This is a genomic window from Streptomyces desertarenae (assembly GCF_042681365.1).
Taxonomy (GTDB): domain Bacteria; phylum Actinomycetota; class Actinomycetes; order Streptomycetales; family Streptomycetaceae; genus Streptomyces; species Streptomyces desertarenae.
Genome location: NZ_JBHUFU010000018.1, coordinates 16,112 through 100,207 on the forward strand (window position 1 = coordinate 16,112; position 84,096 = coordinate 100,207).

The 84,096-nt window shown below is 73.5% G+C and carries 69 protein-coding genes, 4 tRNA genes, 1 pseudogene and 1 CRISPR repeat array; of the genes and pseudogenes, 44 read left to right on the plus strand and 30 right to left on the minus strand.

The annotated features are described in order from the left end of the window. Positions 1-51: 51 nt before the first annotated feature. Positions 52-3,129: direct repeats of the CRISPR family, unit length 29 nt; unit sequence GGGACCACCCCCGCAGGCGCGGGGACCAC. A gap of 120 nt (positions 3,130-3,249) precedes the next feature. The 7 genes from cas2e to casA form a co-directional block, all read right to left on the minus strand. Beyond that, on the minus strand, positions 3,250-3,612 hold the full coding sequence (gene cas2e, locus ACFSJS_RS23865; RefSeq protein ID WP_380903784.1) for a type I-E CRISPR-associated endoribonuclease Cas2e: 363 nt from the start codon (positions 3,610-3,612) through the stop codon (positions 3,250-3,252). Next, entirely contained in the window at positions 3,609-4,556 is a 948-nt protein-coding gene (cas1e, locus tag ACFSJS_RS23870) for a type I-E CRISPR-associated endonuclease Cas1e (RefSeq protein WP_380903786.1), read from the minus strand. The genes cas2e and cas1e overlap by 4 nt, the downstream gene beginning before the upstream one ends. A 3-nt stretch (positions 4,557-4,559) precedes the next feature. Next, entirely contained in the window at positions 4,560-5,276 is a 717-nt protein-coding gene (gene cas6e / locus ACFSJS_RS23875) for a type I-E CRISPR-associated protein Cas6/Cse3/CasE (RefSeq protein WP_380903788.1), read from the minus strand. Then, positions 5,276-6,034, minus strand: coding sequence for a type I-E CRISPR-associated protein Cas5/CasD (cas5e, locus tag ACFSJS_RS23880; protein WP_380903790.1), 759 nt, complete (start codon positions 6,032-6,034; stop codon positions 5,276-5,278). Before cas5e ends, cas6e begins: the two co-directional genes overlap by 1 nt. Next, a complete protein-coding gene (gene cas7e, locus ACFSJS_RS23885; RefSeq protein WP_380903792.1) occupies positions 6,031-7,230 on the minus strand; it encodes a type I-E CRISPR-associated protein Cas7/Cse4/CasC in 1,200 nt (399 codons plus the stop codon). The genes cas5e and cas7e overlap by 4 nt, the downstream gene beginning before the upstream one ends. Before the next feature lie 98 nt (positions 7,231-7,328). Then, positions 7,329-8,207 (minus strand): type I-E CRISPR-associated protein Cse2/CasB, encoded by an 879-nt coding sequence (gene casB, locus ACFSJS_RS23890; protein ID WP_380903794.1) that lies wholly within the window; start codon positions 8,205-8,207, stop codon positions 7,329-7,331. Further along, on the minus strand, positions 8,204-13,036 hold the full coding sequence (gene casA, locus ACFSJS_RS23895; protein ID WP_380903796.1) for a type I-E CRISPR-associated protein Cse1/CasA: 4,833 nt from the start codon (positions 13,034-13,036) through the stop codon (positions 8,204-8,206). The genes casB and casA overlap by 4 nt, the downstream gene beginning before the upstream one ends. A gap of 1,031 nt (positions 13,037-14,067) precedes the next feature. On the opposite strand from casA, the pseudogene ACFSJS_RS23900 reads away from it, so the two are divergent. Further along, positions 14,068-14,649 (plus strand): annotated as a pseudogene (locus ACFSJS_RS23900) (tyrosine-type recombinase/integrase); the annotation flags it as partial. 51 nt (positions 14,650-14,700) lie between these two features. On the opposite strand, the gene ACFSJS_RS23905 reads toward ACFSJS_RS23900, so the two are convergent. Then, a tRNA-Gly gene (locus ACFSJS_RS23905) sits at positions 14,701-14,774 on the minus strand. A 256-nt stretch (positions 14,775-15,030) separates the two neighbouring features. Between ACFSJS_RS23905 and ACFSJS_RS23910 the strand changes: the two genes are divergently transcribed. From ACFSJS_RS23910 to ACFSJS_RS23920, 3 genes are all read left to right on the plus strand, one after another. Then, positions 15,031-15,216 (plus strand): hypothetical protein, encoded by a 186-nt coding sequence (locus tag ACFSJS_RS23910; RefSeq protein ID WP_380903800.1) that lies wholly within the window; start codon positions 15,031-15,033, stop codon positions 15,214-15,216. A gap of 107 nt (positions 15,217-15,323) precedes the next feature. After that, positions 15,324-15,899, plus strand: a complete 576-nt coding sequence (gene dcd / locus ACFSJS_RS23915) for a dCTP deaminase (RefSeq protein WP_380903802.1) — start codon at positions 15,324-15,326, stop codon at positions 15,897-15,899. Positions 15,900-15,917: 18 nt separating this feature from the next. Next, the gene (locus tag ACFSJS_RS23920; protein ID WP_380903804.1) at positions 15,918-16,424 is read left to right on the plus strand and encodes a phosphoribosyltransferase; all 507 of its coding nucleotides are present in this window, start codon (positions 15,918-15,920) and stop codon (positions 16,422-16,424) included. 111 nt (positions 16,425-16,535) lie between these two features. Here the strand turns inward: ACFSJS_RS23920 and ACFSJS_RS23925 are convergent, their stop codons facing one another. The 3 genes from ACFSJS_RS23925 to ACFSJS_RS23935 all read right to left on the minus strand — a co-directional run bounded on the left by ACFSJS_RS23925 (position 16,536) and on the right by ACFSJS_RS23935 (position 21,751). Next, positions 16,536-17,564 (minus strand): Yip1 family protein, encoded by a 1,029-nt coding sequence (locus ACFSJS_RS23925; RefSeq protein WP_380903806.1) that lies wholly within the window; start codon positions 17,562-17,564, stop codon positions 16,536-16,538. A 166-nt stretch (positions 17,565-17,730) separates the two neighbouring features. Then, the gene (locus ACFSJS_RS23930; protein WP_380903808.1) at positions 17,731-19,206 is read right to left on the minus strand and encodes a VCBS repeat-containing protein; all 1,476 of its coding nucleotides are present in this window, start codon (positions 19,204-19,206) and stop codon (positions 17,731-17,733) included. 280 nt (positions 19,207-19,486) lie between these two features. After that, positions 19,487-21,751 (minus strand): heterodisulfide reductase-related iron-sulfur binding cluster, encoded by a 2,265-nt coding sequence (locus tag ACFSJS_RS23935; RefSeq protein WP_380903810.1) that lies wholly within the window; start codon positions 21,749-21,751, stop codon positions 19,487-19,489. Between the two features lie 322 nt (positions 21,752-22,073). Here ACFSJS_RS23935 and ACFSJS_RS23940 point away from each other — a divergent pair, with 322 nt between their 5' ends. The 6 genes from ACFSJS_RS23940 (at position 22,074) to ACFSJS_RS23965 (ending at position 28,799) form a co-directional block, all read left to right on the plus strand. After that, entirely contained in the window at positions 22,074-23,360 is a 1,287-nt protein-coding gene (locus ACFSJS_RS23940) for a PP2C family protein-serine/threonine phosphatase (RefSeq protein ID WP_380903812.1), read from the plus strand. 114 nt (positions 23,361-23,474) lie between these two features. Next, on the plus strand, positions 23,475-25,328 hold the full coding sequence (gene dnaK / locus ACFSJS_RS23945) for a molecular chaperone DnaK (RefSeq protein WP_380903814.1): 1,854 nt from the start codon (positions 23,475-23,477) through the stop codon (positions 25,326-25,328). Next, on the plus strand, positions 25,325-26,014 hold the full coding sequence (grpE, locus tag ACFSJS_RS23950; protein WP_380903816.1) for a nucleotide exchange factor GrpE: 690 nt from the start codon (positions 25,325-25,327) through the stop codon (positions 26,012-26,014). The genes dnaK and grpE overlap by 4 nt, the downstream gene beginning before the upstream one ends. Positions 26,015-26,047: 33 nt before the next feature. Continuing rightward, a complete protein-coding gene (dnaJ, locus tag ACFSJS_RS23955; protein ID WP_380903818.1) occupies positions 26,048-27,223 on the plus strand; it encodes a molecular chaperone DnaJ in 1,176 nt (391 codons plus the stop codon). 5 nt (positions 27,224-27,228) lie between these two features. After that, entirely contained in the window at positions 27,229-27,705 is a 477-nt protein-coding gene (locus ACFSJS_RS23960) for a heat shock protein transcriptional repressor HspR (protein ID WP_380903918.1), read from the plus strand. A 242-nt stretch (positions 27,706-27,947) separates the two neighbouring features. After that, positions 27,948-28,799 (plus strand): trypsin-like serine peptidase, encoded by an 852-nt coding sequence (locus tag ACFSJS_RS23965; protein ID WP_380903820.1) that lies wholly within the window; start codon positions 27,948-27,950, stop codon positions 28,797-28,799. Positions 28,800-28,910: 111 nt separating this feature from the next. Here the strand turns inward: ACFSJS_RS23965 and ACFSJS_RS23970 are convergent, their stop codons facing one another. Then, positions 28,911-29,351 (minus strand): pyridoxamine 5'-phosphate oxidase family protein, encoded by a 441-nt coding sequence (locus ACFSJS_RS23970; RefSeq protein ID WP_380903920.1) that lies wholly within the window; start codon positions 29,349-29,351, stop codon positions 28,911-28,913. Positions 29,352-29,540: 189 nt separating this feature from the next. Here ACFSJS_RS23970 and clpB point away from each other — a divergent pair, with 189 nt between their 5' ends. The 3 genes from clpB (at position 29,541) to ACFSJS_RS23985 (ending at position 34,063) form a co-directional block, all read left to right on the plus strand. Next, complete coding sequence (clpB, locus tag ACFSJS_RS23975; RefSeq protein WP_380903822.1) at positions 29,541-32,144, plus strand: ATP-dependent chaperone ClpB; 2,604 nt, start codon at positions 29,541-29,543, stop codon at positions 32,142-32,144. A 217-nt stretch (positions 32,145-32,361) separates the two neighbouring features. Continuing rightward, positions 32,362-32,892, plus strand: a complete 531-nt coding sequence (locus ACFSJS_RS23980; RefSeq protein ID WP_380903824.1) for a YbjN domain-containing protein — start codon at positions 32,362-32,364, stop codon at positions 32,890-32,892. 925 nt (positions 32,893-33,817) lie between these two features. Next, positions 33,818-34,063, plus strand: a complete 246-nt coding sequence (locus ACFSJS_RS23985) for a winged helix-turn-helix domain-containing protein (RefSeq protein WP_380903826.1) — start codon at positions 33,818-33,820, stop codon at positions 34,061-34,063. Positions 34,064-34,080: 17 nt separating this feature from the next. On the opposite strand, the gene ACFSJS_RS23990 is transcribed toward ACFSJS_RS23985, so the two are convergent. Further along, positions 34,081-35,277: a pyridoxal phosphate-dependent aminotransferase gene (locus tag ACFSJS_RS23990; protein ID WP_380903828.1), complete on the minus strand. Its 1,197-nt coding sequence runs from the start codon at positions 35,275-35,277 to the stop codon at positions 34,081-34,083. A 181-nt stretch (positions 35,278-35,458) separates the two neighbouring features. On the opposite strand from ACFSJS_RS23990, the gene ACFSJS_RS23995 reads away from it, so the two are divergent. From ACFSJS_RS23995 to ACFSJS_RS24060, 14 genes are all read left to right on the plus strand, one after another. After that, positions 35,459-35,665, plus strand: coding sequence for a hypothetical protein (locus ACFSJS_RS23995; protein WP_380903830.1), 207 nt, complete (start codon positions 35,459-35,461; stop codon positions 35,663-35,665). Positions 35,666-35,913: 248 nt separating this feature from the next. After that, positions 35,914-36,459 (plus strand): DUF2617 family protein, encoded by a 546-nt coding sequence (locus ACFSJS_RS24000; protein ID WP_380903832.1) that lies wholly within the window; start codon positions 35,914-35,916, stop codon positions 36,457-36,459. A gap of 154 nt (positions 36,460-36,613) precedes the next feature. Beyond that, positions 36,614-38,344, plus strand: a complete 1,731-nt coding sequence (locus ACFSJS_RS24005; protein WP_380903834.1) for a polyamine aminopropyltransferase — start codon at positions 36,614-36,616, stop codon at positions 38,342-38,344. Between the two features lie 119 nt (positions 38,345-38,463). After that, complete coding sequence (locus ACFSJS_RS24010) at positions 38,464-39,501, plus strand: SRPBCC family protein (RefSeq protein WP_380903836.1); 1,038 nt, start codon at positions 38,464-38,466, stop codon at positions 39,499-39,501. Positions 39,502-39,614: 113 nt separating this feature from the next. Beyond that, entirely contained in the window at positions 39,615-40,439 is an 825-nt protein-coding gene (locus ACFSJS_RS24015; RefSeq protein ID WP_380903838.1) for an aldose epimerase family protein, read from the plus strand. A gap of 79 nt (positions 40,440-40,518) precedes the next feature. Then, positions 40,519-41,058 (plus strand): orotate phosphoribosyltransferase, encoded by a 540-nt coding sequence (pyrE, locus tag ACFSJS_RS24020; RefSeq protein ID WP_380903840.1) that lies wholly within the window; start codon positions 40,519-40,521, stop codon positions 41,056-41,058. A 282-nt stretch (positions 41,059-41,340) separates the two neighbouring features. Then, complete coding sequence (gene fbaA, locus ACFSJS_RS24025; protein ID WP_380903842.1) at positions 41,341-42,363, plus strand: class II fructose-bisphosphate aldolase; 1,023 nt, start codon at positions 41,341-41,343, stop codon at positions 42,361-42,363. 137 nt (positions 42,364-42,500) lie between these two features. Continuing rightward, entirely contained in the window at positions 42,501-42,914 is a 414-nt protein-coding gene (locus tag ACFSJS_RS24030) for a DUF3151 domain-containing protein (protein ID WP_380903844.1), read from the plus strand. Positions 42,915-43,011: 97 nt separating this feature from the next. Next, positions 43,012-43,878, plus strand: a complete 867-nt coding sequence (locus ACFSJS_RS24035) for a tryptophan 2,3-dioxygenase family protein (RefSeq protein WP_380903846.1) — start codon at positions 43,012-43,014, stop codon at positions 43,876-43,878. Beyond that, the gene (gene kynU / locus ACFSJS_RS24040; RefSeq protein ID WP_380903848.1) at positions 43,871-45,118 is read left to right on the plus strand and encodes a kynureninase; all 1,248 of its coding nucleotides are present in this window, start codon (positions 43,871-43,873) and stop codon (positions 45,116-45,118) included. The genes ACFSJS_RS24035 and kynU overlap by 8 nt, the downstream gene beginning before the upstream one ends. Then, a complete protein-coding gene (locus tag ACFSJS_RS24045) occupies positions 45,115-45,867 on the plus strand; it encodes an alpha/beta hydrolase (protein WP_380903850.1) in 753 nt (250 codons plus the stop codon). The genes kynU and ACFSJS_RS24045 overlap by 4 nt, the downstream gene beginning before the upstream one ends. 74 nt (positions 45,868-45,941) lie before the next feature. After that, the gene (locus ACFSJS_RS24050; protein ID WP_380903852.1) at positions 45,942-47,297 is read left to right on the plus strand and encodes a sensor histidine kinase; all 1,356 of its coding nucleotides are present in this window, start codon (positions 45,942-45,944) and stop codon (positions 47,295-47,297) included. Then, on the plus strand, positions 47,294-47,959 hold the full coding sequence (locus ACFSJS_RS24055) for a response regulator (RefSeq protein ID WP_380903854.1): 666 nt from the start codon (positions 47,294-47,296) through the stop codon (positions 47,957-47,959). Before ACFSJS_RS24050 ends, ACFSJS_RS24055 begins: the two co-directional genes overlap by 4 nt. Before the next feature lie 167 nt (positions 47,960-48,126). After that, the gene (locus ACFSJS_RS24060) at positions 48,127-50,034 is read left to right on the plus strand and encodes a protein kinase domain-containing protein (protein WP_380903856.1); all 1,908 of its coding nucleotides are present in this window, start codon (positions 48,127-48,129) and stop codon (positions 50,032-50,034) included. Positions 50,035-50,083: 49 nt separating this feature from the next. On the opposite strand, the gene ACFSJS_RS24065 is transcribed toward ACFSJS_RS24060, so the two are convergent. The 3 genes from ACFSJS_RS24065 to ACFSJS_RS24075 form a co-directional block, all read right to left on the minus strand. Beyond that, on the minus strand, positions 50,084-50,794 hold the full coding sequence (locus tag ACFSJS_RS24065; protein ID WP_380903858.1) for a hypothetical protein: 711 nt from the start codon (positions 50,792-50,794) through the stop codon (positions 50,084-50,086). Between the two features lie 160 nt (positions 50,795-50,954). Continuing rightward, the gene (locus ACFSJS_RS24070; RefSeq protein WP_380903860.1) at positions 50,955-52,595 is read right to left on the minus strand and encodes an ABC transporter permease; all 1,641 of its coding nucleotides are present in this window, start codon (positions 52,593-52,595) and stop codon (positions 50,955-50,957) included. Continuing rightward, the gene (locus ACFSJS_RS24075) at positions 52,592-53,563 is read right to left on the minus strand and encodes an ABC transporter ATP-binding protein (RefSeq protein WP_380903862.1); all 972 of its coding nucleotides are present in this window, start codon (positions 53,561-53,563) and stop codon (positions 52,592-52,594) included. The genes ACFSJS_RS24070 and ACFSJS_RS24075 overlap by 4 nt, the downstream gene beginning before the upstream one ends. Before the next feature lie 90 nt (positions 53,564-53,653). On the opposite strand from ACFSJS_RS24075, the gene ACFSJS_RS24080 reads away from it, so the two are divergent. Next, positions 53,654-54,211 carry a GbsR/MarR family transcriptional regulator gene (locus tag ACFSJS_RS24080; RefSeq protein WP_380903922.1) on the plus strand — a complete coding sequence of 186 codons (558 nt, stop codon included), beginning with the start codon at positions 53,654-53,656 and terminating at the stop codon, positions 54,209-54,211. Between the two features lie 27 nt (positions 54,212-54,238). Here ACFSJS_RS24080 and ACFSJS_RS24085 read toward each other — a convergent pair whose 3' ends face one another. Then, positions 54,239-55,120, minus strand: coding sequence for a diacylglycerol kinase (locus tag ACFSJS_RS24085; protein WP_380903864.1), 882 nt, complete (start codon positions 55,118-55,120; stop codon positions 54,239-54,241). A gap of 439 nt (positions 55,121-55,559) precedes the next feature. Between ACFSJS_RS24085 and ACFSJS_RS24090 the strand changes: the two genes are divergently transcribed. Continuing rightward, positions 55,560-56,843 (plus strand): adenylosuccinate synthase, encoded by a 1,284-nt coding sequence (locus ACFSJS_RS24090; RefSeq protein ID WP_380903866.1) that lies wholly within the window; start codon positions 55,560-55,562, stop codon positions 56,841-56,843. 109 nt (positions 56,844-56,952) lie between these two features. Here the strand turns inward: ACFSJS_RS24090 and ACFSJS_RS24095 are convergent, their stop codons facing one another. Together ACFSJS_RS24095 and ACFSJS_RS24100 are read right to left on the minus strand one after the other, a co-directional pair. After that, positions 56,953-57,423: a MarR family winged helix-turn-helix transcriptional regulator gene (locus ACFSJS_RS24095; protein ID WP_380903868.1), complete on the minus strand. Its 471-nt coding sequence runs from the start codon at positions 57,421-57,423 to the stop codon at positions 56,953-56,955. Next, a complete protein-coding gene (locus ACFSJS_RS24100; protein WP_380903870.1) occupies positions 57,420-58,049 on the minus strand; it encodes a DJ-1/PfpI family protein in 630 nt (209 codons plus the stop codon). Before ACFSJS_RS24100 ends, ACFSJS_RS24095 begins: the two co-directional genes overlap by 4 nt. A gap of 222 nt (positions 58,050-58,271) precedes the next feature. Here ACFSJS_RS24100 and ACFSJS_RS24105 point away from each other — a divergent pair, with 222 nt between their 5' ends. Then, a complete protein-coding gene (locus ACFSJS_RS24105) occupies positions 58,272-58,955 on the plus strand; it encodes a GntR family transcriptional regulator (RefSeq protein ID WP_380903872.1) in 684 nt (227 codons plus the stop codon). 62 nt (positions 58,956-59,017) lie between these two features. Then, positions 59,018-59,668, plus strand: a complete 651-nt coding sequence (locus ACFSJS_RS24110; RefSeq protein ID WP_380903874.1) for a hypothetical protein — start codon at positions 59,018-59,020, stop codon at positions 59,666-59,668. A gap of 38 nt (positions 59,669-59,706) precedes the next feature. On the opposite strand, the gene ACFSJS_RS24115 is transcribed toward ACFSJS_RS24110, so the two are convergent. Then, positions 59,707-60,450 (minus strand): SLATT domain-containing protein, encoded by a 744-nt coding sequence (locus ACFSJS_RS24115; RefSeq protein WP_380903876.1) that lies wholly within the window; start codon positions 60,448-60,450, stop codon positions 59,707-59,709. Between the two features lie 302 nt (positions 60,451-60,752). Between ACFSJS_RS24115 and purD the strand changes: the two genes are divergently transcribed. From purD to ACFSJS_RS24135, 4 genes are all read left to right on the plus strand, one after another. Continuing rightward, positions 60,753-62,009 carry a phosphoribosylamine--glycine ligase gene (gene purD / locus ACFSJS_RS24120; protein WP_380903878.1) on the plus strand — a complete coding sequence of 419 codons (1,257 nt, stop codon included), beginning with the start codon at positions 60,753-60,755 and terminating at the stop codon, positions 62,007-62,009. Positions 62,010-62,226: 217 nt separating this feature from the next. After that, positions 62,227-63,924, plus strand: coding sequence for a hypothetical protein (locus ACFSJS_RS24125; protein ID WP_380903880.1), 1,698 nt, complete (start codon positions 62,227-62,229; stop codon positions 63,922-63,924). A 215-nt stretch (positions 63,925-64,139) separates the two neighbouring features. After that, positions 64,140-65,618 carry a N,N-dimethylformamidase beta subunit family domain-containing protein gene (locus tag ACFSJS_RS24130; RefSeq protein ID WP_380903882.1) on the plus strand — a complete coding sequence of 493 codons (1,479 nt, stop codon included), beginning with the start codon at positions 64,140-64,142 and terminating at the stop codon, positions 65,616-65,618. A 123-nt stretch (positions 65,619-65,741) separates the two neighbouring features. After that, positions 65,742-66,656 (plus strand): phosphoribosylaminoimidazolesuccinocarboxamide synthase, encoded by a 915-nt coding sequence (locus tag ACFSJS_RS24135; protein ID WP_380903884.1) that lies wholly within the window; start codon positions 65,742-65,744, stop codon positions 66,654-66,656. A 109-nt stretch (positions 66,657-66,765) separates the two neighbouring features. On the opposite strand, the gene ACFSJS_RS24140 is transcribed toward ACFSJS_RS24135, so the two are convergent. The 8 genes from ACFSJS_RS24140 to ACFSJS_RS24175 all read right to left on the minus strand — a co-directional run bounded on the left by ACFSJS_RS24140 (position 66,766) and on the right by ACFSJS_RS24175 (position 71,570). Continuing rightward, a tRNA-Gly gene (locus ACFSJS_RS24140) sits at positions 66,766-66,838 on the minus strand. A 55-nt stretch (positions 66,839-66,893) separates the two neighbouring features. Then, complete coding sequence (locus ACFSJS_RS24145) at positions 66,894-67,538, minus strand: response regulator (RefSeq protein WP_380903886.1); 645 nt, start codon at positions 67,536-67,538, stop codon at positions 66,894-66,896. Further along, positions 67,535-68,854, minus strand: a complete 1,320-nt coding sequence (locus ACFSJS_RS24150; protein ID WP_380903888.1) for a sensor histidine kinase — start codon at positions 68,852-68,854, stop codon at positions 67,535-67,537. Before ACFSJS_RS24150 ends, ACFSJS_RS24145 begins: the two co-directional genes overlap by 4 nt. 98 nt (positions 68,855-68,952) lie before the next feature. Further along, positions 68,953-69,771 (minus strand): ABC transporter permease, encoded by an 819-nt coding sequence (locus tag ACFSJS_RS24155; protein WP_380903890.1) that lies wholly within the window; start codon positions 69,769-69,771, stop codon positions 68,953-68,955. Next, positions 69,768-70,772, minus strand: a complete 1,005-nt coding sequence (locus ACFSJS_RS24160; RefSeq protein WP_380903892.1) for an ABC transporter ATP-binding protein — start codon at positions 70,770-70,772, stop codon at positions 69,768-69,770. Before ACFSJS_RS24160 ends, ACFSJS_RS24155 begins: the two co-directional genes overlap by 4 nt. 148 nt (positions 70,773-70,920) lie before the next feature. Continuing rightward, a tRNA-Gly gene (locus ACFSJS_RS24165) sits at positions 70,921-70,993 on the minus strand. A 71-nt stretch (positions 70,994-71,064) separates the two neighbouring features. Next, positions 71,065-71,139, minus strand: a tRNA-Gly gene (locus ACFSJS_RS24170). A 113-nt stretch (positions 71,140-71,252) separates the two neighbouring features. After that, positions 71,253-71,570: a histone-like nucleoid-structuring protein Lsr2 gene (locus ACFSJS_RS24175; RefSeq protein WP_380903894.1), complete on the minus strand. Its 318-nt coding sequence runs from the start codon at positions 71,568-71,570 to the stop codon at positions 71,253-71,255. Positions 71,571-71,903: 333 nt separating this feature from the next. Here ACFSJS_RS24175 and purS point away from each other — a divergent pair, with 333 nt between their 5' ends. The 7 genes from purS (at position 71,904) to purM (ending at position 80,261) form a co-directional block, all read left to right on the plus strand. Beyond that, entirely contained in the window at positions 71,904-72,179 is a 276-nt protein-coding gene (gene purS / locus ACFSJS_RS24180; protein WP_380903896.1) for a phosphoribosylformylglycinamidine synthase subunit PurS, read from the plus strand. Further along, positions 72,176-72,853, plus strand: coding sequence for a phosphoribosylformylglycinamidine synthase subunit PurQ (gene purQ, locus ACFSJS_RS24185; RefSeq protein WP_380903898.1), 678 nt, complete (start codon positions 72,176-72,178; stop codon positions 72,851-72,853). Before purS ends, purQ begins: the two co-directional genes overlap by 4 nt. Then, positions 72,853-75,102, plus strand: a complete 2,250-nt coding sequence (gene purL, locus ACFSJS_RS24190) for a phosphoribosylformylglycinamidine synthase subunit PurL (RefSeq protein WP_380903900.1) — start codon at positions 72,853-72,855, stop codon at positions 75,100-75,102. Before purQ ends, purL begins: the two co-directional genes overlap by 1 nt. Positions 75,103-75,227: 125 nt before the next feature. Continuing rightward, positions 75,228-76,469, plus strand: a complete 1,242-nt coding sequence (locus ACFSJS_RS24195) for a hypothetical protein (RefSeq protein ID WP_380903902.1) — start codon at positions 75,228-75,230, stop codon at positions 76,467-76,469. Positions 76,470-76,535: 66 nt separating this feature from the next. Beyond that, on the plus strand, positions 76,536-77,339 hold the full coding sequence (locus ACFSJS_RS24200; RefSeq protein WP_380903904.1) for a maleylpyruvate isomerase family mycothiol-dependent enzyme: 804 nt from the start codon (positions 76,536-76,538) through the stop codon (positions 77,337-77,339). A gap of 86 nt (positions 77,340-77,425) precedes the next feature. Further along, positions 77,426-78,985, plus strand: coding sequence for an amidophosphoribosyltransferase (gene purF / locus ACFSJS_RS24205; protein WP_380903906.1), 1,560 nt, complete (start codon positions 77,426-77,428; stop codon positions 78,983-78,985). Positions 78,986-79,175: 190 nt separating this feature from the next. Further along, positions 79,176-80,261, plus strand: a complete 1,086-nt coding sequence (gene purM, locus ACFSJS_RS24210) for a phosphoribosylformylglycinamidine cyclo-ligase (protein WP_380903908.1) — start codon at positions 79,176-79,178, stop codon at positions 80,259-80,261. Positions 80,262-80,376: 115 nt separating this feature from the next. Here purM and ACFSJS_RS24215 read toward each other — a convergent pair whose 3' ends face one another. Both ACFSJS_RS24215 and ACFSJS_RS24220 read right to left on the minus strand, forming a co-directional pair. Then, positions 80,377-80,652 carry a DUF3073 domain-containing protein gene (locus ACFSJS_RS24215; RefSeq protein WP_380903910.1) on the minus strand — a complete coding sequence of 92 codons (276 nt, stop codon included), beginning with the start codon at positions 80,650-80,652 and terminating at the stop codon, positions 80,377-80,379. A 328-nt stretch (positions 80,653-80,980) separates the two neighbouring features. After that, on the minus strand, positions 80,981-82,138 hold the full coding sequence (locus ACFSJS_RS24220; protein WP_380903912.1) for a Leu/Phe/Val dehydrogenase: 1,158 nt from the start codon (positions 82,136-82,138) through the stop codon (positions 80,981-80,983). A gap of 204 nt (positions 82,139-82,342) precedes the next feature. On the opposite strand from ACFSJS_RS24220, the gene ACFSJS_RS24225 reads away from it, so the two are divergent. Continuing rightward, positions 82,343-83,206, plus strand: a complete 864-nt coding sequence (locus tag ACFSJS_RS24225) for a DUF8083 family protein (RefSeq protein ID WP_380903914.1) — start codon at positions 82,343-82,345, stop codon at positions 83,204-83,206. Between the two features lie 477 nt (positions 83,207-83,683). Further along, positions 83,684-83,890, plus strand: coding sequence for a developmental transcriptional regulator BldC (bldC, locus tag ACFSJS_RS24230; protein WP_020869672.1), 207 nt, complete (start codon positions 83,684-83,686; stop codon positions 83,888-83,890). Positions 83,891-84,096 lie beyond the last annotated feature (206 nt).

The following is an 84,096-nucleotide window of genomic DNA, read 5'->3' on the forward strand; positions in this document are numbered from 1 at the left end:
CCGCAGGCGCGGGGACCACTGGCGGACATGCGCGGCATCTCCCTGAACACCGGGACCACCCCCGCAGGCGCGGGGACCACAGCTCCCACGTTTCGGTGTCGCCGGTGCCGGTGGGACCACCCCCGCAGGCGCGGGGACCACCAGTCCAAGCAGGTCGTGGAGGTGCGGGAAGCGGGACCACCCCCGCAGGCGCGGGGACCACAAGACGTGCGGCTGCATGAAGTGCATGGCCGAGGGACCACCCCCGCAGGCGCGGGGACCACATTCCGCAGGGCCCGGAGGAAGGCCCCCGACCGGGACCACCCCCGCAGGCGCGGGGACCACGCACTGAAGTGCCGCACCCCGGCGCTCGCCCGGGGACCACCCCCGCAGGCGCGGGGACCACTCCCGCTGGAACGCCGCGTACATGGCCGCCGCGGGACCACCCCCGCAGGCGCGGGGACCACATGCCGAGCGCACCGCCAGAACACGTCTGTGCGGGACCACCCCCGCAGGCGCGGGGACCACACCACCATCCCTGAGGAGGACGACATGCCGCTGGGACCACCCCCGCAGGCGCGGGGACCACCGGCCGGACGGCCCCGCCTTCGACATGGACCAGGGACCACCCCCGCAGGCGCGGGGACCACAGTCGGTCGACCGCGCGGGCCGTCCATTCGGCAGGACCACCCCCGCAGGCGCGGGGACCACAAGGGATCACCCCAGGGGCCCCCGTGTCGGGAGGGACCACCCCCGCAGGCGCGGGGACCACGCTTTCCCGCTCCTGCGGGGTGGACGCGCTTGGGGACCACCCCCGCAGGCGCGGGGACCACCCGCGGCCCCCACCGCCGGCTCCGGCGAGGAGGGGACCACCCCCGCAGGCGCGGGGACCACTCCAGCCGCCGCGGTGAGCTGGTCCTGGACCCGGGACCACCCCCGCAGGCGCGGGGACCACCGGTCGTGAAGAAGGGGCAGCTCGTACTCCGCGGGACCACCCCCGCAGGCGCGGGGACCACGTGCGGCGAGGACAACGGCTTCGTTTTCGACTGGGACCACCCCCGCAGGCGCGGGGACCACTTGTTCCTCGTCGCCCTGGCCGCCGCCCTGGCGGGACCACCCCCGCAGGCGCGGGGACCACTCGGCCAGCGGCCCGTGTTCTCCGGCGTTGGCGGGACCACCCCCGCAGGCGCGGGGACCACAACGAGAGTCGGGGGAGATCCGGGCCACGGCGGGGACCACCCCCGCAGGCGCGGGGACCACCGGATCGGACAGACGCATTCCAGCGTCGTAGAGGGACCACCCCCGCAGGCGCGGGGACCACCCGGGGATGCGTGGGAGCTTCTCCCTGCTGGAGGGACCACCCCCGCAGGCGCGGGGACCACCTGCTGCGCGGTCGCCTGCTCCCATGGGCCCGGGGACCACCCCCGCAGGCGCGGGGACCACTGGTCGGCGAACCATCCTCGCGGCGCGGTCTGGACCACCCCCGCAGGCGCGGGGACCACCGCCGCATACGTCGGGGAGGGGACGACGGTCAGGGACCACCCCCGCAGGCGCGGGGACCACACGCCCACCTGCGAGGCCGCGCCGCGGAGGAAGGGACCACCCCCGCAGGCGCGGGGACCACCCCTCCGGGTTGTGGCGCAGCATCCCGCGGACGGGACCACCCCCGCAGGCGCGGGGACCACCGTCGGCTGGACCGCGCCGCCCGGCGCGTCCGGGGACCACCCCCGCAGGCGCGGGGACCACGAGATCCGCAAGCAGGGCGACATCGGCTCCCTGGGACCACCCCCGCAGGCGCGGGGACCACACTCGCTGTACGCAGCACAGAATCGCATCTGTGGGACCACCCCCGCAGGCGCGGGGACCACAGGTGTTCATCGCGCGCCCGCGCTCCCAGATGGGGACCACCCCCGCAGGCGCGGGGACCACTCCCCCGAGATCCGGGCCCGACTGCGGGCCCTGGGACCACCCCCGCAGGCGCGGGGACCACATCAAGAGCATCGCCCAGTGGATCTGGAACTTTGGACCACCCCCGCAGGCGCGGGGACCACGGCTCCGGCGTGCGGCCGGCGCGCTGCGCGGCGGGACCACCCCCGCAGGCGCGGGGACCACCCTGCGCATGTCTTCCGGTTATGTCGGGCGCGGGGACCACCCCCGCAGGCGCGGGGACCACACGGTGATGCCAGGCAGGCAGCACCACAGGGCGGGACCACCCCCGCAGGCGCGGGGACCACTCGCCCACGTCCGCGGGGTTGGCGCGTCGACAGGGACCACCCCCGCAGGCGCGGGGACCACGACGGGTCATGGATGCAGACCGGCACCATGACGGGACCACCCCCGCAGGCGCGGGGACCACGTAAACCGGCGGGCGGCACTCCTCCACTTTGCGGGACCACCCCCGCAGGCGCGGGGACCACTGGGGACTACCTGGTGGCCCTGGACGTCCTCGGGGACCACCCCCGCAGGCGCGGGGACCACGCGACGATCCGGCCCGGCAGCGCCACGAAGAAGGGACCACCCCCGCAGGCGCGGGGACCACACCGACGTGGCGCGGTGGCTGATCGAGGACGGGGGACCACCCCCGCAGGCGCGGGGACCACTGTCCCCGGCCGCGGGCCCGGCCGCCGGGGGAGGGACCACCCCCGCAGGCGCGGGGACCACCTCCACGGGCTCCCCGTCGATCTCCGCAATGAGGGACCACCCCCGCAGGCGCGGGGACCACTCCACGATCCGCGTGCCGACCCTGGCCCCGGTGGGACCACCCCCGCAGGCGCGGGGACCACATCAAGTCCTTTGCGTCCTGGGTGTGGAACCTGGGACCACCCCCGCAGGCGCGGGGACCACGAGGACACCACCAAGGACCAGCTCATCGCCCGGGGACCACCCCCGCAGGCGCGGGGACCACTGGTTGCCGTTGCGCAGCACCCACGACACGTCGGGACCACCCCCGCAGGCGCGGGGACCACCAGGGTCGGGGAGGTTTTCGCCCAGTGGGGCTGGGACCACCCCCGCAGGCGCGGGGACCACCAGACCCTCGGCCTTGAGCGTGCGGACGGCCCGGGGACCACCCCCGCAGGCGCGGGGACCACCTCAAGTGCATCGAAGCGATGCGTGAGGGCCGGGGACCACCCCCGCAGGCGCGGGGACCACAGGCGCTGACCAGCGGCTTTACACCATGGAGTACTTGTTTTTACTTACTATTACGGAATCCGACATAGTGTGCGTTTTTGGATTTTTGTGATGTAGAGCTTTGTTGTGAAATCTCATCCGTTACCGCCCTCCGAAGCGCCGCCTCTTGGCTGCCTTGCTCCAGCCCTGGCGTGGACTTTGTGATGTGCGGGTTCCTTCGCGAGGGTTCGTAAGGTTTGGGCGATGGATCAAGGTTAGGCCCTCGTGGTCGACAGGGTGCCAGGCGTGGTCATGGCTCTCGAATGTGAAGCCCTGCTCGTTGTTGGTCTGGTACGCGAGCAGGGCGCGTCCTTGCCCCGAGTATTGGCGGACTTCAGCCCACAACACGTCTCGCACACGGGCTGAGGGAGAGCCCAGAAAGACTCCGGGGGAGATTTCGAGCAGCCAGCGGGTAAGGAACCCACGAAGTCCGGCAGGGCAGTTGGCGAGAATGATGACGGTCACCAGATGGGTTCTTCCCCGTAGTTGCGCCCGCTTTCGACGTGGAGGTCTCCGTCGGACTGCAGTGTCACGTGGTCCTGGGTATCCGCCGTCTCACGGGTGCCGTCGTAGCCGAGCAGGTCCTTGATGTCCCGTACGCAACGGTCGAGGAGGCCGGTTTGGTTGATGCGGTCCCGCAGGGCCCTCCGGGTACGTGTCGCCACATCCTCCGTACCCTCTGCTGCCGCGTCGAATGCTGCCGGTATCGCCACGTCGGTCTTGTACAGATCAGCCACGTCCAGGACGAAGGACCGCTCGTGTCCTGAGTGGACGAAGCCCAGTCCCGGTGAGCAACCGAGGGCTGTGACAACGGCGTGCGCGACGCCGTACATGCACTGTGCGGCCGCCGTCACCCCCTGGTTCGGCGCGTCCCCGGCGGAGAAGTCGCCGGGATGGTATTCGCGGCGACGCCAGGGGACGCCCGTACGGGTCGACTCGCGGCGGTAGCAATCCTTGAGGCGGCGGCCCTCCATGCTCAGGAGTTCTTGGCGGGTGCGGCCGGCAGGGTCCTCGTCCGGGAAGCGCAGGCGGTACATGGCCCGGGCCACCTCCAGCCGGGTACGTCGGTTCGCCCATGCCGCGGCCTGCGCTTCGACCAACCCCGAGGAACGGGTCAGGGCCCGCCCGCCTGCGTAGAAGCGCACCCCGTGCTCGCCCACCCACACCACCCCGGCTCCACATTCGCCGAGGACGGACATGGCCTGGTGAGTCACCCGGGTGCCCGGACCGAGGAGTAGGGTCCCGATGGTGGCGGACGGGATGTGGGTGACCCCGTCGGCGTCGGTGGCGGTGATCGCGTTGTCATCGCGATGCACGGTGCACCGCTCCAGGTAGACGAAGGAGAGCCGGTCACCGACTCGGGTGAGTTCGCGGGGTGAGGAGGCGCTTCGGCGGCTGACGGTACTCATCGCTCACCGCACCGGGGCGAGGGTCATCAGACCGCAGCCGTATGCCTTGGCCTTGCCCAGCCCGTGAGTGAGGGTGCGGCGAAAGGCGTGGATGTCGGTGATCCGCAGTCGGCCGTCGAAGGTGACCCGGACGAAGCGGACATCGTGTCGCAAGCCCGCTGTCTCGCGCTTGCGGAACTGGAGCGGCAACTGGTCGTGCACGATCACCTCGTGCTCATCGCCATGCTCGGTCAGCCGCCGGTCGGCGGGCTTCCGTGTCACTTCGAAGCCGGCCCGTTCCTGCCGCTGCAGCAGCCAGCCCAGTTGGTGCCGCCGGGTCAGATGCGCGGTCCGTTTCGTCCGGGACCCCTCGGGATCCCCCGGTTTGCGGATGTGGTGTACCGGGTTCGCCGTAAGTCGGAAGCCCCAGGTGTCGCCCACCGCGAGACCGTCCAGGAACTCCCCGTAGGCGAACGTGGTCCATCCAGGCTCCTCCAGGGTGGGCCAACCCGCTTGTTCGACGAGGTGGGTCAGATCGGGCCGGACGGGGCTGACCACGAACAGATCGGCCCGCCCTGAAGAGGTGCGGTCCACCCGCCACAGGACACGCGGTCCTTGGCCGTCCCGGGGTGGGAGGTCGGGGAAGGCCATGTTCACGGCGCCGTGTAGGAGGTGCGGTGACCCGAGGAGCCGGCGAGCCTCGGTGCGGGCGGTGTTGATGCGGAAACGGGTCAGGTACATCAGGGGGTCCTTGGGAAGCTCTCTGCCGTGGTACTTGTGGGCGGACCGGCGGGGCGGAGGGCGGCGGTCGGATCATGGCGCGGCGGAGCGGTGGTCCGTTCAGTGCGGATGCCCCGCAGTTCGTACTGCCGGTGGCGCGGGTCGAAGCTGATCGGCGTGTCCCGGAGGGACAGGTGCGGAGTCTCGGCCTGTGGGCAGTCGAGCAGCAGGTCCAGCGACTCGGGACCAGCCGGATCGTTCCCGCTCATCACCGCTCGTTCCAGTTGCCTGACGTACCACGTGGACGCCTGCCACTCGGCGTTGCGCAAGGCGTCCTCCAGAGAGGTCCCCTCCAGAGGCGGTCCCATCTCGATGGGCCGGGACGGCGGACAGGAGCGGCGGCCGAGATATGGCAGGAAGCGCGGTGCGAGCAGGGCCTGATGCAGGCACCGGATCAGCTCCGCGTCTCCTTCCACTCCGGCGACGAACACCGCGTCGGCGAGGTAGAACCGCTCGGACAGCGGCATCGCCTTGCCGGAATCGGCGTGATGGGCGGTGTGGAAGTCCCGCAGACGCGAGCCGGGCTGGTCGATCCGTACGCCGAACCGCAGCGTCGCCAGGTCCGAGAGGTCCGCGTCCCGCGGGCGGCCCTGGGCGGCGGCCAGCAGGCCGAGCACTCCGCTCTTGGTGGGCGCGTTCTCCGTACTGCGACGGGCGAAGCGGGCGGCCGAGCCCCAGGACTGGAGGGGACCCGCGAGCCGCAGCAGCAGCACCGTCATGTGCCGGACCCCAGCCGCTGCGCCACCACGTCCCTGACCTCCCGCACCAAGGCATCCAGGGACACCTCGGAGCCGAGCGGTGCGAGTGCCTCCGTTTCCTCGCCGACGCGGAAGACCCAGCTCTGGTCCTTCGACACCAGACCGTACTGCCGCTCCAGGTCTGGTACGTAGGACGCGAGCCGCCGGCAGCTCTCCCGCAGGAATCCGCCTGCCGGGCTTTTCGGCACCGGCTCCTCGAAGGCGCCGACGAAGCTGACCGGCCAGCGGTCGCGCAGCTTCACGATCACCGCGGAGGGCAGGGTGTGGTTGCCGAACGTGTTGATCTTCCCGGTCGGGAGGGAGGTGATGAAGGCTTCGAGAAAGGCACTGACCGCCCTCTCCACGGGCGTGCTCGGCGACTCGTCCTCTCGGAGACCGAGGCCGAGGTTACGCTGCAGTTCGTCGACGTCCACGGCGGCGTACCGGTAGAGGGTCGCGGAGTTGAAGTCGATGGTGCCGATCATTCCGGCGCCGGACTCGTCGTCGGGGCTGCGGTCGTCCACCGCGGTGTAGTAGTCGGACTCGATGTCCGACTTATGCACGCTGATGGCATGGGCCACCTGCGTCGCCGCCTCCACGTTGAGGTCGGCGGAGTCCGCGACCATTCGCCCGAAGAGCGCGATGTCCACCGAGTGCCGGGTGTCGACGGCCTGCCGGGCCCTGGTCTTGTTCTCCCTGTCCTTGAGATGCTCCTTGAGCGCCTTCACGTCACCGCCGGGGCCACTGCCCGCGACGGCCAGCGCGGCGAGGGCGTCCAGTTGCCTCCTGCTCAGGAACATCAGGTACGGGGACTCGGGTGCGGCGGAGCCGTTCTCGTCGTTCTTCGCCTTGCGCTTGGGTACTTCGACCGTTGAACCGGTCGCGGCCTTCACCATCTCGGCGGCGAGCTGGACCGCCACCGGTTCCAGCGACGCGTCCCTGGCGACGATCCGCTCGGCCAGCGCCTCGGCCACCTTCTTCGTCCGGACGCCGAGTTCCTCGGAAGGCAGAAGGGTGTTGAAGGCTTTCCGGGTGGCGCGTTTCCACGCCTGGCTGGAGACCCGCGCCCGTCGGACGCCCCCGAAGTACGCCGACTTCGGGGTGCCGGTGTCGTCGCGGTTCAGATTGCTCGGCGGGACGGTCTGGAGGATGTGGATATCGAGGATGGTTCGGGTCACCGTGGTTCCGTTCTTCTCGCGGCCTTGTCTGGGCTCGTTGACATGCAGGACGCCGGGCCCAAGCACTGAGGCATGGACGGCGGAAGGGTGGGGACGCGCTAGTCGCCCGCGTCGTCGCTCGTGAAGTCCGGTCGGCCGCTGTCCGAGGGAGGCGTGCTGCCACCGTCATCGCCGTCCGCTTCGGTCCTTCCGTACGTGAGATGGAACTCACGTCCCCAGGCGCGTCGGATGTCGTCCTGGTGGTCCTCGTCCTGCCAGCGACAGATCTGGTCGGCGAGGAGCCCGTAGTCCAGGGGGATCCGCGAGGCGCGGAGCAGCAGCACCATTTCACGCAGTCGGCCGCTCAGGGTGTCGACGTCGGTTGAGGTCCCGATCCGCACGAAGCGTTTGCGGATGGTCGCGCTGACTTCTTCGACCGGCTCGGGCTCCTGCGCCTCGCCGCCGTCCGAACCCACCTCGGCGTCGTGACTCCGAGCGGGGTCCTGCGTACCGGTCTTTCCATGGGCCAGCCGTCGTACCGCACGGCCGAGGGACCAGCCGGGTACGTGCATCGGTTCGTCACGCAGGGACTGCTGGTGCAGCGCCCAGAGGGTCACCGCGAGATGGACCGCCCTCTCCTCACGCTCCGCACGCTGCTCGTTCCTCCTCCGCGCGGTCGGCGAGAAGTACCTCGGCGCGGCCTCCCGGCCCTCTCGGCGCTCCTGCTCCTGTCGGCGCTCCTGTTCCCGGATCTCGGTCAGTGCCTCCAGGTCGTCGAGGCCCCAGCCGGTGGGTGACGCGTACGCGTCCCGTCCGGCCTCGCGCCGCAGTCTGGCCACCGCCGCCACCGCTGCCGGAACGTCCTGCCGGTATCCCGCCTGCAGCCGGGTGACGGTGCGAAGCGTGGCCCGCCGGGAGAGGGAGTACCTGCGCCGACCGTCGCTCTCGGGCCGAGTGGAGCCGTCCCTGTCCTCGGCGTGCCGCGTACTCGTGGTCATGATGCGCTCCCCGTACGGTTGTCGCGGACGGCTCCGGGACCGGCCTGGTGCTGCGGGATCGGGACTCCGGCGCCGGGCCGCCCCGCGGCCGGGCCCAGCACCTTGCTCAGCCGCTTGATGAACCAGTCGCTGGCGCGGCCGGCGTCCATCAAGCGGACACCGAGGCCGGGAATGTCGGTCAGCCGTCCCTCGTCGGCCGCGGGCCCTGCGGAAGCGAGAAGTTGACGACCGAGCCGCAGAACGTGCCGGCGCACCGTGCTCCGCCACTCCTGTCGTGCCGTGGCCAGATCGGGATAGGACAGCAGTTCCTTGAGCCATGCCCGGTATGGGCCGTCCAGCGTCCCGAACCCCAGGTCGCGGGCGGCGGCGACGGACGAGCCGGGGTCCGTGCCGGCGGCCCGGGCAAGGTTTCCGGCGAGCTGGCCCAGGGCCGCCACGGCCAGCTCCGCCTCGTTGACCGCATCCACGGCCGCGGCACCGTACACCGGGTTCCCCTCGTGCAGGGTGATCACCGGCAGGACCACGGAGTCGTCCACGATCTCGTCCACCACGGACTGCTGGGTGCCGTACACCGCTCCGACCAGTCGCAGCCGGACCAGTGTGCCCGGGTTGATCTCGCTGGAGGTGATCACCTGGGTGAACCACCTGGCCACACCGGGGCGCAGGGTGGCGGCGGCCTCGCCGCGTCTCCCGATGTCCGTCGCCTGCTGCCGAGCCGGCAGCAGGGCGCCCAGTCCGCGCCAGGCCGCCTGGCTCGGATCGTGTCGGCGCGGCGTGTACACCGGAGCCCGGCCCTGCTTCTTCTCCTGCGCCGGGCTGCGACGCCAGCCCGACATCGGCTCCAGCTTCCATGGGGCGGACAGGGCGAGCGGATCGCCGTATCCGAGGACCACTCCGGTCACCGCGCCGTTCTCGGGATGCAACCGGACTCTCCTGGACTGCCAGGTGTACAGGTCTCGCAGACCACTGGGCCGGCGTACCCCGGAGCCGTTCTCGCACGGCCCGGGCCCCAGCGGAGGGCGCCGCCACACGGGCCGGTCCTCAGGAACACGGCCACTGCCGTCTTCGGGCTCTCCGTGTACTTCTTCGAAGGCGATGAGGTTGAGCAGCAGAGTCTCCCGCAGCGTGGTGCCTTCCGCGAAGATGCCTCCCAGATTTCCCAGCGATCCCACACCCAGGGGATAGACCTTTCCCGATTTGGCCCGCGCCTCGTCGCCGACCATCGCGGATTTGATGCCGGAAGTGTCGTAGGCGTGGATGTGCACCAACCATCGGGCGGCCTCCGCGTAGGGCAGACGGTCGACTCCCGGACGCCGCATGGAGAAAAAGGCACTGCCCACAGGCACGTCGGCGACGATCCGGCTGAGCGGTGCCAGTTCGTCCTTCGCGGTACGCAGCCCTGCCACCTGGTAGAACGGCTGCTCGGCATGGAACAGATCGAAGCGATCCCGGTGACGGTTGAGATAGGCGGGAACGGCGGAGAAAGGATCGGCCGAAAGCCAGAGGTCCTCCCAGTCCTCGATTTCGGCGGGGCCGTCCAGGGCGTCGTACAGAATCGCGAGCAGCAGCCGCAGCAGGGCCATCTCCTGAGTGGGCAGATCACCCACCAGCCGCCGCAGGCCGTCGGCTTGCGTGAAGAGGTCGAGCAGGGACACCTCCTCGACCGTCCCGTCCAGGTGTTGCACGGGCAACCACGGCGTGGAGACCAGATCGAAGGACGGCGGTCCGGAGGCTGTCGAGGACTCCGTACTCATCGGGTTTCCCCCCGCGTGCTCCTCGGACACGGGGACACGGTCAACGGACGTAACCGCCGGAGATTCCTGGTCGCACGTGCTCTGCTCACTCTGACCGCCTTCCTCCCGACCAGACCCGCTTTCGGATGTGCTTGTCTCGCCCCTGGACGCACCGGGACTGTTTGCAGGCACGTCCGGGGACGTCACCCGTAGTCCGTCGGTCGGGCTGTACGTGAGGTCGAAGCCTGACAGACGGGTCTGACAACGCGCATCGAGAACGAGCAACAGCTCCCCCGCCAGCCATGGGCACTCCTTCACCTGCCAGGCCGGCACCAGAAAACGCTCCAACTCGTCGATGGTGCGGTCGATCAGCCAGGGCTTGCTGAAGCGCCCCGGCAGCGTCAGGGCGCTCGCGGCCACCGCCTCGGCCGCACGTCGGCTCGGCGGGAAGTCGGTGGGCAGTTCCAGGCTGCCCCGCCCACCCTCCCTACCACCGTCCAGCCACGGCACGGTGGTCAGCCGTCCGTCGGCTTGCCGCTGGACGACCAGTACCTCCAGGGTCTCTCCGCTGTCCCGCACCTGGGCGCGGCCCGCGCGGCTGTCGTCCGCGTCTCCGGCGTGTGCCTCCAGCCACCCGTACACCGGCCGCCCTGGCCGCCGTACCGGACCGAGCAGGAACCCCTCCGCCTTCTCCCGCTTCTCCGCGAGCAGCGCCAGGTGATTCGTCTGCGCCTCGCCCAGCTTCTGCGCCCATGTGTCCGGTCCGACCTGGCCCTCGCCGTAGGCGCTCTGTACCAGAGGGCTGATGTCGTCGGGGAGTTGCAAGGGCTTCCCGCTCAAGTACGGGTCGAGCACGGCCAGTGATCGCAGTAGCGTGTACTCGCCCGAGTACACGGCCCGCGATCCATTGACGGGCCACGGCGGCGTGGCCTGCCAGTCCACACCGGTCACCAGGCAGCGGGCCCGGGCCAGGCGCGGGGGCCGTCGCCGCGGGTGCCGATGCAGCCGCCCCATCCGCTGCAGTACCAGGTCCACCGGCGCGAGATCGGTGACCAGCAGATCGAAGTCGATGTCGAGGGACTGCTCCACCACCTGGCTGGCCACCACCACGTGCCGGTCGGGCCGCCGGTCACCTTCCGGACCGAACCGCCGCAGCAGATCGGCATCCTTCGCGGCTCGGTCGGCGGCCAGGAACCGCGAGTGCGCCACCGTCACCGCTTTATCCCCGAACCGCTTCCGCAGGACTTCGGCGGCCTCCAGCACGCGGCCGACCGTGTTGCGGACGACCAAGGCGCAGCCCCCATCGGCCAGTTCCTCCGCCAGTCGGTCGGCCAGTACCGTCACGTCATCGTCCAGCCGTTCCAACAGCACATCCGTACGGCGTCCCGAGGCGGGCGCGGACCGTGCGGTGAGAGCTGGACGGCCCGGGGCGACGGCGGTGATCAGAGGGTAGGCGTCTGCGGCCGTCTCCACATCCGCTCCCGCCGGACCTGCGTATGCGGCGGCCAGGCTGCGCCTGCGCTCGGCCGGGAGGGTCGCGGAGAGCAGCACGACCGGCACCCGGTACGCCGCCAGCCACTCCAGCACCCGATCCAGGTACCGCCCCATGTACGCGTCGTAGGCGTGCACCTCGTCGATGACGACGACCTTGCTCGCCACTGCCAGATGCCGCAGCGCCAGGTGTCGGCTCTTCAGCCCGGCGAACAGCACCTGATCGATGGTGCCCACCGCGAACGAGGCCAGTAGCTGCTTCTTCCGTCCCCGCAGCCACTGGTGAGCATGGAGCCCGGCCGGTTGGGCCCGCACCGTCCGCACTTCACCGACCCGCTCCCCGCCATCCGGATCGACGGCGGCGATGGACCGGTGTCCCTGCCGCAGCAATCCTGCCCAGAGGTCGTTGAGCGCTGCCTTGGCGTGCGCCAGGACGACGGAACGAGACCCTCCGTCGCCCTGCGGCAACCGGTCCAGCCAAGCCAGCAGCCGGGAGAACATGGCGTCACCCGTGGCCCGCGTGGGCAGCGCCACCAGCACGCCCCCGGCACCCGTCCGCGCCGCGAGGACCTCTGCTGCCGCGAGTGCCGCCTCGGTCTTCCCCTCTCCCATGGGAGCCTCGATCATCAGCAATCCGGCCGTCGGCATGGATCGCGCCATCCGTACCGCCTCCGACTGGACCGGCCGTACCGATGCGCCTCCCAACCTCGGGAATCGCTCCGCGAACAGTTCCTGCGCCGACCCCTGCGGTACCTGGGGCACCCAGGATTTCGGCAGGTCCAGTCCGTCCCAGGCAGCCCGCAGCCGACGCCGTTCGCCGACCGGTCCGACGGGTTGCCAGGTCTCGGGGTCGTACGGGAAGAGCTCCGGTGCACTGGCGATCCAGTCGGACATGATCACCAGAGCCGTCAGGATCACCTGCACGGGCTGAGGCAGCCGCACCGTCCCCCACTCCGGCAGCCGTTCTGCCACCTTTGCCAGATCGGCGCAGCCGTCCATCAACTCGTACTGGACTCCGCGCCATACTTCCTCGCTTGGCCCTGGGTGTCGCAGCAGATGCGGGCGGAGCTGGAGATCGTGTATCTGCTGATGGTCGGGAGGCGTCCCGTGATGGCCACCTGCCACGACGGCAAACTGTCCGGAGGCTCGGCCTCCGAGCCCGAACCGTTCGGCCATCCACTCCTGTAGCAACAGTTGCCCGGCCAACCCGTGAGGCGCCAACCGCCGGTCCAACCCGTATTCCTTGGCCGTGGGCATGTCGAGCCCGGTGTCCCGCATGCGCGTGGCCAACGTTTCGACCTGACATGAGAAGGCGGGGGTCGATTTGCCTACATCGTGCACTGCTGCCAGGAATTTTATGAGTTTACGGGCATCCGTCTCCCCGGCGGGCAGCGTCTCGGCCACCAATCCCCTGACCGAACGAGGTACCCAGTGCTCCCACAGCTTCTCGGCGACAGCCCCGCTGTCCGCCATGTGCCGCCAGAGTGGAAGCCAGCCTTCCGTCTTTCGGTCGTGCTTTGCCCATGCCGTTCGCGTTGCTGGGGACAGGCGACTGAACGGAGCCTCGCCTTCGATGGGATCCGGGATCACGGATGCATGGAACATGCCTGAAGCCCCCTGAGGATGCGTTACTGCGAAACGCCCTGATGGCGCGAGGCGAGGTGATAAGTGGGTCTCCGGCGAACACAGGTGCGGTGGGGGGTCCGGCGTCGGCTTCGGCCGACGCCGGACCCCCCACCGCATGTCAGGCCCGGTGCTTCAGCCGCTTCGGCTGAGCCAGCACCACGATCACCACCGCGACGGCGCCCCAGACCCAGGGCGCGTACGGGGAGGGGGTCGAGGGGTAGGCGGTGAGAAGCGCCACGAGCAGGCCATAGCCGAGAGGCTCGGGCAGATGAGTAAGCACCACGGGTACGATTACCTCGTTCCTTGGTTGAGACCCTAATGGAACATGCCGGGCCCGTCTTTCTCGTGGCAGCGAGAAGTGACGCGGGCCCGGCTTTCGTTTGTCAGAGCTGTTATCTGACGGACCGTCGGCAGGAGCGTAGCAGAGTGCCGCCTCTCGGTGTGCTTGTTGCTGAGATGGGGTGACGGATCCTCTTCCCAGTTCGTCCTCCCTTCGGTCCCGGTCAACCATCTCCCTTCTGCCGTGGTCAACTTTCAACGACTGTCGCGCTACCAGCCCCGCAGCTGCGGGGAGCACTTCGAACGCCGCCTGGACGGCTTCTCTTCCCAGGGGCCACCCCCGCCACAGCTGGGGAACTCCTTGCTTGACGCGAGGAGCGGGCGGCCTGGGAGGGCCACAAGCGTGGCCACCTTAGCGGGCCCCAAGTCCGCCAGTGAGCGCCCACCAGTGCCAGGCCATCTGGACGGTTACGCGGCGACGGGGTGGTCCCCGTCGTGGAAGACACGCCGTTCCTGCGCGGAGTCCGTCGCGTCCGCGGTACGCGACCCCGATCGGCCTCACCGGCCTTATGGCGTGGAAGCCGAGGCAGGACCCAGCACGATGGAGCGTGGGAGGGCCATGGTGCGGAGCCACCGGCGTGGGGCGCCTGCCGGTGATCGTGAACGGGTACTTGTTGAACCTGGTCGCCAGTAGGGCCGGAGTGATGTCAGTGACGGTTCAACCGCCGCCTCTGGGTGCGGTCGCCACGCTGCGCCCGGAAGAACTGGCGGCACTGCGGCGCAACGACGTGGACCTGGAGGCGGGGACCCTGCGCATCCGCCAGGCCGCACCCGAGCTGACCAGTGGCCGGCGGGCGACCGGCGATCCCAAGTCGGCGGCGGGTAAGCGCACGCTGATCCTGCCCGGCTTCCTGCACAAGGACCTGCGGCGGCACATCGAGTGGTTCGCGCAGAAGGAGCCGGACGGCTTGCTGTTCGTCGGCCCGCAGGGCGGGTTGTTCCGCCGCTCCACGTTCGGCCGCACGTGGTGCAGGGCGCGCACGGCGGTCGGGATGCCGGAGGGCTTCCGGTTCCACGACCTGCGGCACACGGGCAACCAGCTCGCGGCGGAGACGGGAGCCACCCTGAAGGACCTCATGGTGCGGATGGGGCAGTCGTCCGTACGGGCGGCACTGATCTACCAGCACTCGTCACTGGAACGGCAGCGTGAGATCGCGCATGGACTGGACGACCGCGTCCGGCGCGAGCTGAAGGCCGGCGGAGACGGGCCGGAGGAGGGGCCGAGTGGTGCGGAGGTGGTGCGCGGTGCATAGACCGGTCTAGACAACAAGGAAGCCCCGGGCCGCTGGCCTGGGGCTTTCCGCTGGAGCGGGCGACGGGAATCGAACCCGCGCTCTGAGCTTGGGAAGCTCATGTTCTACCATTAAACTACGCCCGCGAGGAGCGAACGATCACGCCGCTCATCGACGCACACTGTACCCCATCACCGGCCCCCGGCGCACAGCCGCGGGGTCTTTTCGTCGTTCCCGCACGCGCGTCCGATCCGGCGTCCGGCACCTGCATGACGGGCGTGTCATCGGGAAGCGGGGGAGGGGAGTTGGGGCGTACGGTGGGACCGGAGCGCCGGGAGGCGACCGGACCGGATCATCCCCTAATGTGGCTTTTGTCGTTCACGTACTGGGGAGAGGCAGGCGATGGAGTCCACCGTCGTTCAGTGTGCCGAAGGGCATGTGTTCAGCACCTCGACGTTCCCGATGCAGAACCTCGGCGCCACCCGGATCGGCCCCGGCCGGCTGCTGCGGTGCCCGCGGTGCGCGCGGCTGCGGCACGCCGTCCCGGTGGCCCGGAGGGGCGCGGGCGCGCCGGCCGTGAGGAGCTGAGCGGAACGGAGGCGGCTGTCCGCGCCGGACGGTGCGGCAGCCGGGGCGGGAGCGGGCACGCGGGCCCGGTGCGCAGGCGCCGGGCCCGCGGTCTGTACCCTCGGTGCGTGCTTCTCTCAGACAAGGACATCCGCGCCGAGGTCGACGCCGGGCGAGTGAGGATCGATCCGTACGACCCGGCGATGGTGCAGCCGTCCAGCATCGACGTGCGACTGGACCGCTTCTTCCGGGTCTTCGAGAACCACCGCTACCCCCACATCGACCCCGCGACCGAGCAGCCGGACCTGACCCGGCTGGTCGAGCCCGAGGGGGACGAGCCGTTCATCCTGCATCCGGGCGAGTTCGTGCTGGCCTCGACGTACGAGGTCGTCACGCTCCCCGACGACATCGCCTCCCGCCTGGAGGGCAAGAGCTCGCTGGGACGGCTGGGCCTGCTGACGCACTCCACGGCCGGGTTCATCGACCCCGGCTTCTCCGGGCACGTGACGCTGGAGCTGTCGAACGTGGCGACGCTGCCCATCAAGCTCTGGCCCGGGATGAAGATCGGTCAGCTGTGCATGTTCCGGCTGACCTCCCCCGCCGAGCACCCGTACGGCTCCGCCCGCTACGGCTCCCGGTACCAGGGGCAGCGCGGGCCGACGCCCTCGCGCTCCTACCTGAACTTCCACCGCACGCAGGTCTGAGCGAGGAGAGGGACGCACATGGGTGCCACGGGCGAAGAGCGGGAGAACCTGACCTACGAGCTGTTCGGGCAGGCCATCCGGGAGCTGGCGCAGGCCGTCGCGGACGACGGGTACGAACCGGACATGATCCTGTCCATCGCACGCGGCGGGCTGTTCGTCGCGGGCGGGCTCGGCTACGCCCTCGACGTGAAGAACCTGCACGTGATGAACGTGGAGTTCTACACCGGCGTGGGCGAGACGCTCGACATGCCCGTGATGCTCCCGCCGGTGCCGAACGTCGTGGACCTGAGCGAGAAGAGGGTCCTGGTCGCCGACGACGTCGCCGACACCGGCAAGACGCTGAAGCTGGTGCACGACTTCTGCTCCGAGCACGTGGCCGAGGTGCGGTCCGCGGTGGTCTACGAGAAGCCGCAGTCGCTGGTGAAGTGCGAGTACGTGTGGAAGTACACGGACCGCTGGATCAACTTCCCGTGGTCCGTGGAGCCGCCGGTGGTGCGCAGGGACGGCCAGGTCCTCGACGCCTGAGGGCGGCCGTCGGACGGTGCGTGCACGCGGGAGCCCCGCGGTCCGGTCGTCCCGGACCGCGGGGCTCCCGCGTGTGCGGGGTGCGGGGCGGGGCCCCGGCCCCCCGGCGGTCTACAGCGTGCCGAGCTTGAACAGCGCCAGCAGCGCCACCAGTTGGACGGCGGAGGCGCCCAGCGCCTTGGGCCAGGGCAGCTCGTGGGAGCGGCGGACCATCATCGTCAGCAGCGCCCCCGCCGCGAGCCAGGTGATCCAGCCCACGACCTGCACCGCCGAGGCGCCGCCGCCCAGGAACATCGCCAGCAGCAGCCGCGGGGCGTCCGTGATCGACATGATCAGCATCGACAGGCCGGTCGTCGGGGCCCACAGGCCGTTGCCGCCGAACTGGCGGGCCAGGGTGTGGGTGACCACGCCCATCAGCAGGGCGGACACCACCACGGCCAAGCCGGTGACCAGCACGTACGGGATGGCGTTGGAGAGGGTGGAGTTGATCGCGTCCTCGCGGGCCTCGCCGAAGCCGAAGACGGCGAGCAGGCCGTAGACGAAGGTGACGATCAGCGCGGGGCCCCACACCGAGTGGTCGCGCATCTGCCAGAAGGTGGCGTCGGGCCGCAGCACGATCCCGCTCAGCAGCTGCTTCCAGTGCAGCCGCGGTCCCGCGGGGGCCGGCTGCCCGGCGCCGTAGGTGCTGCCGTCGCCGTAGCCGTCCCCGCCCGGACGGGAGGGGGCCGGAGCGCCGTGGTCGGGGGCCTCGCCGAGGCTGAAGACCTGGGTGTGCCCGGGGTTGTCGGCGTACGGGTCGCGCCCGGCGGGGTGCCCGTGCCCCGGGTACCCGCGGCCGCCGTGGCCGGGATCGCCGAAGTACTCCGGCTCGCCGTGCCCGTCGCCGCCCTGGCGCCACGGGGGCTGCCCGGGGCGTGTCGGGCCTCCGCCGGGGCCGGGCTGCCCGGAGGGCCCGTACGGCGGCTGCCCGTACGGACCGGGCGCCTGCTGCGGGGGGTACTGCCCATGCTGCTGTGCGTTCCGGGGGTCCCGGCCGCGTCCCATCCTGAATCCAGCCACGTCCTCGAACGTACCGCGTCCGGCGGGGTGCGGTGCCGCGGGCCGGGGCGCGGAGGGGGCTTTGCCGCCGAGATGTGACATCTCCTAGGGGGACCCGGTGGTGCCTGCCCCCGGCCGGGAGTGGGGACAACCGGAAGGGGGTGGTGCGGAGGGCTGTACGGCGGGGCGGGGCCTGCTCCGCCGGAACGGGCGCGGGGCCCGGCCGGACCGGCCGGGCCCCGCGCCCGTTCCGCGTGCGCCGTGCGGGTCAGCCCTCGAAGTTGATGCCGAAGCGCGGGGTGCCCGCCCTGGAGATCCCGACGGTTCCGGCGGACAGGAAGTGCCCGCCGGCGAAGCCGGTCCCCGTCCCGTCGGAGCGGAGGGCGGTGACCGCGCCGTCCTGCTGGTCCTCACCGGCCGAGCCGACGGTCAGGTCGGCGTTGCCGTCGCCGTTCAGGTCCGCGAGGTGGAGGTCGGAGCCGAACCAGTCGCCGGACTCGTTGGCCCCGGGGACGCCGGGGGAGTTCTGCTCGACGAACCGGGAGCCGGAGCCGGTGATGCCGGAGCCGTCCGCCGCGCCGTACAGCACGACGACCGCACCGGCGGACTCGGCCGATCCCAGGGTCTCGCCGGGGGCGCCGACGGCGAGGTCGAGGTGGCCGTCCCCGTTGACGTCGCCCAGGTCCAGTTCGGAGCCGAAGCCGTCGCCCCACTCCGAGCCGCCGGGGACGCCGGGGGAGTCCTGGGTGAAGGCCTCCCGGTCGCCGGTGGGGCCGGAGGCGGAGCCGTGGATGACGTTGACCAGGCCGCCGTTGCGGCTGCCGGGGACGCCGCTGTCCGGGTCGAAGGCCAGACCGATGACGATGTCGCCGTAGCCGTCGCCGTCGAGGTCGCCGATGTCGGTGATGAGGCCGGCGGGGAGCTTGTGCTGGCCGCCTGCGGTCAGGCCGGAGGCGGAGCCGGGCACGTAGTAGTTGGCGTTCCAGTGGTACTCGCCGTCACTGGTCTCGCTCTCGTAGCCGTCCACGACGAGGTCGGCGATGTCGTCGCCGTTGACGTCGCCGGCGTGGAGGTTCTTCGGGCCGGCGCCCTCACCGCCGAGGATGGCGGGGCGGACGCCGTAGACGCCGCCGGTCTGGCCCTCGGTCCGGCCGAAGCCGCCGCGGTGGACGCGGATGAGCGAGGAGTTGGTGCCGATCGCCAGGTCGGGCCGGTCGTCGCCGTCGAAGTCGCCGGCCTCCAGCACGGCGCCGAAGCGGTCGTGGGAGTAGGGGGCGGGGTCGGTGACGGTGGTGGCCCAGGTCAGGCCGGAGGGGGAACCCCAGATGATCTGCACCATGCCGCCGTCGACGTCGTCGCCCATCTTCTCGGACGGGGTGCCGGTGGCGAGGTCGGTGTAGCCGTCGCCGTCGAAGTCGGCTCCGGCGAGGTCGAGGCCGAACTGGTCGCCGGCCTCGGCGACGCCGGGGATGCCGGAGCTGTTCTGGCTGATGACGGCCCGCTTGGAGGTGGTGGTGATGCCCTGGGCGGAGCCGTACAGGACGACGATCTGGCCCGCGGCCTCCCGGCCGTCCACGGAGGCGCCGGGCACCGAGACGGCGAGGTCGCGGTAGCCGTCGCCGTTGAAGTCGGAGACCGGCCGGTCCCCCTCGGCGGCGGCCGGGGCGGCGGTGGCGGCCAGCAGGCCGCCGGCCAGGGCGGCGACGGTGGCGGCGGCCAGGGATGTGCGGAAGCGCTGGGGCACGCGGAAAACCCTTCTGTTGCACCGGGGGGGGGCGCCCGCTGGCGCCCGCGGGAGGGACGTCGGCCACGCGCTTCACCTGGAGTTGGCCGTGGATTCACGCTGTGGTGGCGTACAGGAGACCGGCGGGGCGGCGCGGGGGTTGTACGGCCCGGAGAAGCCTCCTGATCTTTCCCCTATGCCCGGTGCGTGCGGCCGGGGGCGGGCGGCGGGGCCGCACACGGCGACGGCCGGCCCCGCCTCCGGGGCCGGCCGTCGCCGGTGTGCGGGGAGCCGTCCGCGGCTACCGGGCGGGCTCGGGCTCGGGGGCGGACTCCGCGCCGGCGGTGCCCTCCGGCTCGGCGGGGGTCCTGACCGACTCCAGCAGGAGCTGGGCCACGTCCACCACCTGGATGTTCTCCTTGGCCGTGCCCTCGTTCTTCTTGCCGTTGACCGAGTCGGTCAGCATCACCAGGCAGAACGGGCAGGCGGTGGAGACGATGTCCGGGTTGAGGGAGAGGGCCTCGTCCACGCGCTCGGTGTTGATGCGCTTGCCGATGCGCTCCTCCATCCACATCCGCGCGCCGCCGGCGCCGCAGCAGAAGCCCCGCTCCTTGTGGCGGTGCATCTCCTCGTTGCGCAGGCCCGGCACGCGGCCGATGATCTCGCGCGGCGGGGTGTAGACCTTGTTGTGGCGGCCCAGGTAGCACGGGTCGTGGTAGGTGATCAGGCCCTCGACCGGCGTGACCGGCACCAGCTTCCCCTCGTCGACGAGGTGCTGGAGCAGCTGGGTGTGGTGGACGACCTCGTAGTGCCCGCCGAGCTGCGGGTACTCGTTGGCGATCGTGTTGAAGCAGTGCGGGCAGGTCGCGACGATCTTCTTCTTGGACCGCTCGACGGTGACGCCCTCGTCCTCGTCCTCGCCGAAGGCCATGTTCAGCATGGCCACGTTCTCCTGGCCGAGCTGCTGGAAGAGGAACTCGTTGCCCAGCCGGCGGGCGGAGTCACCGGTGCACTTCTCGTCGCCGCCCATGATCGCGAACTTCACGCCCGCGATGTGCAGCAGCTCGGCGAAGGCCTTGGTGGTCTTCTTGGCGCGGTCCTCCAGGGCGCCGGCGCAGCCGACCCAGTACAGGTAGTCGACCTCGGACAGGTCCTCGATGTCCCTGCCGACGACCGGCACCTCGAAGTCGACCTCCTTGGTCCACTCCAGGCGCTGCTTCTTGGCCAGGCCCCAGGGGTTGCCCTTCTTCTCCAGGTTCTTCAGCATCGTGCCCGCCTCGGACGGGAACGAGGACTCGATCATCACCTGGTAGCGGCGCATGTCGACGATGTGGTCGACGTGCTCGATGTCGACGGGGCACTGCTCGACGCAGGCGCCGCAGGTGGTGCAGGACCACAGCACGTCCGGGTCGATGACGCCGTTCTCCTCCAGCGTGCCGACCAGCGGGCGCTCGGCCTCCGCCAGGGCGGCGGCGGGGACGTCCCTCAGCTGCTCCTCGCCGGCCTTCTCCTCGCCCTCCGCGGTCTTGCCGCCGCCGGCGAGCAGGTAGGGGGCCTTGGCGTGCGCGTGGTCGCGCAGCGACATGATCAGCAGCTTCGGGGAGAGCGGCTTGCCGGTGTTCCAGGCGGGGCACTGCGACTGGCAGCGGCCGCACTCGGTGCAGGTGGAGAAGTCGAGGATGCCCTTCCAGGAGAACTGCTCGACCTGGGAGACGCCGAAGACGTCGTCCTCGCCCGGGTCCTCGAAGTCGATCGGCTTGCCGCCCGACGTCATCGGCTGGAGGGGGCCGAGCGCCACCTCGCCGTCGGCCCGGCGCTTGAACCAGATGTTGGGGAACGCCAGGAAGCGGTGCCAGGCGATGCCCATGGCGGTGTTGAGCGACACCGTGATCATCCAGATCATCGAGGTGCCGATCTTGACCATCGCGGTGAGGTAGACCAGGTTCTGCAGGGTGCCGGCGTCCAGCCCGTCGAAGGCCGCGACCAGGGGGTAGGAGACGAAGTACGCCGCCTCGTAGCCGTCGACGTGGTGGATCGCGCCCTCCAGGCCGCGCAGCACCAGGATCGCCAGGCCGATGGTGAGGATGACGTACTCGACGAAGTAGGCCTGCCAGGCGGTCGAGCCGGCGAAGCGGGACTTGCGGCCGGGGCGGGTGGGCAGGTTGAGCAGCCGGATCGCCATCAGCACGAGGATGCCGAGGACCGTGGCCAGGCCGATGAACTCGATGTACATCTCGAACGGCAGGAAGCCGCCGAGGACCGGGAGGGTCCAGTCGGCTCGGAAGAGCTGCCCGTAGGCCTGGGCCAGCGTCGGCGGGAGGGTCAGGAAGCCGATCGCGACGAACCAGTGCGCGAAGCCGACGATCCCCCACCGGTTCATCCGGGTGTGGCCGAGGAACTCCTTGACCAGGGTGATCGTCCGCTGCTTCGGGTCGTCGGTGCGGCTGCCCGCCGGCACCGGCTGGCCGAGCCTCACGAACCGGTAGATCTGCGCGACGGCGCGGGCCAAGAGCGCAACGCCGACCGCGGTGAGTACCAGCGAGACGACGATCGCGGCGAGTTGCATGACGGCTCCTCGAACCTGCGGGGGCGGTGCCTGCTGCTGCAAGCTTACTAAGCGGTAACTTATCCGATCTGTACGAGACTACCCACTGACAGCGGCCGTCTGTAGCCACTCACACGGTGATCTGCGTCGCTGAGGCGACCCTTGCCGGGCGGGCCGTCCCCGGGCCTTCCCCGGGCGTCCGGAGCGGGGCCGCGGGGGCCCGGGGCGGACGCGGGGGAGGCGGGGGAGTCCATCCTATAGACCCTCGCATCTGCTTAATTGCTGAGAAATGCTGTAAAAAGGGATGAGTTCGGTTCTCGCGGCAGGGAGAGGAAGTCCCCCCATGCGCCCTCTGCGCGCAGGGCCCGCCCGCGCCGCCCCGGCCTCCTGGGAGCGGCTGTGGGGGCGGCTGTGGGGGTGGAGGTGGATCTGGCTGCTCCTGCCCTGGCTGCTCGTCGTGGCGGTGGCCGCCGTCCAGCTCGCCGACGGGCTCGGCGGGCACGTGGTCCGCGCCGGTCCGCTGCTCTCCCCGGTGCCCGCCCTCGCCGCCATCCGTGGGCGCTCCCGCGACGTGCTGGCCGTCACCGCCGCCGCCCTGGCCGTGGGCGCCCTGACCCTGCCCGGCCCGGGCCGGGGGAGCGACGACGGCAACGCCCCGACCGTCCTGGTCTCACTGGCCGTGGTGGGCCTCGCCGCGCTGGTGGCGAGCACGGCCCGGCAGCGGCGCGAGGGGCAGCTGGTGCGGATCAGGCAGGTGGCCGAGGCCGCCCAGCTGGCCCTGCTCTCCCCGGTGCCGCCGCGCGCGCACGGGCTGCGGCTGGCGGCCGGCTACAGCGCCGCCGAGACCGACACGCTGATCGGCGGTGACCTGTACGAGGTCGTGGCCGGCCGCGACCGCACCCGGCTGATCGTCGGCGACGTGCGGGGCAAGGGCCTGCCCGCCATCCGCACGGCCGCCGTGGTGCTGGGCGCCTTCCGGGAGGCGGCCCACTACGAGGAGGCGCTGACGACGGTGGCGGGCCGCTGCTCGCGCGCGGTGGCCCGGTGCGCGGAGGACATGGGGGGCGAGGAGGGGGAGGAGCTGTTCGTCACCGCCGTGCTGATGGAGATCGACGCCACCGGGATGCGCGTCGTGGACCTGGGGCATCCCCCGCCCCTGCTGCTCACCCCCGCCGGCTGCCTGCCGCTGGAGGTGGAGCCGCTGCCGCCGCTGGGCCTGGTGCACCGCTTCACCGAGGACCGGGCCGACGGCTGGGGCCAGACCTCCCACCCCCGGTGCGGCCCCGGCGACCGGCTGGTGCTCTACACCGACGGGATCGACGAGGCGCGCGACGAGGACGGCCGCTTCTTCCCGCTGGCCCCCACCCTCTCCGAGCTGGGCGGAGCGCCGGTGGACCGGTTGCCGCAGCTGCTGCTGGAGGCCGTGGACCGGCACACCGGGCGGGGGCTGCGCGACGACGCGGCCGTCCTCGTCGTCGAGTTCGAGCCCGTCCGGGGGAGCGGTGGGGCGGCCGCGGCCGCCCGGGACCGCGGGAGCCGCGGGAGGCTGCCGGACCGCACCGGTGAGGCCCAGCGGCCCGGCGGCCGGGGGGAGTTGACCGGGAGGCCGGGGGCGGGCGTCCGCCCATGAGCCGTTGTGCGGGAGGAGACTTGAGCCAGGGCGACTCACCTCTCTTGACGCTGGCCCTGCTCCTGCGGCACTCTTGAGCCGGATCTACTCAAGGCATGGCTGGAGGAACCCGAAATGGCACGTGCGGTCGGCATCGACCTGGGTACGACGAACTCCGTCGTCAGTGTTCTCGAAGGCGGTGAGCCCACCGTCATCACCAACGCCGAGGGCGCCAGGACCACGCCGTCCGTTGTGGCCTTCGCGAAGAACGGCGAGGTGCTGGTCGGCGAGGTGGCCAAGCGCCAGGCCGTCACCAACGTGGACAGGACGATCCGGTCGGTCAAGCGCCACATGGGCACCGACTGGAAGATCAACCTGGACGGCAAGGACTTCAACCCCCAGCAGATCAGCGCCTTCGTGCTGCAGAAGCTCAAGCGCGACGCCGAGGCCTACCTGGGCGAGAAGGTCACCGACGCCGTGATCACCGTCCCGGCGTACTTCAACGACCACGAGCGCCAGGCCACCAAGGAGGCCGGCGAGATCGCGGGCCTCAACGTCCTGCGCATCGTGAACGAGCCCACCGCCGCCGCCCTGGCCTACGGCCTGGAGAAGGAGGACCAGACCATCCTGGTCTTCGACCTCGGCGGCGGTACGTTCGACGTCTCGCTGCTGGAGATCGGCGACGGCGTCGTCGAGGTGAAGGCCACCAACGGCGACAACCACCTCGGCGGCGACGACTGGGACCAGCGGATCGTCGACTACCTGGTCAAGCAGTTCCAGAACGCCCACGGCGTGGACCTGTCCAAGGACAAGATGGCCCTCCAGCGCCTGCGCGAGGCGGCGGAGAAGGCGAAGATCGAGCTCTCCAGCTCGACCGAGACCACCATCAACCTGCCCTACATCACGGCGTCGGCCGAGGGCCCGCTGCACATGGACGAGAAGCTCACCCGGGCCCAGTTCCAGCAGCTGACCCAGGACCTGCTGGAGCGCTGCAAGATCCCGTTCAACAACGTGATCAAGGACGCCGGCATCCAGCTCTCCGAGATCGACCACGTGGTCCTCGTGGGCGGCTCCACCCGCATGCCCGCCGTCGCCGAGCTCGTCAAGGAGCTGACCGGCGGCAAGGAGGCCAACAAGGGCGTCAACCCGGACGAGGTCGTCGCCATCGGCGCCTCCCTCCAGGCCGGCGTGCTCAAGGGCGAGGTCAAGGACGTCCTGCTGCTGGACGTCACCCCGCTGTCCCTCGGCATCGAGACCAAGGGCGGCATCATGACCAAGCTGATCGAGCGCAACACCACGATCCCGACCAAGCGCTCGGAGATCTTCACCACCGCCGAGGACAACCAGCCGTCGGTGCAGATCCAGGTCTACCAGGGCGAGCGCGAGATCGCCGCGTACAACAAGAAGCTCGGCATGTTCGAGCTGACCGGCCTGCCCCCGGCGCCGCGCGGCGTCCCGCAGATCGAGGTCACCTTCGACATCGACGCCAACGGCATCATGCACGTCTCCGCCAAGGACCTCGGTACCGGCAAGGAGCAGCGCATGACCGTCACCGGCGGCTCGGCCCTCCCCAAGGACGACATCGAGCGCATGATGCGCGAGGCCGAGCAGTACGCGGAGGAGGACCACCGCCGCCGCGAGGCCGCCGAGACGCGCAACCAGGCCGAGCAGCTCGTCTACACCACCGAGAAGTTCCTCAAGGACAACGAGGAGAAGGTTCCCGGTGACGTGAAGAGCGAGGTCGAAGCCGCGGTGGCCGACCTGAAGGAGAAGCTCAAGGGAGAGGACACCGCCGCGATCCGCGAGGCGTCGGAGAAGGTCGCCTCCACCAGCCAGAAGCTGGGCCAGGCGCTGTACGCCGACGCCCAGGGCCAGCAGGCCGCGGGCGGTGCCGCCGGCGCCTCCGGCGCCAGGGCCGACGGCGACGACGACGTGGTGGACGCCGAGATCGTCGACGACGACAAGTCGAACAAGGGTGATGCAGCGTGACGGAGGAGACCCCGGGTTTCGAGCAGGAGCCCGACGTCCCCACCGACTCCGCGGAGCACGGCGGGCAGCAGCCCGAGCAGCAGTCCGGTGACGCCGCGCAGACCTCCGGTCCCGCCGACGAGGCGGGCCCGGAGGCCCCGGCCGGGGATGCCGAGCGGACCGCGCTGACCGCGCAGCTCGACCAGGCGCGCACCGCGCTCAACGAGCGCACCCAGGACCTCCAGCGGCTCCAGGCGGAGTTCTCCAACTACCGCCGCCGGGTCGAGAGGGACCGGGTGGCGGTCAAGGAGATCGCGGTGGCCAACGTGCTCACCGAGCTGCTTCCGGTGCTGGACGACATCGGCCGCGCGCGGGACCACGGCGAGCTGGTCGGCGGCTTCAAGTCGGTGGCCGAGTCGCTGGAGACGGTCGTGGCCAAGATGGGCCTGCAGCAGTTCGGCAAGGAGGGCGAGCCCTTCGACCCGACGGTGCACGAGGCCCTGATGCACTCGTACTCGCCCGACGTCACCGAGACGACGTGCGTGCAGATCCTCCAGCCCGGGTATCGCATCGGCGAGCGCACGATCCGCCCCGCGCGGGTCGGGGTCGCCGAGCCGCAGCCCGGCGCCCAGCCCGCCAAGGGCGACGGGGACCAGCAGGCGGAGACGGCAGCTGATGAGGAGAGCGGTGGCCCGGAGCAGGGCTGACGCGAGGGAAGACCGAGAGGAGGGACGCCGGGGATGAGTACGAAGGACTTCGTGGAGAAGGACTACTACAAGATCCTCGGCGTCCCCAAGGACGCCACCGAGGCGGAGATCAAGAAGGCGTACCGGAAGCTCGCCCGCGAGTACCACCCGGACGCCAACAAGGGCGACGCGCGGGCCGAGGAGCGCTTCAAGGAGATCTCCGAGGCCGCCGACGTCCTCGGTGACCCCAAGCGCCGCAAGGAGTACGACGAGGCGCGCGCCCTGTTCGGCGCCGGCGGCTTCCGCCCCGGCCCGGCGGGCGGCCCCGGCGGCTTCAACTTCGACCTGGGCGACCTCTTCGGGGGCGCCCAGGGCGGAGGCGGCGGCGCGGGCGGCTTCGGCGGCGGCCTCGGCGACGTCTTCGGCGGCCTGTTCGGCGGCCGGGGGCCCGGTGCGCGCACCCAGCCGCGCCGCGGCCAGGACATCGAGTCCGAGGTGACGCTCAGCTTCACCGAGGCGGCGGACGGGGCCACGGTCCCGCTGCGGATGTCCAGCTCGGCGGCGTGCAAGGCGTGTTCGGGCACCGGTGACAGGAACGGCACCCCGCGGGTCTGCCCGACCTGCGTGGGCACCGGCCAGGTCAGCCGCGGCGGCGGGGGCGGCTTCTCGCTCACCGACCCGTGCGTGGACTGCAAGGGCCGGGGCCTGATCGCCGAGAACCCGTGCGACGTCTGCAAGGGCAGCGGCCGGGCGACCAGCTCGCGCACGATGCAGGTCCGCATCCCGGCGGGCGTCTCGGACGGCCAGCGGATCCGGTTGCGCGGCAAGGGCGCGCCGGGCGAGCGCGGAGGACCGAACGGAGACCTGTACGTGGTGGTCCACGTCGAGCCCCACCCGGTCTTCGGCCGCAAGGGCGACAACCTGACGGTCACCGTGCCCGTCACCTTCCCGGAGGCGGCGCTCGGCGGCGAGATCAAGGTGCCCACCCTGGGCGGCCCGCCGGTCACCCTCAGGCTGCCGGCCGGCACTCCGAGCGGCCGGACGATGCGCGCCCGCGGCAAGGGCGCGGTGCGCAAGGACGGCACCCGGGGCGACCTGCTGGTCACCATAGAGGTGGCGGTCCCGAAGGGTCTGGACGACAAGGCACGGGATCTGCTGGAGTCCTACCGTGAGGCGACCGCGGGCGAGGACCCGCGGGCGGCGCTGTTCGAGGCCGCGAAGGGAGAATGACCGATATGGACGGCTACGGCCGCGGACGACAGGGCCCGGGACGGGGGCGCGCCAACCCCTACGAGCTGACGGACGACTCGCCGGTCTACGTCATCTCCGTGGCGGCACAGCTCTCGGGGCTCCACCCGCAGACGCTGCGGCAGTACGACCGGCTCGGTCTCGTCTCCCCCGACCGCACCGCCGGGCGCGGCCGGCGCTACTCGGCCCGGGACATCCAGATGCTGCGCCAGGTGCAGCGGCTGTCGCAGGACGAGGGCATCAACCTGGCGGGCATCAAGCGCATCATCGAGCTGGAGAACCAGGTCGCGGCCCTCCAGGCCAAGGTCGCCGAACTCCAGCAGGCGGTCGAGGGCGCGGCGGTGGCCATGCGCCAGCGCGAGGCGCAGGTGCACGCCTCCTACCGCCGCGACCTGGTGCCCTACCAGGACGTGCAGCAGTCCAGCGCGCTGGTGGTCTGGCGGCCGCAGCGCGGCGCCGACTGACCCGCAGGGGCCGGTCCGCGGACGTCTCCCGGGCCCGGGCGGTCCGCCGTCCGGGCCCCGGCGCGCTCCGGCGGTCCGCGCGCGGACACCCGTCCGGGGGCACACGTCCGGGCGTACGCCTCCGGCGCGTGGGCGCCCGGTATGTGCGGACCCGCCGGCCGCCACCCGGACGGAGCCGGTCCGCCACCTGATCGGCGGTGTGCGGATGGCCTGCCCGTGCCGTCGGCGCGCAGCGTGTGGGTATGGGCAACATACGTGCTGTCATAGCCGGACTCGTCACCATCGCGACCTCCGCCGCCCTGCTGGGCGCCGCCCCGCCGGACGCCCCCGCGGCCGGCCCGGCGCACGCCCCCGCGGCCGGGCAGCAGAGCGGCACCGCCCGGGCGGGAGTGCAGGCACCGTGGCCGGGCGGCACGGTGCGGACGGTCGGGAAACTCGTCGGCAGCTACCCGGACGGCCAGCTGCTCGCCTGCTCCGGAGCCGTCGTGGACGCCCCCAACGGGAGCGTCGTCGTCACCGCCGCGCACTGCGTCCACAACCCCGGGGAGCCCCGCTGGGAGCAGGCCTGGTTCGTCCCCGCCTACGACCGCAACGGCACCGCGAACGCCGCCCGGGACGGCTGGCGCGTGACGTCGGTGCACCTGGCTCCCGCCTGGAAGAGCGGCAGGCTGCCCCAGGCCCTGCCGCACGACTACGCCTTCCTGACCGTCGAGCGCCGGGACGGGCGGACGATCCAGGAGACCGTCGGCGCCAACCGCGTCGACTTCGAGCCCGTCGATCCCTCCCGGCGGACGCTGGCCCTGGGCTACCCGGCCGGGGAGCCGTACGACGGCGAGACGCTGGGCCACTGCGCGGGCGTCCCCACCCTGCTGACCGAGCGCGACACCCAGCAGCCGAACGTGGGCGGACTGCTGCTGGAGTCCTGCGACCTGACGCAGGGTTCCAGCGGCGGCCCGTGGCTCCAGGACTACGACGCGCAGGACCAGTCCGGCACGGTGGTGGCCGTGGTCTCCGTCGGCGACGACCGCGGCCGGGTGCTGGGCCGCCCCTTCCCCGCACAGGCGCGGGAGCTGCTGGCGGCGGCGGGCCGCTGACCGCCGACGGTCCCGCCGCGCCCCGCCCCCCGGACCGCCGCCCCGCCCGCTTGTGCGACCGGGCGGGGCGGTGCCGTGCCGCGGGTGCGCCGCCCGCTTCGGGCGGGCCGGTCAGACGCTGCCCAGCGCCCGGTCCACGGCGATCTCGATGACCACCCGCTCCGGATTGGGCGACGGGACGCGCCGGTAGCGCTCGGCGTACCGGGCCTCGGCGTCCGCCACGGCCTCCGGGTCGGTGCGCACGGTCGCGGCGCCCTCCAGGGTGGCCCAGCGCCGGCGGTCCACCTGGCAGACGGCGACCCGGGCGCCGCCGGGGCGGTCCGCGGCGGCCAGCACGTTGGCGACCTTGGTGCTGGAGCGGCGGGTGATGACCCGCGCCACCCCGGCCCGCGGGTCGTACGTCACCCCGACGGGCACGACGTGCGGCGTCCCGTCCGGGCGGAGCGTGGTGAGGGTGCACAGGTGCCGCTCGCGCCAGAAGGCGAGGTAGGCCTCCTCCGGGTGCCGCGGGTCACGCCGGCCGCGCCGCGCGGTGCCGCCGTCCCGCCCCACCGCTTCCGTGCCGCCGCCGGGTGCGCCGCCGTCCCGGGTACCGTCCTGGGGCTTCTCCCGCCCGGTCTGCCGTTCCATGCCCCGGAAACTACCCCCGGGACGCCTCCCGTTCCGTCCTTGAGTGGAATAGACTCAACTTACTGCATGCTGCTTTGTGCAGAATGGGCGACAGAGGAGGAGCGAGCACCCGTGGACGCCGAGCTGACGAACAGGAGCCGGGACGCGATCAGCGCGGCCAACAACCGCGCCCTCACCGGCGGGCACCCCGACATCACCCCGGCCCATCTGATCCTGGCCCTGCTGGAGGCCCAGGACAACGAGAACATCCGGGACCTGCTCGCGGCCGTCGAGGCCGACCAGGCGGCCCTGCGCTCCGGCGCCGAACAGCTGCTGGGGACGCTGCCCAGCGTGCAGGGCTCCACGGTCGCCAGGCCGCAGCCCGACCGCGACCTGATGGCCGTCCTCGCCGACGCCTCGCGGCGCGCCGGGGAGCTGGGCGACGCCTACGTCTCCACCGAGCACCTGCTCGTCGGGCTCGCCGCCAAGGGCGGCCGGGTGAGCGCCCTGCTGGAGCAGCAGGGCGCCACCGCCACCCGGCTGCTGGACGCCTTCGAGCGCAGCCGCGGCGGCCGGCGCGTCACCACCGCCGACCCCGAGGGCACGTACAAGGCGCTGGAGAAGTTCGGCACCGATCTGACGGCCGCCGCCCGCGAGGGCCGGCTCGACCCGGTCATCGGCCGCGACCAGGAGATCCGCCGCGTGGTGCAGGTCCTCTCGCGGCGCACCAAGAACAACCCGGTGCTCATCGGCGAGCCCGGCGTCGGCAAGACCGCCGTCGTGGAGGGCCTGGCGCAGCGCATGGTCAAGGGCGACGTCCCCGAGTCCCTGAAGAACAAGCGCCTGGTCTCCCTGGACCTGGGCGCGATGGTGGCCGGCGCCAAGTACCGCGGCGAGTTCGAGGAGCGCCTCAAGGCCGTCCTGTCGGAGATCAAGGAGAGCGACGGCCGGGTCGTCACCTTCATCGACGAGCTCCACACCGTCGTGGGCGCGGGCGCCGGCGGCGACTCGGCGATGGACGCGGGCAACATGCTCAAGCCGATGCTGGCCCGCGGCGAGCTGCGCATGGTCGGCGCCACCACGCTGGACGAGTACCGCGAGCGGATCGAGAAGGACCCGGCGCTGGAGCGCCGCTTCCAGCAGGTGCTGGTGGCCGAGCCCACCGTCGAGGACACCATCGCGATCCTGCGCGGGCTCAAGGGCCGCTACGAGGCCCACCACAAGGTGCAGATCGCCGACGGCGCGCTGGTGGCCGCCGCCGCCCTCTCCGACCGCTACATCACCTCCCGCTTCCTGCCGGACAAGGCCATCGACCTCGTCGACGAGGCCGCCTCCCGGCTGCGCATGGAGATCGACTCCTCGCCCGTGGAGATCGACGAGCTCCAGCGCGCCGTGGACCGCCTGAAGATGGAGGAGCTGGCGCTGGCCGGCGAGACGGACGCGGCCTCCCGCGAGCGCCTGGAGCGGCTGCGCCGCGAGCTGGCCGACCGCGAGGAGGAGCTGCGGGGCCTGACCGCCCGCTGGGAGAAGGAGAAGCAGGGCCTCAACCGCGTCGGCGAGCTGAAGGAGAAGCTGGACGAGCTGCGCGGCCGGGCCGAGCGCGCCCAGCGCGACGGTGACTTCGAGACCGCCTCCAAGCTGCTGTACGGGGAGATCCCGGCCCTGGAGCGCGAGCTGGAGGAGGCCTCGGCCGCCGAGGAGGAGGCCGGCCGCGACGACCGGGACACCATGGTCAAGGAGGAGGTCGGTTCGGACGACATCGCCGACGTCGTCGCCTCCTGGACGGGCATCCCGGCCGGACGGCTGCTGGAGGGCGAGTCGAGGAAGCTGCTGCGCATGGAGGAGGAGCTGGGCCGGCGGCTGATCGGCCAGGACGAGGCCGTGCGCGCCGTCTCCGACGCCGTGCGCCGCTCCCGCGCCGGCATCGCCGACCCCGACCGGCCCACGGGATCGTTCATGTTCCTGGGCCCGACGGGCGTGGGCAAGACGGAGCTGGCCAAGGCGCTCGCCGACTTCCTCTTCGACGACGAGCGCGCCATGGTCCGCATCGACATGAGCGAGTACGGCGAGAAGCACTCCGTCGCCCGGCTGGTCGGCGCGCCCCCCGGCTACGTCGGCTACGAGGAGGGCGGCCAGCTCACGGAGGCGGTGCGGCGGCGCCCGTACAGCGTGGTGCTGCTGGACGAGGTGGAGAAGGCCCACCACGAGGTCTTCGACATCCTGCTCCAGGTGCTCGACGACGGGCGGCTGACCGACGGGCAGGGCCGGACGGTGGACTTCCGCAACACCATCCTCATCCTGACCTCCAACCTCGGCAGCCAGTTCCTGATGGACCCGCTGGCCAAGGAGGAGGAGAAGCGGGAGAAGGTCATGGCGACCGTCCGCTCCGCCTTCCGCCCGGAGTTCCTCAACCGCCTGGACGACCTGGTGATCTTCTCCGCGCTCAGCGGCGAGGAGCTGCGCCGGATCGCCCGGATCCAGATCGGCGCCCTCTCCCGGCGCCTGGCCGACCGGCGGCTCGCCCTCGACGTCACCGACGGCGCGCTGGACTGGCTGGCGGTGGAGGGCAACGACCCGGCCTACGGCGCCCGGCCGCTGCGCCGCCTGGTGCAGACGGCGATCGGTGACCGGCTCGCCCGGGGGATCCTGGCGGGCGAGGTACGCGACGGCGACACCGTCCGGGTGGACGTCGACCCCGAGAAGGAGGGCCTGGCCGTCGAGCCGGTGCGCGGCTGACCGCGCCGCCGTGCGCCGCCGCGCACCGCCCGGGACCGGACGCCCGTCCGGCCCCGGGCGGTGCGCGCATCCGGCGGGCGCCTCCGGGGAACGAGGGCGGTTCCCCCGTCCGCGTGCCGATCGCGTCAGTCCGACGGCCGACGGAGGAATCCCGGGCTTGCCATGACCGGGCCGGGGTGGGGGAGGATGGCAGGAATCGTATGAAGGGAAGTCCACGGTGAGCATCGACCCGTCCTCGATCCCGAACTTCGGGGGCCAGGAGCCCGAGAAGCAGCAGCCGACGGGGCCCGCCGGGCCCATCGTCCCCGACCAGGACCTGGTCAAGCAGCTGCTGGACCAGATGGAGCTGAAGTACGTCGTCGACGACGAGGGTGACCTCGCGGCGCCGTGGGAGGAGTTCCGCACCTACTTCATGTTCCGGGGCGAGAAGGAGCAGCAGGTCTTCTCCGTCCGGACGTTCTACGACCGCCCGCACGCGATCGAGGAGAAGAGCCGCCTGCTGGAGCTGATCGACGACTGGAACCGCCGCACGCTGTGGCCGAAGGTCTACAGCCACACGCACGACGACGGCACCGTCCGCCTCATCGGTGAGGCCCAGATGCTGATCGGCGTCGGCGTCTCCCTGGAGCACTTCGTCTCCAGCACGGTGAGCTGGGTGCGCGCCTCGGTCGAGTTCGACCGCTGGCTCGTCGAGCAGCTCGGCCTGGCCAAGGACGTCGACTCCGACTCCGACGGCGGCGAGGGCTGACCTCCCCGGCCCGCCGGCACCACGGCCCCGGGTGCGACCGGATCTCCGGACGCGTCCGGGGCCGTGCCGCGCCCGGGGTCCGGCCCAGGACGTCAGCGCACGGAAACCCCCGGCGGCCGACTGCGCCACCGGGGCCCCTCGCGCCGTCAGCGCTGCTGTTGCTCGCGCGCCGCTCTCATGGCCGCCTCGCGCCGCTCCAGCGCGGTGTGGCAAGGGCACGTGCACACGAGGTACACCAGCCCCTCCACGAGCCTTGTGGGTTGTCTCCCCTCCCTGCACGTGTCGTGCCCGCCGAACCGGCAATCGGCGCTGTGGTAAGCGGGGGCGGTCGTCACTCCTCCTCCTCGGCCGGATGCTTCCGACACGTTGCGCAGTCGGGGCAGGCGACGACACTGACCCCCGGCCCGCTGTTCTGTCCGACGAACCCGACTTCTTCGCCGGCCGGCCCGTGCTCCGGCGGGCACCAGGACGCGCGAACCGTGCTCACAGGGCACCCCCTACGCGGACGCCGTGGATCACGTCCGGTCCGAGGTCCACCCCGTCCAGCGCGGCATCGAGCGCCCGCCGCCGTTCCTCTTGCTCCCACGCACGGATGAACGCCGGGACCAACGGCGGTTCGTCGCAGTCGGGTGTTCCGAGTGGCACGGCGCGGTCAGTCGTCACCAGCCTCCGGCGAGGGGCGCCGGCGGGGCAGCGCGGCGGTTCGGTGGCGCGGCGCTTTCCGGCGGCAGGCATGAGCCACGCCCAAAGGGCAGCGAGTATGGTTCGCACAGCCGAAGCTCCGTTCTTCGGTCAGCCCCAGGGACAGGCCCTAGCCCGGCCGCCCTGGGGCGCTTGTGTTTCCGGCATCTACCGGACTCGCAGACTACCTGACTAGGTCACTACCTCGATAGCTAGAGAGGTAAATCCGTCGCACGCTGACTAAGTGAAGATCGACAGGGCTTTGCCGCACTGGCCCCAGGTTGCCGCCGAGATTCGCCGTCGTATTGAGGACGGCGCCTATCGCGCTGGGGAACGCTTGCCGGGCACGGTGGCGCTGGCAGCAGAGTTCGACGTGTCGCAGTCCACGGCTACCCGTGCGCTGGCCCGCCTGCGGGCGGATGGACTGGTGTATGTGGTCAGCGGGCGCGGGTACTACGTGGCGGACCGGTCGCTGTCCGCTGAGGAGTAGGGCTGCGGCCCCTGCCGTCAGAGGTGTTTCCGCAGGCCAGACAGCCTTTCGATGGCTTCGCGCAACTTGGCGGTGTGCTTGCAGAACGCGAAGCGGACGAAGTGCGCGCCCTCCTCCGCGCGGTCGTAGAAGACCGCGTTGGGGACGGCGACGACGCCGCACCGCTCGGGCAGGGCGCGGCAGAAGGCGACGCCGTCCTTCTCGCCCAGCGGGCGGATGTCGGTGGTGACGAAGTACGTGCCCGCGGGGCGGTAGACGGTGAAGCCCGCCGCCTCCAGACCGGCGGCCAGCAGGTCCCGCTTGGCGCGCAGGTCCTCGCGCAGCGCCGTGTAGTACTCGTCGGGCAGGGCGAGGGCCTCGGCGACCGCGTACTGGAAGGGCCCCGCCGAGACGTACGTCAGGTACTGCTTGGCCGACCGTACCGCCGCCACCAGCTCCGGTGCGCCCGTCACCCAGCCGACCTTCCAGCCGGTGAACGAGAACGTCTTGCCGGCGCTGGAGATCGTCACCGTGCGCCCGCGCATCCCGGGCAGGGAGGCGACGGGGACGTGCTCGCCGTCGAAGACCAGGTGCTCGTAGACCTCGTCGGTGACGACCAGCAGGTCGCGCTCGACGGCGAGGGCGGCGATCGCGGCCAGCTCCTCGCGGGTGAGGACGGTGCCGGTGGGGTTGTGCGGGGTGTTGAGCAGGATCAGCCGGGTGCGGGGGGTGACGGCGGCGCGCAGCTCGTCCGGGTCCAGGCGGTAGACGGGGCGCCCGCCGTCGGTGCCGGGGTGCAGGGTGACGGGGACGCGGGTGCCGCCGGCCATGGCGATGCAGGCGGCGTAGGAGTCGTAGTACGGCTCCAGGGCGATCACCTCGTCCCCGGGCTCCACCAGGGCCAGCAGGGCGGCGGCGATGGCCTCGGTGGCGCCGGCGGTGACCAGGACTTCCGTGTCGGGGTCGAAGCTCAGGTCATAGAAGCGTCGCTGGTGGTCGGCGATCGCCTGGCGCAGCTCCGGAATGCCGGGTCCCGGCGGGTACTGGTTGCCGCGCCCGTCCCGTAGCGCTTGTACGGCCGCTTCCCGTACTGACTCCGGCCCGTCCGTGTCCGGGAAGCCCTGGCCCAGGTTGATCGCGCCCGTCGCTGTTGCCAGCGCCGACATCTCGGCGAAGACGGTGGTGCCGAACTCGGCGAGGCGGCGGTTGAGCGGCGGTCGTCCGGTGGCTGTCATGGCGGACATCCTCCGCCCGGACGGGGGGGTTCCTCAACCTCGCAGCCCGCGGCCGGGGAGCCGCGGGCGGCCCCTCGTGCCGCCAACCTCTGGAGTTCCTCAACTCCGCTTTGGCGCGCGGGGAGCAGGGGCATCGTGGCCCCAGGCCCCACACGGGGGAGTACGAGCGAAGGGGGAGGCCATGGCGGGGTTCGTCATCGGTTGCGCGGTGGTGGCACTGGTCCTGGTGATCGTGACGGTGTCGGTGAGGGGCGGGGCCTCGAAGAAGCGGTCGGCGGGGCAGGGCGGCGCCGGAGGCGGCGGTTCGGAGTCGTCGGGCGGATGGTTCGGCGCCTTCGACGGCGGTTCGGACGGGGGCTCGTCGTGCGGTGGGGGAGGTGGGGACTGAGGTTGTTCACCCGTACGGCGGTTGCGGTGTACGAGGGGAACATATGAGCTGACAGGCCCCCGCTGGTATGGAAAAACGACGAAGTCGGGTAAAAAGCCGGTAGGCCCTGTGTGTTCCGTGGTTCGGTGGCTGGTGTACCCGGACCCACGGGGGCACGAGCCGGCGACAGACACCTCCTCCGCTCCCCGGCGGGGGTGCCTCGATCCGGGGGTGAGCCGGCTGCCCTCACTGCGTTGCGGAGCCGACCCATGCTCACCGTTTTGAACACCCCGTACACCGACACCCGCGCCGGTGACCTCGCCTGGGCACTCGGGCGCGGGCCCATGCCGGCCCTGGCGAAGCTGGACCTCGCGCTGCCCGGTGCGAGGGTCCAGCTCAGACTGCTCGGCGCCTCGCACCAGGTGCTGCTGGAGCAGGAGGGCGGCCCCTCCTGCTCCGAGACCGTGGCATGCATCCCCGGCAGCAGGACACCGCTGCCGCTGGGGGTGTCCAAGCGGATCGACGACTGGGAGTACGCGTTCGCGGCGCGCGTCGAGAAGCTCTCGGGCGGCTCCTTCGCGGGGCGCGCCCAGGAACTGCTCGCGCTCGTCGCGGACCACCCGCACGGCCTGGCCGGGACCTTCCCGGGCAGTCCGCACGCCTTCACGGCCCTGCTGGTCCAGCGGTGCGGCGGACAGGTGCACTGGCGGACCTGGCACGCGTACCCGCAGGAGAAGCGGCTCGTCGTGACGCACACCAGGGTCGGCAGCCGGATCAGGGAGCCGGAGCCCCGGCTGGCGCCGGCGGCGGTGTGAGGGCCGGCGGCGCGCGGCCCGGCGCCCGGCCCGCTGCGGGCACCGAGCGCCGGCGGCCGCGGTACGGACCGGACGCCGAACCGCCCACCCGTGCGACGCATCGCACCCATGTGGGTGATAAGCGCGGGGTTTGGGGTCCCGTAGCGTTCCCGACATGATCGAAACGCCCGCTTCCGTACCGGCGAGACCGACCGGGTCGGAACCCGTGCCTGCCCCGTCCCCGGAGCAGGCACGGGGGCAGGCGCACGCGCGGGAACGAGGTCAGGCGCGGGAGCCGGCGCGGCTGCCCGTGCCGGCCGGGGTCGGCCGGTTCCTCGTCCTCGTCGCCGTCTTCCTCTGCGCCGCCTGCGGCCTGGTCTACGAACTCGAACTCGTCGCGCTCGGCTCGTACCTGGCCGGCGACTCCGTCACCCGCACCTCCGTGGTGCTGTCGGTGATGGTCTTCGCCATGGGTCTGGGGTCGCTGCTCGCCAAACGGCTGTGCACCCGGGCGGCGGCCGGGTTCGGGATCGTCGAGGCGCTGCTGGCGCTCTTCGGCGGCTGCTCGGCGATGGCCCTGTACGCCTACTTCGCCTGGATCGGCGGCTCCCAGACCGTGCTGATCGCCTTCTCGGTGGTCATCGGGGTGCTCATCGGCGCGGAGATGCCGCTGCTGATGGTCCTCATCCAGCGCATCCGGCAGCAGGACGCGGGCGGTGCGGTGGCCGACCTGTTCGCCGCCGACTACGTGGGGGCCCTCGTCGGCGGGCTCGCCTTCCCGTTCCTGCTGCTGCCGCTGCTGGGCCAGCTCACGGGCGCCCTGGCGGTCGGCATGGTGAACGCCGCCGCGGGCGGTGCGCTGGTGCTGTGGCTGTTCCGCGGCGACCTCTCCCGGCGCTCGCGCCGCCTGCTGGTGCTCGTCAACGGCCTGGTGATGGCCCTGCTGATCGTCTGCACCGCCGTCGCCGACTCCTTCGAGCGGGCCGCACGGCAGGCGGTGTACGGCGGCGAGGTGCGGGCGGTGGTGACCACCGGCGTCCACGAGATCGTGCTCACGGGGGACGGCCCCCACTCCGGCGCGTCCGGGTGGAAGGACGGCTTCGGGGTCTTCCTGGACGGCCGGCTGCGGGTGTGCGGCGCGGACGAACGGCGCTACCACGAGGCGCTCGTCCACCCCGCGATGGCGGAGGCGCCGCGGAGCAGGGTGCTGGTGCTGGGCGGCGGCGACGGCTTCGCGCTGCGCGAGGTGCTGCGCCACCCGGAGGTCGACGCGGTGACCGTGGTGGAGCTCGACCCGGGCCTGGTCGAGCTGGCCCGCACCGACCCGGTGCTCAGCCGCGTCAACCGGCGGGTGCTGGACGATCCGCGGGTACGGCTGGAGACCGGTGACGCCTTCGACTGGCTGCGGGCCTGGCCCGGCTCCGGGCGGCGGCCCTACGACGTGATCGTCTCCGACCTGCCCGACCCCGGCGACCTGGCCAACAGCCGCCTGTACTCCAGGGAGTTCTTCGGCCTGGCCGGACAGGCGCTCGCCGAGCGGGGCCGGCTGGTGGTGCACGCGGGACCGGCCGGAGAGCGGTCGCGCGCCTACTGGACGGTGGAGGCCACCCTGCGGGCCGCGGGCCTGCACACCGCGCCCTACGTGGTGCGGGGGCGGCTGTCCGGCTTCCCGGCCGTGACGGGCCGCGCGCGGTGGCAGGCCGGGGCCGGCCCGGAGCGGTCCGGCCACTGGGGGTTCGTCCTGGCCTCGCACGGCGCCGGACCGCGCCTCGGCCTGGACCCGGACGGCCCGGTCCTCCGCGCCTTCGGCCCGGAGGAGCTGCGCCGCTCCGCCGAGCGGGCCCGCCGGGGCCGGATCACCGGGCTGCCCGCCTCCACGCTGATGCACCCGCACTACCGGTACTGAACCGCCGGGGCGGGCGGGGAGGGCGGACGCGGCGCGGGTCCCGGCGCACCGGAGCCGCGACGTGCCGATGTCCGCCCGACCGGGTACTCGCGGAGGAGGTACTGGGTAGGCTCCGCCCCATGGAGCATGAGGTGTACGTTCCGTTCGCCGTCGGAGCCGTACGGGCGGCGCTCGCCGACCCGGAGCGGATCGCGCGCTGCGTTCCGGGGCTCCAGCCCGACGGGCGGCCGGAACCGGGCGAGGGGCCCGGGGGCGGCGCGGTGCTCCGCGGGAGACTGCGGGTGCGGATCGGCGGCTCCAGCATCACCTACCGCGGCAGCCTCCGCCTGGTCCCGCGGGATTCCGGCCCGGGCGACGGGGACGGCGCGGAGCGGGCGTACACCGTGCGGGGCGAGGGCGCCGAGGCGCGGGGCGGCGGCTCGGTGGAGCTGACCCTGACGGTGCTGCCGCGGCCGGCGGACGACGGCGACGGCACCACCTTGGTGTGCACCGCCGGGCTGCGCGGCGACGGGCGGATCACCGAGTTCGACGAGAAGCAGCGGACCGCCGCGGGCCGCCGTCTGCTGGACCGCTTCGGCGGGGAGCTGGCCGCCGGGATGGCGGCCGACCCGGTCGGCCCGGCGGACGCCGGCGGCGCGTCCGCCGCACCCGGCGGGATCGGTGAGCCCGACGACAACGAGCCCGTCATCCCGGGCATCCCCGCACCCGACACCCCCGCCTCGGCGGACGCCAGGGGCAGGACCGCCGGGCAGGACGCGGAGGAGTCCGGCGACGAGCGCGGCGGCACCGGCGGGGAGGACGCGGAGGCCGTCGTGCACGGGGAACTCGCGGACGGCCTCGACGGTCTCGGCGGCCTGGACGGTCCCGGCGGCCTCGACGGTCTCGGTGGCCTGGACGGTCTGGAGGGCCTGGACGACGACCTGGACGGGGAGCCGGTGGAGCCCGCCGAGGCCGAGGCGGCCCACGCCCGCCGGACGATGATCGGCCGCAGCGCCGAGGAGGTGGACCACGCGCCGCCCCGCGGCCGCTACGCCCCCGTGCCCCCGCCCGCGGGGGACGACCCCGCCGCGGCCGTGCTGCGCTGGGCCGCCCCGGCCGCCGCGCTGGTGCTGGCCTCGGCCGTCGTCGTGGGACGGGTGCTGCGCCGCCGCCGCTGACCCGGGCGCCGCGTCCCGTCCCGGGTGCCGCGGGCCCCGCCGCACCCGGAGGCGTCGCCCGCACGGCCGCCGGTTGCCGGGTCCGCCGTGACGTCCGCGGTTAAGGTCATGGGGTGACTGTCCAAGAGGCCCATGACACAGACAGCGGAGTGCGGCTGCGGGCCGGCGACGCCGAGGTGACCGTCGACCCCGAGAACGGCTGCCGGATCTCCTCCTTGCGCATCGGCGGCACGGAGGTGCTGAGGCAGGGCGAGAGGTACGGCTCGTTCGTGATGGCCCCCTGGTGCGGCCGGACCCGCCAGGGGCGCTTCCTCAACGGCGGTGAGCGCTACCAGCTCCCCGTGACCGCCGGGGAGCACGCCATCCACGGCACCGTGCGCAACGTCCCCTGGCGGACGGCCCGCAGCGACGAGCGGACCGCGTCCTTCTACCGCGACCTCACCGACCCGTGGCCCTGGCCCGGCCGCGTGACCCAGGTGGTCGAACTGGCCGAGGACGGCAGCGGGTTGACCCTCACCCTCGGCGTGGAGACCATCGGCGACTCCTTCCCGGCCCAGGCCGGCTGGCATCCCTGGTTCCTGCGGAACCTGGGGCGCGGCGGCCGGGACGTCGAGCTGGACTTCTCCCCCGCCTGGCAGGAGGAGCGCGGGGAGGACCACCTCCCCACCGGTCGCCGGGTGGAGCCCCGGCCGGGCCCGTGGGACGACTGCTTCGGCATGCCGGACGGGGTGGACGTGACGCTGACCTGGCCCGGTGAGCTGGAGCTGAAGGTCACCAGCCGCGCCGAGTGGGTGGTGGTCTACGACGAGCAGGCCGAGGCCGTCTGCGTCGAGCCGCAGACCGGTCCGCCCGACGGGCTCAACAGCCACCCCCGCCTGGTCACGCCCATCGATCCGCTGGAGGTGTCCACCACCTGGTCGTGGCGGCGCCCGGACTGAGGGCGGACCGGGACCGGGCCGGGACCGGACCGAAGGCCGCGCGGAGAGCGGGCCGGGGGCCTGGCTTAGGCTCGTCGGCATGAGCGACGCGCGCGAGAAGCTGCTGCAGCAGATCAAGGACAAGGCCGTGGTCCACGGCAGGGTGACCCTCTCCTCCGGCAAGGAGGCCGACTACTACGTCGACCTCCGCCGGATCACCCTGGACGCCGAGGCGGCCCCGCTGGTCGGGCAGGTGCTGCTCGACCTGACCGCCGACGTCGAGTACGACGCGGTGGGCGGTCTGACCCTCGGCGCCGACCCGGTCGCCGCGGCGATGCTGCACGCCGCCGCCGCGCGCGGCCGGAAGCTGGACGCCTTCGTCGTCCGCAAGGCGGGCAAGGCCCACGGCCTCCAGCGCCGCATCGAGGGACCGGACGTGGCCGGACGCCGGGTGCTGGCGGTCGAGGACACCTCCACCACGGGCGGTTCGGTCCTCACCGCGGTCGAGGCGCTGCGGGAGGCCGGTGCGGAGGTCGTGGGCGTGGCCGTCATCGTCGAGCGCGGTGCCGCCCCGGCGATCGAGCGGGCCGGGCTCCCCTACTACCAGGCCTACGGGCTCCAGGACCTGGGCCTGGAGTGACCCGCCCCGCCGGGCGGGCAACCGGGGGAGGCCGGGTGGCTCACTGTTTCACGTGAAACGGTGACCCTCCGTGACCCGGTCGGGGGTGTGCTGGGCCCGCTCCGCCGCGGCGCGGTGCGCCGGCCGTCCGGCCCGCCCCGGGCGGCCGACCGCGGCGCGGCCGTCCGCCCGGACGCGAGGGTGGAGCTTCCACGCCCGTCTGGAAGGATGGGGTCGACGATGACGTCGTTCCGTTGACCCACACCAGAGCCGAACAGCTTTCGCACCCCAAGGAGCGGACAGATGCCCATCGCAACCCCCGAGGTCTACAACGAGATGCTCGACCGGGCGAAGGCAGGCAAGTTCGCCTACCCCGCCATCAACGTGACCTCGTCGCAGACGCTCCACGCGGCGCTGCGCGGTTTCGCGGAGGCCGAGAGCGACGGCATCATCCAGATCTCCACGGGCGGCGCCGAGTTCCTGGGCGGCCAGTACAACAAGGACATGGTGACCGGTGCGGTGGCGCTCGCCGAGTTCGCGCACATCGTCGCGGAGAAGTACCCGGTCAACATCGCCCTGCACACCGACCACTGCCCCAAGGACAAGCTGGACGGCTACGTCCGGCCGCTGCTGGAGCTCTCCCGCAAGCGCGTCGAGTCGGGTCTGAGCCCGCTCTTCCAGTCCCACATGTGGGACGGTTCGGCCGAGACCCTGGCCGACAACCTGGAGATCGCCCAGGAGCTGCTGGCCGCCGCCAAGGCCGCGAAGATCATCCTTGAGGTCGAGATCACCCCGACCGGCGGCGAGGAGGACGGCGTCAGCCACGAGATCAACGACGAGCTGTACACCACCGTCGAGGACGCCATCCGCACCGCCGAGGCGCTGGGCCTGGGCGAGAAGGGCCGCTACCTGCTGGCCGCCTCCTTCGGCAACGTCCACGGCGTCTACAAGCCGGGCAACGTCGTGCTCCGCCCCGAGCTGCTGAAGGACCTCCAGGAGGGCGTGGCCGCCAAGTTCGGCAAGCAGAGCCCGTTCGACTTCGTCTTCCACGGCGGCTCCGGCTCCACCGAGCAGGAGATCGCCACCGCGCTGGACAACGGCGTGGTGAAGATGAACCTCGACACCGACACCCAGTACGCGTTCACCCGCCCGGTGGTGGACCACATGTTCCGCAACTACGACGGCGTGCTGAAGGTGGACGGCGAGGTCGGCAACAAGAAGACCTACGACCCCCGCAGCTGGGGCAAGCTGGCCGAGAAGGGCATGGCCGAGCGCGTGGTCAAGGCCTGTGCCGACCTGCGCTCCACCGGCACCCGCCTGAAGTGAGCCGCCGGGGCGGCGGGAGTCTCCCGCCGCCCCTTCGCACGGCACCCCGTCCGACGGGCCCGGCGCGACGGCGCCGGGCCCGCCGGCATGTCGCGGCACGTCGCCGCGCGCCACCGGGGACCAGGCAGACTGGGGCCATGGCCATTCACGAGAACCTGCTCGGGGGACCGCCCCCGACCCGCCTCCCCGACGACCCCGAGCCCCGCGAACTGCTCGCCGCGGGCACCGCGCCCGCCGAGGTCGCCGCGAAGTACCCGGCCTCCTCCCTGGCCTGGGCCCAGCTCGCGGACGACGCCTTCGCCGCGGGGCGCCACGTGGAGTCGTACGCGTACGCCCGCACCGGCTACCACCGGGGCCTGGACGCCCTGCGCCGCAACGGCTGGAAGGGCCACGGCCCCGTCCCGTTCGAGCACGAGCCGAACCGGGGCTTCCTGCGCGCCCTGCACGCCCTCGCCCGCGCCGCGAAGGCCATCGGCGAGGAGGAGGAGTACGAGCGCTGCACCGCCTTCCTGAAGGAGAGTTCGCCCACCGCGGCGGCCACGCTCTCCTGACGGCTTCCCGTCCCGCCCTTGCCGTCGCCGGGCCTCGAACCGATGATCTGCTGAGGAGGCCCGGCGACCCCGGGCGAGCGCGCAAGGAGAACCACGCATGTCCGCAGCACAGACACCCCAGCCGTCGGGGAACGGCCCCGGGACCGACACCGTCCCCGAGGAGCCCCACCTCGACTTCGCGGGCACCACGCCGTACGAGGACTACGTCAAGGCGGACGTCCTCACCCACCTCCAGCACCCCCTCTCCGACGACCCCGGGGAGATGGCCTTCCTGGTGACCACGCAGGTCATGGAGTTGTGGTTCACCGTGATCGTCCACGAGTGGACGGTCGCCTGCCGGGCGCTGCGCGAGGACGACCTGCGCACCGCGCTGGCCGCCCTGCGGCGCTCCGTCCACGAGATGCACTCCCTCAACGCCTCCTGGGAGCCGCTGGCCCACCTCACCCCGGCGCAGTTCAACGCCTACCGCGGCGCCCTCGGCGAGGGCTCCGGCTTCCAGTCCGCGATGTACCGGCGCCTGGAGTTCCTGCTGGGCGAGAAGTCCGCGTCGATGCTCGTCCCGCACCGCGGCGCCCCGCGCGTCCACGACGAACTGGAGAAGGCCCTGCACGAGCCGAGCCTGTACGACGAGGTGCTGCGCTACCTCGCCCGCCGCGGCGAGGACGTCCCCGCCGAGGTGCTGGAGCGGGACGTCTCCCGGCGCTACGAACCCGACGAGCGCGTCGAGGCGGTCTGGGCCCGGATCTACTCCGGCGACCCCGACAGCGAGCCGGCGCGGCTGGGCGAGGCGCTGACCGAGGTGGCCGAGCAGGTCTGGCGGTGGCGCAACGACCACCTGGTCGCCACCCGCCGCGCGATGGGCTCCAAGCCGGGCACCGGCGGCTCCGCCGGGGTGGCCTGGCTGGAGAAGCGGGCCCGTAAGAACGTCTTCCCCGAGCTGTGGACGGCCCGCAGCCATGTCTGAGACCACGGGGAACACGGAAGGCACCGCACTGCGCGAGCAGGCGGCGAAGCTCGACGCCGCCGACGGACTGGCCGCCCGCCGCGCCGACTTCGTCCTGGAGGACGAGAACGGCGAGACCGTCGTCTACCTCGACGGCAACTCCCTGGGCGCGCTGCCCCGCAGCGTGCCCGCCCGCGTCGCCGACGTGGTGGAGCGCGAATGGGGGAGGCTGCGCATCCGCTCCTGGACGGAGTCCGGCTGGTGGACCGCGCCCGAGCGGGTCGGCGACCGGATCGCCCCGCTGGTCGGCGCCGCGCCGGGACGGATCGTGGTGGGCGACTCCACCAGTGTCAACGTGCTGAAGGCCGTCGTCGCCGCCGTCCGGATGGCCCGGGAGGACAATCCGGCCCGCACCGACCTCCTGGTCGACGAGACCACCTTCCCCACCGACGGCTACATCGCCGCCTCCGCCGCCCGGCTGACCGGCGCCGCCGTCCGCGCCCTGCCCGCCGAGGGCATCCCCGGTTCGGTCGGGCCGCGCACCGCCGCCGTGCTGGTCAACCACGTCGACTACCGCACCGGCGAGCTGCACGACCTGCCCGGCATCACCGCCGCCGTCCACGAGGCCGGGGCGTACGCCGTGTGGGACCTGTGCCACAGCGCCGGCGCCCTCCCGGTCGGCCTGGACGAGCACGGCGTGGACCTGGCGGTGGGCTGCACCTACAAGTACCTCAACGGCGGTCCGGGCTCCCCCGCGTACCTGTACGTCCGCGGCGACCTCCAGCAGCGCTTCGACTCGCCGCTGCCCGGCTGGAACTCCCACGCCGACCCGTTCGGCATGAGCCCGGCGTACGAGCCCGCCGACGGCGCGGTGCGCGGCCGGGTCGGCACGCCGGACATCCTCTCCCTGCTGGCGCTGGAGGAGGCCCTGACGGTCTGGGACGGCGTGGACATCGCGGCCGTGCGCGCCAAGAGCCTGGCCCTGACGGACTTCTTCCTGCGCTGTGTCGAGGCGTACGCCCCGGCCGGGCGGGTGGAGTGCGTCACCCCGGCCGAGCACGCCCGGCGCGGCAGCCAGATCGCGCTGCGCTGCCCGGACGCCGACGAGGTGATGGCCGAGCTGATCGCGCGCGGCGTGGTGGGCGACTTCCGCCGCCCGGACGTGCTGCGCTTCGGCTTCACCCCGCTGTACACCTCGTTCGCCGACGCCGAGCGGGCCGCCCGCGTCCTGGGCGAGGTGCTGGCGGAACGCGCCGCATGACCGAGGGGTCCGTCAACGCGGCGGAGGAGGCGGCGCTGCTGGGCCTGGCCCCGGTGGCGCCGCCCGCCACGGAGCGGTACGGGCCCCACCCCTCGCAGGTGGTCGACCTGTACGGCCCTCCGGACGGGCCCCTGGTGGCCGTCCTGCACGGCGGCTTCTGGCGGGAGGCGTACGACCGCGCCCACCTGTCCCCGCCGGCCGCCGCCCTGGCAGAGGCCCACGGACTGCGGGTGGCGCTGGTGGAGTACCGGCGCGTGGGCGGAGGCGGCGGCTGGCCCGGCACCTTCGAGGACGTCGCCGCCGCCCTGGCGCACCTGGCCGGGCTCGGGGAGGTGCGGGCGGTGGCCGGCCACTCGGCGGGCGGCCACTTGGCGCTGTGGGCGGCCGCCCGCGGACTGGTCGCGGGGACGGTCGTCGCCGTCGCCCCGGTCGCCGACCTCGCCCGCGCCCACGAGCTGCGACTGAGCGGCGGCGCGGTCGCCGGACTGCTGGGCGGGGCGGACCGGGTCGCGGACCGGTTGCCCGAGACCGACCCGATGCTGCTGCCGCCGCCGGAGGAGGCGGGCGTCCGCACGGTGCTGCTCCACGGCACCGAGGACGCGGACGTGCCCGTGGAGCTGTCCCGCCGCTACGCCGCCGCACGCGGCGCCCGGCTGGTCGAGCTGCCCGGCACCGGCCACTACGCGGCCGTCACCCCCGGCACGGCCGCCTTCGGGCGGTTCGCGGCGGAGCTGACTCGGCGCGCGTAGTACCTGAGGGGGACGGGGGAGGATGCGACCGGGGGCGGACGACGGGTGCGCCCGCGGTCCCTAGGGTCGTTCCCGTGACCGACACGACGAAGACCACCGTGACCGGCGGTTCCCGGCAGCCCACCGAGCTGCGGATGGCCCGCGACGCCCTGCGCTGCCTGCGCGCGGACCTGGTGGCCGGGGCCTTCGCGTTCCGGCCGCTGCCACCGGTGCCGGAGGACCACGTCCTGCTGCGCCGGCTGCCCGCGCTCGTGCGCGGTCCGGTCCGCCGGCTGCCGCAGCTGGCCGCCGTGGGGCTGGCGCTGCTGCTGATGTTCGTCGAGGTCGCCAAGTCCTTCCCCGGCGACGGCGGCCCGGTGCGGGCCCTGTTCCTCGGGGTGCCCCTGGTCGTGATGGTCTTCCGGCCGGTCGGGGCCTTCTGGCTGTCGCTCGGCGGCATGGTGTTCACGGCGGCGGTCGCCGACTCCGCCTGGAACGCCTGGCCCTGGACGGGTGTCTCCTTCGTCGCGCACCTGACGGTGATGCTGGTCGTCGCCGCCCGCACCCGCCCCCGGGTGTCGGCCCACATGTGGCTGCTGACCGCCCTGGTCGGCGGACTCGTCGCCGCGGCGGACCCCCACCGCGGGTCGGGGGTCGCCTTCGCCATGGCGGTGGTCTCCGGCATCGCCCTCACCCTGCTGCTCGCCGTGCGCGGCTGGCGCGATTCGCGCCGGCAGGTCGTCGAGCAGGTGGCGGTGGTGGAGGAGGAGCGCTCCCGGCGCACGCTCCTGGAGGAGCGCACCACCATCGCCCGCGAGCTGCACGACGTGGTCGCCCACCACATGTCGGTCGTCGCCATCCAGGCGGAGGCCGCCCCCTACCGGGTGCAGGACCCGCCCGAGGAGCTGGTGGCGGCCCTGGCCGGCATCCGGGAGAACGCCGTCACCGCCCTGACCGAGCTGCGCCGCGTCCTGGGGGTCGTGCGGGCCGACCTGCCGGGCGACCTGGACGGGTGGGGGCCGGAGGCGCCGCAGCCCACCCTCGCCGACCTCGACGACCTGCTGGAGAACGTGCGCCGCGCCGGGCTGGAGGTGGAGTCGGTGACCACCGGGCGCGCCCGGCCGCTGCCGCAGGGCGTGGAGCTGTCCGCGTACCGCATCGTGCAGGAGGCGCTGAGCAACACCCTGCGCCACGCGCCCGGCGCGGGCGCCCGCGTCGAGCTGGGGTACGTGCCGGTCGGGCTCGGCCTGCGGATCGTCAACGGCCCGCCCGACGGGCCGGCGAAGGCGTCCCAGGGGGCCGGGCACGGGCTGCTGGGGATGCGGGAGCGCGCGGCGATGCTCGGCGGCGAGCTGGTGGCGGAGGCGACCGAGGACGGCGGGTTCGCCGTGGAGGCGTTCCTGCCGGTGGAGCAGGCGGAGCCGGTGGGGGCGGACGGGGAGCCCGCGTGATCCGGGTGGTGATCGTCGACGACCAGATGATGGTCCGGGAGGGCTTCTCCGTCCTGCTGAACGCCCAGCCCGGCATCGAGGTGGTGGGGGAGGCGGTCGACGGGCGCGAGGCCGTGGAGAAGGTCGCCGAACTCGCCCCGGACGTGGTCTTGATGGACATCCGGATGCCGCAGCTCAACGGCCTGGAGGCCACCCGCGAGATCTGCGCCTCCGGCGCCGCCGCCCGGGTGCTGATCCTGACCACCTACGACCTGGACGAGTACGTCTACCAGGCGCTGCGGGCCGGGGCGAGCGGCTTCCTGCTCAAGGACGCCTCCGCCCGGCAACTCGCCGACGGGGTGCGGACGGTGGCGGGCGGCGACGCGCTGCTCGCGCCGGCGGTCACCCGGCGGCTGATCGCGGAGTTCTCCCGCCTGGCCTCGGCCGCCGGGCCGCGCGCCCCGCTGAAGGAGCGCATCGGGGACCTGACCGAGCGGGAGACGCAGGTGCTGGCGCTGGTCGCCCAGGGCCTGTCCAACGGCGAGATCGCCGGCCGGCTCGTCGTCGCCGAGTCCACGGTGAAGACCCACGTCAGCCGGGTGCTGGTCAAGCTGGGGCTGCGCGACCGCACCCAGGCCGCCGTCTTCGCCTACGAGTCGGGACTGGTCACCCCGGGCGGCTGACCGGCCGGCGGGCGGGGCGGGGCCGAGGGCTCCGGCGCGGCCCGGTCCGGCCGCCCCGGGGCCGCCGTCGCCGGTCGAACCGGTCACGGAACGGTCGCCGCCGCCCCCGGGGCGCGTGCGCACCTCTATCCTCGACGGACGAGGTGAACGGGGAGGAGCCGCGCGCGATGGAGCCACTGGGGGCCGAGGATCCGCGCTGGGTGGGCGCGTACAGACTGCTGGGCAGACTCGGGGCCGGCGGGATGGGACGGGTCTACCTGGCCCGTTCCGAGCGCGGCCGCACGGTCGCGGTGAAGGTGGTCCAGGAGGAGCTGGCCCGCCGGCCGGACTTCCGGGAGCGCTTCGCCAAGGAGGTCACCGCCGCGCGGCGGGTGGGCGGCGCGTGGACGGCGCCGGTGCTGGACGCCGACACCGAGGCCGCCACGCCGTGGGTGGCCACCGGCTACATCGCCGGTCCCTCCCTCCAGGCGGTGGTGGACACCGACTACGGCCCGCTGCCCGAGCACTCGGTGTACGCGCTGGCCGCCGGACTGGTGGAGGCCCTGCGGGCGATCCACGGGGCCGGGCTGGTCCACCGCGACCTGAAGCCGTCGAACGTGCTGGTGACGATCGACGGCCCGAAGGTGATCGACTTCGGCATCGCCCGCGCCCTGGACTCGGTCACCTCCAGCGGGCTGACGCAGACCGGCGCGGTCATCGGCTCCCCGGGCTTCATGTCCCCCGAGCAGGTGCGCGGCGAGCGGGTCACCCCGGCCAGCGACATCTTCTGCCTGGGCGCGGTGCTCGCCTACGCCGCCACCGGGCGGCTGCCGTTCGGCACGGCCGACAGCGGCTTCCACGCGCTGCTGTTCCGCATCGCCCAGGAGGAGCCCGACCTGACCGGCCTGTCCGGGCCGCTGCGCGCCCTGGTGCGGGACTGCCTGGTCAAGGACGCCGCCGCCCGGCCCCCGCTGGACGACCTGGCCGCCCGGGTGAGGGAGCACGCGCCGCAGGGCGGCGGGACGTGGCTGCCCGGCGAGGTGCTGGCCCAGCTCGGCCGCCACGCCGTGCAGCTCCTGGACAGCGAGGACCCGGACGCCGCGGCCTTCGCCCCGCACCCGGCCGGGGCCGCCGCCGGGCCGTCCGCGCCGGCGGCGCCCGCCACGCCGCCGCCCGCCGTGCCGGGCACCCCGCCGCCCGGACCGGGCCCGTCGGGGTACGCGCCCTTCGCGCCCCCGACCGTCCCGCCGCAGCCGGCGTACCACGCGGGTCCCTCCGGGCATCCGGGTCCCACGGGGCCGACGCCGGCCGCCGGGCCCTACCAGCGGCCCGCGCCGCACACGCAGCCCTGGCACTCCACGCCCCCGCCCCCGGCCACCGGGCCCTACCCGGCCGCGAACGGGGCCGGGACGCGCGTCGCCCGCTCGGCGCGCGGCCTGTCGCTCGCACTGTGCGCCGCGCTGAGCGCGCTGCTGCTGTGCACGGGCGTGAAGTTCTTCGTCGACCTCGGGATCTCCAACGACCTGGACGAGGTCTCCTCGTCCGGCTTCTCGGGGGGCTCGGCCACTTTGGAGGCCAGCGGCCTCGACATCGACGCGATGACCACCACCACCGATGTGATGCTGGTCCTCAACATGCTGTTCTTCCTGCCCTCGGTCGCGCTGTGGGTGGCGTGGTTCTGGCGGATCCGCGCGAACGCCGAGGTGTTCGCGCCGGGGCGGGTGCGGTACCACCCGGGGTGGGCGATCGGTGCCTGGTTCGTGCCGGTCGTCTGCTTCTTCATGCCCAAGCAGATCATGAACGACGTCTGCGACCACAGCGATCCCGCCTCCTCCCACGCCGCCTGGTACGGCCCCCGCAGGAGCAGCAACCGCGGTCTGCTCAACGGCTGGTGGACGCTGTGGCTGACGGTGTTCCTGGGCTGGTGGGTCAACAGCGAGGTCTGGTACGAGGCCGGCACCGTGGGCGACGCCGAGGGCACCGTGGCCCTCTCCCTCTTCACGGACCTGCTGACCGTTCCGGCCGCCGTCCTGGCGATCCTGGTGGCGCTGCGGCTGACCTCCCTCCAGGAGGACCGCATCAAGGCCGGGCGCTGACGGCGGCAGCGGTCCCGGCGGCGGGACCGCTGCCGCCGGGCCGGGCCGCTCACATCCGCGTGCTGCCCCGCTCGGCCTCCTGCTCGGCCTCGGCGGTGCGGACCCGGCGCACCCAGGCGGCCAGCCGCTCCCGTTCCCGGCGCCGTCCGGCGCGGCGCAGCACCAGCAGCCCGCCCGCCAGGGCGGCCAGCGCGACGCCGCCGCCGACGACCGGTGCCGGGGGCAGGAGGTCCACGGCCCCGGCCCGCGCGGAGGCCCGGACACCGGTGTGGACGAAGGACGTGGAGAGCATCTCCCCGGTGCCGCAGACGGCGACCACCGGATAGCTGCGGCCGGCGTCCAGATCCGGCCGCACGGTCGCGACGGCCCGTCTCTCCCGGGCCGGTCCGCCCTCGGCGCGGTGCAGTCCGACGGTCCGCTCGAAGGCGGGCGAGGAGACGACGCCGCCCCGTCCGCCCGGCGCGCACACGGCCCGGACGCCGACGGAGGCGCCCCCTGCGCCGCCGTCCGGGCTGAGGGTGATCCCGCCGTCGGCGGGGCCCGTCCCGGCGCCGTCCGCCGCGGTGGCGGTGGTGGCGGCGGCCAGCACCAGGACCGCGGCGGCCGTGCCGGCGGCCAGGGCGCGGACCCGGCCGTGCGCGTCCCGGGCGGTCCGCGGGCCCTCCGGGGCGCACCGGTCCCACGGGTGCGGTGCGGAGGGCGGCACGCCTCGCGGGGGCGGGGCCAGGGGTGCGGACCGCCGGGGGAGCGGGGACTGCATGGGGGCGACCTCCTGACGCTCGGGTGCACGTCTGTACGCCGTCCCCCATGCGAGCAGTGTCCCCGCCGTCCCGCATCCCCGGGCGGCGGCCGGGGTGACGCAGCTGCGCCGTACGGCGGAATGCGCCCGCCCCGGCCGCCGCCCGCCGGCCCCGCTTCCGTCAGCCCACGTCGCGGCGGCGGAACGCGGCCAGCCCGGCGGCCGTCGCGGCGGCGGCCACCAGCAGCAGCCACAGGTACGGCGCCGCGGCCGGGTCCCCTCCCGGCAGCTTCGGCAGGTGGGTGAAGGGCGTGAGGTTCATGACCGGCTGCGGCAGGTCGAGCGCCGGGCCGAGCCAGCCCAGGACGAGCGCGCCGCCCACCAGCCCCCACGCGGCCCCGGTCGCGCCGGGCAGGACCCCGAAGAGCAGCACCGTCGCACCGGCGAGCGCCCACACGGCGGGCACCTGCGCGAGCACACCGCCGGTGACCCGCCACACGGCGCCCGGCTCGCCCGCCGCCAGACCGTAGCCCGTGCCCATGGCCAGGCCGCAGACGGCGAGCAGGGCGGCCGATCCGGCGAAGGCGACGAGCAGGTGCCCGGCGGCCCAGCGCAGCCGGTGCACGGCACCGGCGAGCACCGGTTCGGCGCGTCCGGAGGTCTCCTCGCCGCGCATCCGCAGCACCGCGCCCGCCGCCTGGATGGCCGTGATCATGCCGAACAGTCCGGCCATGGCGGCCAGGAAGGCGTCGGTGATGCCCTGGGCGCCGCCCATCCGCTCGATGATCTCGCGGCTCTGCTGGTTGTCGCCGAGCAGGTCGCCCGCTCCCTCGGCCATCCCGCCGAAGACCAGCCCGGCCAGTGCCAGCCCGGTCCCCCACCCCAGCAGCGAGCCGCGCTGGAGCCGCCAGGCCAGCCCGTGGGGGCCGCCGATCCGGCCGGCGGCCGGCCCGGGACGGGCGGCCAGCAGGCCGGCGCCGATGTCGCGCCGTCCGGCCAGTGCGTACGCGGCGGCCGCGCCCGCCACCGCCAGGGCGGCCATCGGCAGCAGCACCCAGAACCTCTCGTCGGCGTACGGCCGCAGGTTGCGCGCCCAGGCCAGCGGGGAGGCCCAGGCCAGCGGCGAGGAGCCGTCGGCCCGGTCGGCGTCCCCGGCGGCGCGCAGCACGAACGCCGCGCCGAGCGCCGCGCCGGTCAGCCCCTTGGCGAGCCGGGCGCTCTCGGTGAGCTGGGCGGCCAGCGCGGCGACGGCGGCGAAGACCAGTCCGGTGCCGCCCAGGGCGAGCCCGGCGGCCAGCGAACCGGCGGCGGGCAGTCCGGAGCCCAGCAGGCCGAGGGCGACCAGGGCGGCGACCGCGGCGTTGGCGACGACGGCGGCCAGCAGCGCGGAGGTGAGCGGTGCGCGGCGGCCGACCATCGCGGAGGAGAGCATCTCCTGGCGGCCGGTCTCCTCCTCCTCGCGGGTGTGCCGCACCACGACGATCATGCTCATGAGGGCGGCGAGCACACTGCCGAGGGTGAGCATCTCCCAGACGGCCAGGCCGCCGAGCGAGCTGCTGAACGCCGGGCCGTACAGGGCGCGCATCGAGGTGTTGGCGTTCATCGAGGCGGCCAGTTCGGCCCGTTCGGCGGCGGTGGGGTAGAACTGCTCGACGGCGGCGGCGTTCTGCACGGCGAGCAGGGCCAGCACCAGCACCCACACCGGGATCAGCACGCGGTCGCGGCGCAGCGCCAGCCGCAGCAGCGCGCCCGTGCCGGCCAGGTCGTGCCGGGAGGCGCCGGTGCGGTCCGCGGCGGTCCGCGGCGGGGCCAGGGCGGTCACGGCGCCACGACCTCTCCGCCGTCCCTGCCGCCGGAGGCGGTGAGGGCCGCGTCGCCCTCCGGGGCGCCGGCGTCCCCGCCGTCCCGGTAGTGCCGCAGGAACAGCTCCTCCAGGGTGGGCGGGGTGCTGGTCAGGCTGCGCACGCCGGACTCGGTCAGCCGCCGCAGCACAGCGTCCAGCTTGTCGGTGTCCACCTGGAGCCGCACCCGCCTGCCCTGCACCGACAGGTCGTGGACGCCCGGCAGGCCCGAGAGCCCGTCGGGCTCCGCGGCCAGTTCGGCGGTGACGGAGGTGCGCGTCAGGTGCCGCAGGTCGGCCAGCGAGCCGCTCTCGACGGTGACGCCCCGGCGGATGATGCTGACCCGGTCGCACAGCGCCTCGACCTCGCTGAGGATGTGGCTGGACAGCAGCACCGTGCGGCCGCGGGCGCGCTCCTCGGCGACGCACTCCCGGAAGACGCCCTCCATCAGCGGGTCGAGGCCGGAGGTCGGCTCGTCCAGGACGAGCAGCTCCACGTCGGAGGCGAAGGCGGCGACCAGGGCCACCTTCTGCCGGTTGCCCTTGGAGTAGGTGCGGCCCTTCTTGGTGGGGTCCAGTTCGAAGCGCTCCAGCAGCTCGTCGCGGCGGCGGCGGTCGAGGCCGCCGCGCAGCCGCCCGTAGAGGTCGATGACCTCGCCGCCGGAGAGGTTGCGCCACAGGGTGACGTCGCCGGGTACGTACGCCAGGCGCCGGTGGAGCCCGACGGCGTCGCGCCACGGGTCGCCGCCCAGCAGGCGGGCGGTGCCGCCGTCGGCGCGCAGCAGTCCGAGCAGGACGCGGATGGTGGTGGACTTCCCCGCGCCGTTGGGGCCGAGGAAGCCGTGGACCTCTCCGGTCTCGACCTCCAGGTCGAGACCGTCGAGTGCGCGGGTCCGGCCGAAGGTCTTCACCAGGCCGGAGACCGAGATGGCGGTGGTTGCCTGCGTCATGGTGATGAACGTACGCTTCTTTCAGAAATTTGTGAAGTTGGAAAACACCCGGACGGCCCGGCCCCCGGATCCTGGGAGGATGGTCGCGTGGTGAACGAACAGTCGAACAAGCCGGGGGACGAGGACGGTACGGGCGCGGACCCCTACCCTCCGGAGGTCTCCGACTTCGTGGAGCGCTTCGCCGCGGAGCTGGCCGGGGCGGGCATGCAGCGCATGGCCTCGCGGGTGTTCGCCTGCCTGCTGGCGGAGGACTCCGGCGTGCTCGGCTCCGCCGAGTTGTCCGAGCGCCTGCGCATCAGCCCGGCCGCCGTCTCCGGCGCCGTCCGGTACCTCTCCCAGGTGCACCTGGTGACCCGGGAGCGGGAGCCCGGATCGCGCCGCGAGCGCTACCGCGTGCACGCGGACACCTGGTACGAGGCGATCGCCGACCGCGACGCGTTGCTGGGGCGCTGGGCCGCCACCTTCGGGCAGGGCATCGAGGCCGTCGGCCCCGACAGCCGGGCGGGCCGGCGGCTCGCCGAGACGGCGGAGTTCTTCGCCTTCATGCGCGGCGAGCTGTCCCGGATGATGGAGCGCTGGTACGCCCACCGGGAGGCCGCGGGGATCGGCGGGGGCGAGGACCGGAGGAGGCCCGCGGCCTCCGCGTGACCCCCGTCCGGCCCGGTAGGCGGGCCGTCAGGAACCGGGCGGTGCCTGGCGCTGCGGGAGGACGGGCGGCGCGGGCGGATCGGCCGGAACGGTCAGGCACAGCGCCGAGGGGTGGGCCGTCCAGGTGCGGGTGAGGACGGGGCCGGAGACCACCGCGTCGGCCCGGTAGCGGAAGTGCGGCCCGGACACCGTCACCGTCCGCGCCCGCACCCGCAGCGGACCGTCCGCCGACCGCTGCCGCACCACCACGTCCGCCAGGCCGCCGTCGCCGGGGCTGAGCGAGACCCGGTCCACCGGGCGGTCCAGGTCGGCCAGCACCACCCCGTCGGCCTCCACGCGCAGCCGCGCCGGCCCCGGGTCCGGGGCCGGCGGCCGGGCCAGGGTGCGGACGAGGGAGCGGTAGCGGTCCAGTGGGCCGCGCGCCCCCTCCCCGCGGTCCCCCGGCTCCTCCCGGGCGTCGCGCTCCCCCTCCCGCACCGGTGGGATGCGCAGGCCCCCCAGCACCACCCCGCCGCTGTCGTCTATCAGCAGGTCGAAGCGGCGCTCACGGCCCTCCAGCACGGTCCGCGCCGCCCGCACCGCGTCCAGCGGCAGCCCCAGCCGTCCGGCCAGCACCACCGATCCGGGCCCTCCCACCGGCACCACCGCCAGCGCGCAGTCCGCGAGCCCGCGCTCCAGGTGCAGCAGCCGCACCGCCCGCAGCAGGGCGCGGTCGTCACCGATCAGCACCGGGCGGCGGCGGCCCCGGCGGGCCAGTGCCCGCGCGGTCTCCTCCGGGCCCTCGGGCAGGCACACCTTCACTCCCGGGGCTCCCGCCGAGAGGACGTCCCGGGCGATCCGTACGGACTCGCCGTCCGCATGGCGGGCCTGGGGGTCGACGAGCACGAGCAGCGGATGCGGAACCGGCACCTCGGTCCTTCCTACGGGTCGTCGCGCCGCTCCGGCGGTTCGGGCCGGAGCGGCGCGAGGCGGGTGGCGTGGGGGGGTGGCGGTGGAACGGTGGAGCGGTGGAGCGGCCGGCCGGGGCCGGCGGGGTGGATCGGAGGTGGCCGGGAGATGGCCGGATCTCGTCGGTGGTCGGAGGGGAGGGAGGGGAAGGGAGAGAGGGGCGGGCGGCGGATCGGGACGGGCGGCGGGTCCGGACGGGGACCGGCCGGGGCGCGGCCGGGCCGCCGCGTTCGCCTCCCGTCGGAGGAGTCCGGTAATCTCTCGGTGCAAGAGCCCCTGCCGCTGTTGCGCCAGGGGCTTCGTCGATTCGGGGCACCGGTCCGACGTTTCTTGGCCAGCGCGGCCGGCGTACGGCCGACACGCACGTTGGACATGCCCCGACCGGAAGGGGTGTACGCCTGTGCCCGCACTTGTGCTGCTCGGGGCTCAGTGGGGTGATGAGGGCAAGGGGAAGGCCACCGACCTGCTCGGTGGCTCGGTGGACTACGTGGTGCGCTACCAGGGCGGCAACAACGCCGGCCACACGGTCGTCGTCGGCGACCAGAAGTACGCGCTCCACCTCCTCCCCTCCGGCATCCTCTCCCCGGAGTGCGTCCCGGTGATCGGCAACGGCGTCGTGGTGGACCCGGCCGTCCTGCTCTCCGAGCTGGACGGGCTCGCCCAGCGCGGCGTCGACACGTCCAAGCTGCTGATCAGCGGCAACGCGCACCTGATCACGCCGTACCACACGACGATGGACAAGGTGACCGAGCGCTTCCTGGGGAAGCGGAAGATCGGCACCACCGGGCGCGGCATCGGCCCGACGTACGCCGACAAGATCAACCGGGTGGGCATCCGCGTCCAGGACCTCTTCGACGAGTCGATCCTGCGGCAGAAGGTCGAGGCGGCCCTCGACCAGAAGAACCAGGTCCTCGCCAAGCTCTACAACCGCCGCGCCATCCTCGCCGACCAGGTCGTCGAGGAGCTGCTGGGCTACGCGGACAAGCTGCGCGACTACGTCTGCGACACCACGCTGCTCCTCAACGAGGCGCTCGACCAGGACAAGGTCGTCCTCTTCGAGGGCGGCCAGGGCACGCTGCTGGACGTGGACCACGGCACGTACCCCTTCGTGACCTCCTCCAACCCGACCGCGGGCGGTGCCTGCACGGGCTCGGGCGTGGGGCCGACCAGGATCAACCGCGTCATCGGCATCCTCAAGGCGTACACCACGCGGGTGGGCGCCGGCCCGTTCCCGACCGAGCTGTTCGACGAGGACGGGGAGAAGCTGCGCACCATCGGCGGCGAGCGCGGCGTCACCACCGGCCGCGACCGGCGCTGCGGCTGGTTCGACGCCGTGATCGCCCGGTACGCCACCCGCGTCAACGGCCTCACCGACTTCTTCCTCACCAAGCTCGACGTCCTCACCGGCTGGGAGCAGATCCCGGTGTGCGTGGCGTACGAGGTCGACGGCCGGCGGGTGGACGAGCTGCCGTACAGCCAGACGGACTTCCACCACGCCAAGCCGGTCTACGAGATGCTGCCGGGCTGGTCGGAGGACATCTCCCGGGCCAAGACCTTCGAGGAGCTGCCGAAGAACGCGCAGGCCTACGTGAAGGCGCTGGAGGAGATGTCCGGCGCGCCGATCTCCGCGATCGGCGTCGGTCCGGGCCGCGACGAGACGATCCAGATCAACTCGTTCCTCTGATCCCCGCGCCCCGGCTCCGGCCGGGGCGGGGCCGGACGACGGGCGGGGGCGTGCCGTGCTGCGACGGCGCGCCCCCGCCTGCGTTCCTCCTCCGGAGCGCGCCCTCGGCTCACGCCTTCGGCGTCCCGCCCGGTGCCACCGGGGCGTCCAGCGAGTCCAGGGCCGCCGACAGCCGCTCCAGTGCGTCGCGCACCCGGGCGAACTCCTCCTCGCCGCCCAGCGCCTCGCCGAGCCGGGCGGCGAACTCCGCGTGGCCGGGGCCGATCAGGGCGATCGCCGCGCGCCCCTCCCGCGTGGGCGCGAGCAGCTTGGCGCGGCGGTGTGCGGGGTTGGGCTCGTAGGCCGCGAGCCCCCGCTCGACCAGCAGGTCCGCCACCCGCTGCACGCTCTGCCGGGTGACGCCCATGGCCCGGGCCACCCCGGAGACCGGCAGCGGCTCGCGCAGCACCGCGCCCAGCACCTGCCACCACGCGGCGGTCAGTCCGGCGGGCCGGGCCAGCCGCTCGGCCGCGGAGAGGAACTGGCCGTTGAGCCGGAAGACGGCCAGCGCCGTCCCCGACAGCAGGTCGGGAGCGCTCATGCCGCCCCGCCGTCCCGCCCGTCCCCGGCACCGGCGTCGTGGGAGGCCAGCACCTCGTACGCGGCCGCGTCGGAGTGCCGGAAGAGCCGGAACCAGGCGTCCAGCACCTCGGGCGGGTAGACCTCCAGCCGGGCCATGATCTCGCGGGCGAACGCCACCGGCTCGGTCGGGCCGGCGGTGATCAGGTCCCCGTCGGTCACCGCGTCGGCCTCGCGGTAGTGGGCGCCGCCCCGGTAGCCGGTGGCGGCCAGCACCCCGGCGGCCGCGCCGGTGTGCGGCCGGTCGTCCAGGAGCCCCTCCCGGGCCAGGCCGGTCACGGCGCCGCAGATCGCCGCGACCGGTACCCCGGCGGACAGGAAGCGGCGGGCCGCCGCGGCGAAGGGCGGGAGGACGGTCTCCCAGGCGTCCGCTCCCGGCAGGACGAGCATCGCGCTGTCCTCGGGGCGCAGTTCGGCGATGGACAGGTGGGGCTCGACGCGCATGCCGCCCATGCTGACCACCGGCTCGCCGCTCTCGCCGACGTACACCACCCGGTATCCGGCGCCGGCCGTCGCGGTGGCCGCGTAGGCGGCCTCCCAGTCGGCGAAGGTGTCGTAGACGGCGACGTGCAGGGTCTTGCTTCCCATGGCTCCTCCTCGGGCCGGACCCGGCATCTATGACAACATCCTGTCATTTAGTCAGGATGCTGTCAATGTTCGCCGGGTTAGGCTACCCCCGGAAACCGGCCGGTGCCGGAGGCCGGGGAGACGGGCCGGGAGGCACCGGCCGCCAGACGCAGGACCGGGAGGCGGAGCACGGATGAGCGGCAGAGCCGGCGCCCGGACGGTCCGGGCCGCGAGGAGGAGGCCGTGATCCGGCGCAGTACGCTGCGCGCGCAGATCGCGGACGCGCTGCGCGACGAGGTGCTCTCCGGGCGGCTCCCGGCGGGCAGGGGCTTCACCGTCAAGGAGATCGCCGAGCAGTACGGCGTCTCCGCCACGCCGGTGCGCGAGGCCCTCGTCGACCTGTCCGCGCAGGGCCTGCTGGACGTGGAGCAGCACCGCGGCTTCCGCGTCCACGTCTTCACCCCCGACGACTACCGGGCCATGGTGGAGGCCCGCGCCCTGGTCACCGAGTCCGTCTTCGCCCGCGCCGCGTCCCCCGTCACGCCCCCCGACCCGGACGACGAGCGGCTGGTCTCCGTCCGCCGCCGCGCCGAGGCCGCCGAGCGGGCCGCCCTGGCCGGCGATCTGGACGTGCTCATCGGCTACGACCTGCGCTTCTGGCGCGAGCTGGGGGACCTGGTCGGCAACCCCTACATAGCGGAGTTCCTCGACCGGCTGCGCGTGCAGTGCTGGGTCTTCGTGGTGCCCCACCTGCGCGGGCACCCCGGGCTGCGGGACTCGCTGTGGGCGCAGTACCGCGAGCTGGTCGACGCGGTCGAGCGCGGGGACGCCGAGGCGGCCGGACGCATCGTCGCCTCCTCCAACGAGTACGCCGCCGCACTCGTCGAAAAGCTCGGCCGAACGGCACTACGCTGTTCCGGCCGGTGACCGCCGCCGGTGCGGGCCGGCCGCCCCTCCGCCCGCCGTCCGTCCCGCGAAGGAGAGCCCCGTTGGCCTGTGACCTCTGGCTGGTACCGCTCGTGGACGTGCTGTGCCACAGTCCCGGAAACCCCTTCGCCGAGGAACTCGCGGTGTACGACAGGGCGCTGAGCGCGGCCGGGCTGCCGCCGGTGCCCGTCTACGGCTACGTGCCCGGCCTGTCGGGGGACGTGGCGCCCGTCGCCGGTTTCGACTACGACGCGCTCCACTTCCTGCGCCGCGCCCACCTCCTGCAGCTGTGCGGCCTGGAGGTCACCCCGGTCGACGCGCTCGGCGGCGACTACGAGCAGCTGCTGGAGATGTTCGCGCCCACGGCGCAGCAGTCGCACCTGGTCTGGCACTACGACCACGCGGGCGCGTACGTCCCGGTCGACTTCGCCCACCCCCTCTCCGACGAGGAACTGCTGGCCGGCGGGGGCCCGCTGGGCTCCAGCCACGGGCTGCTGCGCGAACTGGAGGCGGTCGCCCCCCACCTGGGCATCGACCCGTCCAATCCGCCGCCCGCCCCGGCGCCGCCCGCCCGCCCCACGGAACTGGACGAGCCGGCCGCCCCGATCGGGCACGACGGCGGGCCCTTCGCCCGCGAGCGGCACGTGTGGCTGGGGCTGCACGCGGCGGCCACCCGGAGCCTGGCCCAGGGTTCCATGATCGTCTTCAGCTGACCCCGGCGGCCGGAGCGCCGCCCCGGCCGCCGGCACCGTCAGCGCGGCCCCTCCGGGGGCCGCTGCCGCGGCATGGTCGGACGCACGCCGGGCGGCATCGCGAAGCGCGACGACCGGTCGGGCGAGGCGGCGCCCTCGGCGCGCGACCGCCAGGAGGACGCGGTCAGCGACTGGGTGTGCAGCGGCGCCGGACCGGAGCGGAACTCCGCCATCCAGACGGCCGTCTCACCCCGCACCAGCTCGGTCACGTCCTCCGAGAACCGCCGCAGCACCCCCAGGCACCGCTCGGCGGCCTCGCTCGCCGTGCCCTCGGTGGGACCCAGCACCTCGCGCACGCACTCCGACGCCCAGTCGTACTGGAGCACCTCCAGCCGGCGCTGCACCGCCTGCGCCGTGGCCATGTCGCGCATCCAGCCCGAGGTCACCCCGAAGAACCGGTCGCACCCGGCGCACACGACGGCCCCCAGCAGGGCGAGGAAGGACCACGCGGCCGCGCCCGGCACGGCGCCGGCCAGCTCCAGCAGCGGCAGCGCCGCCCCGGCCGCCGCCCCGGCGACCGTCCCGGCGCGCAGCACCCTGGCGGCCCGGCGCTTGCGGACCCGGTCGGCCAGGTACCACTCGGCGGTGCGCAGGGCCTCCTCCTCCACCCACCGGTACAGCTCGTCCAGCCGCTCGGCGGGCTCGCCCCAGTCCCCCAGCGGGAACGGCCGTCCGAGCAGGTCCCCGTGCCCGTCCCCCCCAGTGCCGCCGCCCGAACCGGGACGCATATCCGGCTGACTCACCCGCCACTCCCAACAAAGTCCTCGCTCGGACCACTCTCGGACCGGACCTCGCGGACCGCTTGCGGCCCCTTCCTACCCCCCAGAAGGGGGAGACCTCTCCGCCTTCGCGGTATTTCCGCCCATACGTGGCTGCCTTCTGGGTATACAGGCCCTCCCCTCTCACCCGGACGGGTGAGAGCGTGCCGCGGTTGCCGCGCGCCCCTGGCGGTTGTCACGCGCCCGTATCCATCCGCTCCGAGCCGCCCCGTCCGCCTTCCGGGCGGACCGCCGGGGCGGGGCGGCGGATGGATAGGGTGCAGGACGTGAAGGTCCTCGTCATCGGCGGCGGCGCCCGCGAACACGCCCTGTGCCGCTCCCTGTCCCTCGATCCCGACGTCACCTCGCTGCACTGCGCGCCCGGCAACGCCGGCATCGCCGAGGTGGCGACCCTCCACGCCGTCGACCCCCTGGACGGCGCGGCCGTCGCCGCGCTGGCCGGGGAGGTGGCCGCCGACCTCGTCGTGGTGGGGCCGGAGGCCCCGCTGGTCGCCGGGGTCGCCGACGCCGTGCGCGAGCGCGGCGTCGCCGTCTTCGGCCCGTCGGCCGAGGCCGCCCGGCTGGAGGGCTCCAAGGCGTTCGCCAAGGAGGTCATGGCGGCGGCCGGAGTCCCCACGGCCCGCTCCTACGTGTGCACCACCCCCGCGGAGGTCGACACCGCGCTGGACGCCTTCGGCCCCCCGTACGTCGTCAAGGACGACGGCCTGGCGGCGGGCAAGGGCGTCGTCGTCACCTCCGACCTGGAGGCCGCCCGCGCCCACGCCCTCGCCTGCGACCAGGTCGTGATCGAGGAGTACCTGGACGGCCCCGAGGTCTCCCTCTTCGCCGTCACCGACGGCGAGTGCGTCGTACCGCTGCGGCCCGCCCAGGACTTCAAGCGCGCCCACGACGGCGACGAGGGCCCCAACACCGGCGGCATGGGCGCGTACTCGCCGCTGCCCTGGGCCGATCCCAAGCTGGCCGACGAGGTGCTGGCCACCGTCCTGCAGCCGACGGTGGACGAGATGCGCCGCCGCGGCACCCCCTTCTCGGGACTGCTCTACGCGGGCCTGGCCATCACCTCGCGCGGCGTGCGCGTGGTGGAGTTCAACGCCCGCTTCGGCGACCCGGAGACCCAGGTCGTCCTGGCCCGCCTGAAGACCCCGCTGTCGGGGCTGCTGCACGCGGCGGCCACCGGGTGCCTGGCCGAGTTCCCGCCGCTGCGCTGGAGCGACGACGCGGCCGTCACCGTCGTGGTCGCCTCCGAGGGCTACCCCGCCTCGCCCCGTACGGGTGACCCGGTCGAGGGCCTGGCGGAGGTCGCGGAGAAGGACGCCCCGCGCGCCTACGTCCTCCACGCGGGCACCCGGCTGGACGAGGAGGGGAGGGTGGTCAGCGCGGGCGGCCGCGTCCTGTCCGTCACGGCCACCGGCACCGACCTGGCCGAGGCCCGCGAGCACGCCTACCGGGCCGTCTCGCGCCTCCGGCTGGCCGGCTCGCACCACCGGAGCGACATCGCGGCGGCGGCGGCCGGGGACGTGTGACCGGGCACCCCGGCGGGCGCAGAAACGCATCCAGCTTTACCCAAAGCCATTCCATCGAGTGACCACTTCCTCATCCGGCTGACGGCCCCGGGGGCGCCGACTAGGGTTCCCGCGGATGGCTCCGGCAAGTGGCCCACCGCACATTGCGATGTCGTTCGACGGTGCCACAGTGAGGGAGTGACGTACGCGGGGGACCGGCAAGGGGGTGAGCGAACCCGTGGCAGTGACGGATGCGGGGGCACGTTCGGCGCGTGACCACGCGCTGGCGGTCCTCCGGGTGCGCGGCACCGCGCTGGGCGCGGCCCTGCTGCCCGCCGCCGTGGCCGTCGTCCTGGTCGCCGGCGAGGCCGCCGGCCGGCTCGGCGACGGCTGGGACGCCCTGCGCTGGACGGTCCTCGCCGTCGCCGCGGTGGTGCTCGCCGCGGCGGCGGGGGTGGCGGCCGTGGTCGCCCGGGCCCGTCCGGCGGTCAGTCCCACGGTGCAGATCGAGGAGGAGGCCGCCCCCGACCTGTACCGGCTGATACGCGACCTCGCCGACCGGATGGACGTGCCGGCCCCCTCGGCCATAGCCCTCACGCCCGACTGCGACAGCTGGCTGGAGGACCGGACGCACGGCACGCGGGCCCGCCGCGGCGGACCGGGGCGGCTCGCGGGCCTCCTCCGGTCCCCGCGGACCCTCCGGTCCGGGGAGCCCCGGAGGTCCGGCGGACCCGCGGGGACCGCCCGGACCGGCGGCGGGACGGACGGCCCCGGCGCCCCCGTGCTCGTCATCGGCTCCCCCTTCCTGTGGTGGATGCGGGTGGCCGAGCTGAGGGCGCTGCTCGCCCCGGTCGTCGCGGGCACCGGCCCCTCCGCGCACCCCGACATCGCCGCCGCGCGGCGCTTCGTGCGCGGCCTGGACGCGGCCGCCGCGGTCGCCGCCGCGGCCGGGGGACCGGCCCCCCGGAGGCTGGCGTACGACGTCGTCGGCTGGGTGGCGCGGTTGCTGCTGCGCGCCGGGGCCGCGCACGCCGCCGAGATGGAGCGCATGGTCGCGGCCGCGGCCGCGACCCGGGCCCAGACGGTCGACTACGGGCTGCGGGTGGTGGCCCAGGAGCAGGTGGGCCTGGCGTACGCCGGCTGGGACCGGCTGCTGACCAGGGTGGCCCTCCCCGCCTGGCGCACGGGCCGCTGGCCCGCCCGGCTGGACGCGGGCGTGGTCTCCGCCCTCACCGAGCTGTCCCGGCGCGACCGGCTGGCCGAGGGCTTCGCCAGCCGGCTCGGCGAGCGCCCCGCCTGCGACCTGCTGGAGGAGCCCGGCGAGGTGGACCGCCGGATCTCCCTGCTGGCGGCCCGCCTCTTCCACGGCGGTCCGGCCGAGCCGGGCCCCGACTGGATGCCGGTGGACTGGGCCCAGTACCCGGAGGAGGTCGTGGACCGCATCTGGCGCTCGGAGGCCGCCCGGCTCTTCGAGGCGCTGTGCGCCACCGAGACCCCCACCCTGGCCGAGCTGATCGACCGGCTGGCGGGCGCGGGGGAGGCGGCCGGCGGCACCGAGGCCCTGGCGGCCCGGCTCGCCCGCGAGGAGGCCGCCCGCGAGGAGGCCGCGCGCGGCCCGGCGCCGTCCGCGCCCCCGCCCGGGGGCGACGGCGGACTCCTGCCGCCGGGCGGTTTCCCGCTGCAGCCGCCGCGCGGCGGCCGGGAGCTGCTGGCCGAGCACATCACGGCCGCCGTGTGCTGCGCGGCCGTGGACACCGCGGGCGCGTCCCCCGGGCTGGACTGGCTGGACGGCCCCGCCCTGTTCGTGGACGGCGAGCGCCGGGCGGATCTGGCCCGGCCGGTCCTCGCCCTGGCCGAGGAGGCCGACCCCCGGCCCCTGCGCGACTGGCTGGCGGCCGTGGGCGTGCGGCCCGACAAGCCCATACGCCTGGTCTGACGGGATCCCCCGCGTACGGTCCGCCCCTTTCGGACCGGACCCGCGCAGCCCGCGGCCTCGCGTGCCCGCGGCTCCCGCCGCACACGCCCCGGTTCCGGCGAACACGCTGCCGACTCCGGTCATTTGGCAACAAGGGGTGACCGGACCTTCGCGTTATGTGATGTGCTGGTCTCTGACACGACCGGAGCGGAGCGCGAGCAGGGAGGGGAGACGCAGTGGGCACGGAGCAGATCCGCCGCTGGGAGTCGGGAGCCCTCGCACACGCGGTCACCGACCCGTTCGGGCAGGGGCCCCTGCCCTGGCTGCGGTGCGACGAGCACTACTTCGACGGCACCGGGCACGTCGTCCCCTGGTACCTGGACCACAGCAGCCTCGGCGACGGCCGGACCCCGCCCCGCGCCGCGGGCGGCCCGCGCGCGTCCGACGACGTGCACTGCCAGATCAAGGGGTTCACCTCCGAGAGCGCCGTCTCCCCCGGGCAGTCCATCGACTTCCGGATCACCGTCAACCCGCCCCAGCCCTTCGGCGTGGACGTCTACCGCATCGGCCACTACGGCGGCGAGGGCGCCACCAAGATCACCACCAGCCCCCGGCTCTCCGGCATCGTCCAGCCCGCCCCGCTCGCCGTCGGCCGCACCGTCTCCTGCCACCACTGGTGGCTCTCCTGGCGGCTCCAGGTGCCGGACTACTGGAGCACCGGCGCCCACGTCGCCGTGCTGACCACCGCCGACGGCCACCGCTCCCACATCCCCTTCACCGTCCGCGACGAGCGCCCCGGCGACCTGCTGCTGGTGCTGCCGGACGTCACCTGGCAGGCGTACAACCTCTTCCCCGAGGACGGCCGCACCGGCGCCAGCCTCTACCACGCCTGGGACGAGCGGGGCCGGCTGCTGGGGGAGGAGGACGCGGCCGCCACCGTCTCCTTCGACCGCCCCTACGCGGGCGCGGGCCTGCCCCTGCACGTGGGCCACGCCTACGACTTCATCCGCTGGGCCGAGCGCTACGGCTACGACCTGGCCTACGCCGACACCCGCGACCTGCACGCGGGCCGCGTCGACCCCTCCCGCTACCGGGGCCTGGTCTTCGCCGGGCACGACGAGTACTGGTCGGTGCCGATGCGGCGGTCCGTGGAGAAGGCCCGCGACAGCGGCACCTCGCTGGTCTTCCTCTCCGCCAACACCATGTACTGGCAGGTGGAGTTGGGCCCCTCGCCCTCCGGCGCCCCCGACCGGCTGCTGCACTGCCGCAAGCGGCGCGGTCCCGGCCGCTCGCTGCGCTGGCGCGACCAGGGCGAGCACGAGCAGCAGGTGCTGGGCGTCCAGTACGCCGGGCAGGTGCCCCGGCCGCACCCGCTGGTGGTGCGGAACGCCCACCACTGGCTGTGGGAGTCCACCGGGGCGGCCGAGGGCGACGAGCTGCCCGGCATGGTCGCGGGCGAGGCCGACCGCTACTTCCCGCGCGCCCCGCTGCCGCTGCACACCGACCGCGTGCTGCTCGCCCACTCGCCCTACGAGGACGCCTCCGGAGCCCGCCGGCACCAGGAGACCTCCCTGTACCGGGCGCCCAGCGGCGCGCTGGTCTTCGCCTCCGGCACCTTCGCCTGGTCCCCGGCCCTGGACCGCCCCGGCCACACCGACCCCCGCATCCAGCGGGCCACGGCCAACCTCCTGGACCGCATCTGCAAGCACCCCTGAGGCCGCCCGGCCGGCGGGGCCGTTCGCGTGGGCCCGGCCCCACCCGACCGTCCGACCCCGACCGGTGGGGAACGGGACGGTGCGGGAGAATCGGGAGTCCTGGACCAAGCCACAGGAGGAGCCGTGACCGGATTCGTCGAAAAGCCCGAACCCCCGCAGGTGCCGGGCCTGGTACACGTGCACACGGGCAAGGTGCGGGACCTGTACCGGAACGAGGCGGGCGACCTGGTCATGGTCGCCAGCGACCGCCTCTCCGCCTACGACTGGGTGCTGCCGACCGCGATCCCCGACAAGGGCCGCGTCCTGACCCAGCTCTCCCTGTGGTGGTTCGACCAGCTCGCCGACCTGGTCCCCAACCACGTGCTCTCCACCGAGCTGCCGCCCGGCGCCCCGGCCGACTGGGAGGGCCGCACGATCGTCTGCCGCTCCCTGCGGATGCTCCCGGTCGAGTGCGTGGCCCGCGGCTACCTCACCGGCTCGGGCCTGGCCGAGTACCGGGAGTCCCGCACCGTGTGCGGGCTCGCCCTGCCCGAGGGCCTGGTGGACGGCTCCGAACTGCCCGCCCCGATCTTCACGCCCGCCACCAAGGCGGAGGTCGGCGAGCACGACGAGAACGTCCCCTACGAGGAGATCGCCCGCCGGGTCGGCGCCGACACCGCCGCCGCGCTGCGCCAGCTCACCCTGGCCGTCTACTCCCGCGGCCGGGACATCGCCCGGGAGCGCGGGATCATCCTGGCCGACACCAAGTTCGAGTTCGGATGGGAGGCGGAGGAGGACGGCGCGGAGCGGCTGGTGCTCGCCGACGAGGTCCTCACCCCCGACTCCTCGCGCTTCTGGCCCGCCGACCGGTGGGAGCCGGGCCGTCCCCAGGACTCCTTCGACAAGCAGATCGTCCGCGACTGGCTGACCTCCCCGGCCTCCGGCTGGGACCGCGGCGGCGAGCAGCCGCCGCCGGAGCTGCCCGCCGAGGTGGTGGAGCGCACCCGCGCCCGGTACATCGAGGCGTACGAGATGCTGACCGGCGCCCGCTGGAGCTGACGCCCGCCCGGCCCGGCCCCTCCGGCCCGGGAGGGGCCGGGCGCGCGGGCCGGCGCGGCGGAGCCGGCACGACGAAGGCCCCGGTCCCACAGGACCGGGGCCTTTCCCGAGCGGACGACGAGGCTCGAACTCGCGACCTCAACCTTGGCAAGGTTGCGCTCTACCAACTGAGCTACGTCCGCGCGCGGAACGTCGCCCACCCCCGCCGGGGGCGTGCTCCGTTCGGTGCGCTGACCACTATAGCCAACCCCGCTCGCGCGCGATGCGCACGGCCGCGTGACGGTTCTCCGCGGACAGCTTCGCGGCGGCCGACGAGAGGTAGTTGCGGACCGTCCCCGGGGCCAGCGCGGCCCGCTCCGCGATCTCCGCGATCGGCGCCCCGTCCGCCGCCAGCTCCAGCAGCTCGGCCTCGCGCGCGGTCAGCGGGGAGTCGCCGGCGCTGATCGCGTCGGCCGCCAACTCCGGGTCCACGTAGCGGTTCCCGGCGTGCACGGTGCGGATGATCTCGGCCAGCCGCTGCGCCGAGACGGTCTTGGGGACGAAACCCCGCACGCCCGCCGCCAGGGCCCGCTTCAGGTGCCCCGGCCGGCCGTGCCCGGTGACGATCATGATCCGGCAGCCGGGGAGCGCGGTCCGCAGCTCCGTGGCGACCGTCACACCGTCCTTGCCGGGCATCTGGAGGTCCAGCACGGCGACGTCGGGCCGGTGGGCCACGGCCATCGCCAGCGCCTCCGGGCCGGAGGCGGCCTCGGCGACCACCAGCAGGTCGTCCTCCAGGGCCAGCAGCGCCGCCAGGGCGCCCCGGATCAGGTGCTCGTCGTCGGCCAGCAGCACCCGCACGGGGCGGACGCCCCCCGGGGCGGCCCCGTCGTGGTCGGTCACCGCTCCGCTCCCCTTCCTCCCTCGTCCCCTCCGGTCCCTCCGGTCCGTCCGGTCCCGCCGCCCGCCGCCGGCCGCAGGGGCACCCGGGCCGCCAGCCGGAAGGTGCCGTCCGCGCCGCGCTCACCGGTCAGCGTGCCGCCCAGCTCCGCCAGGCGCTCGCGGAGCCCGGCCAGTCCGGAGCCGCCCCCCGCGGTGGCCCCCGGCGGGTGCGCGCCGTCGTTCTCCATGACCAGTTCGGCGACCGCGCCCCCGCCCGGGGCGCCCCCCGGTCCGGCCACCCGCAGCCGCACCGCGCACCGCCGCGCGTCGGCGTGCCGCAGCACGTTGGTGGTCCCCTCGCGGACCACCCAGCCCAGGGCCGAGTGGAGCGGGCCGGTCAGCCCGCCGCTGCCGCTGTCCTCGATCCGGCAGTCGATCCCGGCCGCCCGCAGCACCCCGCGCGCGCCGACCAGTTCGGTGTGCAGGTCCGTCTCCCGGTAGCCGCGCACCACCTCCCGCATCTCGCGCTGGGACTCCCGCGCGATCCGCTGGACCTCGGTCATCTGGTCCACCGCGGAGGGGGAGCCGCGCTGCGCGAGCTGCACGGCCAGCTCGCTCTTGAGCGCGATCACCGACAGGTTGCGGCCCAGGACGTCGTGGAGGTCCCGGCTGAACCGCAGCCGCTCCTCGGCCACCGCCAGCCGGGCCTGGGCCTCGCGGGCCTCCTCCAGCTCGTTGACCACCCGCATCGTCCAGCCGGAGCAGCGGTAGGAGGCCCCGAACACGGCCATGCCGCCGAAGGCGGCGCCCGTCTGGAAGCCCAGGTGCTGCGGGGACACCCCGGCCGCCGCCGCGGAGAGCACCGAGCCGGCGAGCACCACCGCTCCCAGCGCGGTGGCCCGCCGGACGGAGAGCACCAGGACCAGCGGGCCGGGGAAGAACATCAGCAGCCAGGTGGCGGGTGCCGCCGCGCCCGGCCCCAGCAGCCCGGTCCCGATCCCGGCGTGGAGGGCGGCGACCCCGCCGACCGCGAGGGCCGCGTACGCCACGGCCGGGCCGTCCGGCCGCCCGGCGGTGCCCAGGTAGTACCGCAGGCCGTCCCGGACCAGCCTCAGGTGGCAGGCGCAGACGGCGGCGTAGAGCACCGCCAGCGGGGCGATGAGCCGGATGTCGTCGTCCCCGCTCCCGGCCACCACCCAGAACCCCAGCAGGGCGGCCTCGGAGACGGCGAAGCTGTAGAGGGTGCCGCGGGTGTACTGGTGGAACCGGTCCGGCCCGCTGGCCCTCCGGAACCTCCTCAGCCAGCCCAGCGCACCGCTCCCGACGGCCACGGCCACGCCCACTCCTTCCTCCGGGGCGGTGCCGGACGCGGCGTCCGGCACCACCGGACGCCCCTCCGGCCGCCTCCCCGGCTGCTCCTGCGGCGGCCTGCCGCTCAGCGGCGCGGTTCCCAGCGGAACCACCGCCGTACAGCAAACACCGAGGCGGCCACCCAGACCACCGCGACCGCCAGGGCGCGCAGCACGTCGCCGGACCCGCCGCCGCCGAGCCAGCCGTAGCGCACCAGGTCGACCACCGGGGTCATCGGCAGGATCCGCAGCACGTCGGCCAGCCCGTCCGGCATGACCTCCAGCGGCACGAACACCCCCGAGCCGACGAAGGAGACCAGCAGCAGCGGCAGCGCGGTGATCTGGGCGCTCTCGGCGGTGCGGGTGATCACGGCCGTCACGGCGGCGGTCAGCGCCATCAGGACGACGCCCAGCAGCACGCCCGCCAGCAGCAGGTCGATCCGCTCGGGCGGCGCCACGTCCAGCAGCGTGGCGCCCGCGGCGACCAGCAGCGCGCACTGGGCCACGGCCAGGACGACCGCGGGCAGCGCGGTGCCGGCCAGGATCTCCCAGTCGCGCACCTCGCCGGTGCGCAGCCGCTTGAGCACCAGCTCCTCGCGGCGGGCGACGTAGGTGGGGATGAGGTTCGTGTAGACGACGAAGATCAGCACCATGGCGATGCCGCTGGTCATCACCAGGCCCGTCACGCTCAGGCCGGTGTCCCCCAGGTTCATCTCGCCGACCGAGGACCGCATGAAGAACACCATGAGGAACGGCATCAGCAGGGCGGTGAACAGGGCGGTGCGGTTGCGCACCAGCAGGGTCAGCTCGGCCCGGGCCAGTGCCCGCACCCGCCGCCAGGCCGCCGCCGCGCCGTCCGCGGTGCCGCCCGCCGCCGCGCCGTCCGCCGTGTGGGTCGTGCTCATCGTGCTCCCGCCTCCGTCAGCCGTGCCGTTCCGCCGGGGCCGTCCGTGCCGTCCGCGCCGTCCGGGTCCTCCTCCGCGCCGCCCCCGTGGGCGATCTCCAGGAAGGCCTCCTCCAGGGACGCCGAGCGGGCGTCCAGCCCCTCCAGCGCCACCTCCTCCCGCCGCGCCCACAGCAGCAGTTCGGTCAGCGCCTCCTGCATCCGCTCGGTGCGCACCTCCACGTGCCGCCCGTGGACGGCCGCGGGCACCGACAGCGGGAGCCGGGCCGGAGCCACTCCCTCGGGGAGCGTGAAGCGGATCCGGGACGGGCGTGCGGCGGTGACCTCGGCGGGGGTGCCGGAGACGACGACCCGGCCCGCCCGCATGATCGCGAGCCGGTCGGCCAACTCCTCGGCCTCCTCCAGGTAGTGGGTGGTCAGCAGCACCGTCGTGCCGCCCGCGCGCAGTTCGCGCACCAGCCGCCAGGTCTCCCGCCGCCCCTCGGCGTCCAGGCCGGTGGTCGGCTCGTCCAGGAAGAGCACCTCGGGGCGCCCGAGCAGCGCCATGGCCAGGTCCAGCCGCCGCCGCTCGCCGCCGGAGAGCTGCTTGACGCGCACGTCCGCGCGCCGGGCCAGTCCGACCGTCTCCAGGGTCTCCGCGACGCCGCCGTGCGCCCTGCTGGTGCAGTCGATCCACATGCGGGCGGTCTCGGCGACGGTCAGGTCGGACGGGAAGCCGCCCTCCTGGAGCATCACGCCGATCCGGGGCCGCACCAGGGCCCGTTCGCGGTAGGGGTCGCGCCCGAAGACGCGCACCCGGCCGCCGCTGGGCTCGGCCAACCCCTCCAGCAACTCGACGGTGGAGGTCTTGCCGGCCCCGTTCGTGCCCAGCAGCGCGAAGACCTCGCCGCGCGCCACGGAGAACGTGACGCCCCTCACGGCCTCGAAACCGCCGCTTCCCCTGGCCGGGCCGTAGCGCCGCCGCAGCCCGCTCACCTCGATGACCTGCTCCCCGATGTCCATGGACCCAGCATGGTGCCGGGCGGAGCGGCGGAGCAGTGCGGGCTGTCACGAGCGTGTGTGACAAATGTCAGAACCCCCCCGCCGCCCGCGGACAGGCGGGGGAACGCACGACGAAGGCCCCGGTCCCACAGGACCGGGGCCTTTCCCGAGCGGACGACGAGGCTCGAACTCGCGACCTCAACCTTGGCAAGGTTGCGCTCTACCAACTGAGCTACGTCCGCGTGCAACCTTCCGGCTTCCACCGGTCGGCGCGCCTTCACTCTACCCGATCCCGGAGGACCGGTGGAGCGAGTGGAGCGGGTGACAGGAATCGCACACTGCGCCTCCCTCTTGGAAAGAGGGCGCTCTACTACTGAGCTACACCCGCGCGACCACCCGGGTTCCGGCCGTTTCCGGCCGCCCCCGGCGGTGTGCTCCAGACTCTAGCCGATCACCCGGGGTCGCTGGCAAGTCGGGACCGCGGCGGGCCCAACGGTGCCCTCACTGGGCCTCGTTGAAGGCCTCGTAGACCTTCTTCGGGATGCGCCCGCGCGGCGGCACCTCGAAGCCGTGGGACCTGGCCCACGCCCGCACCGCGGAGGGGTCCGGCGCGACGGAGGTCCGCTCGAACGTCTTCCCCGAGCGGGCCCGCTTGCGGCCGGCCTGCACGTAGGGGGCGAGGCTCGTGCGGAGTTTCTCCGCGTTCTCACTGCTGAGGTCGATCTCGTACGACTTGCCGTCGAGGCCGAAGGCGACCGTCTCCGATGCTTCCCCGCCGTCGATGTCGTCGGAGAGTGTGACCACCACGCGTTGTGCCACGGATGTCGGTCCTTTCGGGAGGATCGCGGTCGGGAACACCGCGGAAACGTCATCTGACGAGCCGTTGTCCGATGTTCCGGGCGATCGGTTTCAATGCCTTTTCCTTTGTACAGCGGCAGGCATTGTTCGGCGAGGCACCAGAATTCTCACCCATGCGTCGTGCCGCGGACCGGACTTTACTTTTTTCTCTCCGATTCCCGCATCACTTCTCCGGATTTTTCTCGGCTCCGATACCTGAACGTGACCGGGGCCACTCATATCTACGCGAGTAGAATTTTTCGCCCGGTAGGCTGAAGCCGCAGCCTCCAGCACCAACACCCACCGGGAGTACCTGTGGCTCGCGTCGTAGTCGACGTCATGCTCAAGCCGGAGATCCTCGATCCCCAGGGCCAGGCGGTTCAGCGTGCGCTGCCCCGGCTGGGCTACGAGGGCATCTCCGAGGTCCGCCAGGGCAAGCGCTTCGAACTCGAGGTGGAGGGGCCGGTCGACGCCGCCGCCCTCGCCCGCGTTCACGAACTCGCCGGGAAGTTCCTGGCCAACACCGTGATCGAGGACTTCACCGTCCGCGTCGAGGCGGCCGAGGGCGCCGAAGGGGTGACCACCGCATGACGACCCGGATCGGAGTCGTCACCTTCCCCGGCTCCCTGGACGACGTCGACGCCCGGCGCGCGATCGGTCTGGCCGGCGGCGAACCGGTGGCGCTGTGGCACCGCGACAGGGACCTGAAGCAGGTGGACGCCGTGGTCCTGCCCGGCGGCTTCTCCTACGGCGACTACCTGCGCTGCGGGGCCATCGCCCGCTTCTCGCCGGTGATGGAGACGATCGTCGACCAGGCCCGCGCGGGCCTGCCGGTGCTCGGCATCTGCAACGGCTTCCAGGTGCTGTGCGAGTCCCACCTGCTGCCCGGCGCGCTCACCCGCAACGACCACCTGCACTTCGTCTGCCGCGACCAGAGGCTGCGGGTGGAGAACGCCGGCACCGCCTGGACCGGCGACTACGCCGAGGGCCAGGAGATCACCGTCCCGCTGAAGAACGGCGAGGGCGGCTACGTCGCCGACGAGCGCACCCTGGACGAGCTGGAGGCGACCGGCCGGGTCGTCTTCCGCTACCTGGGGCTCAACCCCAACGGCTCCCGCCGCGACATCGCCGGCATCTGCAACGAGGCCGGCAACGTCGTCGGCCTCATGCCGCACCCCGAGCACGCCGTCGAGGCCCTGACCGGGCCCACCACCGACGGCCTGGGATTCTTCACCTCGGTCCTCAAGAAGCTGGTCACCACCTGATGACTCTCGACACCGTCAAGCACGCGAAGGACACCCCGGACGTCGAGCAGCCCTGGGCGGAGCTCGGCCTGAAGCGGGACGAGTACGACCGGATCCGCGAGATCCTGGGCCGCCGTCCGACGGGGGCGGAGCTGGCCATGTACTCGGTGATGTGGTCCGAGCACTGCTCCTACAAGTCCAGCAAGGTGCACCTGCGGCAGTTCGGGGAGAAGGCGCCGGCCTCCGACGCGCTGCTGGTGGGGATCGGCGAGAACGCCGGGGTGGTGGACGTCGGCCAGGGGTACGCGGTCACCTTCAAGGTGGAGTCGCACAACCACCCGTCCTACATCGAGCCCTACCAGGGCGCGGCCACCGGCATCGGGGGCATCGTCCGCGACATCCTCGCCATGGGCGCCCGCCCGGTCGCCGTCATGGACCCGCTGCGCTTCGGCGCCGCCGACCACCCCGACACCCGCCGCGTGCTGCCCGGCGTCGTCGCCGGCATCGGCGGCTACGGCAACTGCCTGGGCCTGCCCAACATCGGCGGCGAGGTCGTCTTCGACCCCTGCTACCAGGGCAACCCGCTGGTCAACGCCTTGTGCGTGGGCGTGATGCGGCACGAGGACATCCATCTGGCCAAGGCGTCGGGCACCGGCAACAAGGTCATCCTCTACGGCGCCCGCACCGGTGGCGACGGCATCGGCGGAGTGTCGGTGCTGGCCTCGGAGACCTTCGACGAGACCGGTCCGGCCAAGCGTCCGGCCGTCCAGGTCGGCGACCCCTTCCAGGAGAAGCTCCTCATCGAGTGCACCCTGGAGGTCTTCGCCGAGGACCTGGTCGTCGGCATCCAGGACCTGGGCGGGGCCGGCCTGTCGTGCGCCACCTCGGAGCTGGCCAGCGCCGGCTCCGGTGGCATGCGCGTGGAGCTGGACACCGTCCCGCTGCGCGACGCCTCGCTCTCGCCCGAGGAGATCCTCATGAGCGAGTCGCAGGAGCGCATGTGCGCCATCGTCGAGCCGGACAAGGTCGACCGCTTCCTCGCCATCTGCGAGAAGTGGGACGTCATCGCCACCGTCATCGGCGAGGTCACCGACGGCGACCGGCTGGAGATCTACTGGCACGGCGAGCAGATCGTGGACGTGCCCCCGCGCACCGTCGCCCACGAGGGCCCGGTCTACCACCGCCCCTACGCCCGCCCCGCGTGGCAGGACGCCCTCCAGGCCGACGACGCCGGCGCCCTGCCCCGCCCCAAGGACGGTGCGGAGCTGCGCGAGCAGGTCCTGCGCCTGGTCGGCTCCCCCAACCAGGCGTCCAAGAAGTGGATCACCGACCAGTACGACCGGTACGTGCTGGGCAACACCGTCCTGGCCCAGCCCGAGGACTCCGGCATGATCCGCATCGACGAGGAGACCGGCCTGGGCGTCGCGGTCGCCACCGACGGCAACGGCCGCTACGCCAAGCTCGACCCCTACACCGGCGCCCAGCTCGCCCTGGCCGAGGCCTACCGCAACGTCGCCGCCACCGGCGCCAAGCCGCTGGCCGTCACCGACTGCCTCAACTTCGGCTCGCCGGAGGACCCCGGGGCGATGTGGCAGTTCGCCGAGGCCTGCCGCGGCCTGGCCGACGCCTGCCAGACCCTGGGCACCCCGGTGACCGGCGGCAACGTCTCCCTCTACAACCAGACCGGCGACACCGCCATCCACCCCACCCCGGTGGTCGGCGTGCTCGGCGTCATCGACGACGTCACCCGCCGCACCCCGATGGCGTTCTCCGAAGAGGGCCAGCTGATCTACCTCCTGGGCGAGACCCGGGAGGAGCTGGGCGGCTCGGCCTGGTCCCAGGTGATCCACGACCACCTGGGCGGCCTGCCGCCGGCGGTGGACCTGGAACGGGAGCGGCTGCTCGCCCAGATCCTCGTCTCCGCCTCCCGCGACGGCATGATCGACGCCGCCCACGACCTCAGCGACGGCGGACTGATCCAGGCCCTGACCGAGTCCTGCCTCAAGGGCGGCCACGGCGCCCGCCTGGTCGTCCCCGACGACCTCGACCCGTTCGTGTTCCTGTTCTCCGAGTCGGCCGGCCGCGCGATCGTCGCGGTCCCCCGCAGCGAGGAACTGCGCTTCACCGACATGTGCGGCGTCCGCGGCCTGCCCGCCGCCCGCATCGGCGTGGTCGACGGCGACACCATCGACGTCCAGGGGCAGTTCACCATCCCCCTGGCCGAGCTGCGCGAGGCCCACGAGGCGGTCCTCCCGGCCCTCTTCGGCTGACGGCCGGCTCTCCCACCGCGCCCCGGCGTCCCCTCCGGACCCCGGGGCGCGGTGCCGTCGTACGGCGCTGGTAGGTTCACCGCCGGACGGGTGCCGGGCCGTCACGGGACCGGGGGGGCGAAGCGATGGATCGGGAACGGCGGCAGAGGGCGTTCAACCGGCTGACGTGCACCGTGGCCGTCTTCGCCATCGGGTTCGGCGGCTGGACGCTGTGGGAGTGGTGGGACCGCCGGCACACCGTGGACGCGGCCTGCGCGGGCCTGGTCCCGGCGGGCGAGGTGCTGGCCCTGTCCGGCGGGGGCGGGGAGGTGGCGGCCGACGAGGAGATCCGGCCGGCCGACCCGCTGCCCCAGCGGTGCTCCTTCCGCAGCGAGGAGGCCGCCGAGAAGGCGGGCCGGAAGGGGAAGCGGCTGTTCTTCAGCGCCCAGGTGGCCACCGAGCCCACCGGTGCGCGGTCCGAACCGGCCGACGACAGCTTCCAGGACGCGCTGAACCCCTCCAACCCGTACGTCGCCATCCCGGTCGTCCACCAGCCGATCGGCGGCGGCGTCCCCGGGTACGCCGGCGACAGCGGCGTCGTCGTCCGGCTGCCCTGCCCCGGCGTCGAGCACCGGGGCGAGGAGATCCTCGGGATACGGGCCTCGGCCGTCCTGCAGACGGGAGCCTTCCGGGAGAACGGCCAGCTCACCCAGGCCGACCGCGACCGGCTGGCGGACATCGCGGTCGCCACCGCCAACAACCTCGGCGAGGAGATCGGCTGCCCGGACCGCCTCCCCGAGCCGCCGGACGGCATACCGGCGCTGAACACCGAGCCGATCGACCCGGACGACGCGGAGGGCACCTGCGCCTGGTACGGCGAGGCCGGCCTGCACACCGGGCCGGCCGGCTCCTCCGGCTGGCTGCCGGACCGGGTGCTGGAGAGCCGCGCCGACGAGCTGGTGTGGCGGGAGCGCTGCCTGCTGAACGTCAGCGGCGAGGCCAGGAGCGCGGCGCGCAAGCGGCACCTGGAGGACCCCGCCTACCGGCGGTTCCACGAGTCCGACGGGGGGCGGCGCAGCTGGTGGCTCAGTGCCGAGAGCTTCTTCGGGGACGCCGCCGACCACGTCTCCACCGACCCCGTCGACGACGAGCGGGCGGCCATACCGGGCCGGGGCGGGTTCGACGACGGCGCGAACGCCTGGTGGGCCACCTCCGTGTGCGACGGGCAGCCCGCCGTCCACGTCCTCACCGCCGCCTACCCGTACGCCGAGGCCGTCGGCCGCCACCTGGAGCCGGTCTTCCGCGCCTACGTCGAGGACGTCGCCGAGCGGCGCGGCTGCACGGACGCCGTCCTGCCCTCGAAGGAGGACTACCGGGAGGGGAGGTGATCCCCGCGGCCGCCCGACCGGCGGGTAACCTCCTGCTGCGGTCACGCGGCGTTCTACTCTGACGCCATGCCTCCGGTGAAGCGCAAGCCCAGGACGTACGACCCGGCCGTGGTGCGGGCCGGGCTCATCGGCCAGGTGGAGTCCGTACGCAACGCCGTGCACGGGCTCACCCCCGAGCAGACCGCCCGGCCCTCCGGACTGCCCGGCTGGGACGTGCACCACCTGGTCGTCCACATCGCCGGCCAGATCGAGGCGCTGCCCCGGCTGCTGGCCGAGCCCCCGCCCCGCGCCGGCGTCCCGGAGGTGGACCTGAGCACCTGGGCGGTCTCCACCGCCGGGGCCGCCCACGAGCTGGACGAGGCGACCCGGAAGCACGCCCAGGCGTACGACAGCGCCGCGCGGGCCGTGGACGAGGCCGTCGAGCAGCTGGAGCCGGTGCTGGAGGAGGCCGTCCGCCCCGACGTGCTGCTGCCGCACGGCTTCGGCGCCATGCGCGCCCTGGACTTCACGGTGACCCGCCTGGTGGAGCTGGTCGTCCACAGCGACGACCTCACCCGCGCCACCGGCGTGCGCGTCCCGCCGAACCGGCAGGCCCTGGCGGCCACCGTGCGGCTGCTGGCCGACGTCCTGGCCGCCCAGGCGCCCGGCGGCGCGGTGGAGGTGCGGATCCCGCCCTTCGCGGTCGTCCAGTGCGTGGCGGGGCCCCGGCACACCCGCGGCACCCCGCCCAACGTCGTGGAGACCGATCCGCTCACCTGGATCCGCCTCGCCACCGGCCGCACGAGCTGGGCGCAGGAGCTGGATGCGGCGCATCTCACAGCGAGCGGCGAACGCGCGGATCTGCGCGAACACCTCCCCGTACTGGGCTGACGCCCCAGGTGGGGGAGCCAGACCGGCGCCGGTCCGGCCCGATCCCGGGTTCTGAGCACCGGGCGACCTGTCCTAGACTCGAAGGCGTGCCACGTGGTGACGGACGACTCAACCACGACCTGCTCCCCGGAGAGAAGGGCCCCCAGGACGCCTGCGGCGTCTTCGGTGTCTGGGCTCCGGGCGAAGAGGTCGCCAAGCTCACCTATTTCGGGCTGTACGCGCTGCAGCACCGAGGACAGGAGTCCGCGGGCATCGCGGTGAGCAACGGCTCGCAGATCCTCGTCTTCAAGGACATGGGCCTGGTCTCCCAGGTCTTCGACGAGTCCTCCCTGGGCTCCCTCAAGGGCCACATCGCGGTCGGCCACGCGCGCTACTCGACGACCGGCGCCTCGGTGTGGGAGAACGCGCAGCCCACCTTCCGGGCCACCGCCCGGGGCTCGATCGCGCTGGGCCACAACGGCAACCTGGTCAACACCGTCGAGCTGGCCGAGATGGTCGCGGCCCTGCCCAGCACGGGCGGCCGGGCCACCCAGGTGGCCGCCACCAACGACACCGACCTGGTCACCGCCCTGCTGGCGGGCCAGGCGGACGACGAGGGCCGGCCGCTCCCCGTCGAGCAGGCGGCCGCCCGGATCCTGCCGAGGGTCAAGGGCGCCTTCAGCCTGGTCTTCATGGACGAGCACACCCTCTACGCCGCCCGCGACCCGCAGGGCATACGCCCGCTGGTGCTGGGCCGCCTGGAGCGCGGCTGGGTGGTGGCCTCCGAGACCGCGGCCCTCGACATCGTCGGTGCCTCCTTCATCCGGGAGATCGAGCCCGGTGAGATGGTCGCCGTCGACGAGGACGGGCTGCGCTCCCAGCGGTTCGCGGAAGCGAAGCCGAAGGGCTGCGTCTTCGAGTACGTCTACCTCGCCCGCCCCGACACCGACATCGCCGGCCGCAACGTCTACCTCTCCCGCGTGGAGATGGGCCGCCGCCTGGCCGCCGAGGCCCCGGCCGAGGCCGACCTGGTCATAGCGACCCCGGAGTCCGGCACCCCCGCCGCGGTCGGCTACGCCGAGGCCAGCGGCATCCCGTACGGCAGCGGGCTGGTGAAGAACTCCTACGTGGGCCGGACGTTCATCCAGCCCTCGCAGACCATCCGCCAGCTCGGCATCCGCCTCAAGCTGAACCCGCTCAAGGAGGTCATCCGCGGCAAGCGCCTGGTGGTCGTGGACGACTCGATCGTCCGCGGCAACACCCAGCGCGCCCTGGTGCGGATGCTGCGCGAGGCGGGCGCGGCCGAGGTGCACGTGCGGATCAGCTCTCCGCCCATCAAGTGGCCGTGCTTCTTCGGCATCGACTTCGCCACCCGGGCCGAGCTGATCGCCAACGGGCTGTCGGTGGACGAGATCGGCACCTCGCTGGGGGCGGACTCCCTGGCGTACATCTCGCTGGAGGGGATGGTCGAGGCCACCACCATCGCCAAGCCGAACCTGTGCCGGGCCTGCTTCGACGGGGAGTACCCGATGGAGCTGCCCGACCCGGAGCTGCTGGGCAAGCACCTGCTGGAGACCGAGACGGCCCAGACCTCCAGCGCCGACCCCGACGGCGTGCGGACCCTGATCGGCGGCGCCGGCGCGGCCGACGCGCTGCGCCGGCCCTGAGGGCCGCCGGAGAACCGAGGGGCCCGGACCCGGAAGCCCGAAGAGAGCCCGCACGGAGCCGCCGAGCCAGCCGAGCCGCCGCACACAGCCGCGAGAACGCGGCGCACCGCCCCGCCGGCCCGCCGACGCGCCGGCGGCCCGTGACAAGCCGACCGGCCACGTGAGCCCCGTCCCTCCCAGAGGAAGACCCATGACCTCCACCAATCCCGTCCCGTCCGGCCCGGGCGCCAGCTACGCAGCGGCCGGAGTGGACATCGAGGCGGGCGACCGCGCCGTCGAGCTGATGAAGGAGTGGGTGAAGAAGGCCCGGCGCCCCGAGAGCATCGGCTCGCTGGGCGGTTTCGCCGGCCTCTTCGACGCCTCCGCGCTCAAGCGCTACGAGCGCCCGCTGCTGGCCTCGGCCACCGACGGCGTGGGCACCAAGGTCGCCGTGGCGCAGAAGATGGACGTCCACGACACGATCGGCCACGACCTGGTGGCGATGGTCGTGGACGACCTGGTCGTCTGCGGCGCCGAGCCGCTGTTCATGACCGACTACATCTGCGTGGGCAAGGTCGTCCCCGAGCGGGTCTCGGCGATCGTCAAGGGCATCGCCGAGGGCTGTGTGCTGGCCGGCTGCGCGCTGGTCGGCGGGGAGACGGCCGAGCACCCGGGGCTGCTGGGCCCGGACGAGTACGACGTGGCGGGCGCGGGCACCGGTGTCGTCGAGGCCGACGCGGTCCTGGGCGCGGACCGCGTCCGCGCGGGCGACGTGGTGGTGGCGATGGCCTCCTCCGGTCTGCACTCCAACGGCTACTCGCTGGTGCGGCACGTCCTGCTGGAGCGGGCGGGCTGGCCGCTGGAGCGGCACGTGGCGGAGTTCGGGCGCACGCTGGGCGAGGAGCTGCTGGAGCCCACCAGGATCTACTCGCTGGACTGCCTGGCCCTGGCCCGCCGGACCGAGGTGCACGCCTTCTCGCACATCACCGGCGGCGGGCTGGCCGGCAACCTCGCCCGGGTGGTGCCCGACGGGCTGCACGCCACCGTGGACCGCTCCACCTGGAGCCCGGGCGCGGTCTTCCGCACCACCGGCGAGCTCGGCCGGGTGGAGCGGGCCGAGCTGGAGAGGACGCTGAACATGGGCGTGGGCATGGTCGCCGTCGTCCCGCCGGAGTCGGTCGACGCGGCGCTGGCCCTGCTGGGCGAGCGCGGCGTGGACGCCTGGGTGGCGGGCGAGGTCACCGAGCGCGGCGACCGCACCGAGGCGGTGGCCCTCACCGGGGACTACGCACTCTGAGACCGGGGAGGCCGGCGGCCGGGACCGGGGAGCACCAGAACCCGGTCCGGCTGTCGGCCGGACCGGGTGGTGGTCGGTATGGCTGTGAAACCTGTGTGCTCAGCGGACGACGGCGTCAGGCGCGGCGTCGGTTCGACGGCGAGGAGGACCCGCGGGAGTCGACCGAGTGGTCGTCGCCCTCCGCGTCCTCGTCGTCGTCGTTGTACAGATCCGCGTACCGTGCGTACGGGTCGTCCAGCTCATCGTCCTCGAACCGCTCGCCGTTCGGCGGCTGACTCGACGTCGATGCGCCCAGCTCCTCAGCCAGGCGTGCAAGATCAGTCCCACCGCTGTTGTACTTCAGCTGGCGGGCGACCTTTGTCTGCTTGGCCTTGGCCCGGCCGCGCCCCATGGCTCGACCCCCTCAACGACGGGACCCAACGGCCCCAGAGTCTTGACACGCGTTCACGATGCGGAGCGGACCCCCGATGCGACCGAGAGACCGTCCGTGGAGCTTCAACGGTACCTGCTTCCGTGGTCCTACGGTACGCCGCCCGCCGACACGGCCGGTGCCCGCACTCCCCGGCGACCATTTCTTCGCTGGTCAGTGGCGATTTTACCTTCTGTCCGCCCGGTCACCCGCCCAGGGGTGGTGAGGGATGTCTCCCCTGCCGTCCGTCACCGAGCGCGACCGGGCGGGGAGCCGGCCCGCCGCTCCCCGCCCGGTCGCACCCGGGTGCTCAGGCCGTGGCGGCGGACCGCCGCGCGTCGGCCATCCGCTGCTCGGCGATGCGGTCCGCGGCCACCGCCGGCGGGACCCCGTCCGAGGCGGCGCGCTCGAAGATCGCCAGCGTGGTGTCGTAGATCTTCTCGGCCTTTGCCTTCGCGCGTGCGAAGTCGAAGCCGTGCAGCTCGTCCGCCACCTGGATCACGCCGCCGGAGTTCACCACGTAGTCGGGGGCATACAGGACGCCCCGCTCGGCGAGGTCCTTCTCGACGCCGGGGTGGGCCAGCTGGTTGTTGGCCGCGCCGCAGACGACCTTCGCGGTCAGGGCGGGGACGGTCTCGTCGTCGAGCGCGCCGCCCAGGGCGCAGGGCGCGTAGACGTCGAGGCCCGCGGTGCGGATCAGCGCGTCGGCGTCGGCGACGGCGGTCACCTCCGGGTGCGCGGCGCGCACCTGCTCCACGGCCTCGGCCCGCACGTCCGTGACCAGGACCTCGGCGCCCTCCGCCAGGAGGTGCTCCACCAGGTGGCGGCCCACCTTGCCGACGCCCGCGATGCCCACCGTGCGGCCGCGCAGCGAGGGGTCGCCCCACAGGTACGCCGCGCTGGCGCGCATGCCCTGGTAGACGCCGAAGGAGGTGAGGACCGAGGAGTCGCCGGCGCCGCCGTTCTCGGGTGAGCGGCCGGTCACCCAGCGGCAGGTGCGCGCCACCACGTCCATGTCCCGGACGTAGGTGCCGACGTCGCACGCGGTGACGTAGCGGCCGCCGAGGGAGGCGACGAAGCGCCCGTAGGCCTCCAGCAGGGCCTCGCTCTTGAGCTGCTCGGGGTCGCCGATGATCACGGCCTTGCCGCCGCCGTGCTCCAGTCCGGCGAGGGCGTTCTTGTACGACATGCCGCGTGCGAGGTTGAGCGCGTCCCGCACGGCGGCCTCCTCCGGGTCCTTCTCGGAGGCGTACGCGTGGAACCGCGTGCCGCCCAGGGCCGGGCCCAGGGCGGTGGAGTGGACGGCGATGACGGCCTTCAGGCCGGTGGCGCGGTCCTGGCAGAGGACGACCTGCTCGTGGCCGCCCTGCTCGGAGTGGAAGAGGGTGTGCAGGATCCCGCTTCCACCGCTGCTGCCTGCGCTGCTGCTGTGCCCGTCGACGCTGACGGCGGGACGTACGTCAGTCACGGTGGTGACTCCTGTATGTCGCGGAAGGGTGCCCTCCTGCCATCCTCCCGCTTGTGGCGGGCGAACGGCGGGGCGGGCCGGTTGGCACGAGGGTACGGCCTGGCGGCCCCCGGGAGTACCGTCCTGCAGTTGCGGTGCCACGATCGAGGTACTGAACTGCCGTTGTCCGTCCCCTGGCCAGAGCCGCTCCGGGAGGAAGATCCCTTGGCCCCCACCACGCCCGCGGCCGTCCCGTACGCCTCCTACCTGCGGGTCTACGAGCCGCTGGCCGCCTTCCCCGAACCGGAGCGCTCGTACTGGGCCCGCTACGCGCGCCGCGACCGCCTGCCCGGTGCCCAGGAGGAGCTGCGCCGCTCCCTGGCCGACCTGGTGCCGGTGCCGCCGGTGGTGGTGCCGGTGCGCGAGAGCGCGGACGCCTTCGTGGCGGAGGTGGACGGGGTGCCGTGCGTCTGCCCGTGGCGGACCCGGCTGCGCGGCTGGCAGGCGCTGGCCGGGCTCGGGGACGAGCTGCCGGCGCCCGTCCTGGACGCCGCGGTGCCTCCCGTGGTGCGGCGCGAGGCGCTCGCGGACTACGAGCGCTGGCGGGAGCGGAACCCGGACGCCCGGCCGTGGATCCGCACGGCCACCTGGCACGTCCCGGTCCGGTGGTTCGTGCTCTTCGCGGACGAGGAGCGCGAGTACGGCAAGGGGTCGGGCGGCGGCGCCGGCAGCGGTGCGGAGGAGTCGCCGGTGCTGCGCTACCGCACCCCCATGGTGCAGGCGCGGCGGCGGGTGGCCCGCGGACTGCGCGTGCTGCGCGAGGAGTTGGAGGACAGTCCGCTGGTCGACGGACTGGTGGACGTGGGGCGCTGGCTGGAGGAGTTCCACCCGCGTTCGCTGGTGGAACTGGACTACGGGGGATTGGTGTATACCCTTTCCGAGGACCGGCTCGCCGCCGACCACTCCGCGGCCGACGTGGCCGAGGGCCTGGCGGCCCTGCGCGAGGGCGACGGCGAGCGCGCGAGCACCGTGTACGAGCGGCTGACCGAGCGCTGGCGGACGGTACGGCTGCGAGGGCTGGCCAGTTGAGCCGGCGGCGGGCGGGGACGTGCGACGGATCACCGTGATCCGCTCGTTCCGGACGATGGGCGCAAGCGTGACGGACGGCACTTACCCGGGTCTTGCCCCCAAGGGCATCTCTCGTGTCAAAATAGGACAAGGAGCCTGGAAGGGGCTTCTTCCGTCCAACTAAGGCCGGATCCATCGGTATTGCGCTTCTTCCCAGGGGGTAGGGAAGGTCTGCTCACGTTGTAACCGATCGTCACGAGGGTGTGACCGTCCGTTATGACACGGTCCATCGGCTTCCGTCGAGGTTGGACACCTGAGAGGGCAATTCCGTCGGTTTGGCCGACGTGGCTGGACAGATGGTGTAGTTGTAGTGCCGAGGACAAGCCGTTCGTCCTATAACCGACTCGACCCGCGGCCGCCATTTCGGGCAACGTGGGTCAAGGTGCAGAATTTAGAGGAAAGAACCGTGATGGTTCGGTTCTCCCGAGGAGGCCGCTCATGACCGCTCGCACCCCTGATGCCGAGCCGCTGCTGACCCCGGCTGAGGTCGCCACCATGTTCCGTGTGGACCCCAAGACGGTCACGCGCTGGGCAAAGGCGGGCAAGCTCACGTCCATCCGCACGCTCGGCGGGCACCGTCGCTACCGCGAGGCGGAGGTACGCGCTCTGCTGGCGGGTATCCCGCAGCAGCGCAGCGAGGGCTGAACAACCCCCAGGAAAAGGGCATAGAGGGACCCCCATCCCCTCCGTCGCCCGACTCGGCACCACTTGTCAGGCCGGTGTCCCCCACACGGCCTGAACGTTGATCGCGCTGGGCTCCGCCGGGCCCGGCGCGATCTCTGTTTCCCCTCCCGGCATCCGGTGCGAGCGCCGTGGGCCCCGGGCCCGGAACCAATGGTTCCGGGCCCGGG

Excerpts from the sequence above, each read along its gene's own strand:
- ACFSJS_RS24095 (WP_380903868.1), bottom strand. The coding sequence starts at position 57,423 with ATGAGCGCTCCCGACCTGCTGTCGGGGACGGCGCTGGCCGTCTTCCGG.
- ACFSJS_RS23990 (WP_380903828.1), bottom strand. The coding sequence starts at position 35,277 with ATGACAGCCACCGGACGACCGCCGCTCAACCGCCGCCTCGCCGAGTTC.
- ACFSJS_RS24005 (WP_380903834.1), top strand. The coding sequence starts at position 36,614 with ATGATCGAAACGCCCGCTTCCGTACCGGCGAGACCGACCGGGTCGGAA.
- dnaK (WP_380903814.1), top strand. The coding sequence starts at position 23,475 with ATGGCACGTGCGGTCGGCATCGACCTGGGTACGACGAACTCCGTCGTC.
- ACFSJS_RS24160 (WP_380903892.1), bottom strand. The coding sequence starts at position 70,772 with ATGGACATCGGGGAGCAGGTCATCGAGGTGAGCGGGCTGCGGCGGCGC.
- casB (WP_380903794.1), bottom strand. The coding sequence starts at position 8,207 with ATGACCACGAGTACGCGGCACGCCGAGGACAGGGACGGCTCCACTCGG.
- ACFSJS_RS24060 (WP_380903856.1), top strand. The coding sequence starts at position 48,127 with ATGGAGCCACTGGGGGCCGAGGATCCGCGCTGGGTGGGCGCGTACAGA.
- ACFSJS_RS24195 (WP_380903902.1), top strand. The coding sequence starts at position 75,228 with ATGGATCGGGAACGGCGGCAGAGGGCGTTCAACCGGCTGACGTGCACC.
- ACFSJS_RS23995 (WP_380903830.1), top strand. The coding sequence starts at position 35,459 with ATGGCGGGGTTCGTCATCGGTTGCGCGGTGGTGGCACTGGTCCTGGTG.
- purL (WP_380903900.1), top strand. The coding sequence starts at position 72,853 with ATGACTCTCGACACCGTCAAGCACGCGAAGGACACCCCGGACGTCGAG.
- ACFSJS_RS24035 (WP_380903846.1), top strand. The coding sequence starts at position 43,012 with ATGTCCGCAGCACAGACACCCCAGCCGTCGGGGAACGGCCCCGGGACC.
- ACFSJS_RS23920 (WP_380903804.1), top strand. The coding sequence starts at position 15,918 with ATGGGTGCCACGGGCGAAGAGCGGGAGAACCTGACCTACGAGCTGTTC.
- bldC (WP_020869672.1), top strand. The coding sequence starts at position 83,684 with ATGACCGCTCGCACCCCTGATGCCGAGCCGCTGCTGACCCCGGCTGAG.
- ACFSJS_RS23925 (WP_380903806.1), bottom strand. The coding sequence starts at position 17,564 with ATGTCACATCTCGGCGGCAAAGCCCCCTCCGCGCCCCGGCCCGCGGCA.
- cas5e (WP_380903790.1), bottom strand. The coding sequence starts at position 6,034 with ATGACGGTGCTGCTGCTGCGGCTCGCGGGTCCCCTCCAGTCCTGGGGC.
- ACFSJS_RS24155 (WP_380903890.1), bottom strand. The coding sequence starts at position 69,771 with ATGAGCACGACCCACACGGCGGACGGCGCGGCGGCGGGCGGCACCGCG.
- ACFSJS_RS24045 (WP_380903850.1), top strand. The coding sequence starts at position 45,115 with ATGACCGAGGGGTCCGTCAACGCGGCGGAGGAGGCGGCGCTGCTGGGC.
- ACFSJS_RS24215 (WP_380903910.1), bottom strand. The coding sequence starts at position 80,652 with ATGGGGCGCGGCCGGGCCAAGGCCAAGCAGACAAAGGTCGCCCGCCAG.
- ACFSJS_RS23965 (WP_380903820.1), top strand. The coding sequence starts at position 27,948 with ATGGGCAACATACGTGCTGTCATAGCCGGACTCGTCACCATCGCGACC.
- ACFSJS_RS24030 (WP_380903844.1), top strand. The coding sequence starts at position 42,501 with ATGGCCATTCACGAGAACCTGCTCGGGGGACCGCCCCCGACCCGCCTC.
- purQ (WP_380903898.1), top strand. The coding sequence starts at position 72,176 with ATGACGACCCGGATCGGAGTCGTCACCTTCCCCGGCTCCCTGGACGAC.
- ACFSJS_RS24010 (WP_380903836.1), top strand. The coding sequence starts at position 38,464 with ATGGAGCATGAGGTGTACGTTCCGTTCGCCGTCGGAGCCGTACGGGCG.
- kynU (WP_380903848.1), top strand. The coding sequence starts at position 43,871 with ATGTCTGAGACCACGGGGAACACGGAAGGCACCGCACTGCGCGAGCAG.
- fbaA (WP_380903842.1), top strand. The coding sequence starts at position 41,341 with ATGCCCATCGCAACCCCCGAGGTCTACAACGAGATGCTCGACCGGGCG.
- ACFSJS_RS23935 (WP_380903810.1), bottom strand. The coding sequence starts at position 21,751 with ATGCAACTCGCCGCGATCGTCGTCTCGCTGGTACTCACCGCGGTCGGC.
- casA (WP_380903796.1), bottom strand. The coding sequence starts at position 13,036 with ATGTTCCATGCATCCGTGATCCCGGATCCCATCGAAGGCGAGGCTCCG.
- ACFSJS_RS24065 (WP_380903858.1), bottom strand. The coding sequence starts at position 50,794 with ATGCAGTCCCCGCTCCCCCGGCGGTCCGCACCCCTGGCCCCGCCCCCG.
- pyrE (WP_380903840.1), top strand. The coding sequence starts at position 40,519 with ATGAGCGACGCGCGCGAGAAGCTGCTGCAGCAGATCAAGGACAAGGCC.
- ACFSJS_RS23910 (WP_380903800.1), top strand. The coding sequence starts at position 15,031 with ATGGAGTCCACCGTCGTTCAGTGTGCCGAAGGGCATGTGTTCAGCACC.
- purM (WP_380903908.1), top strand. The coding sequence starts at position 79,176 with ATGACCTCCACCAATCCCGTCCCGTCCGGCCCGGGCGCCAGCTACGCA.
- dnaJ (WP_380903818.1), top strand. The coding sequence starts at position 26,048 with ATGAGTACGAAGGACTTCGTGGAGAAGGACTACTACAAGATCCTCGGC.
- ACFSJS_RS24000 (WP_380903832.1), top strand. The coding sequence starts at position 35,914 with ATGCTCACCGTTTTGAACACCCCGTACACCGACACCCGCGCCGGTGAC.
- ACFSJS_RS24100 (WP_380903870.1), bottom strand. The coding sequence starts at position 58,049 with ATGGGAAGCAAGACCCTGCACGTCGCCGTCTACGACACCTTCGCCGAC.
- cas6e (WP_380903788.1), bottom strand. The coding sequence starts at position 5,276 with ATGTACCTGACCCGTTTCCGCATCAACACCGCCCGCACCGAGGCTCGC.
- ACFSJS_RS23940 (WP_380903812.1), top strand. The coding sequence starts at position 22,074 with ATGCGCCCTCTGCGCGCAGGGCCCGCCCGCGCCGCCCCGGCCTCCTGG.
- ACFSJS_RS24075 (WP_380903862.1), bottom strand. The coding sequence starts at position 53,563 with ATGACGCAGGCAACCACCGCCATCTCGGTCTCCGGCCTGGTGAAGACC.
- ACFSJS_RS24200 (WP_380903904.1), top strand. The coding sequence starts at position 76,536 with ATGCCTCCGGTGAAGCGCAAGCCCAGGACGTACGACCCGGCCGTGGTG.
- cas1e (WP_380903786.1), bottom strand. The coding sequence starts at position 4,556 with ATGAGTACCGTCAGCCGCCGAAGCGCCTCCTCACCCCGCGAACTCACC.
- ACFSJS_RS23960 (WP_380903918.1), top strand. The coding sequence starts at position 27,229 with ATGGACGGCTACGGCCGCGGACGACAGGGCCCGGGACGGGGGCGCGCC.